This is a genomic window from Spirosoma horti, assembly GCF_054776595.1.
Genome location: NZ_BAAHBQ010000012.1, coordinates 1 through 115343, shown reverse-complemented (window position 1 = coordinate 115343; position 115343 = coordinate 1). Strand labels below are relative to the sequence as shown.

Sequence of the window (115343 nt, the reverse complement as noted above, 5' to 3'; positions counted from 1 at the left end):
TGGGTTTACTGGTCAGCAGTTTACCAATAAAGCCGACTGGAGCGAACCATTAGAGCGGTATTTCTCTGAAATCAAATCCGCAGCCCGGCGTACCAACGGCGCGTATAGTTCAGGTCTGCTTACGGTAAACGGCTTAGATATACAATTGAAAGGGGAATGGAGCGGCCATGATCGGGAAACAGGCCGCGCTATTTACTCCATCAGTTACCAATGGGGGGTAAATCTAAAGGGCCAGATTAACTACGGATGGGCATTGGGAACGTCCCTGCGAGCGGCCATTAATCGAACGTTAGACGCGCCCGAAGTAGAAAAAAAACAACTGGAACGGGCCCTTAATCAACAGGAAGCCTTTAGTCAGAATTTGAATCATCCCTTCAAAAAACAGGAGCAGTTGACCCAATTAAGCTTGCTGGTTAGTGAATTGAAAAAACAACTGGAAACTGAAGTGATCGAAGCTGTTTAAAGCGTTCGATTTGTTGTTAGCCAACTAAAAAGCCGTTCCCTGCTAGGAAGCGGCTTTTTGCTGACGTCGATTTACTTTACTTCACAGATTCATTTTGGCTAATTCATTATAATTCCAGGAGTTGACGGTGATAGAAAATTGATACCATTGGCCATACGGCTCCACCTACCCATGGCAACCAGAGTTGGATCAACGAGATCCACCCGCCGTTTTGAAAGAGCAGTAAGTCACTATGCTGCATAAAATTCCCTAGTTGTAGCCAGAAGAACGTAACAATGACCAGCGCAAACACCTCTGGTCGAAACACGTATCGATCCATTTGAAACCAGATCGGTCGATTTGGCCAATCCGGATATTTGTCCCGGTGCCAGTAAAATAATTTGGTGAGGTGCAGCCGGGTAATGTAGTAGATACCCCACACTTCGATACCTCCAATCAACAACTGAACCAGTAAGATGGCCGTTGTTAGGAACCCGGTAGGTATAAAGGTATTTTGACTGAGCCCCTGTAAAAGAAACGATGAGAAAAAGGTAACAGCGGGTAAGGCGGCCATCGCTATCGCCCAGATGATAAACAATAAGGTCCATGGTTGCATGTACTCCCGTTGGACAACCCGTTGGACCCACGGCTTGATCATAGGAGCATAAAGAGTAAAGAAAAAAGACTGTTCGAAAGGTCGTATATAACTATTGGCGAACAGCACGCGGAAGATTCGTATAAAGCCCATACTAGTAAATAGTTAACTGGTGAAATGTTTCAGCAAGGTAACAAACAAAGGGCTGATAATTGTTTTTTTTCTGGCTGCGTTATACGAACTAGTCCAGTGTGAATTAGTAGGAACAGGGGATAAAGCGATTAGTTATTAGGGGATCAAAAAAGTACGGCTAATGTAGGCCTATTTAAATATTGTCTATTTTCGTCCGAAGTAAATCCAGACCGTTAACTCCTAAGGGCAAGTATGACAAATCGCCAGTTTGTGTTAAAATTAATAGCGGTCGGTCTGGTCGGAATCCTCCTCATGTTCCTGCTTTTACGCCGAAAACAGTATACGCCATTGACCAGAACGCTAATGGATTTGTTGATGGCTACGACAATGGGTTCATTCCTGTTAGTGTTGATGATTGTTCTGGCTTCCTGATGAATCAATTGGTTGAAACGATTCCGTAAATCAATAGGAAGCTAAGCCGCCTTTGCCTAATTGGGTAGTTTCTGAAAATACGTTTTAAGGGTTTGTTTTAAGGTATAAAACTGCGTCGTTTCGATCGATTCATGGCGCAGATGCTGCTGAACATACACTAATTCAACACCCTCATCCAGCAGCAGTTGCGCCGCCGTATGCCGAAGACTGTGCGCCGACATGCCTTTCTTTTTAAGGCCATTTTTCAGCAGGTGTTTGTTGGTAATGTAGCGAACCTGAGCCGTGGTCAGGTTCGCAAACAAAGGGGTTTTCTGATCCTGTTCGGGCAGCGGCCACTGCTGGATACTTTGCAGGTAACCAACCAGCGGCCCCAGGCAGGCTTCGAAAAGCTTAATGGGCTTTTTAGTGCTCTTTCCTTTTCCCAGTACATGAATCAGACGACGATCGACATCCACGTCGGCCAATAGGAGACGCGTGATCTCAACGGTACGTAATCCCTCCAGGCTTAACAGGGCCAGAATAGCCCGGTCACGGGGCGAAGCTGCCGAGGCCAGCAAGTCGGTTCGCTCGTTGGCTTCCAAACTCTCTTTGTAAAAGCGACGCTCCACGGTAAACCCTTTCACGGCCTGCACATCCTGAAGAGACTCGACCTGGTCGGGGGTAAGGGCCAGCTCCTTTCGCTTCAGCACGCACCAGGCGGCTAGTTGCTTTACCGGGGATAGATAAATGTTGATGGTGAAGGGTGACTTTCCCTGCCGGTTTAGCTGGGTGATGTAGTCATTGACCGTTAGGCCAGTCAGCGAGGCTGGCCGGCCCTGCTGCAGCTGCGCATCAATGTAATGGAAAAACGCATTTAATGCCTGGGTATAGGTCTGTTTGGAACGTTCCCCTTTTAATCCTTTATGCTCCCGAATGAAGCGGAGGACCAGTTCGTTGGCCGCGGGAGAGATCTCTTTTTTAGGCGGGTCCAGAAGGATCTGCGGGTAGCCGAGTTGCTGATAAAAGAAAAGAAACTTGCGCAGGGGCGAGATGCGGTTGGGTCGGAATCCAGTAGCATACAGACCCAGGCTAAACCCATCCACGCCATACCCCTGTTGTAAGCAGTAGTCGAGGTAAGCCCTGGCATGACGGGGGTAGTTACTGGAGGCAGGCAGCGTAATGGCAAAATACGCGATTAGTCGGGATACAGTGTAACTCGCCGGGGCGGAGGCCGGTGAGGGCGAATGATCGTCGGGACGTCTGGCAGGTATTGGCATTCCAGTTGTAGTTACTAAGTCGATTGATGGGTGATGTGTCGAAGCCGGGATTGCCTTAGCGCCTAAGAAGGGAAAGCTTATCCATGAGGGCTAGGACGGGTACTGGCTAAGGCGTTCACACTCCATTTGTAAATAGGTAATGAGTTGTGCATACATGAAATCAAGGATAGGTCTGGCAAAAGACTGCGATTGGGATTGATCCAAAGCCTTTGTATAAGCCTGACGATCAGTAGCATGTACTAAACTGATGGGGAGTTTGTGGTAGTGCTGAACGTAATTCATCAGCAGGCGAGCCACCCGGCCATTACCCTCCCCAAAGGGCTGCAGGCAAAGCAGGTCGTAATGCACCTTAAAGGAAAGATCATAAAGCTGACGCATGGTTTTAGGGGCGGCTACATCTGTATTAAGCTGCCTGAGCAGTTTGTCCACGGCGGCGGGTAGTTTCTGCGCGTCGACTAACTTGCGATGGGCCGTCATGGGACTGGCTAGCCGGAATTCGCCCTGTTTGGAGTCATAACTGCCCAGTATTGTATGCATGGGTCCACCCGTCCGGCGCATCAGGGCCGTGCCAATGGCTTGAAGCCGGGCGCGATTCAGGGGTTCCCGCTCAGCGGCCCAGGCCAGCATCTGTTGTTGAGCCTGCTGATAATCGACTAGCATCCAATGATGGGCGGCCGGTTTACTGTCCGTGGTTGCCCCGTACTCCAGCAACGCGAGACTTTCGCTAAGCGTGAGACTACACCCGTCCAGCGCGGCCGAATGATAGATATGAATTAACCCGATGTTATCACCCACCGAAAGCGAGTCCCTGGTCAGGTCACGATACCAGCTGAGCAGGGCGGGTAAGGTCAGGCTCGATGATTGAGATGAGGGCATTGCGACAAATGGGCATAAGGGTCGATGTACAGGTATCGGTACGTTGTAAAGCGTGACAGATTGCTAACCTACAAAAAATAAATGGGTTTCACCAATTTACACAAATAAGTCTTTGTGTAACGGTGAACAAATTTAGCCAAGTTAACAGTATGCGGCAGCGCAGAAATAGGCTTTCCAGACTTTATAGCTAACTTTACAGGACGGGACGGGTTCTGATTAGACAATCGGGTTCAACGTAATTTAATTGTTAAGCTCCGGCAGGCATGACTCTAGAAGATCCGCTCACTGATTCTGATTCGGCAGAAGAAATCGACGATCCTTATATCCATACGGTTTCCACGGAGGAATTCGTCCAAACCGTGGAACGGGCTAGTCAAGACGAGACCGATTCGATGTTGTCCTCGAATTCGGAGTAAGCGCTTATGGGTTAGGTGATCGGGGCTTTTCAGGAAGTTTTTTCGAGTCAATGGAGCGCATATATCGTTGAAATTCACGCTCTTGTTTCCAATCCGTCTTCTTCCACAGATAGATTAGAAGGATGATCGAACCCATTAGTAACCCAATCGAGAAAAGGAGATTTACTTTTTCAATTGTCTTAAGGGTTATCCTTTGCTTCAGTTAAAGACCTTTAACAGTATTAACGCATAAGTGGAATATTTTTATACTGAAGGCAAAGCTAAGTGTTCGAACAAAAAAACGGTTAAGTAAACGATTTCTGTTCCTGCTAGTAACAGACTGTACTTGTCTCAAAGCTAAAGGTGGTGTCCATCTTGTCAAGCGTCTGACTACCCCAGCCTGGTATTTAGCCAAACGCCTTAACGATGGAGAATTGCTCCTAACCAGCCTAGCACAATTTATCGTCGGTGCAGAGCATTGTACTTATTTTAATTGCAGCTTGCCAACATAACAACAGGTTATAAATAATATAGAATTACTCACTTTTCAATAAAAATATTCAGATAATTTGTAGTTTTGTTACAATACATATGAATTTTTAAATAATTTATTGTTAATATCCATTAATTAAAATGGCACATATTGGGATACTGAAGTGGTTCGATGAAAGCAAAGGAATAGGTGTTGTATGCGGAATAGAAAATACAGAATATCTAATAGATAAGAAAAATATTCATGGAAAAGTGCGTGATTTCTCCAAAGGGGCAGCTTTGGTTTTCGAACTAAAAAATTCTGGAAAGACGGCTAAAAATATCCATTTTATTGGAGAAGATTCGGATTGGCCAATTTTACAAACTTATTTGGGTAAGAAAGATGATATATATATCGAAGTTGAAATCACCGGTCTTGGTTACCGTGGGAATCCCTATAAAAAAAGAGAACGTAAAAAATTCAGCTTATTAGACCTTGCAGTAAAACAATTCTTTTGGGATAAAAATGAGCAAGAAATTGTACCAATTGTCACTGGATATTTTGATGCAGGTTTGAATCGTGATTTATTTATTGAATACGCTGGGTTTATAAAGAGTTCAATTAGAAAATATTATAAAACTGAAATTGCTAATAGTATACTAGGTAGATGTTTTGGTCATTTTGGCGATAAATTAGATAGGAATATTTTATTTAATGTTTGGAAAACTAGTAAATTTGAATTTATAAATTATGACGATAAAGGGGATTATGAAATCCCCAAAGATATATTACTTGAGAATAGCAATAGGCTTAACTCGATAGATTTAAATAGAATAAAAAGCTATACTTTTAATTCAGGATTTTATAATGATTTATGGGATAAAGAAGTAAGTCAGTTGCATTTATTAGACTTGCCTTCCATTACTAACCTTTATGCTCTTCTTAACTTTATAGAGAATGTTAATTTAGTTGTTTTGAAAGCAAATTTAGATGAGACTTATGTAAGAAAGTTCATCGAGAAAATTCATCTGCAGTCCAAAAATATTGGTTTAATTTCAAATAATCATTTATTCAATGAATACATTAAGATTGAAGGTGAAGTTGATAGTAGAATTAGCTCTACTAGTAAAGAGTTAATTCATAGCCAGCTCATAGAAGTGATTGTAGAGCAATCTTCGAAAGAATACATGATCGAACTATGGCTTAAAAATCTAGTCAAAGATCTACCTTTTGAAGATATTAAATTAGCTTTTCTTATTGAACATGCCCAATTAGAGAAAAAACTATTGATATTTTCAAAACTTGATACCAGTGCACAGTTTGTTCTACTGAAAGAGTACAAAAAAGTTTACGACTGGGAAAAAGCTTATGAATTTTTAGAGATTTTTGTAAAAAAACAAAATCCAGATTTAAGTTCCTTTCGATTGTCTGAAAAGCTCTTTGACGACAATTTTTGGGTAAATAAGCTGTCAACAGAGTTACTGTATTTATTTAGAGAATATGCAAGAGAAAATATTTCGGACGAAGATCAAAAAAAATTATTTTTTAAAGGTCTATGTGAAAAAATTTCAGACTCTTTCATAATTGATAATATTGATAATTTTGATAAAAATGATTTTGAAAAAATATTACTATATAAAAATGATGACAAGGGTTTTATACTCAACATTTTGAAGTTGAAAGTTTTATCTAAACATATCGATCAGTCTGAATGGGTATACGATCTTGCATTTTCTTATTTAGATTCAATAAATTTTCAAAACTTTGATAAGATAGTATTTGAAAGCTTTTCTGCTAGTGACTATTTTAAGTTATGGGAATTAGGTAAAGCAAAATTGTTCCCAAGTGAGTATATCGATAAGTTAATAAGTAGCGATAGCGAATCAATCCACATGTTTGATAAATGGATTGCCAATGGCCTAGTTACGCAACTTGAAATCAATGATTATTTGTTAGATTACTTATACAATGCTATTCCTGTTACCGATAGAATGGTATTTTACTCTCAATATAATTGTATAAAATATTTATCAAAATTTGACAAATATTTATTAGATATATTGGAGATGAATAATGAATTTTATTCACTTTTACTTTGGTTTATAGATAAAGGTGGTTTTTTTGATTTTGATTTATTAAAGTCAAAATTTATATATTTCTATCCAGAAGACCAGGTTATAATTATTAAGAAACTATTTTATTTGAAAGCTACTAATCGATTTGATCTTACTACTAAACGGCTAGATGAACTTACCCGGGTTGATGTTGATTTATATAAACTAAACTTAAAATTAAATCCTGACGTAAAGTTAGATATATCATCAGAAGTAATAATTAAATCACTAGTTTCTTTCGAAATTTATGGAAAGTTTCTTGTTGAAAGTGAACTATTGGCCATCGCAATCAATAACATACAAAACAATAAATCACAGCGATTTAAATTGTCATATTATTTTGAAAAATGTTTAGGAAGACAAGTAGGAGAATTTGATTGGAATACACAAGGGGAAATTAGAAAGGTCAAGTATGGCGATAATAAGTTTTATTTTGCTATCTACTATAAAGAGGGCGAATGGGTAGATGATAAACACTCATATAATTCTAGGTATGAAAAAAAACCTAATTTTGAAGCTGTAAAGAAGGTCATCGAGCAATTGCCAAAATGTAAATGGAATAGTGTAGAGAACCACTGGGGTGTTCCTTCTTCATATGAAAGTGAAATTTTAAATTTTGCTCAGACTTATACATTTTCATTCAATTTTGAGGATGGCAGAATTGGGAATAACCCACATCTAGTGAAATATAAGCGTATCGAAGTTCCCACCGGTATTTTATTTTGCGAAGGCAGAGCTGCTAATAAAGTGCATGAAAGCTTTAAAAAAGAGTTCTGGTGGTGTGTTGGGCAACCTTGTTTTTCAAAGTGTGAGACACTTCATAGTCCAAAAGATTGGCAGGATTACACATTACTTGATTTTTGCAATATTTTACATTTTGACCTAGATGAAACCAATCGATTAAAAGATCATATCCCTAATGGGAAATATTATCGATTTATTGCTTTAATTAATCGCTTCAATCATCTATTGGATAAGTTATACTGCCAAAGTTGTAACGAAATCCTTTCTCCCATTGACAGCTCGCACTTTGCTGCCCACACCATTGTTCGATTTAGTTGTGCAAATACCAATTGCACTAACACTGAGGAAGTTTACCTTAATCACTGTTTAAATGGCAAGTGTAATTCCATTATTGATAGTAGGGTTTCAAGTAAATGCCCTAACGGCCTTTTTATATGTGATAGCTGTGGCAGTTGCTGTTCCCATGAAATGTTGAATAGACGTCTAACCAATTTGCGTGAAGTTGGTGGGTACATTCATCCAAATTTGATTTCTTCTGTTCAAGACAAAGCTGGCCATCTTGAGCGTGCTGAATACTTTTGTTATAAGTGTACTAAAAAGATGATAGAAGTAAAACCTGATGTATTCTACTGCAAAGAAGACAATGTCACATATGATACAGTAAAATTTAGGTTTAAAAGACCCAATAAAGTATATAATGTAGATTCATAAGGTTGAGCTACTTTGAGATATAAATATTTGCGCAACTTGGTTGAGACAGTCATGAAATCTACTTTCAGTGTACACTACATTTATTTAGATGTATCTAACGAATAATCTATTCTTTTACCTATTTAGAGCGTTGGATATAAAATGAACATAACCAAGTTTTGGCACTTTTCTTTATATTTGCCAAAACTTGGGAACGCATCTCATGCAACAGGATACGCTTTTGAAAGCTTTTGAACCAAATAAAACTATTCGTAGACCTGCGTTGCTGTCGCTTTTAAGTGAACAATACCCAAAGGCAAAGCTTACGACGCTCGATTGGCATATTCATACGTTGCTGGAGCAGGGAAAATTAGTACGCCGGGGACGGGGTAGCTACGCCCTTGTCGCTGATAAGCCAGGTTCATCTCCATTCGATCCTCCTCTGCCCAATGAGTTAGTGAAGATTAGTGAAAGGCTGAGTCGCCAGTTCGCATTAACCACAACCTGTGTGTGGTCGACGGCTGTGTTGCATTCTTTTATGCAGCAGCAGCCGTTTGTTACCTATTGGTTAGTTGAAACGGAACGCGATGCCGTTGACTCCATTCTGGACAGCCTGATCCTTGAGGGTCTTACAAATGGGTTGACAATACCCATTTATAGGGCGAATGATCTGGCGCTCATGGAGCGCTATAGGCCGGATACCAGCACGATACTGTTGATAAAACCGCTCATCTCTGAGGCCCCCATGCAGCAAAACAGGAATGGTTTAACCGTGCCTACCCTGGAGAAGATACTGGTTGACCTTGTTGCTGACTCAACGGAATTCGGTCTGTTCGCCGAAGAATTGCCTGCGCTCTTTCCCCAGCTTAATAACCAGTTTGATCTGAACCAGGACCGATTACGGCGGTATGCCCGACGACGTCATAAACTTCCCCTTATTAACCAGTACCTGACTACTTTAGCCACCCGTCATGATTCATAAGGATGCGTTTACGGCTGACTGGCTTAGGACCGTATCTGAACAGTTTGGAAAGTCCACTGACTTGAAACTTCTCGAAAAGGTAGTACGGGCGCTGAGTTTGATGGAGCAGCTACGGCTACAGAGGGTGACTAAACAAGCTCAGTTCCTGTTTTTGCAGGATGGCATGAAACGGTTGAATAACTTAATTGTCAACAATTTTTGTATTGATAATGCGATTGTAGTAGGAGCAAAGGCAGCTTACTTGAACCGCCGGATAAAGGGTAGCCAATCGGAAATTCAACGTCATCAGAAACCAGTTCTGGTGCCTAAATGGCAATTCACCTATCCGTCCTTTAACCGGCTGAACAATCTGAAAAAGATATCAGTAGAAACATTTTATTACTGGTATCGGGCGCTTTCAGGCTAATCATTATCGACTTCCCCTTACCATAAATAAACATTAATGATTTTAGTAGCCAATTTTTAAGCTATGAGCCTTTCCTTCAGCGAACGTTTAAAACCGAACACAATTATCACTGGTGACCTATTCCCAGAACAGGTGCACGTGATTGTAGCAATGCCATTCGGTGATTCAGTTCGAATTATTGGTCGGGGTGACAGTAATCAGTCATATGACCGTGTTATAGCACCTGAGCAATTCGACCGTTTAACGTTCGTGGAACAGGGTTCCTACGACGGAAACGCACAGAAGTTTCGACTAGCCGTTGAAGCACATCGCCTGGGGTTAGCTTATGAGTACGACCCATATTTTTCACTATCCATCGCGCGGGTGGACCCACTGCCGCACCAGTTAGAAGCCGTTTACGATTACTTTCTAAAGATGCCCCGTATTCGGTTCTTACTAGCCGACGACCCCGGGGCTGGTAAGACGGTGATGGCAGGGCTACTTATTAAAGAACTGAAAGCTCGTGGGCTGGCTCGTCGAATACTCATTGTAACGCCTGCTAATCTGACTTTTCAATGGCAGCGTGAAATGAAAGACAAGTTTCGCGAACACTTCGAAGTAGTACGTGGCGATGTCTTGCGGGCGAATTATGGTTCGAACCCCTGGCAGGAGAAAAGTCAGGTAGTAACGTCCGTATCGTGGGCTGCCCTCCAGGAGGATGCAAATCAAAGCTTACTACGGGCAACATGGGATTTGGTGATTGTAGACGAAGCCCACAAAATGAGCGCTTCTACGGAAGATAACAAGACGTATGCTTACCAATTGGGAGAAGCATTATCCGACCGCACTGACCACTTTTTATTAATGACGGCTACCCCTCACAAAGGCGATAAAAAACAATTTCAACTGTTTCTGAAACTTCTCGACCGGGATGTATACGCCGATGTAGCCAGTTTGGATGAAGCCATTCAACACAACGAAGCTCCCTTCTACTTACGCCGTGTTAAGGAAGCATTAGTCTCATTTCCAGATCCAACAACGGGCAAAGCTATGTCGCTCTTCACCCGACGAAATGTGCAAACCATTGGTTTTCGAATTGAAGATGAGGAGTGGGCCTTTTATAACGAGCTGACCAAATACGTCGAAGACCAGTCGATTCGAGCCTCGCAGGACAACACTGCAAGGGGTAGGGCCGTCGGCTTTACGATGGCCATGTTACAACGCCGGTTTGCATCCAGTCTATACGCGGTTCGTCGGAGCTTGGAGCGGATGAAGACACGTCGGGAAGAAATTCTTCGTGACCCCGAAGCCTACCGACAGCGGCAAATAATAAACCGGCTACCTGAGAATTATGACGAGATGCCTGACGAGGATCAACAGACATTACTGGAATCTCTTGAAGGGGCGATTATAGCGCAAAACCCTGCTGAACTCCGCTTAGACATTGAAGCGCTGCGTCGGCTTATTGATCAAGCAAAAGAACTCGAAGCCCTGGAAGTTGAAAATAAAATAGTGGAACTGAAAGCCGTACTGACAAAACAGGGCGTTTTCTCGGACCCGAAAATGAAATTGCTCATTTTTACGGAGCATAAAGACACGCTTGATTATCTGGTTGGCGATGGTAAGGATGGAAGACCACTAGGAAAACTGGTAGAATGGGGCTTAAAAACTACGCAAATTCACGGAGGCATGAAAATCGGCGACCGCAATACGCCCGGAACGCGAATTTATGCCGAACGTGACTTTAAGGAATCGGCGCAAGTCATGGTAGCTACTGAAGCCGCCGGTGAGGGGATAAACCTACAGTTCTGCTGGCTGATGATTAACTATGACATCCCTTGGAACCCAATTCGTTTGGAACAGCGCATGGGCCGAATTCATCGGTACGGGCAGGAAAAGGATTGTCTGATTCTGAATTTCGTATCAACTAATACTCGTGAGGGGCGGGTAATGCATAAACTGTTTGAGCGTATCTCTCAAATTGAGGACGATTTGGACCCTGGCCATACGGGCAAAGTATTTAACGTACTGGGTGATATTTTCCCCTCGAACCTGTTGGAGAAAATGCTTCGGGACATGTACACCCGAAACAACTCCAGTGAATTGCCGATAGTCGAGCGGATTGTACATGAAACCAATACGGAGCGATTCCGTCAGATTACTAACTCAACTCTGGAAGGTCTGGCCAAGCGTGAACTCAACCTATCGGCTATTTTGGGAAAATCGGAAGAGGCCAAGGAACGGCGGCTGGTGCCCGAAGTGATTCAGGATTTCTTTTTACAAGCGGCTCCCTATCAGGGTATCACACCAAAAGAGACCCGTAAACACAGTAGTGTGTTCTCCATAGGACGAGTGCCACGCAACCTTTGGCATCGGGGCGAGTTGAACGAGAAACGATTCGGCATACTCGGACATGAATACGGCCAAGTTGCCTTCTCCAAGGACATCATTGCCAAAGACGGTACGCTTGACTGGATCACGCCGGGCAATCCACTCTTTGAAGTTATCCGAGAGGAAACGGTTGAGCAGTTTAATGCCGAATTGAAAAAGGGTGCTGTGTTCTACGCGCTCAATCTTGATAAGCCTGCTAAACTGGATATTTTCTCGGCTTCCATTGTCGATGGTATGGGCCATATACTGCACCGTCGGCTGTTTGTGTTGGCAACTGGGCTAGACGGAACAGTACTCCTTAAGCAACCTACGCTATTTCTGGACATCGTACCGGCACCAGATGCCAACTCCGTACCAGATTCGACCAACCTGCCCGATCAGCAGTACTTAGAACAACACCTTGTTCAGTATGCCCTTCGCGATTATTTGGCAGAGGTACAGGCAGAGCGACAACGCGAAGTAGCTGTGGTGACACGACACGTTGAGTTGAGCTTAAACGAGTTGCTGAACAAGCAGAACCTGAAGCTGGGTGAGTTGATTGACCAAGAAATGGATGCTCCGCTACCCATTAATCTGTTGGGGCTCAAAACTCAAATTGAGAATCGGATTCTTGAACTGAGCAACCGGCTAGACCACCGACGTAGTGAATTGGCTAAAGAAGGGCAATGCACGATTGCCTCAACCCAGCACCTCGGCACGGCCTGGCTACTGCCTCACCCCGACCGTAACCAGCCAGCTATGCAGTCTATGGTCAGTAATGCCGAAATTGAAGAAATTGCAGTGCAGGCCGTAATCGCGCACGAAGAAAGAAGGGGCTATAAAGTGCACAGCGTTGAAAGCGAAAATAGAGGGTTCGATCTCATCAGTCGGCGATTTCATGCTGAAGACCCCGCAACTGCTATCGACGTGCGATTTATCGAAGTAAAAGGGCGCGCTGGGGTGGGAGAAATTGCCCTGTCGGCCAACGAGTACCGCACAGCCCAGCGTCTCCAACAAGATTATTTTCTCTATGTAGTCTACGACTGTGCGACCAACCCAACCGTACACGTGATCCAGAACCCGGCGTTGCTAAATTGGCAACCCGTGACCCGCGTAGAACAGTACATGGCTAAACCAGCCGACATTTTAGCGAAATGAACCACTACCCCAAACGACTCATTGAAGTTGATTTGCCGATAAAACGCATCTCGGCCCACGCCCGACGCGAGAAATCCATCCGTCATGGCCATATCAGTACCTTGCATATCTGGTGGGCACGTCGGCCTTTGGCGGCATGCCGTGCGGTGCTATGTGCGGCTCTCTGGCCCGACCCCGCTGACCTCCTGTGTCCCGTTGCTTTTGTACAGACAGCAGCTGAGAAAATGACCCATTGGTGTCGCCACGAGAATGCACAACTACACTCACTTGAAAGCCACGAGCATTTCGTTAAAGTTCGTACAGAACCGGGATATTTAGACGACCGGGCCTGCCTGCGAAACATACTTCTCGATTTCATCGCCGATTTTGCCAACTGGGATAACGCTACTCAACCGGACTACCTGACAACGGCGCAGGCGTTGACTGTAGCCGCCCACGAGGCTCTTGGGGGTATACCCGGCACACGTCCTTTGGTGGTTGACCCGTTTGCAGGCGGTGGTTCAATTCCCCTCGAAGCTTTACGTGTGGGTGCCGATGCGTTTGCGTCGGATTTGAACCCTATTCCAGTACTGATCAACAAAGTGCAGTTGGAATACATCCCAAAATACGGCAAGCAGTTGTCCGACGAGGTGCGGAAATGGGGGACATGGATGAAAGAGGAAGCGGCTAAAGAACTGGCTCGGTTCTACCCCTCACTGCCCGTCCCGAAGCTCGACACCTACCTACCTCAAGTACCTGATGTCGTAAAACGGCAGGGACGCGTTTGGAAACTGAAACGAATTGTGGCCGAAACTCCCATTGCCTATCTCTGGGCGCGAACAGTTGTGTGCGAAGGTCCAAGCTGCGGAGCCGTAATACCCCTAATGCGAAGTACTTATCTTGCCAAAAAGACGGGTCGAGCTGTTGGTCTACGAATGATAGCAAACTATGTTGAAAAGCGAATTAATTTTGAGTTAAAATCTGATTTTTCTTCTAAACTTGAAACAGGGACTGTAAAAAAAGGGCATGCCATATGTCCTTGTTGTGGATTTGTCACGCACGTTAAGTCTGTCAGGAAACAATTAAAACAACGAAGTGGAGGTGCAAAAGATGCTTTAATGTTTTCTGTGGTTTGCATACTCAAATCAGAACGTGAAAATGGAAATTTGGTTGAATTATTTGATGAGCCTGGCCGGTATTACAGATTACCAACCGACATTGATCTAAAAGCAGTCGAATCAGTAGCAAACGATTTAGAAGCCCTAAAATCTGAGTCAATTAATGGTATAAATGCAATTCCTGACGAGCCATTACCCCTGCATCCAAAAGGTAAGGACACAACTTTGGGGTTTCGCGTTCAGGGGTATGGTATATTAAATTGGAGTGAAATTTTCTCAAAGCGACAACTTTTGTCAACAGTTACACTGAGCAAAATTTTAGCTAAAGCTAATTTTGGCATTGCTGATAAAACGCTTGAAAATGCTACTAAAACCTGCTTAGCCTTTGCAATCAATAAACAGGCTGAAAGTAACACCTCGCTTTGTGCTTGGCGGTCTACAAGTCAAGATATTGGGCATACGTATGGACGTCAAGCTTTACCAATGCTTTGGGATTTTGTCGAAGCCAATATCCTTAGTGGCGCTACTAGAGATTGGACTAATGCCGTTGAGGGGACTTTGCAAGCAATAACAGCTTGGCCATCAGGTAATTATCAAGGGGAATCGATTTGCCAAAATGCGACGGCCAACATATTGCCTGACGACATGGTAGACTGTTTCTGTAGTGATCCTCCATATTATGATGCTGTTCCTTATTCTGATCTGTCTGATTTATTCTATGTATGGATGCGTCGGAATTTGATTCAAATCTACCCCGATCTTTTAGCTAATCCTTTAACAAATAAAAGCGATGAGTGTATAGTCGATGATGCAAAGGGTAAGGACAAAAAATACTTTGAGTATAGTATGCAAAAAGCCATGCTTGAGGGAAGAAGACTTGTAAAGCCTGATGGTGTTGGGGTAATTGTATTTGCCCATAAATCAACAAGTGGTTGGGAAGCCCAATTACAAGCAATGATTGAAGCAGGCTGGATTTTTACAGGGTCTTGGCCTATTGATACCGAGATGACAACTCGCTTACGGGCTAAAGATTCAGCTGCTTTAACCTCTTCCATTCACCTCGTATGCCGTCCCCGCGAACAGGCTGACGGCACGTTGATTGAAGATGAAGTGGGCGACTGGCGTGATGTGCTGCGAGCTTTACCCAAGCGCATCCAAGAGTGGATGCCTCGCTTGGCAACCGAAGGCGTAGTGGGTGCAGATGCTATTTTTGCATGTCTAGGCCCTGCTCTGGAGATATTCAGCCAGTATAGCCGTGTTGAAAAGCCAAACGGTGATGTTGTTTCACTGCGCGAATATCTGGAGCAGGTTTGGGCGGCAGTTAGTCAGGAAGCCTTGAATCAAGTTTTTGCAGGAGGAGATGCCAAGGGCTTTGAGGAAGACGCCCGCCTAACTGCAATGTGGCTCTGGACGCTTTCAGCTAGTACTTCAGGCCCTGTCACTGACGACGACGATGACGATGAAGATGACGACGACATCAATACCCAATCAAAGAAAAAGCTTAGTGGTTTCGTACTCGACTATGATACAGCCCGCAAAATAGCCCAAGGATTAGGGGCGGACTTAGTCAAACAGGATGGCCTGATTGAAGTCAAAGGCGATAAGGCCCGGTTGTTGCCGGTTTCCGAACGTACTCGCACACTATTTGGTCAAGCGGGACTGCGGGCGGATCCGGTCCGAAAAAAACCGGTAGTACAGCTAGCATTAAACTTCACACAGGCTATGCCGGAAGGCGTATCAGAACCCGAAGTTGGTTATGAACTGCCTGAACTAAAGGTGGAAGAAACGGGCAAAACCGTGCTGGATCGGCTGCATCAGGCCATGTTGCTATTCGATAGTGGCCGCACGGAAGCCCTAAAACGATTCTTAGTCGAAGACGGTGTCGGCCGCGACGAACGATTCTGGAAGCTAGCACAGGCCCTGAATGCGCTTTATCCTAAAGATACTCCCGAACGTCGGTGGGTCGAAGCCGTTCAGACATTCAAAAAAGGATTAGGACTTTAAAATATATCCACTAATGGCATTAAAAGCCTGGCACCAAATCATTACACCTCGCGAGGATTTGCGCGAAAACAAACCTTTAGACGCATCGGAGTTTGCCGTCCACCTAGACCATGTTCGGGCCGGAATTGCCCCTGTAGACTACGTTGACCCTGAACGGTTTTTTCAACGTACCTACCTGACGCAAACCTTGCTAGACATGGCCGCCCAGACCGTTCGGCGGCTAAATGGAATTACTACTGAAACATCGCCCGTTTTTAACCTAACTACCCAATTTGGCGGGGGGAAAACGCACTCCCTGACGATGCTTTACCACCTTGCCAAATGTGGAACAAAGGCACTTGATTACCAAGGTATTAGTGAAGTAGTTCGTAAAGCCGGCGTTACTGATATTCCAGTCGCTCATGTGGGTGTATTTGTCGGTACGGAGTTTGGTTCAGTATCGGGCCGGGGCGATGGCATCAATGAACCCAATCGAAAAACCCCTTGGGGCGAGCTGGCCTATCAGATTGGCAAAGCAGCTGGCTATGAATTAGTCCGCAAGCACGACGAGAGTTTTACGCCCCCCTCTGGTGATGACTTACAACGGCTTTTCGACCCTACTACACCGTATCTGTTGCTATACGATGAGTTGCTTAACTACGTCAGTCGGCATCGTCATTATAAAGACCTTGCGGCTCAGTTTTATAATTTTCTTCAAACACTAACCGAGTTTGTCCGTAGTCGGCCCAACATTGTGCTAGCTGTATCCATCCCGGCTTCGGAGATGGAGATGAACGCCGAAGATCAGGCAGATTACGACCGGTTCAAAAAAATGCTTGACCGCCTTGGTAAGCCCTTATTTATGTCGGCTGGCAAAGAGACCACTGAAATTATACGCCGACGCTTGTTCGAGTGGCAGGGACTTCCTGCCGAAGCCAAACCCATCATTGGTCAGTACGTCAATTGGGTGCAGGAGCATCGTTCTCAATTACCCGGTACGTTCAACGCCGATGCAGCACGTGAACAATTTGAAGCTACCTACCCGTTTCATCCACAGGTGCTATCCTTGTTTGAGCGGAAGTGGCAATCTCTCCCCCGGTTTCAACAGACTCGCGGTGTTCTCCGGTTGTTGGCCCTTTGGGTAGCCCGTGCTTACAACGACGGCTACCAGCGGGGGCTAAAAGACCCGCTTATTTCACTCGGTACAGCCCCCCTCGATGATCAGAACTTCCGGGCGGCAGTGTTCGGACAATTAGGTGAGGACCGCCTTGAAGCAGCCGTAACCACCGACATTGCTGGCAAAGCTGACTCACATGCCCTACGGATGGATGCCGAAGCAATTGAAAGCGTGCGCAAAGCACGCTTGCATCGCAAATGCGCGACAATCATTTTTTTTGAATCCAATGGTGGGCAAACTGGTCAGATACAGGCCAGTATTCCAGAGATCAAGTTCAATATTGGTGAGCCTGACTTTGATATAGGCCACGTTGATAGTGTAATTCAAACGCTGCTAGACAACTGCTATTACTTAACTGGCAATAACAACAAGTTCAAATTTTCCACACAAGAAAACCTCATAAAACGCTTTACAGACCGTAAGGCCAGTATATCTGCAACGGCCATCAATGAATTGGTTGAGGCAGAAGTACGAAAGGTTTTTGAAAAAGGAACGGGTATTGAGCGTATCTACTTCCCAGAGCGCAACAATCAAGTAACTGACCGTCCCGTCCTCTCGCTGGTGATTATGCACCCTTCTAAAAAGCTGCCTTTTCCCGAGACCAAAGCACTACTCGATGACATTGTCCGAAACAATAGCCAAACGACCCGTACTTTCAAAAGTGGTTTATTATTTTGTGTAGCTGATGATGATAGCCAGTTACGCGAGGAGGCCCGTAAAAAACTAGCTTGGGAAGCAATTCAGGATGATGCTGCCGATTTAAGATTTGATGAAGAGCAACGGAAACAGATTGCTGTTAATATTAAACGGGCTGGAAACGATTTACTAGAAAATGTCTGGAAAAGTTACCGAACGCTAGTTTACTTAGATCGTGACAATGTCCTTCAGGAAGACAATTTGGGGTTAATTCACAGTAGTCAGTCACGAAGTCTGCCAGATTACATGCTCAGCCATTTGCTAAGTAAAGGAGAAGTGGTTGAGGATTTAGCCCCTACTCTGCTTGTTCGAAATTGGCCTCCTGCATTTGTAGAGGGCTGGAGCACTCGAAATGTTCGAGACACACTCTATGCATCGCCTAAGTTTCCTCGGCCCCTCAAGCCAGATTCAATTAAAAATACGATTGCAAAAGGCGTTTCGAATGGTCTACTGGCTTATGTTGGCAAAGTAAACGGGCGTTATGAACCTTTCCAGTTTAACCAGGCATTACACTCTGCCGACGTAGAGCTTTCGGATGAGATGTATATCCTAACGGCCGCAGAAGCACAAAAGCATAAGGAACCTCGCCGATTAGTTACATTGAAGGTTGTACCACCATCCTATACAACAGAGCCTGGTCAAAGTTATACGTTTATGGCACGAGGTTATGACCAGCACGGCGATGAAATACTAGTAGAAGACCTAACGTGGGAGACTACTTCGGGCAGTATCAACCCTCAAACAGGAAAATTGATCGTTGGAGAAGACGCTGGTACATATCGGGTGACGGCTCATAGCGGATCAATCATTGGTATTGCAACTCTCACAGTAGAGAAGCGCGCGCAATCGTCAGTTGCAGTACAGGGGGACTCCTACACGGGAAAGTCCACTACAAACATTACCCATCAGCCTGATTTAGTAGCTAAAAAACTATCGTGGTCAAATCAGGTTGAACCGAAAAAGTGGAATGTGCTCTACACTAAAGTCTTCGCTAAGCTGGTTAATAACCCAAATCTAAAAATCAAAGTCAGTTTTGAGGTAGAGGACGACACTCTCACCGATCAAAAAATAGAAGAGATACGAGCAGCTTTAAAAGAGATGGGAATGGACGATACTTTACAATAGCTCATAATTAATGTTTTCTTGGCCCCTCTAATAGGATACGTTTCTATTAGAGGGGCTAATTAGTACAAAAACACAGAACTAATGAATTTAGCAGGTTTATTGAAAGTCAAATGCCCTGTTTTTAACCACTCATATATTACTGAGTCACCGTTTAGAGAAACGTTCAACTTGAAACAGGATGAGGCATTAATTGACGAAGCCAACCCTTAACTAATAGGTTTTCCTATTAGTTGTTCCAGGCCGAACACAAAGCTGTTGAAATCCTCAGGGTATGCGTTTGAACCAATGCATTTTAGCCTCGATGTTTGGATGAGGATTGATAAACTCCATTGAATACCGTCCATGAGTGGGCTTTCGTAATTTCTCTGCCAAATCAAACAGGGCTTCACAAGCTCAAGTAGCGCGGAGCTATCTACATTAACAGGTTCCGCCAGCTCCCTAAACCTTGTGGACTGGAATGGGAATGAAGATCGGTAATACAACCCTCTATTCTGAGCAATGTGTATTTCGGTATTTACTCCATGATACCCTCCGATAAAAAATTGCAAACTAACTGTGTCGTCTTTCATTTTCGGTAACGTTTGGTTATTCGAATTGTCTGGCAGGTCGTATCATTGATGGTTTTTAATGCCCTATCTACTTAATCGTAAGCATGTTAATAGCCAGAGCGCTTCGTACTGATTTAATTAACAAGTCGTTGGTGGTTGTATTAGTAGTAAACGCCACTGGCCACCAGCGGTCTATGAAGGATAAGTTCCAGGTGGCTAACCCATTCGTCAAACTCACCGGTGTTTGTATCATGACCGAAGGAGCGACATGCATCATTTAATTGAAGAGTTAATTCCCAATTTGTTCCATCATGGGTTATGCGGGTATCCACAAGATGTTTCCAGTTCAGACAGGGCATGAAGGCATTGTATAATAAAATTGGGTCTACTGAAAGGCGTTCAGCATGTTTGAGAAAATATTCGTTCTCATAGCGGAAACGGGCTTTTTTGGTTAGAAGCAAACTGCCATCCGTATTAAAGTCAGGAAATACAGAACCGTGATAATACAGGAGCTGCTGACGATATGTACGCAACATAGTGAAGTAAGAAGCCCGGTCGCCTACACTGGTAAAGTGAAATCTGATTATGCCTGCGGTTGTTTTCATGAGCTATCTTAACATCTGTAAACTGATTGTGGCCAACCTTTATGCCGCTTAACGTATAACTACGGTCGTGAAGCTATACAAGATGAGGTAAGCATAGAGCTATTTTTAATATTAACCGATGGGCTTTACCACCTTTATTAGTCTTGCTTTCATGATTTTGCCCCTATTCGTGTTTCGACTACCGTTTAAGCGATCAAGTAATTTTGCTATTAAGTTATGTATGGCAATGTATAAGTCTGAGGATATTATGGTAAAGTACTCGCGCCAGTGACCCACCTTGAAGGTAAACTATTAGCCCAGTTCAGCTAATTGATAAAGAATCAGGCGTTTTTCTTGATTGTGAATTTTGGCATCTACACTTTCCCAAGTAGTTTACTCATGATAATAGTTTAAAATATTTATTTATATTGACCGAAAAAAAAGCAATATTACTGCTAAAAAAAAAGGTAATCGAATAATTTACCGCCTATAAAGATACTCAATGTTATGCCAACAACCACGATACGATACTTTCCTGCTTTGACAGGTTTGAGGGCTTGGGCCATTGGTCTTGTGATACTTGATCATTGGGTTGACGGAATGCACGATTATGGCATGGTCGGAAACGCAGGGGTTTCGCTGTTCTTTGTTTTAAGCGGCTTTTTAATCAGTCGCATTTTATTAATTGAAAAACAGCAGGTTGATCTAAGTGAGGAGCCTGCTTCTTTTCGAAGGTTTATAACTCCCTTTTTAAGACGACGAGCCTGGCGCATATTCCCAATTTATTTTCTTGCTTTGACAGTCTTATTGATGACGGGTGATTCCGTGATCCGGCATCAGGGTATACCTTTCTTTACCTATACCGCCAATTTTTTTCTGGTTACTCATCCAGTAGCTCATCTCGATCACCTGTGGTCACTGTCGGTTGAGGAACAGTTGTATATTCTAATGCCCTTCTTAATCTGGCTGACGCCCAGCCAGCAGCTGCCCAAGCTTGGATTGATTCTAATTATCATCAGTTTATTCTACCGGGGCAGCAGTTACCTTCTGTTTCCTGCAGCGATCTGGTGGCCAGCCAGCTATTGCCTGCTACCAGGCTGTTTGGATGGGTATGGCATAGGGTTACTCGTTGCCTGGTACTGGCTCTACAGACCTGAACCGAGTCAATGGTTTTTCAACTCATCGATACTCCTGAACAGTTTATTCATCGCCTGGCCATCGGTGATTCTGGCTGGCCTGCTTTGGCAGCTCACCGGTCGGGGGTTATTTTATTCGCCAGGCATGGCCGCTGGCTTACGCTTTACGGTATCGCTTTACGGGGGATATTTGGTTGGCTATTGCCATCAACCCCTTGGCGTGCTGGGCCGGCTGCTTCTGTTGAATCCCGTTTGTCAATTCATTGGCCGGATTAGCTACGGGTTGTATTTATATCATAATCTAATCTTTACTATTCATGCCCCGCAGCAAAGCTATGGCGGGCTGGCCTGGTTGAGATCGGCTGACATTCTGCACATTAGCTCCGCAAATGGATCGACAGAAATTGTATTTTATTCGATGCTACTCATCTGTATAGCCACGTTATCCTGGTTCTTAATTGAAAAACCATTGTTAGGTCATACCCACAAAAAAAGCATTTCCATCAAAGCCACGCTGACCGCTAGTGTAGACTAGCTGAAAATCAATTTGCGCTCCTTAAAACAACAAATGGGATACCGATATGTCGGTATCCCATTTATTTACTCTAAATATAAGCTACAGCTAATACGAAGCTTTTTTCCAGATCATTGGCAGGCCGATGCTAACGGTAAATGCAGCGATTAATACTAATCGGAACGTGAAGGAGTACGTTTGATCTTGAAGGGAAGAAACGGCGCTAACCATAAACAATAGAAAACCAAGCGATACGGCTAACGCAATAGAATCCGCCGTCAGAATTCCTTTGGCATCGAGTGGAATAACCCAGGTAAACAACAGACGGATTCCATACCAGACATTCCAGAACCAACAACCGTATTGGATCATTTCCAACGCGAGAAACAGGTAATATTGCCAGGTGTCATCCAGGGGACTGCCTAATATCGACTGCCCTAGTGTGACTAATGCTCCAATCGTTTGAGTGGTCAGAAAAGCAATAATTAGGCGGGAAAAAAACGGCCTGAGCGGAATGTCCGGGATAATCAAGTTGAGCAGCGGAGCCAGCCGAGTGAAAATGAGAGAACCATCAAAAGCTTTCATAGTAGTTAAAATAAGTAGACTTGATTACTGTTTACAGTAGCCTGATATCCCTCCGGACCAGCGTACTCTTCCCCGTTTTGACTAATAAACGTAGCACTTATGGGTGGGAGGCGAGTTATAACAAGCCTTAAAGTGTATAAGACCATTAATCTTAATTACTATCTGTGAACCGCTTAGCAATAGCTGTTATGTCAGCCGCGTATGAATGAGCGTTTGAAATATCTCTTGAAATTGGTTTGTGAGCAGTTGACTGTTCGAGAAAATCGTTCAACCGTGCATAGGTAAAGTAAACGTCCTCACCTGATTTTATGCGACCAACTTCCCCTTCAGTCATGCCAACCTGTTCACATAACGCCAGCGACTCTTCCCCGTTGATTGTTTGTTGCCAGCTTGGAACTAACCCATTTTCCAACACGAAGTGCGCCGATCGGGCCAAGTGATACATTCCCTGTGCGTACGGAGTTAACTCACGGCTGCAGGTTACCGTAAAGAAAATATCGAAAGCCGCACTGTTCAGCACATTGCCTTGAACATGCGTTATGTGTTGATTAGCATTGATAAGCGCACTAATTCGTTTGGCCTGAAAGACGTTACCTCCGTTAGAGCAGAGCTGAATTTGCAGTTTGGCATCTGGTGTGTCAGCGGTATAATCGTCGTAAAACGCTTCGTACAATAACGCAAGGTCCTTATATGCTTTTTCGTCAATATGATCTAAACTAATAAAATAGCAGCGCCTTTTCCAGCCAGATACTTTTAATGATTCCAGTCGTTTAAGACCGGCTATTTTATCCGTTATTAGCTTAGTAAGGTGACGTCGGTGTTTGGTAACGGCAATATGGGGATCGGCCGTGTAGTTTTCAGTATAAAAAGGCACATAAGCTGGCCTCACGCGTTTGCGACACGCTGAGCAGTAATGAGTGCCTTCATCCGTTTCTTTTTTCCGTTCAGCTAACGCTCGACTAAAACAGTTGGGGCAAGCCTGAATGGAATGCCAGGGTATACTACTTAATAAATCGATGTCAGATTCAGCTAATCGATTTATTAACTCCTCCGTGTTTAATCGGTTAAGATTGGCTAAGCTGCCCTGTTTGATGGCCGTATCTTCTTCAGGAGGCGACAGGGGAGCACTGAAATCCAGTGGATCGTATGAGCCAAGTAAATTCGGGCTGATTTTTTTTAGAAATTTGTTGGCCGTAACCTGACTACTAGATACTAGCAGCGATTCTAGTGTTTCTTCGGCAATATAATCCGATATACTCAGGGTAGGCTCCAGTTCGGCATTCCCCTCATTGAAGCATTCAACTTCTTCATCTGCCGACATTTTTTTACGGGGTATTAACTGACAGCAAATGGTAGAGTCAACAAAGCGGAGCAGCGCCAAATCCATTTCTGCCTCGAAGATAGGGGCCCTCAAGCCATTAATTTGCTTCTTATATTGAGCGTCGAATACGGGTTTTGTTTCTAAAAGGAGATGATAGAATTCCTCATTAATTTCATCAGGGTGCAGGCCCCAGTTATCCATGAGATTGGTTAACAGCAAGGCCGTGAAATAGCGAATATTAGATTCGACAAAATAGGTGTGACGAGCAGAATGTTCACTGAACTGATCGTGCCAAGAGCGGGAATAGGCAGAATCAAATAATCCAGGCTTAAAGGAGTCAACTGGCCGCGTTAGGGAAGAGAAAATTCCACGCTGACGACACGTTTCAATAACAAGGACAGCCTGGTTCAGCTGTTCATCCGTCAACGTTAAGTACTGACGGTACAGGTCAATGGGAAGTTTAATTGTCTCGGCTTTCATAGTTTTGCTGTTTAACTAAGACATTTTGATCAATGGTAATGGAGGAATACCCGCCATTTGTCAACCATTAGCCAGGCCGCATCAATCATTGGTCTAAACCAATGCCATAGGAATGCCAGAAAAATGAATCCAGCAATTAGCCATGTCCAGGTGTAATCGGCTGACCGCCTTACGGGCAGGGAACGCGTTTTTTTTCGGTCATCTACGCTGACAGTTATTTTGTGCTGAGCGACCATGTTGTTTATTTGTTTTAGTGGTAGTTACTCTACGACTCAAGTCCATCTAGGATGGCTAACAGTTCGCCTCCTGTCAAAATGACAACGGGTGACACGGGTGCCGATGTCAAGGGTGAGGTACCCAGGTAAATTAAAAGTCCCGTCAGGTTTTCAAGCTCACACGCTTTATTTAGCCGACTAAATCCATACCGGGAATAGGTATTCCCCTCTACCTGAATGGATACCAAAACCGGCCGGCCGTCTACCGTAAATACATTACCTGACTCTATGATGGGTTCAAGATTCATCATGACCTCGTTCATTGGCCGGCTTAACCGCCCTTTGTAGGATGGTTTTGTAGGTAGCGCCCCCGTGTTGTCGAGTACCACAAAATCACTGTTGGGTTCAGTCACCTGCAGAGGAGGAAGCTCATAGCGGAGCGCCGGTTCATCCATGCGAACGACGTAATTTACCGCCGAGAGGGCCAGTAGAATCAGGTCATGTAAATCCGTTGCTTCGAGTTGACGCAGGAAATTTAATCGGGCGGATTCTAAAATAGGTTGCTGCTGAAACTCTCGCAGGGAATGCAGGGCCTGGTTTAAGCGGCGGTCAGCCTGCTTATCCATGTTACCCGTAGTCTTCTGCCGTTGTGCCTGATGTCGGCCACCGGCTAACATCCACCAATAATAGATGAGCCAACCGATCAGGCCAGCAAAAACCAGAAGCATAATGCCGCGCTGGGTGGTTGTTATATCCATAGCCGTGAGTACTTACTTTCGAAAGAGTTGACCGCAGGAAGTGTAGAAGAAACAGCGTACCCGCTGTGGATTACGCAGTAACATGACTTACAGAGCTTCATGTCTGGTCGAGGAGCTGTTTACGTTGGCCGTTCGGCCAAATACACTGGTCGCAACGTAAGCCTCATGTTTTTCCTGCTGCACGTAACCTGCTTCGACGTAAGCGTCGGCCCTTAGGAACAAATCCAGTAATTTCCGCTCGGCCAGGATACGATCTTTTTGCCACGGTTGAAGTTTGGGGTAATATTCCTGGAGTGTCTTGGCTGTGAATGTCAGCTTATCAGCATAGCTCATTGTATCTATGATACCAAGTAGCTTTTCCAACCGGGCTTTTGCCGCCGGATCGTTATCATTGACCTGCTTAGCCGCTGTTGAGCAGATGGTGAACTGAATGTGCGTTACCTGACGATTGACTGATTGTACCTGGTAGGTAATCTTCATATCCCCCAGCTGTTGTATTTCCTTGATGGCCGGTTCAATCATCCGTCGTTTAATGTTCGCAAATCGATCGTAGCTCCCTTTGTAGTCACTTTTTCTGTCGTTTTGACTGGGTACGTCCATTAATTTCCGAAAATCCTCAATGGCGATTGTCCACTTCCCGCGCCACTGATGGCGGGAAAAGTAGCTATACAGCAGCTGCGAGTACTCTTTTTTAAGTAAAAGCGCTTTCTGAAGATTAAACTGGGCAAAATCATTACCCAGCTTCAAGAAGGCCTCCGTCAGTTTGGGATTCAATTCCAAGACCATCAGCCCTTCACCCATCAGGTACTGCGTATCAAAGATATGAACCGACACCTGGTCGCCTTTGGGATTAACCCATTTGATTCGCTTCTCAGATAAAGAGCCCAGCGTTTTTTTGACATCGGTTACGCTAATACTCACCGTTTCGGTTTCATCCTTACAAGGCCGCAGGCGGGATCGGTGAAACTGAAAAGATAATCGTTGCTCAAGCAAGGGTTCACTCTGGGGGGTTGCCTGCTGGAGATATTGATAATTCTTTAGCGCCCCCAATACAAGCCAGTATAATCGTCGTTCCAGCACATTGAGCTTGGGCAGCGCCTGGAGTAAGCGCATGGGTTCTCGAAACATCTGTTGACGAAAGGCTTGATTTAACTCGACTGAGTAATTCGCTTTGGTATTATTGGGCGTATACCCCTGCTCAAAAAATTCGAACAGATTCAGCTGAACGGCTGAGGAAACCACTGCCGGTGGACTGCTTCGCTTTTGCTTGACGGAACGCTTTTGGGACTCCGTCAGGATCTGTTTCAGCGGCAAAGGCAGGGAGGTAATATCTGATTTTGATGACATACGCACAAAAGAATTTATTCTTTTACCCCTTATTATATGGTCAAATATAATTTTTTTTTCGGTTCACATCATGCGGATCAAAAGATTTACGTGCTATAAATATTTCAACAAGCAATTACGTTGAGACTAATTGTACTTTTTTTTAGGTCTTAATTTCTCCGGTGTTACCTTTTTAAAGGCCGGAACTTAATCAAATCCTAATGGTTACGTACTGATTGACAAGGGTTTACAACTTTTAATTTAGCTGTAAGAAGTATAGATTTTGATGGAGAGTTTAATTAACTTAGTGAAACCTACCTGGGAACAGGCCGCTTACTGCGTCTGGGTTGCTGTACAGACACGGAAGCAGCGAGGTTGATTTCAGTCGGGTATAACAGGTTCTTATCGAGCCAGGCAAACATGTGGATTAGTCGAATTTTGCTTAGCGAATTTGTCTTTCTGATCCATCAGATTTTAGCGAATTTGTCGCGTGAAATTAGCGGATTTGTCGCCTGAGCTTAGCGAATTTGTCGTTTGACGCTAGCGAATCTGTCGCGTAAGCTTAGCGAATGTGTCTTCTGAACCCGTCAAATCTTAGCGAATTTGTCACTAAACTAATAATCTAGTTATTACATCCTTTTCATTATCAAGTAGTTATCCAGGAATTTTTTGCCTCGTATTATCTATTCAATCAGTAAAAAAGTAGTAAAAAGTAGGTTTAAAGTATAAAAAGACCGGTGCCTTTGAGAAAAAACTAAAAACTGGTGGATAAGCAAAGCATAATTCAACTAGTGGAGGAAATCAGATAAAATTGTCAAACGACATTTAGCAATATTTGGTAATATTTACCTTCAAGTGTAATATTGCGCACAATGCTAAAATGAGTCAGCCTCAAAGAGGGATTAAATTCTATACACGCAAACCTTCCATAAATTGGATGGCGACAAACCAAATTGAATTTTCTGACCAGTTATGGAAAACGAGGAGCTAAAGCCAAAGCGGAAACCCAAGCGGAAAGTCTATGAAACCGAATATTATCTGTACAAAAGTGCTGAACTGCTAAAATGCATTCAGCAAGTACCACATCTGCGACCCGATGGCTGGAATTTGGAAGGGCCGGAACCCGATGATTGCGAGCTTCGCTACATTAGCAGTGAACATGCACCCCTTTTTTACGCTTGGGAAGAGTTTGATTGCCGGACCATTAAATTAATCAATCTGCGAAAACCTGCCTGTCGGCTCACCTTCTTTCGAACACATCGGTATTTTCTCAAAAAAGCCGAAAAAATTACCCGTCAAACCAAACTCGACACGATTCAGGAGGTGATTCAGAAATTGCAGCAGGATCTGGACAAACTCGATACACAAACGTTGTTCGATGTACCCACCGATCAGCACAGAGTCGTGCAGGATGAACTTAATGAGTGGAAACAAATTGCCCAGCATCCGGATCGCTATGACATAGCCCTGTCAAACTATCATAAAGATTATATTTACAACACGTTGAACTATAAGTATTTAGTAGAGGACCCAACGGATGGCTACCGAATGGCTAACGAAACGGTTCATTTACTAAAAAATCAGTACGAAAAAGATCGTAGTAAAGGCCGGACCCAGGCCGTAGCGCAGATTCGCTACAATATCGTTTTCATCGATCTGGAATCCATCGTCCAGCCTGATCCGTATCAAAACAAAGTAATTCATCGCTACCTGGAGGGCTTTCCTATTCGCACCGATATGTACTTGCATCACGTGTACGTTCGTCCGTCATCCGAAGAGCAAAGCTCAGACCCAGCAGGGAAGATTTAGAATAATACAAGACGCTATAAGTATATGAAGCTGGTAATTCATTTAGAATCAGGCTTTTATTGTGTTTTGATGGCGCTTTTATCCCAAACTTGCTGCTGACCCACAATTACGTTAACCTCACCAATTCATTAATATTTTATAACAGGGAAAAGAAAGTTAAAGCATTTCTTTATCCGACCAAAAAAAAAGCAGAAACCTTTCAAAAAGTCCCTGCTTTATGCGTATTTTACTATCAGATACAACGATCATAGAATGACCAGCGCGACTCCTTTAGCGGTTCAACAGCGTCCCCGGCGATCGGCGCGTGAAGGTAAAATGGCCCCACGGGTTGAGGTTACGGGGATTCGACGTGGGGTCCGATTGCCCCGTAATATTCACCGCGATCTGACCATAGTCGGCCCTGGACTTATCCAGTATCCGGCACAAGGTCATGCCGTAACTCAACTCGGTTTTAGTGGCATATCCCATGCGGGCAACATGAATCTGATTCAAATCGAGGGCACTGCCAAACTGCCAGCTATCCAGGGTATACCCGGTGGCCTCATCTCCCGACTTGGTACGGTTAAAAACCTGGGTTACTTTAAAACGACCCAAATTTCGCTTAGGAATCTCACCGCCGTACCCGTTCCCCCAAAACGTAAGCTGAATGGAATCTTTGCCGATGGTAGGATCTACCTGCAGGTAATATTTGCTTTCGATGGCTGGAGTATCGTAGGTCAAGAATCCTTCATTCTTGTAGTCCGAATTGTTGAATCGCTCCCAGCGGATGACGACTGCCTGGTAAGTACCCGATACCGCGACGGGCAAACTGGCATCATTGAGCAATTCTGTTTGCTGGGCTTTCAGCGTCAGCGCGTCAGGATCGCCGTCTGGGGAAACCCCTCCCTTTTTGCAGGCTGTAAATTGACCGATCAGCAGTAACACCAGCAGAGGAGAGATATGGGGTTTGACTTTAGTAATTAGGACGTTGAGCATAGGTAAATAAAGCTAAGGGTGTTTAAACCCAGTAATACGATTTGAAAATTGGCGTGAATGTATATTCTTTTTCAAAATGTCAAGCGCTAAGGAGTCAATTACGAAAAATAATCAAACGACCGGCCTGATGCGACCCGGTCTGGCCGTTCCGCCGGTGCGGTGACCCGGTCTGCCGTGACCCGGATACTTTTAAAACGATAAGAACATGGATACTTGGAACTGGTCCCTACTCGACCGTTTTGCTGGCGTAAGCTTCGGGTCGGTTAACCGCCCCCCTACCCCTCGGTTAGCGCTGAAGTCTCAGGCAAATGGGTATGCCCTAACGCAGGAACAGAAAGCGATTGTCGACTGTCAAACCGATATGAAGATAAACGCCGTGGCTGGATCGGGAAAGACAACCACATTGATTGAGTATGCCAGGCGTCAAAAAACGGGTAGCCGCGGCCTTTATCTAGCCTTCAACCGAACCGTGCGCGAGCAGGCTCAACAAGCTTTCGCGCGAAAAGGCGTACGGGGCATTACCATCCACACGGCGCATTCCCTAGCCTATGGGCGAGTTATCAAACAAAACAGCGAATTGCTGGCCAGTGGCAGCTATTCGGCTTTTGATCTGGCCAATCGAATGCAAACCGAATCGCTCGTTGTCCGCTGCATGCCCCCAACACGTCGCAAAGCACCCTGGACAGCTGTAGCCGCTCACAGCTTACGGCTGCTAGCGTGGTACTGTAATGAACCCGTTGCCCGGATCGAGGACCTCAACTACAATCACCTCCTCCGCTACGATCCCCTGATATCCCGCCGGTTCGCTGATTATTTTGGGGCGGTTATCCAAGCCGGTGCCATCTGGCTCTGGAATCAAATGGACGAGCGAAGCCTGAAAGTAACCCATGATTATTACTTGAAGAAATTTCAGTTGTTAGCGCCCCAGCTGCGCTACGACTATATTCTTTTCGATGAAGGGCAGGATGCCTCTCCAACGATGCTGGATGTCTTCAGCCGGCAGCAGCACGCGCGCCGGGTCATTGTAGGGGATAGCCATCAACAAATTTACGGGTTCCGCCACGCTGTCAACAGCCTGAATCAGGTAGATTTTGACGCCTATGGTTTAACGCAGAGCTTCCGATTTCCTCCCGGTATTGCTTGCCAGGCCCGGCGCGCTTTATCCTTGAAAGAGCCTATTCATCCCTTTCTGGGTGAAACCTATACCCCTCAGGCCATTGAGGGCATGAGCGTCGACGATGCGACAATTTTAGCAGAACCCACCTGCCTACAGGCCTTGATCGGGCGAACCAATCTGCAGCTGGTCAGCGCAGCTATTGACCTCTTATGCATTCAGGAAGTGATCGGAAGCGTTTATTTCGAAGGTAACTTCGATACATATACCTTTATGGATAACGGAGCGGGATTGTTGGATATGGTCTTATTACAGCAAGACCGGCAGCGTGAAATAAAAAATCCACTCCTACGCTCCATGGGTTCCCTGGAAGAGCTGGGTGATTACATCGATCAAACGGGTGATGGCCAGATGAAAACGGCCCTGGAACTCGTGCTCACGTATGGCGATGACTTACCCCATTTCATCGAACAGATCCGGACGGCCCACCTGGCCCAGCATTTTCGGCCGCACGCGGATTTGATCTTTTCAACGGTGCACCGCAGCAAAGGCCTGGAATATGACCAGGTCACTTTATGCGACGATTTCATTGATCAGCGTAAATTAGCTGATTATATCGACCTATTGAATCAGCAGCAAAAGGCCGAAGCGGGCGGACAACCCAATCGTCAGCCGGTAAATCCGGGGAGTATCCTGGAAGAAATCAATATGCTCTACGTTGGACTAACGCGAACAAAGCAAGGGCTCTCCCTACCCGACAGTCAGTACTATCTCCAGCGAGAAAGGCTTAGCGTGTAAGTGAATTGGACGTTCAACTATAATCTGCAGTAAACCGTAAGAATCAATGCACACCTTTTACCTTCAAACCTGTGATGGCGACCTAATCGCTGAAGTACATATAGCCGAGAATTCCCTGACCATGGCTGTTCAGCAGGCCATTGATAACAACATCGATCTATCAGATGCTGACTTTCAGGGACAAAATTTGGATAGCCTGCTGGCTGCCGGCGCTCAGTTTAACCGGGCAAACTTTTCGCAAAGTTCACTAGTAGGTGCTGATTTTAGGGGAGCCCAGCTCAAAGATGCTTCATTTGCCTATGCCGATCTGACTAATGCTACGTTTACCAACTCATCCCTTAGTTTATTGACTGATTTTACCGGTGCTATCATGAAAAATAGCCTTTAGGCCATAGCCACGCACTTGGTCGACTAGTTTTGCATTGCAACCTGGCAAAAGGATGTCCAAAATTTTTGGCAACAAATCCCCTATTCATAATACGCCAAACACTTTTGCGGTATAGCCCCCTATATTTGAAATCTTCTTACTGGCATTCTGAACCTGGATCTCGTAGAGCTTTCTATTAATTAGCTCAGGCTCATAATTACTCAGTATGTACTCAATTTGATCAGTCCGCAGTTTAAAATGAGTCAATAATTTCTCATGTAGTTCCGACACTGTCGGACTTATCTCAATAGGAACTGTAGTTTTTACTTTGATGAGCCAACGTAACTGGGCAATTCGTTTACCCTCTCGTTGCGGAAAAAATTCAACAAATAGATCGGACTCCTGATTAATGTCCTTAACAGCCGGTACCAACACTCGTTTGTTGAAATCGCGCCAGTCTTCATACTGCTCGATTTCGGTCACCGGATCATAAAGTCGAAGCCGGGTTTTCAATTCCAAAATGCTGATTTTCATAATCCCCGCCTTTTTCCAGGACGAGAGCATTTCATAGATACGTTTAGAGTATTTACCCGGTAGATTCATGGCAGGCTCCTTACCAAACGTGGTGAACCGTCCTTTCTCCAGATTGAACAGAAAAGGACGCAAATCGGGATCTATCTTAAAGCTCATGGTTCCTTTTCCATAGTCATAAAGTACCGATGAAAAGGGTGCAACCTGGAGTAGCTTACCCCCTACTGGGATATTCATAATCTTCTGCATCATACCCTCTGTAGCCAGCTGTAAACTTTTATATGGGTTAACGGTATCGGTAATTGTCATAATTTCCTTAACTCGTACAACATACCGTTGGTCATCTGGATCATTCTTTTTAATTTGCGACTGAACCATATACAGAATGTTCTTTTGCAACGCGCTCATATCGTAATACGCGTTAGTGAGCGCATTAGCCTGAAACAGAATCTCTGTTTTAGCGTCGAGCTTAAGTAACGAAAGTTGATTACTAGGCATCTGTTTCTTCATAGCGGTCCTGCTTAGGTTATCCACAAATATATACAAATGTGGTCACGTCCACAAAGAACTAGTATTTTGTCCACGCATAAAAATACTTTACGAATAATATGTCCACTTTACAGGTCAAATGTGAATAACTTCTGTCCACAGTTCACGAGTTTTCTGTCCACAAATAACGAGTTTTGTGTCCACATGAAGTCACAAAAACACCCTTCAACTGATTGATAATAAAGGAGTTATAAACACCTGTAAATATCAAAGAATAAAATATATATTGATTCACAAGTTATTTGAAGGTACGGTTTTAGAAAGCTGTAAAGCTAAAATTGGTCCAAAAGTTAGATAAAACAAAGAAGGAAATGGAAAAAAACAAGGTCACACAATATGACGGTACAGCCGCCACTAGTTTTTTGTCCACATCAACAGTCTAAGTATCTGACTTATAGAAACTTATGAGATTATATATAAACAATCAGTCAAATTTTCAACTCAATCGTAAATCCTATAAGTGGCTTATCGACAGGCTTATTGGCTTACCCTGCTGATAAGCCAAAATACTTGATTGATAATTACGTGGACACACACTAGTTTTTTGTCCACATCAATCAAGGTAACTAATTGATTTGTAGCAGTTGTAGCTGGAATACACTTAGACTTTAGGATTAGGGCGTTATCAGAATAGTTGCCAATTTGTTACATCAATCTCTTAAATCTCTTCAAGCAGTCATAGCCCTTTTATTATTGCCTCCTGATCGATTGAAAGGTAGATATTTGAGTAAACATTCTCAATATTCCATTCCGTTATAACAACCTAACCTCAGAAAAACTGTAAGTAATAAACTTGGTCGGGGACATATGTGCCCTGGCAGCGATAGAAATAACACCAACTTTGGAAACCAAACTACCTTCATGTTATCGAATGTAGTACCGCAAGCACCCTTACTAAACAATCAAAGTTGGTGGCTTTTATGAGGGATTGAATCCGTACTATCAGTAGGAAACAAGTGTTACATCATAAGTGGAAGCTATAAGAAAATCAGATCAGTCGGTAAATAAGATATAACCGCACTAATTGATGATCGCCTAAGCGTTCCTGGGGCCTTACGGAAGGTGATCTAAATACTTCCTGCACATCCGGACAATGTAAGTAAGATCAGCGCTCAGACGCGAGTTATTACAGTTTAAATACTCATCCGTCACTTTGCGGTCTACGATGTATCACTAACTCATGCTTTGGTTGAAAATGATACGTTGATTTGCGAGATGGCAGTTTGAGACTAAGCCTAGACAGTATTGACGTAACTGGCTGAAGTTTGGAAATGGTCACTAAAAATGGGCGTTTAATGGGACGCCTGTTTTAATAACTATCCGTAGATTTCTGTAATTCATGTAACAGGGTAGGGCTTGTTAATAGGTTACTCTAGTTAATCATTTTGGCTATCTGCTCAAGAGTTAAATCGCTTCCTAAAATAACTCCTTCAGGCGATATCAGGAAGATTTTGGGTAAGCCACCGATGTTGTAAACTTGAGCTGCTTGACTCTTAAAGCCTTTAAAGTCACATACATTCAACCACGTAATGCCATCCTTGGAAGAGGCTTCTAGCCATTTCTGTTTGTTGGTATCCAATGACACACTAAGTAGCTGAAGTTTACCGCTTAGCTTTGTCATTTTATCTGCTAGTTCTCTGTTCGTAACCCGGCATGGACCACACCAGGAGGCCCAAAAGTCCAGCAGAGTATACTTCCCTCGTAACTGTTTGAGACTTACCAGTTGGCCATTACTTTTTGGTAGCTTGAACACAGGCGCCATAGAGCCAAGACTTAGCTGCTGCTCAAGGTTTAAATAGATACCTATCTTATTCCCATAATACGAATCTATGACAGACTCCGCTAATTGGGTGTAAAGGTTTTTGATGAGTAAGGGCGGTAGCAGTCGATCTCCTACAATCAAATCGTAAAGGGCCGTGGCTGCAGCCAGGTTGGCGCGATGGCTTACAAGTTCTTTTGCAAAGTTATTTGTGTAAGAGCTATATACCTTAGCTCTTTCTTTATACAATGAATCTTCTGTGTTACGTTGACCAGTTTCATAGGAAAGTTGGCCAATGGTGTTGGCAAACTGTAAATGCTGTTTTCTAAACTGGAGGTACCAGTAGTTTATCGAATCGGTAGCCAAGGAAATCATTGGATCATAATTGGCGTCAAACTGGATACGGGCTGCTGGATAGAGAATGACTTTTTGAAGAGCTTTATCAACGTCTTTGAACCAAACAGAATAGAGAACAAAGGGTTGGTAGTGAGGCAGTGTAAACTGGTGGTTAGTAATACGTGCTGAATCTATTTTTATGTCTTCACCCGTTCCGTGAGAAAAGTAGGCTATGCCGTTCTCATTACCATTTACAGTTACGGTGAGCGAAGGTTGTGCCACAGCTACAAACGAGAGTAAGCAACTAAGTAAGCTCAAAATCAGGTAACGCATAAAGCAGACTCTTTAAGTAAATTGAATAGTATTGATTGTATTTTTTTCACTTGCTATAAATGTCATTCACGTTCTCAAAATATTCTCTTAACATATGTTTCATCATTTCCTAAATACACATTAAAGTAGAATAATTACATTCGTTGAGAAAGAAAAGTACTTAAATCCTGGGGACTTATATCTCTTCGAATGATGGCCCCTTTCTCATCCAGTAAAAAATTAGAGGGGAAATAATTAATCGAGAGCAGGCCAGCCGAGACTTTACCTGATAGATCTAGGTACTGAGGCCAAGTTAATCCGTTAGCCTGTATTGTTTTTTTCCAGGTCTCTCTCTCTGTCGATTTATCAATGGAAATACCAATGATACTGAACCCTTTGGCTTGATACGTTGCAAATATGGTTTTGAGTTGAGGAAACTGTTGCAGACAGGGCCCACAATGGCTAAACCAGAAATCAATTAGCGTGTATTTTGACTTATGATCAGGCGAGAGGGTAATCGATTTGTTACTTATATCAAGCAAGTTTAGAGAAGGAAAAATCTGCCCTATAGCAGTAACTTTTGACGAGTTTAGCCGTTGGGCGAGCATTTTTCCGGTTGGTGTATTTTTCAACGAGACAGAAAGAGCTTGATAGAGTGTATCTAAAACGGGTCGATAACCCTCTCCTAAATCCTTAACTAATTGCCATAAACTTACATAGGAAATAGGGTGCTGAGTAATATAGGTTAGGTAGCCTAGTTGCTGTTGATGGATTAAACGAGCTCGCTTTTGACCAAAAGCCGTTTGCAAACTGTCTAGTGTACGCGGATTAGTAGTAGCCGATTTTTGATCAAAATACTGCTCGAAAGCCTGATCTCGCTGTTTACTGATTGGCGAAACATAGTCGGTTATGAACTGATTATATTCAACCATCGTCTTTGTGGCTAATTGGGGCGTTTCTCGAAGCGAATCAGCATTACAGGTAATAGTTTGACTACCTGGTTCAATTAGGAAGTAGTTTGATATATAATCGGGCTTAATTTGAATTCTATAACTACCGGGATAGGCCATTTTCCCCGCTAACAGAAAGCGCCCGTTTACAATCTTAGTCTCATAGTTGTTATTTAGATTTGGATCGAACCCCTCACCGCTTGGCAATAACGTAACTGTTCCGGTATCGCGATTAACAGTTCCCTCTAATCGATAAGTCAAGTTTCTCACTTGTCCAAATGCGATAAGGTGTACAAAAAAATAAACGATCACGAATAACATGTAGGAAGCTACTTTCATTTTTTTCATGGATTTTACTCAATAGACCCCAACTTTCATCGTAAGGTTGTGAAGTAGATTTTCGTATGTGACTAATAGAGTTGGACAGATATTAAAAATCAGTGTCTCACAATTCGCTCCCGCATGAGACGTAAGAAGTTTCACTTGTTAATGATCTAGATAAACCCCAATTTAAGGTCAACCGGGCCTGAAAAGTGGCTTCAATAAATAAAGGGAATCAAGCCCTTAGTCGTTTTCTTGTAGGCCAAATACTCGGATCCGAAATGATCAATCAATACCGCTTCTTCCACTCGAATTCGGTTGATAAATACCACTCCTACGGCCGTCACCAGTAACAAAAGCGAAAGCCAATTATTAAACGTAATGCCCATGCCCATAAAGGAAAGTAAGGACGCCGCATAGGAGGGGTGGCGTAAGTACCGATATAAGCCGTCTTTCTTGACGCTATGATTGGGTCGAATCGTTACATCAACGGTGAAGAACTGACCTAATGAGTAGATCGCCAGCAGCCGCAGTACCACGCCCAAGGCTATGATCCCCACACCCATGTATTGCCCCCAGGGGCCGTTATAAATTGGTAAACGCACGTAGCTAGCTAAGGAGATGGCCAGGAAAATGGCGATTGGAATGGTCATCCAGATGAGGGTAATCGAATGCCGATCGACGGCCTGTTTATCGGTTGACGTAGACCTTAGAGCCCGATTTAAAACGACCTCAGCAAGGATAAAAACTGCGTAAGCAATCAGCGTGGAGACATGTAGGACCATATTATACTAGAAAGCAAGTTGACAACTACCAATGTAGTGTTTTATCCTCTTTCTTCGGTAAGCCACAATACAACTTTCGTGCAAATACTGACGCATGTTCCGTCTTAGTAAACATGCATATTGTAGCATCTTGAGCTAACGTTGGTCTGCTCTTTAATTCAGGCGTTTGAATTGACGGCTTTTTTAATTTCTGCCCATGGCTTCTAATGTTAACACGGAAGTGTTAGCGTGACAGTAGTCCCTTTGTTCAGCTCACTGCTCAAACTAACCTGACCATTCATCAGATTTACATAGTGGCTCACAATATGTAAGCCTAACCCTGTACCCGCTATGGTAGTGGCATTGGCCGCTCGAAAGAAGCGATCGAAGATATGTTTCTGTTCCTCTTGGGCTATTCCGATGCCTTGATCAATGACGGAAAGGATTAATAAACCATCGGCGTAGACACCCTCAATTCGAATAGTTGAATCGCTACCTGAATATTTTATACCATTTGTCAATAAGTTCAGCAGTATTTTGCGTAGTAAGGTGGCATCCAGGAAAACAAGATGAGAACACTCAATTTGACTTTCGATCCGTTGATTGGGTTTGACAAGGACTTCAATATCTGAGATCAGTTGATTGACCGCATCGGCTAGATTAAACTGCTCGGGTCTCACTCGGGTTTGCCCTTCATCCAGTTTTCCCATCAGTAAAAAATCTTCCAGCGTCGTCATTAAATGCTCAATGGCAATGCCTATTCGGTCAAAATGTTTTCGGATGGGAAGATCCTTGAGGTGCTCGGTATATTTTTCTACTAAATCGACCGACGTCTTGATGACAGTAAGGGGTGTACGAAACTCGTGAGAGGCCATCGCCACAAATTGCGATTTCAATTTACCGAGAGCCTGCTCATTCAGCAGGGCTTGAGCGAGCTCAAGTTTGGTCTTCTCCAAAGCAGCCAGGGAATCATGCAACCCCTGGGTACGCTGTTGGATCTTCTTTTCTAATTCAACGTTTATCTGCTCCAATTGATCGTGTTGAAGGCGTAATTGCTGCTGAGCCAGAATGGCTTGGGTTGTTTCGGTTACCACGGTAAACACCCCCCCAACTTTACCGAATTCAACGTAAATCGGGCTATAAGAAAATGTAAAATAGCCTTCCTCCGGGAAGCCATGTCGATTGATGGTAAAGCGTTCATTTTCGGACCAGGTTGGCTCGCCACTGTTCATCACCTGAGTAAGCCTGGGCCCAATACTCTCCCAAACCTCGCCCCAGACCTGATCGCCCCGACTACCAAAAGCGGCTGGATGTTTATTTCCCAACAGGGGCACATAAGCATCATTGTAGATCATCTTGAACTCAGGTCCCCACCAAAACAGAATGGGGAACCGGGAGTGAAGACAAATACTGAGCGTTGTTTGTAAACTTTGGGGCCATTTCTCTATAGGTCCTAGTGCCGTCTGCTGCCAGTTTTTTTGGATAATCAACTCAACTATTTCACTGTGTCGGTCAAGGAACTGAGAAGCTATAGTAGAGAGGTCCATTTTCTGAGTAGTAAGTGTGAATCAACCTCAAAGAAATACGTTAGCAAATAGTGTACTAATTGATTATCACTAAGTTAATAAGTGGAGATTATAAACATACAAAATAACATATTAAAATTCTGTAAATGTATTTGTTATGCGCTAGTTAGCGAACTCGGCAGAGGAGAGTGTAGAATATAATTATAGGTAAGTATTGTTACACGTATAAATCTTAAAGGACTTCATATCATCGCTCCTTTGGCGTAGGTGACTGATAGCTTTAGACAGATGTTAAAATATATGTCTCCTAATTCGCTACCTTTTTAAACAAGTAACAGCCTTTTTGGCATCTTTAACAAGTTGGCCCTAAAGGGCATATTGACGTCCAGTGTATTTCAGGACACAATGAGTTGGCCGAACTTTATCGGAAACAATCAGGGAATGTACTGCCAATGATTTACTGCTTACTAAACCGGATTCGGGCCCCTAAGCAAGGACTATTGCCTGGAGGAATAAAGTTGTAATCCATGCTGGTATTGGGATAGATGTACAAGGTATTATAACCGCAATCAGTTGGCGTCGGTTGAGTCAGATACACATAATAAATCACCGTACCATCCGTGTGAATTTTGCTGACCACTACTGCCCTGGCATAGGTGAGATCTTTCCCTGGTGAATATTTACCATTGGCGGTGGCTTGGATACTCACTTGAACCGTATCGCCAGCGAAGGGTTTAAGGGCCAATGATACAGTTTGACCATTGATCGGATAAGCAACTGGTGAGGACAAGTCATTAAACGAGCTAGCTTGATAAGTTCCATAGATGGGCTGAAGGGAAGCATGGTCGCTGGCCGGATAGGGCTGGGATGTTGGCTGCGGGTTAACGGGTGTGACCGTTGTTGCTACTGGGTCTTTATGCTGACACGCCAGTAGGCCAAACAAAACACTGAAGCCCCAGATTAGTCGATGAATCGGATTAAGGTAAGTCATAACCTAATGGAACGTTGATGATTACAAAGAAACAAATAAATAACATATTGTATTGTTTTTATATATACTTTTAATATTCTATCAATTAATTGTAGGCTACTAACTGAAGTTGATAGTTATTAAAAACTCACTGTCTCATTATATCCTCCTATGAGCGACGACTATTTACACTACCTCAAGTAAACGACAGATTTTTCGCTCAGGTTTATCCGTTATTCTCCGTTGAACTATCTCGCTTTTCAAATAAAAGCTATCTTTTTTAGGCTCGTTGCCTACCTGGCTTTTTGATATTTGCGGTTTAGGAATGAACTGCAAGTGTCAAAAGATAGTTATATTGCTATCAAATGATACTGTCCCACTCTTTGATGGCATAATATGGCAACGCAAGCGACTGCTTACATAAGCGAACAGAGCCCCTCTGCTCAGCCACTGACGGCTCTTCAACTCATTGACCGCTCCAGACAAGGGCTGTTGGGCACCGAGGCCGGACGCATCGCCGGCCTACTGGGAGTTACTGATAAGGAAATGGCTCGGCTGCTTAATCAATCGACAGCAACCTTCCACCGACACGCTAAGGCTGGACGACTCGATGCCGCCACTTCCGAAAAACTGCTGCTGCTGGGGCGATTGGCTGGATACGGTACAACCGTTTTCCAGGACCAAGGCAAGTTCAACCGCTGGCTGCGTCGACCCTTACGGCTGTTAGGGGATCGCTCTCCCTTAGATCTGCTGGATAGTCCCACCGGTGTCCAACTGATCGAAGATATACTGGGGCGGATTGAATATGGTGTTTTCAGCTAATGGCCATCACTCTCTATCGCATCCAAACCGACACGTATCGTGAGAGCATCCTGGAGGGTATAGGAGCTAAGCTACGGGGTGGGCGCTGGAATGCTAAAGGACGGCCTATGGTCTACACGGCCACTACCCCTGAGCTTTGTTTTTTGGAATACATGGTGCATCTGGATGGCACGCCTTTAGCAGATCTGCCTCCCCTGATTCTATGTGAAATTGCCGTACCCGATCACTCCATCAGTTTTGTTAGCGTGGAAGAGCTGCCTCTGGGCTGGGATGATCCGTATGCCACGCCTACAGGCTTGCCGCTTTTTGCGGAACAGCAGTTTGAGCGCCACAAGTGCTTATGTTTGGCTTTACCTTCCGCAGTGGTTCCCTTGTCACCTTCCCGAAATGTGTTGTTAGATCCCTTGCATGCTCAGCGTAGCGAGTGCCGCGTCCTCTCCATTCAGCCCTACCCGATTGATCCACGTTTACCAACGGCGGACTTAGACTAACTAACAGGGCATTTTAGGTGATACCTTTTCATCAGCTCGTGGTAACCGTCCCATTAAATGGGCGTTTTTTGATATGGTAAGCCAACCGACTTACCCCTCAACAACCAAGATGAACTTATTCGGGTAAATAGACAATTAAGCCTACCTTTAGCCTCGCTTAAGGGTGGCTAACGGATGCCCTTCTCCGATAACTATGAGAAAACAGCATCGAGCTCAACCGACTGATTCAGCCCTGAGTCATCCGCTTGTCAAGAACTCTCAGGCCAGGGGCTCCTCAGACCAAACAGATCCCCCCTTCCAGACGATTGACACCGGGTTTGCCCTTTGCCAAGCCATCCGGGATCAAACCGGAAAGCTGATTGATTGCCGATTCCTGGAGTTAAACCCCGCCTTTGAAACACTCACCGGAATCAATCCACAACAGGCCGTTGGTAAAACGGCTCAGGAGGTATTTCCCGCTCTGGAGCCCGGTTGGATCGACATCTACCAGCAGGCTATAGCCAGTAGGCAGACCATTCGCCTTGAGCGGTTCATCCCGGGGCTGGACCGTTGGTTCGAGCTGACGGCCTTTTCTTTTGGCACTGACCAGTTGGTGGTTCATTACGAGGACATCACCGCCCGCCGACAGGCTCTGGAACCCCAGCAACAAAGCAGAGTCGGCTTACAACTGGCTCTGGATGTGGCCCAACTGGGTACCTGGAGCTGGAACCTGCTCACCAATGAGGGCTACCTCGATGCCCGGGGAGCGGAGCTCATCGGACTTGCCCCCGGGTATCTGGCCAACGTAGCCCAGACCCAGATAAATAGTATTCATCCTGACGATTTAGCTCCCACGGAAGCCAGCATCATGGCAAGTATTGCCAAAGGGGTGCCCTTCGGCCTCAGCTATCGGGTCATCCATCCTGACCAAAGTGTCCACCATATTCGCTCCCGTTTCCATGTGGTCGTTGACCCGACGGGACGCCCCGTGGAGCTGATGGGCACAAACCTGGACATAACGGCGGAATACGAGCGGACAACCGCGCTACGCCAAAGCCAGGAGCAGCTTCGGCAGTTGGCGGCGAGTTTGGAAAGTCAGGTGCTAGAGCGCACGGGAGAGTTGGCAGCGGCAAACCACGAACTGATGAGCAAGAACCAGGCCTTAGCCGAAGCCAATGGCCTGCTGGTTCGCTCGAATGCCAACCTGCAAACCTTTGCCTACATTGCCAGCCACGATTTGCAGGAGCCCCTGCGCAAGATTCAGCAGTTCGGGGATCTCTTGAAAACGCGGTATACGGATTCGACCGACGAGACACTCGTGTATCTGGAGCGGATGCAGACGGCGGCCTCCCGGATGTCCACGCTGATTCGGGACTTGTTGGAGTACTCCCGTATTTCCACCCAGCGGGACCAGAGTGCGCCCGTTTCGCTGCAGGCCATTGTGGCCAGTGTGCTCGATACGTTGGACTGGACGATTCAGCAAACGGGGGCTCAGCTTCAGGTGGGTCCGCTGCCTACGCTGACGGGGGATGCCTCCCAGCTGGGCCAGCTGTTCCAGAACCTGCTGAGTAACGCCCTCAAATTTCGCCGGGCTGATGTGCCCCCCCAGATTCAGGTATGGGCGCAAGCCGTTGCCTTTGTCGACTTACCGGCTGGGGTGAAGCCCGGTCGGGTGGCGGTCGAGTACCACCGGATCGATGTGCAAGATAATGGGGTAGGTTTCGAAGAAAAGTATCTGGATCGCATCTTCCAGATCTTTCAGCGCTTGCACGGAAAGAATGAGTACGGGGGTACGGGGATTGGCCTGGCCATTTGTGAGAAAGTGGTGACCAATCATGGGGGGGCCATTACAGCCAACAGTCAACCCGGTCAGGGGGCTACCTTTACCCTCTACTTACCGGTGTAGGACACGAGTTCGAGGGTGTTCTGTTAGTAATCTGTTGATAAGTCCCTTTTTTAGCGGCACTCACTTACTTATAAGCCCATGCTCAGATAACGCTCCAACATGAGACATATGAGATTTTCGTATGCGACGGATAGTGTTGGACAGACATAAAAAAATAACTGTCTCCCAAAATGCTCCCACTTGAGCTAAACAGGCTATTTTTCCCTAAATATGAAAGTATTCCTGGGCTGGTTGGTATCAACTAAGTAGTTAAGCCTGTTCTTTACTAACTAACATTCAAAAAGACGGAGCATGCTATGATTTACCAAAGCACTCAGCCCCACCCCGCTTTACTTCCCTTTGTCAAAGAATACACGCTGATCCACTTCAACTTTGAAGCTCTGGCCGGTCAGCGACCAGCCCGACTGCTGGAAGCGAGGGCCGAACAAAGCCTTATTTTTTATCCCGCTGGCCGCTTTACCAAAATAAGTCCTGACCAGCATAAACGACTCCTCATCCCGCCCAGCGTGATTCAGGGGCAACTGGTCAGTAGCTGGTTTCACCACTACCCGGAAAATTTTAAGCTCCTCAAAATTGTGTTTCAGCCCGGAGGCCTGTTTCATTTGCTGGGTCAAATACCCACCACCTACTTCACCGACGCGGTGATCGATGCGGAAGATGTTCTGGGCCGGGAAAACTACCAGATCCTTCAGCAGTTGATAGATACTGAGCAATACGACCGCATGATCCGCACCACCGAGGCCTATCTGCTCACTAAGTTTGGTAAACTCCGTTTACGGATGGAGCCCATTGACCGGGCCAATGGCTTACTTAAGAATTCCTTTTTGCCCCTATCGTTGGACTATCTGGCCAGTCAGTCGTGTCTAAGCGTTCGGCAGTTCGAACGAAAATTTAAGCAGCGTAATGGGGTGAGTCCCAAATTATTCCTGCGGATCGCCCGCTTCAACCGGGCCTTTGCCCTCAAGCAGCGATACCCTACCAGGGATTGGCTAGCGATTGCCCTGGGTTGTGGCTATGGGGATTATCAGCATATGGTCAAAGACTTCAAACAGTTTGCCGGCCTGACGCCCCCGGACCTCTTAGATGCCCAAACCCGGGCACCCGAAAAATTACTGGGTCTTCGCTAACGATGTCGTTTTTTGACCAATACAATCCTTACCGGCCAGGCTAGCTTTGTGGACATCACAACTAGACTATCAACGCTATGTACAAACCGACACGCCGTTCCTTTATGCTGGGCCTATCAGCCGTCGCCGCTCATCCTTTGCTTCCTGCTACACAAGCTACTACACCTATGGTTACCCCTACCCCATTTGTTATCCGGCAGACCGAAGCCCGTTTTGACCAGCTTTATCATGTGCTGGGTATGGAGCTCTCGTTGAAAATATCAGGCCAGGATACCGACCAGCAATTGACCATGTTTTATGGCAAATACCATAAAAACGACGGCCCTCCCTTACATGTTCATCATGGGCAGGATTATGTATTCCGGCCAAAGTGACCCAGGCGTTTCGGAGCAAACTGACCCACCCCGCCTGTGGGTAGGAACCACTCAAAGTTAGTACACTTTATTTCTCAGCCGCAAGACTTTGCTTGCGTCGCATCGATTCACCCTTCAACTCCATCCGGTGAGCCTTGTGAGTCAGCCGGTCCAGGATGGCATCGGCCAGGGTAGGATCGTCGATGTATTCGTGCCATTTACTCACCGGCAGTTGCGAGGTGATGATCGTAGCGGCCTTGCCATGCCGGTCCTCCATGATCTGTAACAGGGCCAATCGGCCATTCTGATCAAGGGGTTGTAGGCCCCAGTCATCCAGAATGAGCAGGTGTTGCCGCTCCAGACGACTCATCTCCCGCTGGTAGGAGCCGTCGGCTTTGGCCAGTTGCAGTCGCTGCATCAGCCGGATCAGATTGTAATAACCCACCCGATAGCCCAGTTGACAGGCCTGATAGCCCAGGGCCGAAGCCACGTAACTTTTGCCGCAGCCAGTGGATCCCGTCAGGAAGATATTCTCGGCTCGATCGATAAAGCGGCAGTCGGCCAAACGAAGCACCAGCGTTTTATCCAGGTTGCGGCCAGGGCCGTAGTGCAACTCTTCCAGCGAGGCCTGATAGCGAAAGCGGGCCGCCCGGATGGCCATCTGGGTGCGTCGGTGTTGACGGTACTCGTGTTCAGCTTCCGCAAGCTGGGCCAGTAGTTCGTCGGCGGGCGGTTGCTGGTGAAGGGGCAGGCGAAGCAGGGTCTCGAAGGCCTGATACATGCCCACCAGTTTAAGGTCCCGCAGTCGGTCAAGTGTCGCTTGATTATTCATGTTCTTTGTTCCCTTTTATAGTTGGTACGTGTGTTGATTGGCTCCGCTTTACTGATAGGCTGATGCGCCCCGGATGTTCTCATGAGTGGGTACTGAGCTGACAGGACTGGCATCGGAGAGGGTATCCAGCCCGCGTTCGATGATGGATCGGATGACTTTGTAACTCACGCTCTGGTAGCACAACGCCCGTTCGCAGGCTCGCTCCAGACGCTCTCTACCCACTTTCTTTTCCAGACTTAATACACCCTGGCATGACTTGTAAGCCTGTTCGGGATGCGCCCGGCTCGTTAGGATGGCTTCGACGGCCTGCCGGGTTTGGGGACCAATACGGTCGGCCCGACGGACAAACGTCTCCGGGTTCCAGTCACTGACCCACTGATGGGCCGGGGGCAAATGCTCTTTGAGCGTCGAGTAATGGTAGTGTCCCTGTAATCGCTGGTGAGTCGCAATACGCTGGTGCTGGCAGTAGACTTCGACGCTTGACGCCGTGTAGATCAACCGTACCCACTGGCCGATGTAGCGATAGGGTACGCTGTAATAATGCTTGTCTTCCGACAGCAGTACGTGGCCGTTTTTCTGAACCCGGCTCCCCGCGTAGTGTTTGATGAGATAAGCCGTGTTGGGCAACCCCATCAAGTGCATTCGCTCCCGCTCCTCGAACTGCGACTGCCGACTATGGCCCCGGTTCTGAAAGCGCATCTGGTTGTGGGCGTCGAGTAAGGGGCGGATAGCCGCATTGAGATCGTCAAGTCGATGAAAGACCTCATTGCGCAGGGGGGCGTAGATGCGTCGATAGAGGATGTTGACTGCCCCTTCGACCAGGGCTTTGTCGCGGGGCTTACCGCTCCGGGCAGGCAGGATCGTCGTTTGATAATGGAGCGCAAAGTCAGCCAGCGTCTCATTGATCTGGGGTTCATAGCGATCTGAGCGAATCACAGCTGCTTTGAGGTTATCGGGCACGATGGCCGCTGGTACGCCCCCGAAGTAATGCAGGGCGTTTTGCAGGGCGGTGATGAAGTCCTCCTTGCGCTGAGTAGCCACTACCTGGGCGTAAGTGAGCTGACTGCAACCCAGCACGGCCACGAAGAACTCGACCGGCCTAACCTCCCCTGTTGTCTGGTCGACCAGCGAGAGCCGCTTGCCCGCAAAGTCGACGAAGAGTTTGTCGCCCGCTTTGTGCTCAATGTGCATGCTGGTCTGCTGCCGCTGGCTCCAAAGCTGATAATAGTGGCAGAACTGCGTATACTGATAGCCGTCGGGATGTTCGGCTTTGTAATCCAGCCAAAGACTATACCGGGTAACGCCGGGTCGGGTCAGTTCGCGGTCAATCTGAGCGAATCGTTGTTGAAGAATAGGTAGGGGGGCGTCGGGTGAGGGCGCAGGCGGACGACTTTGTACCAGCTCATCCAACTGTTGGTCGGAGAGTTGGGGGAGGGAAAGCGTTGCCGGCTCGGGGAGCATGCGCAGGTAGCCCCGGACGGTATTGCGAGCCAGGCCTAGCGAACGGGCAATATCCCGGATAGACTTTTGTTGCTGCTGGAGAAGCAGAATCTGACGGAGTAGGTGCATAGGAAGACGCTGGTTGGCCATAGGTTCGGAGGGTCAATTTGTTCCGAAACTACGGTGATTAGGCGGCTCCTGCTCAGCGGGCGGGGTGGGTCAGTTTGGCCCGAAATGGGTGGGTCAGCTACATCCGAAACAGGTGGGTCAGTTTACTCCGAAATACACAGGCAGGATGAGCAATTCTACCTCATCGAAGGCGAATTTTTGTTGCAGGTAGGTGACCAGCAATATACCCTCAAGGGGGGGGATACTATATTTTTGCCCCGGGAAGTGCCCCATGCGTTTTTAGTGCTGAGTGAAACGGGGACCATGTTTTTCCAAACCAATCCGAGCGGCAAAACCGAAGCTCTTTTTAAGCGTCTGTCCCAGCTTCCCCCAACGGCCACCTTGGAGATTATTAAGCAGGTCCACCAGGAGCATGGGGTAAGCATTGTGGGTCCTCGCTTAAAGGGTTAGAGCGCTTGGGTCTATGTCTCTACGGATTGACTTAAACGTTTATGCTGAATGGACTTTGTTTAGTATGTAGTAATGGGTCAAGGCTTATCAGATTTTCATCCTCGTCACGACTCTAATAAGGCATGGATTAGGATTGACACCAGTGTCACAAAACCCTCTTTTACTAATCAGCTCAGCCTAAATCGAATTGAAAAGAGAAAAGAGTACCAGTACCTATCATGGCCAGATTTGATCGTCCACCCGCAACCACAAAGCGGGACGAACTCCGCCCCCGTCTCTGGGACTGCCAAAGACACCATTGCCACGGACATAAACATGGCCATGTTTGTTGATACTCGCACCCGTGCGCCCGTAATAGCCAGGCGACCGAAGCCGCCAACTGTGGAAATCAGTACCGTATCGAGCTTGGCGAGTAGCGTTGTTTTCGTCGTCAATCAACCAGGTTTGCCTCCCTTTATTCCTTAGGTTTGCCCGGCTGTTGCCAAAATACTGGCAGACTTCTTCCAAGCTCAGCAAGAATAAGTGATCCGTGGTATCTGACCCCCCTTTTGTGTTGAACCACGGGTTGTCAACATTCTTGTTTGTCACCTCAATAATTCTTGCCTTCTCGTCTTGGCTGAATGTAGAATAGATTTCCTGATTAAGGTAGTGCCTTAACGCACAATCGGCCCAAGTTATGTCGACAAACTGGTGGTGATACCATCGCAGATCCACTATATCTTGGGTAATGATCAGCGCCCTGTGCCCCTCTTCAACGGCAAGTACCTGCCACGTATACATGCCAAAGGTAATTAGGTCGTGTTTTACCATTCTTAAAGTGCCGGTTCGTCCATCACTCTATTCTAAGCAGCATTAAAACGCTATTTTACTTGTTCTCAAATAAGGCTCCTACCCGAGACGATGAGCGTTTGAGTTTTGCTTCGTAAATGAAAAATTGCAGGTCTCGGTTAATGCACTAATCGATTTAACTGAGCTAATTCTTTCTGGTTACTCTCTTTGGTCAACCTACAGATACTCGTATAGAACATACTAGGTGGATTGACTGCTGTCGCTTCTTTCATCGTATTCATTGGCTCCCATCTAGTAGCGTAAACGATGTATTCCTTGCCCATTTTGAACCCATAGCCGCAGGTGGCACCATCCTGACCCGTAATAATGGAAATTGTATCAGGGGTGTTAAGCGGAGATTTGTATTTCTTCTCGATGACAAGCTTATATAGTTTTTGAGGCCAAGCAGATTCAGAATCCCTGTAATCGGTAACACTAATAACCTTTCCCTTAACGGCAAGGCTTACGGAGTTCAACTCATCTTTAAGGGTCCAGTTATTGTTTCTCACGCAGGTACAAGCGTCGGCCGGTAGGCCAGCAGTTGTTAGTAGGGCAGCTACTGTTAAGATAAGGCGGCTAACTTTTATAAATCTGAGCATATTATATAAGTGGCTATGGATTAGCTAAAGGATGATACTTCAGGCTACTACTTTTCGATGATCAGTCTCTTTAAAGGCTAGTTTATTTTACTGCCTCACTAACTAAAATAATCGGACTCACGTTGGTGTAGTTGGCAAAATCGGCCCGGATGGCGTCTCGATGTGGGCCGATAGCCGCTTGATACGCATTTAGGCTCTTTACATAAAAGGTGCCAATCGCCATAAACGGCAGGGGTTGGTTCGGCATGCCGTTGGCCAGCCCTTTGTCAATGGTATATTTCACCAAATTGGTCCCTAAAAAGCTGGCGACCATCGGCATGTGCTTGGTTTCATAGTAGGCCATGTCAAAGGTTTTGCCTTCGGCATAGGGATACATGATAACCACTTTAATTAAGCCTTTTTCACCAGCAACAGCTGTGTTAGTCTTATCTTGAGTAAAGCCAGCCAAACTAACGCTTAAAAGAACAAATGTTAGAATCAATTTGCTTTTCATACTTCTTCTTGATGGTTAAGGAGGTCAACCGGAAATTAGGATTAAAAAGTTTTTGAACCAAGTTGGTCAATGATATAAAATAGACTCTCTCTCTTTCTACTACTGCTTACTTGGTCGGAAACAAATAATAGGATGAGCCAGAATAATGGATTATCGATGATTTGTCTCCCAAAATGCTCCCGAGTAAGACAAAGAGAGATTTGCGAATCCGTAATTAGGGCGTTTTATGGATCGTATACAATCCCGTAAAACGCAAAAGCACAAACGCCATGTTAATGCCTTTTGCGTTTAAACTTGACTATACTAGCCTTTATTCGGCCCGTAAACTCGTTACTGGGTTGACTAACGCGGCTTTGATACTTTGATAACTGACTGTCAGCAACGTAATCAACAGCGCACTAAAGCCCGAAGCGGCAAATACCCACCAGGATAAGTCAGTATGGTAGGCATAATAGTGAAGCCAGCTATCAAGAAAATACCAGGCTAACGGGGATGCGATGCCAAAGGCGATCACCACCAGTACCACAAAATCTTTGGAGAGCAAACTCCACACATTGGCGACTGAAGCACCTAATACCTTACGGATGCCAATCTCTTTGGTGCGTTGTTCAGCGACGTAAGAAGCGAGTCCAAACAGTCCCAGGCAACTGATGAGAATGGCCAGAATCGCAAAAAAGCTGGCCAGTTGACTAATCCGCTCTTCGGCCGCGAATTTGGCCGCGTATTCCTGATCGGCGAACTTATAATCGAACAAAACGGAGGGAATTAGCTTTTTAAAAACGGCTTCTATTTTCGGCAGCGCTTCGGCTGTGCTTGCGCCCGGATTGAGTCGGATATTGATCCAGTTGGATTGCCCAAACAGAAAAAAGACGGTGGGTTTTACGGGCTCGAATGGCGACTCCATAACCATGTCTTTTACCACGCCCAGAATCCGAAATTGCCGTTCAATGTTATTCGTCATCCACTGACTTTTCCAGCTAACTAGTTCGCCCACTGGCCGTTTGAATCCCATCAGCTTAGCGGCTCGTTCATTGATGATAAAGCCCATCGAATCGGATGCCAGTTCGGGTGAGAAATTTCGTCCGGCCACAAAGCGCCAGCCAATCGTTTTGGCATATTCAGGCGTCACACTCAATGTAGCGAATTTTTCAGCGGAAGGAGTGGACATGCCTTTCCAACGGAACCCCTCATTGGCCGACCAGACGCCCGTTATCGGACTTTGCGATTCAGAAATTTCCACGACGACGCCCGTCTGTTTGAGTTCGCTACGGAGCAGGTTACTCTTCCCGTAAAAATCGTCCGACTCCATTCGCACCAGCAATAACCCTTCCCGCGAATAACCAACCGGCCGATTTTTGGCGAACTGAATCTGGCGGAACACGATGACAGTGCCAATGATCAGCGTAATTGAAATGGTAAACTGCATCACCACCAGTACCTGACGAGGCAGCGAGGCAAACCGCCCTGTTTGAGCGCGAGACAAGCCAGTCCCTTTCAAGACCTTTACTGGCTGGAACGATGTTAAATAGAGAGCTGGATAACTACCCGCCAGCAATCCCGTCAGGATAATAAATCCCATTGTACCCAACCAGAAGTAGAGGTTCGTCCAGGGGATACGTATTTGTTTGGCAGCCAACTCATTAAACCAGGGCAACGATACCAAAACAATCAGGAGCGTGAAGCTAAAAGCCAGGAAAACAATCAGAAACGATTCACCCAAAAACTGGCCGATTAACTGGCTGCGTAGGGAGCCCACCGCTTTCCGAATGCCCACTTCCTTGGCGCGTTTTTCGCTACGTGCCGTCGAGAGATTCATGAAATTGATGCACGCCAGTAGCAACACAAAAAAGCCAATGCAACCTACCAGCCAGACGTATTGAATGGGTCCATCACTGACTACCCCATTTTTGAAATCAGAATACAAATGCCAGTTGCGCATGGGGTGCAGCCACATTTGCGGATGAGTAGCGGCTTCGGCCCCCATACTTTCGAGCCGCTGAATCACCGTCAATTCCGAATCTTTAATTCTGGTCGTTGCCTGATCAACATCGATGGTAGGCTGAAGTTCTACATAGATACAAAGGGCATGGTTATCCCATTTTTTCTCTTTCATGAACGGATTTGTCGCTAAGAAATAATCCCAGGATGCTAAGAACTCCGTACCATGAAGCTGAGTATTCTGGGGTAAATCTTCATAGATACCCGTCACGGTTAGGTCTTGATCCGTATTGATCTTCAATGGCTTACCGATCGGATCGGCCTCGCCAAACAAGGCTTTGGCCGTCGATTCCGACAATAAAATGGATTGCTGCTCCTTTAAACCAGCCCAGGAACCTCTGAGCATGTTTAGCGTAAACATTTCCGGGGCCTCCTTGTCAATATACACCCCTCTTTTGGCTACTTTTCGATCGCCCGAAGAAAGTACTTTATCGCCTAAATCGGTGGAGGTTACGATCCGTTTGAAGCTGTCCTTGTAGTTGGTTTTAAGCTCGTGAACTAAGGGGTAAGGCAACTGTTTGGTCGACTTAATTTCGCCGTGTTCAGTCCGGTTTTGCATGACTTGGGCAATCCGGTTGTAGTTTCTATGATATCGATTGAACGATAGCTCATCATAAACCCAGAGACCAATCAGCATCGCGACGGCCATACCCGCCGCTAAGCCACCGATGTTAATCGCTGAATAGCCTTTATGTTTCCCCAGCGTTCTAAAGGCAATTTTTAGATGATTCTGTAACATGTTAGGAAGGAGTAAAGATTGTGATGAATTAGAGGTTGAGACAGCCATCCGTGCGCGAAGCTGGCGGCTAATCAAATAAGGACGACAAAATCGGATGACTTCCCAGAGGTATAACCGCCGAGCGGTCGATTCGCCTACCTGGGCCACTTGCTCTTGAAACTGTTCATGCAAATCACCTAAGAGTTCCTCCTGGAGCTCGGCTGGACAGAAAAGTCTTAGTAACCGATCGGCCCAACGGGGCGGCAAGGGGCTACGTGGTGGTTGGGTCATGATTTAAGAGAAGGATAGGTTGGGGATAGCTTCCCAGAGATCATTGCGAACCTGCCGCAACTCATCCAGGGAGCGTTTGCCGTAGGCTGTAACGGAGAAGAGTCGTCTTCGGCGACCTCCCCGAGCAGCTGTAGCTCCTCCCAACTCCGATTTGACAAATCCTTTTTCTTCTAATCGATACAAGGCCACATGGACCCCACTGAGATTAATAGAGCGGTCGGTTCGTAGCTTGAGTTCTTGGGCGATAGCCAGTCCATAGGCCGTACCATTTAGGATGGCCACCGTCAGCAGGACGAGTTCTTCAAATTCGCCTAAATAAGTTCTACTCATGAGTCCGATTCGTTAGCCAGTTTATTTTCTTATTATTTGCTAAACAAATGGAATGCCATAAGCATAAATTGCACGTTATCAGTCATATATCCTGAGTTGTAGCGTACCTGACTGTCCGAAAACGTACACCTGCGTCCGGTTATGGAGCGTTTATAAGCGTGAACCTAAGAAGAAGCGATAAATTACTCGGTAGCGATTTTGTGTAAACAGAAGGATTATTAGTCCATAATTCACAATATCTCATAAATCTCTCTAAAATGAGAAGAAACAAGTAGTATGCGAATGGCCAAGGCTAAAACGGTGAACCGTGACGCTTCGGTTATTTGGCTAATCGTAGACCGAAATCATGGCGCTTATCCACTACGCGCTTAATGAGCCCAATCTGGCCACAGTGGTACATGGTGTGCTTGATGTTCCAATCAATGGCCTCCCGTTTTGTCGTGGCGATGGGATGAGGAGTCGGGGTTGGCTCTAACGGATTATCCAGTTCCCAAACGTGCAGCGTCGCCAGGGTCGCCAACGACCTTTGCTGCATAACCACTAAGTCAGCTCTTAATTTGGCTGACTCTACTTGGCCTACTGATTGATCAGGACCAGATAGGGTGAACAACTCACTATATTCTCGGATAGGAAGCTGCTGGAGCATGTCCATTTGGTGGCCTCGAATGACCATTATAGAATGGAAATACTGACTGATAATCAAATGCCCAACTTGCCAATCGATACTGGATTCGACCGTCGGCGGAATAATCTGCCACTTTGCAAGAGGCAGAGCTTCAACCAGCTTATTGGTCCACTGGTAGGCATCAGCGGTCTGGTTGATCAACATCTGGATTTCAGTCATGAGTAGTTAACAAGTTTGGCTTAGCCGAAAAGCGGATTGTATTCTTATCGGCGAAGTTATTGTAACTACTTCAAAAAGCTTGCGTGTGCTCGTTTTGAAATACGATTTTGGGGTTGTTAAAGTGAAGCGTCTATCCATTGCTAAACCGTCTCACAAAATCGCTCCTATTTTCGAGGTGAAGTGGATCTTTGTCTGGCTATCGTGGGATAAAAATTCTTTGGCTCGCCAGCGGCATCATCTACTCATAAATCGCGTGCTGTATTACTCGGCTTTTAACACCTTTACCGGCTCAATTTGCCCCGCTCGAATCGTTTGGGAGAGCACGGTCAGTAAACCTACGAGGGCAACCGAACCAAAGCCTATGCTTATATTGATAAGACTCAAAGCAAGAGGACTGCCCATTTCTTTCCTGAGTAAATCACCACAAAACAAGCCGGCCGGTACACCAATTAGCCCGGCAAGCAGAATGAGAATACCAAAATTCTTGGTAACTAACCACACCAAGTTTATCTTGTTTGACCCTAATACTTTTCTAATACCCAGTTCTTTCGTGCGCGTTTCTACCGAGTAACTGGCGATGCCTAAAATGCCCAACGCCGCGATGAGCATGACAATCAGGGCAGAGCCGCCGAAAATTTCCATTTCTCCACTAATTTCTCCATTGATTTCGCCTGAATAACGATACGCTTTTAAGTTATACAGATTGGCTGTTTTCTGGGGGAAATGGTCTTTCCATACCGTTTGAATGGCCCTGGTCGCTTCCCTTTCTGTATAGGGCTTTATTTTTATGGTCAAGGTGGTTATTTCATGGGGCAGATACCGATAGAGTAAAGGACGTTGTGGGCCAATAAGCTCATTGGGCAGGATGCCAATGACTTGTACAGCGGCAGAGTCCAGCCATAGAGTTTGCCCTACCAGGGTCTCCGATTTAGCGGCCAATAAGTTGGCGGCCGCTTCATTGACCAACACATATAGCTCCGTACGGTGGGGCATAGTTTCAGGAAAATTTTGCCCGGCCAGTAAGCGGATACCTTCTGAGTCAAGGGTGCGGGGGTCAATACTTACGTAGTTTATGGCCAGCGTTTTATCCTTTAGCGTCACCGAGTCTTTACCCAGTTTAAGGGGCTCATAGTACCAGTTAGTAGCCAGCGTCGTTTCTACCTGACTTAGCTGACTTATCTCATGTTGCAGGTTTTGATAGGGTTCCCCTTTCAACTCCAGGGTCAGCACATTGGAGGGCACGGTGGAGTGGATGATGGCCTGGTTTTGTCGATCATAATCGGCTACGATCACCACCAATATCATAAACAGGATGGTCACCGAAAATTGAACGACGATCAACGCTTTGTAAACAGCCACACCCCGGAAGCGCTTTATATTCTTCAGTTTACGCAAAACCTGTATCGGCTCAAACGCGGATAATAGCCAGGCCGGAAATGCCCCGGCGACTAAGCCCGTCATCAGGGCGTAGGTTATCAAACCTACTACTAAGGGTATATCCCAGGAGAAGGTCACATCGTCCATATCGGGTACGTAACGGGCTAAAAGAGTAACACAGGGCACGGTAAACAACAAAGCAAACAGGGCAACCAGGGTCGATTCCAGTAAAAATTGACCGATCACTTGGCCTCTTGTGGCGCCTATGGTTTTGCGAACACCCACTTCCTGCGCCCGCGAGAAAGCCCGCGCCAAGGCCAGACTGATATAATTGAAAGCAGCCAAAAGGGTTAACGATAGAATGATGACTAGCTGCGTTTTTACGTCTTCCCAACTCGTGCCCGCATGGGGATTATTTTTAAGATCGATTTTTCCCGGGGTAATCTCGTCGAGGGGTTGTGCCAAAAATTGAAGCTGGCTCTTAGCCACTTTCCGACTATAGTGCTGAAGCGTGGCATTAAGCTGCGCTAGATTACCGTCTGATTTTAACCGGGCATAAATGGCTGCGCTCTTGAAGTCTCCCCAATCTTGTGAACTAGTCGGGATGGCTCCTTTTTTTTCCAGCCCTTCAGCCGCACGAATGGATAACATGGCCTCAATGGGCAGATGGGTTGCTAAAGGCGGGTCCTGGATGATTCCTCCAACGGTATAATAACCTAACTGTTCAATTTGAACCGTTTGTCCAATCGCATTGGTGCTACCAAATAGTTTCTGGGCTGTTTTTTGGGTTAAAAAAAGGGTGGTGGCATTAGTGGCCAGGCTTTGGGCATTACCGGATAACAAGTGAAAGCCAAACACCTCAAAAAAAGCAGGCTCTGAAAATTTTATGTCAATGGGTACATCGCCCTGTTGGGTTTGCAGGTTATGTTTTCCGGCCAGCCGTACTTTAACCGTTTTTCCGACAAAGGAGACGCTGTCCAGTTGAGTCGCCAAGGGTAAGGGAGCGGTTGCCCAGTTGGTTTGTTGCCCCTCGATTGTTTCCTGGGTGAGTAGGCGGACGAGTTGATTTAATTTTGGATGAAAGTGGTCGGTATCAAACGTGGCTTTCAGGCCAGTAAACAGAATAACCCCCACGGCCATACTCAGCGACAAGCTCAGAATATTAACGAGGGAAAACAGTTTGTTTTTCCACAGGGTGCGCCAGGCGATTTTAACATAGTTGCGAATCATATCCGGATGTAGTAGAAATGGCGAGGTATGTTCAGGGGTAAAGTAAGGACGGTTGGTAGCCCGTCGCTTCGGGAAGGGCTCCTGTTGCCGGTTGGCCAGGCTAGCCACTCGACGCCTGAGGTAATAGGGGCGAATAACCTTTAACGCTTCCAGCCCATACCAGAAGCGGGCGCGCCAGGCACCGACTTGTGCAGCTCGCTGGGCAAATTGCTCATGCAGATCGCCCTGCAACTCTTCCAGCAGATCAGGGGGCGTCAACCACCGGAGCAGGCGGTCGGCCCAGCGGGGTGGCTCCTGAGGATTGGTTGAAGACTTGTTCATCGCTTAGGAAAAGAAAGGAATGGGTAGGGCTTCCCAAAATCCCATCCGGAGCTGACGCATCTCCCGCAGTACTTGCTGACCAGCCGCCGTCAGGGTGAATAGTCGTTTGCGCCGTCCGCCTCGAGCCTGGTTAGCTCCGCCTAATTCCGAGCCAACGAGGCCTTTTTCCTCCAGTCGATACAAGACTACATGCACCCCCGTGACGGACGTGGTTCGCTGGGTACGTTGCTTAAGTTCATCGGCAATCGAGACGCCATAGGCTCCCGTGGGTTGGTCTTGGAGGAGGGCCACGGCGAGTAAGACCAATTCTTCAAACTCCCCCAGGTAGGTTCGACTCATACTAAACAGGCAAAAAAAGGTATATTTCTTTAGTAGTTGTTGAACAAATAGGATGCCAATTGTATAACTGTCTAATTATCAGAAATGTAGTTTGACGAATAGTGAATGCGTGTCCGAAACCGTACAAAAGCTGTCCGATACTAGGTAGGCGTGGACCATTTATAGACCCTCCGCTTTGCTCATGGGAGCAGTCTCTTAAAAGGCTCGTGGCTGTTGCAAAAGTCGGTGAAGCCTTGAATTGGCCGGGTGAACAAGCAGTTTTAAGCTAGCTGTTAGCGTACCATTGGCTGGTAATATCTCCCAATCTAACCGGTTTTAGACTTTTGCAACAGCCACTGCAGTTATGTAAAGAAGGAAATGTAATGAACCTTACCCTATGACTCAGAACTGGTTACGTAGAACGACGTTTGTCGTTTTTTGGTTGTTGACTCTTAGCAGTTACGCTCAAAACGAACGAATTAGCGATTACAATACAGTGGGCTGGTACACTTACAACGGCGACCATAAACTGAATGAACGCTGGCAACTTCACACCGAATATCAGTGGCGTCGGATTGACTTGATCCGTACCTGGCAGCAGTCGTTGGCACGGGTAGGATTAATCTACACCCTCAGCGACCGGGTGCAGGTATCGCTGGGCTACACCAACTTTGTTACCTATCCCTACGGTCGTTATCCATCCTCGGATCAAGGCGTACCAGTACCCGAAAACCGAATCTACCAAGACATTAAAGTGACCGATACTATGGGGCGGCTGCAACTAACGCATCGGGTTCGGTTGGAGCAGCGGTGGCTGGCGCAACTCTCGGAGGTTAATCCCCGCAAGGTGGCTAGCTGGGAGTACCAAAACCGCATCCGCTACCAGCTTTCACTAACCTATCCGCTTCGTGGACCTACCGTTGACGCTGGCGAGTTTTACCTCAACGCCTTCGACGAGTTGTTTATCAGCTTTGGCCGCAACGTAGGTGAAAATATCTACAATCAGAATCGGATATCGGGGGGCTTGGGCTATCAGTTCAACAACGATTTCCAGATTGAACTAAACTACTTCAACCGGATTTTGCAGCACGCCGACCTAGAGCCGCGTACTCAAAGGCGTATCTTTGAATATAATAACGGCTTCCGTTTGAACGTCAATTATAACCTCGATTTTACAAAACGAAGGAGTCAGAGCAGCCAATAGTCTTTATAAAAGGGTAATCAACATTGAGATGCAGTATGCTATTCCGTTTTGCGTATGCGACTAACTAGAGTTTACAGTTATTAAAAAAAATCGTCTCCTTAAACGCTCCTAAGCGAGACAAATAGGTATTGGCCAATAACAATGGACTTTGGTTGGCACTATACTAAGAATGATTTACTCGTGAGGTGCCACCCTTGGCCGGTATTTGATGGGTTAAGGAAGCCGGAATGGAACTCGCAAATGTCCCGTTGTCCACAAGCCCCGTGGGGCCCCTATAAACTGACTTGCAGCCAAGAAACAGGAACGCTTCGACCAGGTTAGAGAGCTGACCAAGGCCCTCATGGCATCGCTTTCACGAGTTACTCGTTAATCTACCAGGCAACCAAGAGATCCATTCGATCTGCAGTTCATCCTAAGTATACAAATACGTTGAATTTGTAGGCTATACCTGTGCGCTTGCCACCCCTCGGTTTATCCCTCCTGGACCCGCCACCAGAAGGAGCTAATACTGAATCCGGTAGGTCATTAAAACGACACCTGTGTTGTAAACTTTAGCGGCTCCCAAAGCCAGCTTCACGGCTTTGTTGCTCTGAAAAAGGGGAATGCCTGTCCCGAACAGAACCGGATACACTTTGACTTTTAGCTCATCGATTAACTCCTGTTCCAACAAAAATCCGGCGAAACGGCCGCCCCCGCAGAGGTACAACGGGGTGCCCTGCCCAGCCTTTAACTGCTGAATAAAATCCACTTCATGCTGGTCAATAATGTGCACTTGCTCATGAGCGGGTGTCTCAAAGTGCAGCGATTTGGAAAAGATATAATGCGTCATGTGCGGATAAGCCGGTTGTCCGGCTTGCAGGCCGTGTTGGTAGCCAAATTCATAGGTTTTCCTGCCCATCAGCACGGTATCATAAGCCTGTAAGCTCTGAACATAATCCGTTACATGTTCACCCTCATACAGAAAGCCATCCGCTGAGCCATCTTCCTGAGCGATGAAATGGTCTAACGTAACGCCCACGTGATAAATTAACTTTCTCATTTGCCTAATTGGTTTGGTTGGTTGTCGCCTGCGTAGCAAAGTACGAGGTTCGTTCCCACTAAATAAGTTCAGACTCATCCCACGTTAGTAGGGTGTAAACCTGTCTACAGAACTCCGTCCTATCGTTTAGCGGAATAAGCGGGCGGGTTTGGCAGCGATCAATTCAATGCAAAGGGTTAAGTAAACCAGTACGGTATCGGATAGGAGGATGTTCCGGCGAACTAAACGCTCGAATGTTGTCCGGTAAATGGATTCGGGAACGATTTATGCCTTAGCTCGGCAGGTAAAAAAGCCAAGCTTAGCGCCCCCGCCAAGAATCCCTTAAGGACTGCCTGCGTCCACCCATTACCCCATGGCGATTTAGTCGACCGCTCGCCAAGAAGAGCCTTGAGAGCCTTGGGTTACTTTCTGCCCGCTACCAGATCCGCCATGATCTTTTGCAAACGTTTCTGGCGAGTTTCATCCGTTTTGGCACTTTCCAGAAGGGAAACGTATTTCTTTTTACCACTGGGGGAAAGCGAGTCAAAAAAGACCTTAGCGTCCTGGTTAGCCTCCAGGGTCTGTTGGAAGTCAGCGGATAGGGTGATAGGACTGGGCCCGGAACGAGGGCTTACCTGAACCGTGATGGGGTCCCCCCCCTTCACCCCCGCCTGCGCGCGAACAGCCGCACTCACCGGAATCAGGCAGTGTCCACCCATCACGCCCACCGTCGTAGCATACGTAAAGCCATTGAGCGTAACCTCAAGGGGAGGGCGTTTGCCCATCCCGAGCTGCTCGATAATTGCATCCGGCACGCGAATACCTGTGTTATTCCCGGTTTGTAAGAGAGTTGTCTCAAAAGTCAATTCGTTTTTCATCTGCTTATCAAGGCCAAACGGGTTAAAAGGATTATTTAATAGCAATATTTCGCCGATGAGGATACCGCATTCGCTTTCCCCCGGGCATCAGGCTTGCCGACAAAGCTTACGGGTTATCAATGTATTTAGGCGTGATGCTCTTGCCCGGCTCACCCCAGAGAATAGAGGGGATGTAAGCGACTTCCCACACGTTGGCCTGCTCATCAGCAAACACAACGTAATGTTCGACGATGGGCGTCTCGTCTAGCTCGTCCACGTCCCTTTTCAGGGTTATGTTATCGGCCAGCCCATCCTGGTTTTGTAGAATGCCCCCTGCGTGGCCAGATCCTCGACACCACGCGTAATCACCGTTATTCACGGCTCAATGATTTGATGGGGTAACGTAGTTCGACCAGTGTTGAATTGACCTGTCTTTAGCTTCCAGTGGACCACGGCAACGGCAACTGATAGCAGCAGGAAGAGGGTCACCCGGATGTAATTCAGACGGCGCCATTTACCGACAGCAAGGGGCAATTGCGTTGACACCCCATCGATGTTGGCCTGCTGAAAGTTCATTATGTTCGGGGCGAAATAGCCCAGCGTCCAGAGTCTGATTAGAAAGTGAGCCGCGAAAATGAAAAGCAGGGCGTTGCGCACCGGTGAAATCTGCCAGCATAAGCCGATGGCTACCAGAAACGTCATCTCGTGCAACGAATGGGCAACAACCCAGAACGTTTTCAAATCCGGGGCATAGGGTCCCTGTAAAACCGACAGGGAGGCCGGCGGTTTGGCACTCCACCTGGGAATCAGTACGGCTGTCTCAAACAACTGCGCGCCATTTACCAGAAAATACGCCAACATCGTCATCAACAGCCAAAGCTCGGCCCGGTTTAAATAGTCAGGAGTGATCATTTTCATGACTTCTTGGCTTAACAGATCTTGAATTTTTCATTCGTTCATCAGATTAGTGACTTTTCTTTTTTGACCGAATTAACGGTACCAACTCCTATTTTCGCCTTCGTTTGGCTTGGCCACGGTTGGTCTGGAGTTTACTGAAATGGGGAAAGCGATTGCGATTTTAGGGTTCATCGTTCGCTAATTCCACTGTTATTTCTTCCATCACACGGATCGCATCGCTCATGTAAGTCTGAATCACTTTTTTCTCGGCATCGGTCAGGTTCATCACTAAAGTGAAGATTTTATCTTTCAGCCGTTTATAGACGGGGCCTAATTGTTTATCGATCATGGCCCTGTCGGGTACGATAAATACTTTTCGCCGGTCGTTTTGAACGAATTCTCGTTTAACCAGGCCTAGCTTTTCGAAACGGTCGATCATGGTAGTAGTGGCGCCGGTTGTCAGACCAGAACACTTGGCCAACTCACCAGCCGTCATGGGTTGCTCATTCACCAAAATGGTCAGGTACTTATGATCCGTAGCGTTCAATCCTACTCTACGCGCAATGGCTTGGTGCATCGTAATGGTCACATCCGAAAGCTTTTTCCCTAGTTCACTGACGGTTTGGCTCAGCTCATTATCCAGCATGGATTTATCTTTATAAAAAAGTATCTTGACTGTAAAGATAAATAGTTAAAATGAACTATCAAGCATCTGCTCGAAAAAATTAAGGTACACGAAGGAGCGACACAGAAATAATAAGTTTTTTAATAAGTTAATTGAAGACCGTGCAGAGGGATAAATTCACCGGCTGACTTAGCCGAAAAGACAGCCGGTGCTAAAATTCTGATCAGCGTTCAGACATGGATACGTATCGTTTTTTCTTATAAAGCAGTCCATTAACTGGCAATAATTGGGTGGGTAATGGATTGCGGTTGACTCTGGGACCTACTCAAATACTCAATGAAGTTTCAGTCACGACCTTATATACATTTTTAGATCATCCGCTCCTGAACCGTAGTTTATCAGGTGAGGTAACCTTACCCAAAAGCCCCACTAGGTAAGTAACGATCAGCTAGCTCCTCTCAAATAATGCGAGGAAACGCTCATAAATAGGTTCCCGTCTTAGACGACGAAGTGTTCATGTATTCGCTCATTAATTCGGGGGTTAATCTGTCGATTTTTTTTAATAACTCTTAACTACTATTCGTAGCCTACGATTAAGGATATTCTGGTCGAGGGCGACAACGTGATGGTGCGGAATGTCTGGCGCGGCACCAATGACCGAACCGGCCAGCGACTCCTGTTCAATGACTTCGTTCTCTGGCGGCTGGCCGACGGCAAAATCGCCGAGCGCTGGGCTACACTAACGGCTCCGTGGTGCAATAAGCTAAAGGCTTCGAATCCGGAATAGAAGTTCGAGGCCTTTAGCTTATTGCACCGATCAATTTCCTGCCTATTACCGGCAGAGCACCCTACAAACCAGCCCCCAATTAGATTTTTAGCACGTTGAAGGCCTGGTTCCGCTCCTGTGTCCCACCCCCCCCGGAGCCGATGATGCCCCTTAGTGGGTTGAAGGGACTTGGCTTGTGTTGAAAAAAATGAAATAAAATGGGATAAGAGTATAAATAGCCAGCGCCAGCCACGGACTAATAAACCCAAAAACTGCACCCGTACTGTAAAGCAGCGGTCCGAAAAGCAGCGACTGCCGGGTTACCTGTTTAAAGGCAGCCCGATTGATGCTACCTTGCAGAACATCGGCCTTGCGTTGCGCCTGCCAGCGAATGCTCGTGAAGGTAGCCGACATGAGAGCCATCACGACTCCGAATACAAGGATCGAAACCGGATTATGGAGATAATCGCCCAGCAGCGCCGTTGGAAACGGGATGAACGAACACCAAAGCAGGAGCAGCGCGTTAAGCCAGAAAATCCCCTGTGTGATGTTGGCGATCTGGTTGAAAAGCCGGTGGTGATTTACCCAGATGACGCACACCATCAAGAAACTAATGATCCAACTGACCAGCTTCGGCACCAACGCATACAGGGCCGCGCTCAGTTCGCTCACGGACTCGGGCTGGTGGATAGGCGGCACCTTGATTTCCAGCACCAGGAGGGTGACGATAATGGCAAAAACGCCATCGCTGAAGGCCTCGACCCGCACTTTTGTGAAGTACATCATAATCAGATTTTACGGGGGGAATCAATAGGTTCGGACTGGCTCAGCTACCCGGATCAACCAGACACCATCATCGGACTTCTCATCGGCCGTGCCTTTTTCGGAACGTATAGGACAAGCCAACGGTCAGAATTTTATCGTCGGGCTGAATTTTCGCAATCACCACATGTTCATGCGTATAAGTATAAAGTGCGTTGAAAGCCAGCCCCCGCCAGCTGGGGAAATCAACACCAATGTCGTACTGCCACCGGTAATTGTGGGCATCTGAAAAAGCGGGCTGGTAGTAGGCATCGTAATAGAGCCGCAGGTGGTTATCGAGCCAATAATGCCAGCCGCCCAGCCAGGTTGTACCGCGCCAGAGACCAATGGTTGGCGAGCCGTCGTAGCGCGTTTCGGAATAGGTGCTGGCCGCGAAGCGGGTGTTTTCATACACGGCTCCGGCCGACAGTTTCACTACGTGCCGGGGCGTGTTGACGAGTTGCCGTGTGGCGCCAGCTCCCGCAAAAAAACGCAGGTCGATTTTTCGGCGGTAGTTGGTCGAGATGTAGGCGATGGCAAACGGATAAAGCCGTCGTTCGGGCTGGTAATAGAGAAAATTCCGGCTGAAAAGGTCCCTATCGGCTTTGACTGAATAGAATGATTGATACAGACTGGAATTCTGCGACTTGACTACCCACGATAGAACCGGCGAGGCCACGACATCCAGCTTACTGCGCACGGTAATCACCTCCACATTGCCCTGCTGGAAATTACCCGTCAGCGACGCGCGTATCTGAAGTCGGGCCGTATCGCTCTCATTCAGTTGGGCCAGCGCGGGCGTGACCAGGAGACAGAAAAGAAAGACTAGTCTGGTCATACAGTAAAGCTATTGAACCGAATACCTCGTCGGGTTGACTCCCAAGCCTCTCCTGGCCACGAGATGAATTACCGGTTTACAATCTTGAGGGCTACATTTCGACCGAGTCCTGTGCCAAAAGCCAGCGCCATCCACACGAAGGCCAATTGCTCCACCATCCCAATTTTGGTGTCATCGCCGAGGTCGTAGCATTCGGCAAAGCCCAGTTCGCGGGCCAGCCCTCGGACCGTCTCTTTGGCTTTGTGGCTGTTTCCGGCCATAAACAGATCAATCCCTTCGCCGTTGTAGCTGGGGCTGCCAAGGTTCTCGAAACCCGTTGTGTTAAAGCACTTGACCACATCAGCACTGTCCGTAATGGCTTTCAGCGCGGCTACGGCATTGGGATAGTCGGGCGTTCCGATCGGGCCATTGGTGGCATCGACAAGGTATTTCCCGTTGGCTGATCCAATCTGCCGGGCAACCTCGACCACTGCTTTGGCCGGTGTACAGACGATTAATAAATCAGCCGCCTGCGCTGCCTCCGCTATGGCATGCGCGGTGATGGATGGATACGTTGCCAACCGTGCGTCGGCCTTAACGCTGTTGGGGTTTCGGACACCCAAAAAAATTTGATGACCTTTTTTGGCAAAGCCTTCGGCCAGGGTACGGCCGATGTTCCCGGCTCCAATAATGGCAATATTCATGGGCCTTATCGAGTTTATGATGCGCCTGTTCCTAGTGGCCGGCCCGGCGAAGGGATACCAGCCGGTTGGTTCTTTGTTGGGTTGTGATGGCTTCAAAAAGGAAATGGACGTGGAGCAGGCAGAAGCAATCAGCTCACTTTTGCCTGCTCCTGCGTCAGCACCGAGTTTTGAGGAACCGGTTATTCGCCCAATGCGGCAATAATTACCCTGGCGGTTTCGGCGCCGGAGAAGTTCTGCTGGCCGGTAATCAGGTTGCCATCCCGAATGGCGAACCCGCGCCATAGACCTGCCTGCACGTAGTTGGCTCCGAGTTTTTTGAGTTCATCCTCAATCCGCCAGGGCATCACGTGCTTGTCGCGGGGAAGCGAACCAGACTCCCAAACGGCGTTGTCGGCAAAGTCTTCCTCGACGTTGGCAAAGCCCGTAACGGTCTTCCCCTTCGCCAGATACTCGCCGTTCGATAGTTTGGCATAGCGTAGAATCGCGGTGCCGTGGCACAAAGCCGAGGTCACTTTCCCCGCTTCATAAAACGCCACGAACTTGTTTTGCAGCTCAGTTGCCATGTCAAAGGTGAACATGGGAGCCTGTCCGCCCGCTACGACCAGCGCATCGAAATCATCCACATTCAGGTCGGGGACTGGCCTGGTGTTATCGACCAGCGCGCGCAAGTGTTCGGTATGAATGAAGCCCTGCGAGATCAAATCGGACGATGAATACCCGCTGGGGTCGCTGGGGTCGCTCATGGCATCCCCTTCGCATTTACCCCCGTTGGGACTGAAAATCTCGACCTGGTAGCCTTTTTCCGAGAACTCGAAGTAAGGGTGAGCCAGCTCACTCCACCAGAAGCCGACCGGCCAGCCGGTAGTCGTGGATAGGGCCGGGTTAGCCACGACGATAGCGACGCGTTTGGGGCGTTCAGGATTGACAAGATTGGGATCTTTTAAACTCATGGCCTGAAGTAGTTATGGTAAGCCTGAGCAAATATAGCGGGCGGTATATACCTTTGTAAAGGTATGTACACCGAAGTATGATACTCTCCTTTTAGAGAGTGTCTGTAAATCAGTTACTTATAATTATGCCTGACTTTCTTCACGACGGTAAGTTGTACTATAACCCGGTTGAGTTTGCCATGAACTTCATCGGAGGGACCTGGAAAATGCCCATTTTGTGGCGGCTGAACAAGCAGGTGATGCGGTATAGCGAACTAAAGAAATACCTGCCTCACATCAGCCACAAAATGCTGACGACCCAGCTCCGGGAACTTGAGAAGCATGGTTTTATTACCCGCAAAGTATACCCGGTCGTGCCTCCTCATGTGGAATACCGTATCACCGACAAGGGTCGGCTGGTGATTCCGGTGATTGAAACGATCCGGCAGTTTGGCCGTACGTTGATGAAAGAAGCCGGGATTCAGGAGGCGAAATAGAGCATCAGGTAATGGTACAGATTCAACATGTCAAGGCATATGCGACGGATGGTGTTGGACGGCTATTAAAAAATCACCGTCTCACAATTCGCTCTTACTTGAGACGAAAGAGTCTTCATAAATATGCTTCAAAAAATGGGCCATTTAAAAAGCGACAATACCTCAAACACAAACCCATTTTTGGCGTAGGACGAAATAGTTACCCCATCGCCATTGCAGTCGTGAGTCAATGCCCGTATGCACCCGTCTTCCAAGAACATGTATTCGTTGCTGATTGCCAGGCTTTAAGAGAAAAATCGTTCTTGGATAAAAATCGCTCCTAGAAATCTGCACAATTTCAGCAACGACTGTGTTCGACCCAGGTATACTATTCTAATAACATTTATAAGTATTTTTCTGGCCATTTAGGTTTAGGTCATATGAACACCCAAATTACTCCCCCTAAGTCGATTGTCTTCTCACAAAAAATAAAAACTAAACACTTGTTTAATTGCCTGTTTATCTTTTACCTTTGTTCCGTCGATTGAGCTATGGCAGAGGAAGAACAGGACGCGCAACTGAAAATAAAAAATGCCGCCCGGAAAGTATTTCTGGAGCAGGGGTATGAAGGGGCTAAAATTCGTCAGATTGCCGACGAAGCGGGCGTCAATCTGGCTATGGTCAATTATTATTTTCGTAGCAAAGATCTGTTGTTCAAAAGCATATATCTGGATACATTCCGGGAATTTATGAGTCGGATGGTGTTGATGCTCAATGAAGAAACACCGCTGGAGGTAAAAATCTGGAAAATCGTTGATCGATACACCGATTTTATACTTGAAAACCCCCTGTTACCCATGTTTGTCATCACCGAACAGCGGCAGGGTGGTAGTTCTTTCTTTAAAGAGATGAACGTCAAAGGTATTATTGAAAATTCGTACTTCCGTAAGCAGTTACTGGAAGAAGCTCAGAAGGGTCATATCCGTTCCATAGATCCTTTACAGGTCATTGTGACGATTTTGAGCAGTATCGTTTTTCCAGTCATCGCCCAACCGATCATTTCGTATGTAGGGAGTCTCGATGAGACCAATTTCCGGCAGTTTATCGAGAGCCGGAAGCAGATTGTTCCCGAGATGATCATGAGCTACCTGCGACAATTTTAAATTTTTTTACCCATTAATTAAACAACCGTTTAGAACAGATGTTTGGAATCTATGAAAACGTATCTAACAAGCGCCATCTGGCTGGTTTGGTCGCCACTGCTGGCACAGTCGGGTAGCCCGATGGCGGAGGTAAGACTGGAGCAATGTTACACAGCCGCCCGTAGCGCTTACCCACTTTTGAAACAGCAGGGTATCCTGCAACAAACGGGCGATCTGGCCATTGCCTCACTGGCCACCAATCGGCGGTTGCCCCAATTGTCCATCAACGGGCAGGCGTCGTGGCAGTCGGAAGTAACAACGATCCCTATCGAGTTGCCCAATGTGTCGGTGCCGGTACTAAGTAAAGACCAGTATAAACTGACGCTCGATGCCAGCTACGCACTTTATGACGGGAAGCTGACCCGCCTGCAAACCGATTTGCAACGGGCCACCACTGCCACGGCTCAGCAACAGGTAGAGGTGGAATTACGTCGGCTGAACGATCAGGTGAACGCTTTCTTTTTATCAGCCCTGCTCACCGACGAACAACTGCGCCTGACTCAGGTCCTGTTGGCCGAGCTTCGCAACCGCATCGATAAACTAACCGCCAGCGTGCGCTTTGGTACGGTTGCCCAGATGAATGTCGACGCTTTACTGGCCGAACGACTTCGTTCTGAACAACGCCTGGCCGATCTTAACGCCACCCGTCGCGGGCTTCGCGAGTCCCTGCGCTTGCTGACCGATCTGCCGATCTCCGATAGTACCCGACTGCTACTTGATTCGCAGCCTTCAGATCTGTCGGATATACCACTGAACAGACCCGAATTTCAATTGTATAAAAGTCAACATTCGCTCTACGAAGCGCAACGTCTTCTGGTCGACAACCGCCTGAAACCTCGCCTAAACCTGTTTGCTCAGGGCGGTGCCGGCCGGCCGGCCCTGAACTTCCTGAACAATGACCTGCGGGGCTTTTTTATAGGTGGCCTGCGGCTGAACTGGAATCTGTCGGCCGCCTATACCATCCGTAACGAACGACAGATATTGGCACTTAACCAGCAATCGGTAGCCGTTCAGCAGGAAACGTTCACCAAAAATCTGTCCGTACAACTCCGGCAGCAACAAACCGAGATCGAGCGGCTCCGGGATCAGCTTGGGCAGGATGCCGAGATCGTGGCTCTCCGCACCCGAGTGCGGCAAGCGGCTGCCGTACAACTCGACAATGGCGTACTGGCCGCCCGCGATTATACCACCGAATTGACAAACGAAAACCAGGCATTACTGAACCAGAAACTGCATGAGCTTCAACTCATGCAGGCTATCATTCACTATCGAACCTTAACCGGAAACTGATCCATGAAAACAGCGCAACTCCCTCTGCTTTGTAGCCTCCTTGTGCTACTATTGGCTTGCCAGAACGACGACGATACCGCCGATGCTTATGGCAACTTTGAGGCTGTCGAAACCACCGTATCCGCCCAGGCAACCGGCGCACTGCAAACGTTTACTGCTCAGGAAGGTCAGAAACTTCGGGCGGGTCAGGTGATTGGTCAGATTGACATCAAACAACTGAAACTCCGCAAAGCACAGTTGCTGGCTAGTGAACGGGCAGTTCGGAGCCGGACCCCCAATGTGTCGGCTCAGTTGTCGGCTTATGAACAGCAAATTGCCGTTCAGCAACAGCAGTTAAAAACCCTTCAGCGCGAGAAAGTGCGGGCTCAGAATCTGATTGCTGCCGGAGCTGCCCCTACCCGGCAACTTGATGACATTGTGGCTCAGATGGAGGTCATTGACCGCCAGATTGCCCTGATTCGGCAACAGCGGGCCGCTCAGGCGTCGGCATTGGGGACGCAGCGGGGCGGAACCCTGGCCGAAACCGCCCCCTTATCCGAACAGGTAAAACAAATTGACGATCAGATTCAGAAATCATCCATTGTGAACCCGGTGGGCGGGACCATCACGGTCAAGTATGCCGAACCGGGCGAGGTGGTCAGTTATGGGAAACCGCTTTATAAAGTAGCTGCCTTATCCGACATCACGCTACGGGCTTATGTGGGGGGTGACCAGTTGGTCAGTGTGAAGCCAGGCCAGAAAGTCAGCGTCTTTGTCGACGCGCCCAATGGCAAACTCAAACGATATGATGGCACAGTGACCTGGATTTCCAGCAAGGCTGAATTTACACCCAAGGTCATTCAGACCAAAGATGAACGGGTGAATCTGGTGTATGCTCTTAAAGTACGGGTTAGCAATGACGGCGCGTTGAAAATCGGAATGCCGGGCGAAGTGCGATTCCAGTAACCGATACAACTATGGACGCTATCCGCATCAACCATATATCGAAAGCGTACGGGACCACCCAGGCGGTGCAGGACGTTTCGTTCAATGTCAGGCCGGGCGAGTTATTTGGCCTCATCGGACCGGACGGAGCCGGGAAGACGACATTATTTAAAATTCTGGTCACCCTGCTACGACCAGATCAGGGTCAGGCTATGGTAGCCGGGCGCGATGTATTGCAGGCATTCCGGTCATTGAGGCTGCATATTGGCTATATGCCGGGCCGGTTTTCGCTGTACCCGGACCTAAGCGTAGAGGAAAATCTAAGCTTTTTTGCCACCGTTTTCGGCACCAGCATCGCCACAAACTACGATCTTATCAAAGATATTTATAGTCAGCTGGAGCCCTTTAAAGACCGTCGTGCCGGTGCCCTGTCGGGGGGTATGAAACAGAAACTGGCCTTATGTTGTGCCCTGATTCATAAGCCGGAGGTCTTGTTTCTCGACGAGCCAACCACGGGTGTTGATGCGGTGTCGAGGAAGGAGTTTTGGGATATGCTCCAATTATTGAAACAACGGGGGCTAACCATTCTGGTATCCACGCCCTACATGGACGAAGCGGGCCAGTGCGACCGCATCGCGCTCATGCAAACAGGCCGGATTCTGGCAGTCGATACCCCCGCCGGAGTAGCCCGGCTCTTTGCCAAACCGCTCTTTGCCGTGCGGGCTACCGATACATTCCGGTTGATCCAGGACCTGCGGCAAGCCCCCTTTACGGAGACCTGCTACGCGTTTGGCGAATTTCTGCATCTGACCACCCACGAGCAAACCAAACCAGAAGATATTCACCACTACCTCGACCAGCACCGACATGAACAAGTGGTTGTCAAACCGATTCAGGCGGGTATAGAAGATAGTTTTATGGCCCTTATGCAACATGAATAACGCCGTCGTAACCAACAGGCTTACCAAAAAATTTGGTGACTTTATTGCCACCAACCAAATCACTTTCGAGGTGGCTCAGGGTGAAATCTTCGGATTCCTGGGGGCCAACGGAGCCGGAAAAACAACGGCTATGCGGATGCTTTGCGGCCTGCTGACGCCAACCTCCGGTGAGGCCCGGATTGCGGGCTTCGATGTGTATCGGCAATCGGAACAGATCAAGCAGGTGATTGGCTACATGAGTCAGAAATTTTCCCTCTATGAAGACCTGACCGTGCGCGAGAACATCCGCTTTTACGGGGGGGTCTACGGTTTGAATCGTGCCGACCTACGCGCCAAGTCGGACAGGATTATTCAGCAGCTGAATCTGGGAAGTGTGGCCGATTCGCTCGTGGTATCGCTGCCTTTAGGCTGGAAACAGCGACTGGCCTTTTCGGTGGCGTTGATTCATAACCCAAAAGTGATCTTTCTGGACGAGCCAACGGGAGGTGTCGACCCTATTACCCGCCGACAGTTCTGGGACATGATCTATGAAGCGGCTCACGGCGGCACGACCATTTTCGTGACCACCCATTATATGGACGAGGCCGAGTACTGCAACCGCGTGTCGATCATGGTGGATGGTCAAATAAAGGCCCTGGACACACCTACTGAGTTGAAACGCTCGTTTGGTGTAGACTCCATGGATGGCGTCTTTCAAATTCTGGCACGTGGTACATCAACGAAATAACTTATTGGCTTTTACCACTCCTTACGCCCATGAACCGCTTCCTTGCTTTCGTCAAAAAGGAATTCTTCCACATCCTGCGCGACCAACGGACCCTGCTAATTCTGTTCGGGATGCCGCTGGCGATGGTGCTTCTGTTTGGCTTTGCGCTGACCAATGAGATCAAAAACGCCAATATTGCCGTGCTGGACTTCGATCATGGTCAGCATAGTCGGCAAATCACCGATCGGTTACTATCGTCGGGCTATTTTCAACTGATGAAAAACCTGAGCCGCTTTCAGGATATTGAAGCGACGTTTCGGCAGGGAAAGGTGAAGCTGGTTGTTGTTTTTCCGGCCAGTTTTACCAACGACTATGCGCATGGCCGGAAGGCGCAGGTGCAGCTACTGGCCGATGCCTCGGAGCAGAACACCGCTATTAGCCTGACGAATTACGCAACCAGTATTATTCAGGGATACCAGAACGAGCAAAACCCCGTTGGGGCGGTCCAGCCGTTGCAAATTAACGTAGCCCCGCGTATGGTGTTCAACCCCGAACTGAAAGGGGCCTTCGTGTTCGTTCCGGGCGTTATGGCGTTGGTGCTGCTGTTGGTTTCGGCGTTGATGACCTCGGTGACCATCGCCCGCGAGAAAGAGACCGGCACTATGGAAGTTCTCATGGTATCGCCCCTGTCACAGCTTCAGATTCTGTTCGGTAAAGTGCTGCCCTATCTGCTGCTGTCGTTCATAAACGGCTGCGTTATCATTGCACTTGGTGTTTTTCTGCTTGGTATTCCACTGCATGGCAGTCTGCTGTTGCTGCTGAGCGAAACGCTTTTATTTATTTTTCTGGCGCTTTCTCTGGGATTGCTCATTTCAACCCTCGCCGATACGCAACTTGTGGCCATGTTCGTCTCCTTATTGTTGATGCTGATGCCAACCATTTTTTTATCGGGTTTTATTTTCCCCATCGAAAGCATGCCCCCCTTTCTTCAACTCGTGTCGAACATCATTCCGGCTACTTACTTCATTGCCATTGTCAAAGGCATCATGATCAAAGGCGTTGGCCTGACCGACCTCTGGCAGCCGACGCTGATTCTGCTAGGCATGGCCACCGTGCTGATGGCGGTGAGTCTTCGGAATTTAAAACCACGACTGGACTAGTTGAGCAACGGAATTCGCTACCAATGACCGTGTTCTGACAACCAAGCACTAAACCATATGAATCGCACCCTGTATATGATCGAGAAGGAGTTCAAACAGCTTTTCCGCAACGCCGTATTGCTCCGGATGATGCTGGCAGCTCCAGTTCTGCAGTTGATTCTATTAGCCTATGCAGCCAATTTCGAGGTAAAAAACCTCCGCATTGCCATCGTAGACCAGGACCATACGACCTATGCCCAGCGGCTGGTGAGCAAGTTTCGATACATCGATAACTTCCAGTTTCAGGGATACCTGCCAGCGTATAAATCGGCCTACCGTGCCTTACTTGGGGGACAGGCTGACCTGGTTCTGGTCATTCCACCGTATTTTGAGCGTGATCTGGGCAAGGAAGGGCAGTCGTCCGTACAATTGCTGGTGAGTGCCATCGACGGCACCAAAGCGGGTATTGGCTCGGGCTATGCGCAGGCCATCATCCGGGATTTCAACCAGGCGATTCGTCTGGAAACGGGGGTGATTTCAGGCGACCAGACTGCTCAGTTGGCCATTGAAAATCAATACTGGTATAACCCTCGTCTGGAATACAAGACGTTTATGGTGCCGGGGATTTTATTTGAGTTGATGTTGCTGATCGGGGGCATGATTGCGGCTCTCAACATCGTTCGGGAAAAAGAAATCGGCACCCAGGAGCAGTTAAATGTAACACCCATCAAAAAGCATGAATTTATTTTGGGAAAACTGACGCCCTTCGTTATCATCGGGATGGTACAGTTTACACTAGGTCTGGGCGTGGGGGTGTTCCTGTTTCATGTACCTGTAGCCGGAAGCCTGCTGCTCCTCTACGGATTTGCCTTTCTCTTTTTACTGCTTTGCGTAGGGCTTGGTCTGCTGATTTCGGCCATTTCAGAAACGCAGCAGCAGGCCATGTTCGCCGTGTTTTTCTGTCTGGTGCTGTTCATCCTGCTGAGTGGCCTGTTTTCGTCCACAGACGATATGCCCCAGTGGGCGCAGTATGTCAACCTGTTCAACCCACTCCGATACATCATTGAAGTTGGCCGCAATGTCATGCTGAAAGGCAGCACTCTGCGGGATATGCAAACGCAGTTTCTGGCGTTACTGCTCATGGCCATTTCCCTGATCGGGCTGGCGTCCTGGCGGTACCGAAAAACAATGTAAATGAGCAATTCGTCATTGCGGACGATTTTTTCTGTTGTTTCTGTTTGGTTCAACAAGTCCATGTTAAACTCGTATCTGTTTCACCGGTAAGATCCAACAACTTCATTGATATAGATTCTGGTTGAACGGATACTGGCGTTCTTAACGAAAAAGAGGCATGTCCTACCGTACAGTAAGGAAGTTAAACCAAATGGAATACGGGTAAACTATATACCCAGGAGAGCACCAGAATGGTATACAGTTTACCACTTTGAGTTAGAAGCGTATACTCTGCGGGTCTGCATGATTGGCAAGCGGTTGTGTTGTTTTGGGAGCGAGTTGAACACCTCATCCGTTACTGTATGATTTGTTGTGGATGTATGCCGACAGTGCGTTTGGTGGTCCTTTTAACGAACAGTTGGACACTATTTATGAAATGTGCGTGGTAACCTTTTTGATTCCTATTACAACTCAGCCCATTGAAAAAAACTAGTTATTCATCAGCGTCGATGGATTGTGACACATACCTTAACTTTTAAAACTCATCTTGTAGTCTATGGAAAAAGATCTGCTACTAAACCAGTTACTCATAGATTACAATCAATGGGTAACGAGCTTAACGGCTTCGGTTAGGCAAATGGAAGACGATCTGATGCAATTAAGGCGACTGAAGCAGCAGAATCCTGATATGGAACAATTATTCGATTTTCTAATTGAATGTACCGCCGGACGGCAAGCTTTCATGAGTTATCTCTGCCAACTGTGCTTAAAACGCATAGAATCCTTAGCTGCCGAGAAAGACCCGACTTTAGTAGCCATTCTCTGGGGAGCACACCCGTCTTTAAGACAACTAATTGAATCAAACCAAATGGCAGTGCAGGAAATCAGGTTGAACTACGCGGTCCTGTTGACCAATCGAATCTAATTTTGTTAGTACGTATGCGACTAACTAGAGTTGACAGATATTAAAACCTTTGTCTCGTAAAAAGGCTCATTTTTTGCTTCAGTGGAGTATGTGACGAATTTGGTCCCTTTTTTTAGATCCACTCCGCAGACTTATTTTCGCGTCAATAATCATCACACCAATCGATGAGTAGCATTCATTATTTTCAACGGTACTCCCAGCCTGAGAACGTTGCCACCAACAACACGCTCCTTTTATTTTCGAGACTCTACCAGTTAGCGCCTTACAAGTTCACCCAGTTTTTAAATGAGCTTTTGAACGATGCCGATTTACAGACTGGAATTTTATTTACGCAACAGGTTGCCGGAAAAGGCTCTGTACCTGACGGAGTTATGGCTCAAGAAAGCTTTAAAGTCATCATTGAAACGAAACTCCACGACAAATTTTCAATTGACCAGCTTACAGCTCATCTATCAAGTTTTAGCAACGAGCAAAAACAAATTCTACTAGCCTTAGGCCCTCGTAATCTTGCCGAGAAGCAACGCATTGAAGTTGAACGCATAATAACCGAAAGTCACCACTCAAGCGTAAAGTTGATAAGTACAACCTTTCAAGCCATTATTGACGTGATCAGAAGTGTATTAGCCGAGTACGATTTTGAGTTACATGATCTGATTAATGACTATGAAGGCTACTGCGTACAATCAAATCTTCTGGATGTATCCCATAGCTTACTAAGAATTGTTCCCTGCGGCTGGTCCTTAAAGTTGAACGTTAAATACAACATCTATTTCGCTCCCTCCAACCGTGGTTATAGCAAACATAGTTACGTAGGCCTATACGCAAATCTAAATTCGGTCAAAGGGATGTACTACGTCGGACGATTGGTCAATACCATTCAGGCCAACCTAGTTTCAAACTCCCTGTTAGAGATCATAAGCGCGACTGAACCTCCAACCGAGTTACAGCTACAGATGATTACTGATTGTATGAATGAAAGCCTGCAAGAGCAAAAAGTATCCATATCGACTGGACATACGTTTTTTTGCATCGAGCAATTCTTTAAGACCGAGTATTTGAAAAAATCAAAATACGGAATGCAAGGTACCCGGATTGTCAATTTGAAAAGCCTTCTGGGTGGTATCCCCTCGGGAGCTATTGAGATAGCCAGTAAATTGAATGGACATACCTGGGAAGAAACCCAATAACGGTGGGCACCAGATTACGAAACGCACATACGCAAACGCCTCGCAGGTTCAAGTCACACTCTCTCTGCAATTTGGTCTCAGACTCTGTATTGTTAATTTTCTTGATCTGGCTTCCAAAACGCAAGTAATAGGGCTGTGGAAGACAAAAGAGAATAAGAGTAGATTATCAGTCTTTAAGGTATTTTAAACTATACACACCTAAAAATTCTACATGCCCAATCCAGACAAAGTTGTGTGGGAATGCGCCCCACACACGATTGCAAAACACAGAATACTTGAATATTATCTTGGTGCATGGTTTCCTATACTAGCCAGATACAACGGGAAAATCATTTATGTTGATGGCTTTTCGGGGCCAGGCGAATACATAGGTGGAGAAAAGGGTTCACCCCTAATCGCCTTGGAGGTTGCCGCAGCTCAACAAAAGCATTTAGTTCATTCACAGGTAGGCTTTGAGTTTATAGAGCAGGATGAACAACGAGCCAAGAATTTAGAATCTGCTATTGCTACCCTTGACCTGCCAGAAAACTTTACCATAGACGTAGCGCGTGCAAATTTTCAGGACGTTATCAATAGTCGATTAGATAGTTTAGATAAATCGGGAACGAAGAATGCGCCAATATTTGCTTTCATTGATCCTTTTGGCTTTTCGGGTGTACCCTATTCTCTGTTAAAGAGATTGCTAACTTATGAAAAAACAGAAGTATTTGTCTATTTCGCTAGAAACTCAATAAATCGTTTTGTCGAAGTTGCAAAAGTTGAGCAACACATGAAGGATTTATTTGGCTTAGAAAAAATAGAAGTTCCTGCTGGCGTAAACCGCTTAGACTTCTTAAAAGGTTTGTACGAAAGTCAGTTAAAAGAAATAGCAAAATATGTAGGATCTTTTTCTATGATTAATGCAAAAGGGGTCCCCATTTATGATTTGTTTTTCGCCAGCAACAATCTTACTGGCTACGTAAAGATGAAGGAGGCCATGTGGAAAGTTGATGAAACCGGGGGATTTAAATTTGACTACAGGGATGATCCTAGTCAGGCTATACTATTTCCCGTTAATCCACTTGATTCACTGGTTAAGCTGATAAAAGAAAAAGGTAAAGGAGGTAAAGACCTCAATATTGATAGGATTGAAAGATATGTTGAATCGAATACTATCTACCTGGCTAGTCATATGAAAAGAGCCTTGCGTCAATTAGAAGAAATGAAAGTTATATCCGTTCAAAAAATAAAGGCAGATGGCAATCCAAGGAGAGGGAAATTTTTCGCACCAGGGACAATAATTGATTTTAACTAGCCAGTTAATTATTTGATTATAAGTATATTATCACTATATTGATAGGCGAATTAACACTCTATACATGGCACAATCTAGCATTGAATGGACGGAAATGACCTGGAATCCGACAACCGGATGCGACAAGCTGTCGGCTGGCTGTAAGTTCTGTTATGCCGAAGTTATGACCAAACGATTGCAGGCCATGCGACTGGAAAAGTATTCGGAAGGCTTTAAAATTATACGAACGCATGACTCAGAACTCATGAAGCCGTTTGAATGGAAAAAGCCAAAGGTTGTTTTTGTCAATTCGATGAGCGACCTGTTTCATAAAAACGTACCTCTGCCATTTATACAAAAAGTTTTCGATACCATGAATCGCTGTCCTCAGCATACGTTCCAGGTTTTAACTAAACGTGCTGAACTATTAGAGGCTTATTCTGCAGAACTAACTTGGTCCGAAAATATTTGGATGGGGGTATCAGTCGAAGATAGCCGCGTAATAGATCGTATTGATCATTTACGGCAATCAGGAGCTAAAACAAAGTTTTTATCCTTAGAACCATTGCTTGGACCACTGCCAAACTTAAATCTAACTGGAATTGACTGGGTAATCGTCGGTGGGGAATCCGGTCGAAATCCAAGACCAATGCACGAAAGCTGGGTTGAAGAAATCCGTTTGCAGTGCGAACAGCAAGGCGTCGCCTTCTTTTTTAAACAGTGGGGTGGACGAAATAAAAAGGAATCTGGACGACTCTTAAACGGACGTACATACGATGAAATGCCAGTAATGGCTTAACGGCATCGCATCAGTACTGAAAAAATAACTATACCAAAGATTTTTAACAGCCCTTGTTTTAACGACAAGGGCTGTCTCGTTAATAAAGGCCGCTGTCTTGCATAAACGATGATGGCAACGCCAAACCCTGCCCGCAGCTGAGTTGCTTAACATTGTTGAAACAAGTTTACAAAGGAGACGTTAAGCCTGACTGTTGTTCCTGTTTAACTTCATCAATCAGCCCGTCAAGCCGACCCGCATTAATATCGGTTACAATCTGATCATCCCATCGACTGAAGTCATGTTCGGTTAACCAGGTAGATAACTGGTTATATTCCTCCGCGGATAAAGCGGCAATAGCCTGTTGGATTTGCTCTACTGTCATAGCTCATCTAGTAAAGTATCGTTGCGTACAATATTACAATACTATGGCCGAAAAAAAAATAATTATCGTTCCCTAACCGTATGTAGACAGAATGATTTTATTTCAGGCTTCCATTGGCCTAAGGCCATCCAGTAGAGCCTCATGATACCGACCACGTACGCCCCCACCGTTCACACGCCTAAAGACTTTAAACTAGCCCAAGGTAATTCACCTGGAAACGGGCCAGCTGGTATTGCCGGGTATATATCGCGAACCGGCAAACTGGTATTACCCAAAAAATCCGTCGAGCAATTAACGTTAAATGTCAACCTGCTGAGCGTGCGAATGAAAGTTGGGGTCGACGTTGAAGAGGGACAAAAAATTGATATGCTTTACCTGGTTCCCGCAGGAAGTTCGATAGCTGACTCGTTTACGGTGATACAGGCGGCAAAGGGATACACAATTGAACTGGGTAAGCTCTTATTGGAAGAAGGAATTATGTACAAAACCGTTAAGTATACCTTTACCATCGAACCATTCTTGCTTGAAGATGGGATGAGTGGGTATCAATTACGGTTACACGAACCAATTCCTAAGTTGTTCTATATCTGGAGCGCATTTAAAGATTTACAGCGTCAATAACTAAAATTCAGCAAAGCATTCTCTTTTCAATTGAAAAGAAGAATACGATCATTAAGCAATAGCCAAATAGTAGTCCTCCTACCTTATTTGACAACGAGAATATCCTTCCACCGGGTAGTGTAGCAGGGTGACCGAAAATTTTGCTTCATAAGCCAGGCTGATTCCGTAAAACCCTGGCTGGCCAGCCTGACCCGCCCACGGCCATGCCGATGGTTGATGCGGTCAACGGCTGAATACACCCGCTTCCAGCGCTCATCAGGTTCAACGTCAAAGACGCTAAACTGCCGATGGTCCCAATCCACCAGATCCGTCAGCATAATACCCACTTTTTGAAAATTGTACCCCTCCCGGTAAATGGACTCCAAAGCGGCCAGCCCGTATCGGATCAGTTCAGCATCGCTGCAGCTGTGATGAGGTAACTTGACTGTGCGACTGTTGGAGTACTGCCGGTCATTGGTACGGAAATAATTCGTGTGTAGAAATACGGTAATGTATCCAGCAGCCGATGCCTGTTTTCGCAGTTTAAGGGCCGCTCTGGAGAGATAAGTAGTAACCGCCTCACGAAGCGGCTCCAGGCCGCTCACCGGCGTACCAAAGCTGGGTGCCGTGCAAATAGATTTCTTTCGAGCGGGTTCAATCTCCAGTGCTTTACAAGGCTGGCCCCGCAGTTCATACACCAGTCGAAGCCCGGTAACCGTCAGAAACTGCCTGATCCAGTCATCCGGTAAATTACGCAGCTGAGCTGCAGTCTGGATACCATTCTCTAAAAGCAACCGTTCGTAGCGATCCCCAATGCCCCATAAGTCTCCTATGCCAAACTCATCCAATGCCTCACTGATCTTGGCGGGGGTATCCAGCACGCATATCCCCTTATGTTCAGGCTTTTTTTTGGCAAACCACGTGGCTACCTTGCAAAGTGTTTTAGTGGGCGCAATGCCGATATTTATGGGTATGCGGCTACTGCGGTGCGTCGTGGACCGGATCGTCTGCGCAAGCTCCCGTAAGTCGGGATAAATCGTCTCATAACCCGCCAGATCGAAGAAGCCCTCATCAATGGAATATACTTCCACGCGTTCGATGAAGCGGCCAACGATGGCAAAAATTCGTCTCGACATATCCCCGTACAACGGGTACGTACTTGAAAAAACGTGGATACCCTGCTGACGAACCAACTCCTTAATCTTGAAAAAAGGAGTTCCCCGGGTAATCCCTAATTGTTTGGCAATCCCATTTTGCGCCACTACGTTACCATCGTTGTTGGATAAAACAATAACGGGCTGTTTGCGGAGCGCGTGCTGGAACGAAATGTGACAACTGGCGTAAAACGATAAGGCATCAAAATGAGCGTACATACTCGAAAAGGTTAGGGCAGTATCGATGGTTTAAAAAACACCCAGGTAACGGCTCCAAACACAAAGGAGTCCTCCCCTGGGTCCCCCGGGTGCATATAGATTGGGTCGTAGCTTGGGTTATCTGCTTTCAGGAGCAACATCTCCCCGACCCGCTTCATACGCCTGACAACGTATCCGTCATTGACAAACGCCACAATCACCTGGCCATCGACAGGCTCCATCAAACAATCAACCACCAGAATATCCCCGTCATCAATCCTGGAATTGAGTCGGGCACGCGGATTGACCATACTGTTTCCTTCCACTCGGACAAAATAAGTATCGTCGGGATGGACGATACACAACTCATTCAGGTCCAGGACATTTTCCAAATAATCGGTCGCCGGCGAGGGAAACCCACAGTGGACGCGTGAGAGAAACAACGGTATCCTCAACCGACTTTTTATGCCAGCCTTTCTAATTGTAAAACGGGTTCGGACCCTTGTTTTCATAGGCGTCTAATACAAGTAAAATATAATTTCAGGGGCTATTATATTATTAGTATATTATAAATCCTAATATTTTCAAGTTTTTACGTAAATTAGAACTCAAAACTTGGTTATGACCCTCTATGCGTTCAACCTGCTTTCCCTGGAAAAGCAGCTGGCAAGTGCCTTCCAAAACGGCACTTTTTTAGTGACCAGACGAGTCGGCATATCGTATTTATGCCTCTATGCTCTGGAAACTTTCTACGTTGAGATCCGCTATAGTCAGGATCTCAATCAGATCACAGCCTGCCGGTCATTCCAAAGCAGCATTGCTTTAGAGCCCTATCTTGAGCAAATCAATTTGGATGTCTACCCGATAGCAACTAATTCATAATCACCGTATCCGCCGGGCGGGGGCTGTTACGGCCGTTTGTCGATAAAGTGTTCAATGACCAAAAAGAAATTGCTCAACCCTGATCAGCCCGAACTGGATCGGCAACTACGGGAATTCGAGGCCGCTTTGTACCGGATGACCGGGCGTTGGTATCGGCCGGCTGAACAGGTAGTAACGGCTCAGACCAGGCCATTACGCGAACCTGTTCGCCCACGAGAGTCATCCCTACAGGCATGAGACATGGGTTAAATACGTTCATTCATAGGGCCATGATCTGCTGGTAATGTCCAAAATTTTGGACATTACCAGCAGATCAGTAAACGATAGATTTTCTAAGTAAACGACACCTGGTATTCATTCATGGCGCAGGAACAGGCTCAATTTCGAAAAATTATCCACGTCGATATGGACGCCTTTTACGCATCCGTTGAGCAGCGCGACAATCCTGACTTACGCGGAAAGCCTGTGGCCGTTGGCGGCTCCCGTCAGCGGGGTGTTGTCGCGGCAGCCAGCTATGAGGCCCGAACCTATGGCGTACGTTCGGCAATGGCCTCGTCGATCGCGATCCGGAAATGCCCTGACCTACTATTTGTTAAGCCTCGATTTGAGGTGTATAAAGCGGTATCGGCTCAGATTCGTAACGTGTTTGCTCAGTATACCGATTTGATTGAACCGCTCTCGCTCGATGAAGCTTACCTGGATGTAACGGCTAGCCTACCCGATGGGTGCACGGCGACACAATTGGCGCAAACCATCAAGGAGCAGATTAAAGCGCAAACCCAGTTAACGGCATCAGCGGGGGTTTCCTATAATAAGTTCTTAGCTAAATTAGCCTCGGACTATCGGAAACCGGATGGACTATTTGTCATCAAACCACATCAGGGCCTGGCGTTCGTCGAAAAATTACTGGTGGGTCAGTTTCATGGTATCGGCCGCGTAACGGCCGACAAAATGAATCAACTGGGCATCTTTACCGGGATGGATCTACGGGCGCAGAGTGAAGGGTTCTTAAACGAGCATTTTGGCAAAGCAGGAGCTTACTTTTACTCAATAGCCCGGGCTGTTGATCAGCGGCCGGTTACGCCCAACCGGGAACGGAAGTCAATGGGCGCTGAAACAACGTTTGAGCAGGATTTAACCGATTATGCAGCTATAGCGGATCAGTTAAGCCCGCTGCTCATACGAGTGTGGGCTTATTGTGAACGCACGGGTATGTTAGGCAGAACGGTCACGTTAAAAGTTAAGTACGCGGATTTTCAACAGATTACCCGAAGTCGGACAGTGCTCACGGCCGTCACTAATCTAGCCCAGCTTCAACAATTGAGTATGGACTTGCTATCGGGAATCCAGGACCTAACAAAAGGGGTACGACTGGTAGGCATCAGTCTGTCCAGCTTTCAAACGAATCAGGCCTTACCCAGCGGTCAATTAAAGTTAGATTTGTAGCACTACATTTCGTTACAGATGCAACAGGAATTTACCAGAACAAAAAAGCCAAGTAAGGGAGAAGGGATCGTTGCGGCAAAGGTTACGATCGTCGATTCACAGAGCAATACGGTAGGTCGGTAAACGAGTCGTTAAAATGAAACAAACATCACTACTACAGGAAGTTGAAGATATAATCAGCCAGATCTGGCTAACCATTGATCAGTGGATGAATACAGGCGATAAGCTGATATCCTCGGAAAAGTCAGTCGTTTTTAATTTTGCCTGGCTGTTGCAGAAGACCTGCCAGGACCGTATCGAACTAATTGACTTTGAGACAAATCTGTTTCATGATTTCTCAGATGGCCAATTTTTAGACTTGTTCATTCTATATCGTCGCGGAGATCAATCAATCCGGGTAGGGATTGAATTTAAGTATCCCAATGAAAAGAAAAGCAAGTCTGGTCAAACTCAGGTAAGGGCCAAAATTGTTAATGATCTGAAGAGATTAACCTGGCTGGTAACTAACGGAGGTATTGATATAGGTTGCTTTTTATGTGTCACCAACGAAAAGAACTACGTTAACCAAGGCAAGTATAAAAAGAATACCGATTTTCTAACCCATCATGGGCAGACCTACGCCAAAGGTAGCTTTCTGCCAGCTAATGATCTGTATAAAGAACCCGTCAGGGCCATAACAGATATTACTTTCAGCTGGAACCACATCCAGAAAACACAGAAAAAATATGAAATCGCCGGGGCCGTTTATTCCTTTCTAGAGCCCATATTTATACGAAACAACGAACTTGAATTAGCCGCCACTTTCTGACTAATTAATGAGTCCATCAATTCACGTCGATTCCTTTATTCGCTTTTTTGCGGACCATCTGGTTAAACTTGAGAGCCATTATAACTGGCCTGTTCGTTTAAAAACGAAGGAAGCCTTACCTGATTTTCCCTGGCATGAATGGGAAATCCAGTCAGGTAGTGCCAGCGAATGCATTGCGCTAAAGAAGTATTTAACCCAGACCTGGAACACCAGTGATGAAGTCGACAAAAAAGCATTAGCGCGGTGGATCGTCGCCGACTGGGGCGGCGTGCGTTCGAACCGGCCAGCAACCTTTGACGCGCATTGGCAACTGATTCAACTTGATGTTAAGCAGATGCCTTTGCAGGGCATAGCCAGCTATTCAAAAATACTGACGCTGAAAGACTGTACGCAGTATGCAATTTATGATGCGCGGGTAGCTGCCTGTTTAAATGCGGTTCAACTGCAGATAAAGCCCGAGCAGCCCGTATTTTTCCCGTATATACCTAGCCAGAACCAACACTTTCGCCAGTGGCCGAAAAGAGAAAACTTCGTGAATGTCTTTCCAAGACGGAAATTAGTCGAGGATCGGGGTTGGCTTGAATTAACAAAAGACGAAACGTACGGGACTTATCTTAATCTGCTCCACACGTTGAAAAAATCTTTTCCGGGATGCGAAATTTATCATTTCGAGATGAGCCTGTTCAGTTTATCCACTCGACTCTGTCCCCCACTCGTGACACTAGAACTGACAAAAGAACGCGAATTGAAATGATTTTTTTCGCACAGGTTTAAGTGTAGTGGTATGTCGGGTACAGGTATTTTAGGGACTAACTTCACTAATTCGGCATAGGCCCAATCGCTATTAATAACGGGGTAAAAAACTGTTAAACAAGGGTTTGATTACTTCTCTGTTAAGTCTACTGGCTCATCAACGTAGTGTATCTTGTTGTTGTAAAAAGCTTATCTGGTGGGTATTTACAACGACAGCCAATTATGAATTACCGAGCCATTCCCCGAATTGCTAACTCGGACTTGACCGAGTTTAAAAACAAACTTCTGTTCGGACGTAAGCCGATCCCAATCTTTAGCCAGGCACTGGCATTCGGGACTCTTTTTCATGACCACTTATTACTGACTCCTGAGGTCGAACCCGCTGGTAAGGGGGCTACGGCTATAAAACGGATGCTAGAGGTGATGCGAAACGACACTGATTTTTCTGAACTGCTCAAAAAGGGTATCTGTGAGCAGGCGCACTTTTGGGAGGATGAACGGACAAAACTTCTCTGCAAAGCACGCATTGACTTACGTGCTCCGGTAGAAAGCCTGCTCGTTGACGTTAAAACGACATCAGCCACAACCTACACCGATTTTTTAACCGCTTGTCAAACGTACGATTACGACCGCCAGGCCGCTTTCTATCTGGACGGTTGCCAACAGGTCGGACAAGCCGTAACCAGGTACCTGATCTTGGGAGTTCAAAAACAAAAGCCCCATCAATTGTTTAAGCTGGAACACGTAATCGACGATTCATTTATTAATTATGGTCGCCGTAAATACCAGTCATTACTACGGTCTTGGAAACAGCAGCCTTATCAGCCAACATCGTGGCAAATCGAGTAAAAATAGTGGCTGAAGCCAGCAAAATTTCAATTCAAAAAACGCCTAAACAGACAACCGTAAATGCCCATCCGTGTACAGCGTAAACGAACGAAAGGATGCCGGTTACCACCAAACACAATCAGTGTCTGCCGACCCGGCCGGTTTGGTAATCCGTTCCGACTAACCGACGTTTATGAGCTAGCCGAGCTGCAAGGCGCTAAAGCAGGAATCATTGACGCGGAACAAATTCACCAACTAGCCCAGCAGCTGGTCGTTGACCGGTTCGCTCAACTACTGGCTGACCCCAATGGTATACCGAGCGATGAGTCTTTTGTTAGCGAAGCCATTCGCCAGCGGTTTGTTTGGATGCGTGGTAACCTGGGATTACTGAAAGGAAAAAATTTAGCCTGCTTTTGCGCCCTTTTATCGAAAGAAGGAAAGCCTATCCCCTGTCATGCTGATACACTTCTGCTTTATTCGAATGATGAAAGTTTGCTTCACCTTGGACTTAAGTTGGAATGATACCGTGTCGATTAATTTATGAACTAGCTAAACCAAGGGCCACCGTCAGCCGGGTCATCAGGGCTTCCTGGTCAGTATATTCTGGTATTAAATCTTGTACCGTGGACCGGAAATCGTCGTACTTTTTAAACACGTGCCTTTTATATTGTTCAGGCGTTTGAGGTACAAACTGATTAATCATGCGGTAACGGGCCTTATATTGATGCATAACTTCTTTAATAGTCAGGTGGCCTGAACGCGCTAAAAATTGAATACTGAGAATGTCTTTCAGATGCATCAAGACAACATCATGGACGTAAGGCGCACGTATAGGATCGTCATTAAATTTTTTGCGAAACTCTTCGTTGACAATGAATTGAACACTACTCAAGGAGAAAAAGTCGTCCGTGTGAACAATGATTGGGTAAATCTGCAGCGATTTAGCCAGTTCAACTGATATGGGGTCGAAGGTAAAACCCCCATTTGCCAGGGTCTTTAAGACCGACAATAGCTGGCTTATTCCTTTCTTCTGCTGCTTGCCATCGTTGGTGCTTGCGACTAATTTTTTAAATACAGCCTCTTTAATCTGGGTAGCATCGGCCGAATGTTTAACGCCGGCAGCTATGATGCTATTCTTAAATTCAAACAGAAAAAGCCGGTTCCCATCACGGACGTAATAATCCGAATATTCTGAATCCGAATAACGGTTACCTGGAACAGCAATGAACTGACCTTTAGGCCTAAAACACCCTTCTATAAACCGGTAAAACAAATTCGTCTCAGCAAACTCCTGGCCTAAATGCTGGAGAAAGTTATCGAATCGTTTAAACTTATCTCGGATAGAAGTTAATTGGTAGAAGTCAAAAAGGAGTCCCTGATAAATCTTGTCAACATAGAAATTATGAAAAAGGGGGTAATACTGTCTTGGCCCTTCTTTTATTAAAGGCTTTGTGCGTATAAGTTTAAAGTCAGGATCGGGTGAGTACGTGGCACTTAAGTTTTTAAGCTGGTCAGTCGACAAATCATAGGCGAACGAGTCAAAAAAAGCTATGTCTGCCTCTGAGCCTTCCTGAATGCTGAAGCCGAACGATTCAGCTGTAAAGATGCCCGCATACGTACCGACTAGGTGACGGAGATACTCTGCATAATCACTTACATGTTTATTAGTTAAAAATTCACGTAAGTAGGGCTGGAGATCGGTACTCTCTGACAGGTACTCGAAAAAGGCATGGGCCAGCATTGTTTGATAGGCGAAATCCTTTCGGCCCGTAAACTCGTAATGATCGGCCTCATTGACCAGCATCATGTCCGCTATGTCACCGTCCTGTTGTCCTAACGCTTCCTGAACTGCTTCGTCTCCAGCTGAATTAATTAGTAGCCAGAGTTTAAACTGAACCCACTCATCGGCTACATCATGGCTATCTTTCGCTGGTAGATCATTGAAGTTTAACAGAATCTGCTCGGTAAGTTGCAAAAGTTGGTGAGCGGTGAAAAGTACGACCTGACCATTCGATGCATGAACTTGGTGTTTAAATGAAGTATACCGCTCATTTAAATCTGGAAATTCGTCAAAAACGCGTATCCATCTGTAAAAAATTTTCTCCTGCGCGGCTAGATTACGCTGTTTCAGATGAACCTGAGCGTTCAGAAAAGCGGTTGCTTTTAATAAATCGCGGGATGATGCCGTCGCCAGCAAATCTGGAATTTGGGGTCTGGTTTGCTTTGGGAAAAAGTCTTCAAACTTGGGATACACAGCCATTGTCATACAGTGGGCAGGATATGCCGGCGCATCTGGTAGTAAATGCGTTGCCGACGAGTAAATGAATCACTTAACAATTCGATACCTTGATGACTGGCCACCCGGCTGCGATCCAGCCGACGCAAGGGGAGATTACCCTGGCCATACAAGGCGATAACTTCACCTGACTCCTCAACCAAATCTTCCCACAAGAAGGTGGCGTAAAACTCGCTTTCGGTTAGGCCATCGATCCACCGCTGCACCTGCTCATGTGAAACCCCAGTCCGGAGATACAACTGCCGGATCACATCCTGATCAACCTGAAGCCGATATTGTTGACGGCATACCTGCTCGTGCAACTGCGCGCGACGCTGCTGTTCACGGCGTAACCTACTTAGTAAAATTAAGGCCAGCACCGTAAGGATTGACACCAGTGCGATGAGACCAAGGCAGCAGAAGAAAAGAGTCATGAGCGTAAAATCTGATCAGGATAGATCGACAAAGGCGATTGCCTGATTAAAATAATGAATAAAAGTTGACTTGTAAAAAAGACGGCGTGAACGCCGGTATAACAGGGGAAAGGGCGGCCCGGAAGACACGTACAGCACATACATTCTGGTCATTGCTCACCCTGGAGGGTCGTATCTTTAGGAAAGAAGAAACAGGGAACTGTCCCCGGATGCTATGGCCAAGCAAAAAGAAAATCCCTTTAGATGTGAAGTTCGCATTAAGGGTCAAACCGAACCATTTGCTACGTTCAAATTCCAGTCAGACGCCAGACATTTCGCCGAATGGTCAAGAGAAGCGTACATGAATAGTACCGAACTCTGGCAGGATGAAGAACTGATTCTTGAATTCAAAAAGCCAAGTTGATTGGCGGACTTTAGAGAGAGCTGTCAGACAAGCTTACTAAGAGACGTATTGCTCCTAAGCGTTCTTTGGTGCGGTGGCTCTTAACCTGTTCATTAATTCTTCCCGGTCATGAATCATCGACCCTTCTCATTGGCTCGGCAGGTATGCTATTTGTCAGGCGAGCAGAATTACACCTGGACCCATCTTTTATCGGGATACCGGGATCTTCGACGGGGCCCGCTTGTCGGGGTGGCCCAGTACTATCCCAGCTTTTTGCGGATTCATAAGCAATACATTATCAATCCGGACTACCTGCTCAGTGTGCACCAGCAACCCCGCTCTCAGAAACGGCCTTTGTTTGAAGTTGAGTTAGTGGGTGGCGTGCGTCTACCCATTGCCCAAAGCCGGGTATACACGCTGTTACCCGTGTTACAAAGTATGCTGCAACGGAATCAATCCCAGATATCCAGTAGGTCAGGCCGGATAGCAAAGAAGGCAAACCAAATCGGTATATGAGCCAGCTTTCTCTTTTTGCTTCACCTGAAATGTCCGTCCTGTCAACGGACGAGGGTTTTGGCCTTGCCATTGATGGCGAAGTCAATCGCCTACTCGCGCAGCAGGCCCCGGTTGCCATTGGCATTAGTGGCGGAAAAGATTCATCGGCCTGTGCCTGGGCAGTCATAGCTTACCTGAACCGGATCGGTCACCGGGGGCCGCGCGTCCTGGTTCATGCAGACCTGGGACAGATTGAATGGGAGGACTCTGCCCGTATTTGTCAACAGGTGGCCCATCAATTAGGCATTCCGTTAATTACCGTACAACGCCGGCAGGGAGGCATGATCGAGCGTTGGCAACAACGCTGGCAGTCTAATGTGGAACGCTACAAAAACCTCTCCTGCGTGTCGCTAATCCTGCCCTGGTCGACCCCATCCATGCGGTTCTGCACGAGCGAGTTGAAAACAGCCATTATCTGCCAGCGACTAACCGAACTGTTTCCCGATCAGGTAATCATTTCAGTAACCGGCGTTCGCCGGGCCGAAAGCAAGGACCGCCAGCGTACGCCCGTCCAGGAGCCCCAGTCAGCCCTGTTGCGTAAGAAAAAGAATACAAGCGGTATTACCTGGAATCCCTTGGTTGACTGGACGCTGGCTCAGGTTTGGGACGCGCACAAGGCTGGGGGCTTGCCCATTCACCAAGCCTATCGACACTACGGTTGCAGCCGGGTTTCGTGTACCTTTTGCATTATGTCTAGTCAGGCCGACTTACGCGGGGCGCTTAAGGCCCAGCATAATCATGCAGCCTACCGTCAGCTGATCGATCTGGAGAATGCATCGGGCTTCTCCTTTCAGGGTGCTACCTGGCTGGCAAGCCTGGCCCCAGAGTTGCTATCGGCTGAACAGCAAATGGGCCACCAACAAGCCAGGTATCGAGCGCAGGAGAGGACCGCCTTACAACAAAGGCTGCCGAAGCGAATCCGCTTTACCAAAGGCTGGCCAACAGAGATGATCGGATTGGACGATGCAAAGGTACTGGCGATGGTGCGACAGCACATCGCGCAGCTGTATGGATGGGCCGACATGCCCTACACGACTGCGGAATCCATTCAACTGCGCTACGCAGAATTATTACTTCAGAAATCGCTTCGCGAAACGAAAAAACCAGTGGCTGTTGACTTGGGTATGGCTAGACGGAGCTGGAAAGGGTGAAACGCTCCACAGGCGTCATCAACGAACCTATTCACCCTGCCTGTATCACTTCACCTTCTCATCCAAGATAACGGGGGGAGAAAGGCAACACAGCTTTGCAAGCCTTATCGATTAGCGACCATACCCAGGGCTGAGGGGCGTATCTTTAGTACATGGAACACGCCTCAACTGCTCCCCGCCTTCGCCAGATCCAGGTGCCGCCCGTCCGCAAAAGCAAGCGGCCCCCAATTCTCCACATTCGCCGGATCAAACTGGCCGGGGGGCGTTTAGAGTACCGCATACCCATCGAGGTAGACCGAACTTCGTACGCGCAGCTTTGGTGCGATAAACGCGATCGAAAAGCCACTGAGCAGCGGCTCATCGAGCAACACGCCGATAAGCGGGTGAAATTTTATAGCTTAAAATAGACGCCCACATGGCAAGTAGGCAACTGAAACTCTTTAGTTCTCCGGTAGACGTCGCTCTACAACCGCTGCGCGTTACGCCGTTGCCGGATGTGGGCAGTCTGATCGAACGCATTGGAAGTGATGAGGACTGGCAGAAGCGGACGCTCAGTGAGGTGCTGGAACTGTGGCCATGTCTGTATGATGAGTACGTCCATATACTGCTGGAGCCCCGAAAGCAGACAGAAGAATGGTTCAAGCAAAATGGAACCCATTATGCAATGGCCAGCCCAGCCACCCGCCAGCATTACCGGCGCGAGCATGCCGCCCTGACGGACGCAAAAAACCTGTTTCATTCCATCCTGTATGGTTTGTATAGCCAGCGGATGGAAACGTTGTTTGCGCAGGCTAAACAACGGTTAATCAATAAGGGCCTGACCGGGGTAGCCCTGGAGGGGTGTGAAGAATTTTTCAACGATGTATTTCAACGGCCTGATTACCCGGATTTGGGTAAACGACTTCCTCAGCTAATGGACGATTTAGCGGTTGAGTACGCCAGATTAGTTACCTGATAAGAATACGTATATAGGTCTGCGTTCGCTGATAAAAGAGTCACTTCACCTTTTTTATTACGCCTAAGGCCAGGCCATAACAGGGGAGAAGGCGCGCTTCTGTTGCCCTATGATTTCAGTCGTAAGCCAGTCCATCTCCGTATCAAACCCTATTTTTAAGTCGTAAACCAGCAAACGTCTACTGATATGGAAAATGGTCAAAACGGTCAGCTACCCAAACACACGCTCCCCAAATACCAGATTTTAGGCTACCCGCAATCAGACGTGCAGTTTCAAATCGACCTTAAAGCCAAGACGCTTTTTCTAATTGACTTGGATCAGGGTGGGCGTAGCCTAACCAACGATATGAATAACGCCCTGTGCCGGCTGATTCACTACCAACGGGTAGAAGGCCAGCCGGTGAAGCTCAATGAGTTTACAATATTTTATTCTGACTCTACCGGAACGGTGGATGGTGTGCGTGTTTCGTTTGGCTTAATGGGTAGCCTGTCACATTCGTTTTACTCGGTTTCTATTTACGACCTGACCCGGAACGGAGGTTCCCGGAACGGCGGTTCAGGGCTGGAATAGATCCTACGGGACGACAATTTTCTGATCGATCCGGCGCATACGGGTTTTTCAGCCATAACCACCGAAGCGCCTTCCCTTCGGTGGTCGTATACCGATCGCAGCGCACACAGCGGGCGAGTCGGCTATCGCTACTTTACTTCACCTACTCATCTGTGTTGACAGCGATGGGGTCGATTCCTGGACCCAGGCAGGCTAACCTGCAACTAGCTAAACATAACAGGGAAAAGGGCTTTCCCCATCCCTATAAGCAACACTCGTTACCCCACCCCATACCCGGTTGAATGGCTATCTTTAGACCAGTAAACAACACAATTTATTTCCTGAACAGCGTATGGAGTTTTTTCAAAAAGTCCACCAGCTTGGCTTACAGGGCGATTTTAAAATCGTCTGTCAAACCGTAGGTGAAAAACTCATTGTTAGCGTTCTGCTGACCAACGAGCAATGCGGAGACAAAGCCCAACAGCTAATAAAACCCCTGTTGTTCAATGGACTTCCAGAAGCCATTGATGAAGCTTTTTTCAGAAAGATTACAGAGCCGTATCAGCAGACTTCCCAATTGCTGGTCAGTATGGAGGACCATCTCAAAAGTGTTGCGCTGGCCAGTGAGCAGTCGGCAATGGCAAAAGCGGCTGACACCAAACAGCGAAAAGAAGCTGAGGAACAGAAAAAAAACTATGATGGCATTATGGTCAAAGTGGCTGAATTGGAAGAAGCCGGAAAATACCGCGAAGCGTGTGCCAAACTGCCCGACCCGACCCTATTCCCCAACCAGCAGGAAGCCCTCACCAAAAAGCGGGAAGAATTAGTTCAGAAGTTCAGTGCCCCTACCCTATTTGAATCAATTAATGCATAAACAACTCGTATGAACCTGATCGCCACAACCTATAAACGGGTATTTATTATTCAGGACAAAGGCCAGCCTGTTGAACTGGCTGACCCTGAACGGTCCTTAAGCCCTCAAGCCGTACTGAATTTTTATGCCAACAGTTATCCCCTGTTAACGACCGCAAAAGTAAGTGAGGGGCAAGTCAGAAACGACCGCATCGAGTACCGGTTTGATAGCGTTATGGGTACGAAAGGTTAATCAGTAGCGATCATGGGCAAACCCGCCAGAGTTATTTCAACGGACTATCCCTATTCCAATCAATGGCAACGCTCCTCGGCAATAGCCGCGTTTCTGCTCACCCTCAACTCACTCCCCGACGCGGCTCACAGCGTCGTTCAGAAACGACGCTCTTTACCGCTGAGTCAGCTACCAATGGTTTTTTAAGATACCGTTTCGAGCCAGTTGTTGAGGAACTGGCCGAACTCCACGATCAGGCGATTATCGAAGCTGAGTTCTTTCAATCCCTGTTGTTTTTGTCTCAAGCCTATGGGTTTGGTTTTGACGTAACGGCAATGGAAAATACCAGCGTTTATCCGCATAATGTTTTCCTTGCCTTTTCACAGGCCGAAGCTGCCCTGCAAGAGGCAGACCCCAATTCATCGCTGGCCATCATCGAGGACGATGATACCCTCCGATCAACCCTTGCCGTTTACAAGGTCTATGAAACGGGCTTTAGCTCGTATTATATACCGCTGGAACCCCTTTACCAGACGCTCAAGGAAAAAAGCAGGTTGTCGGCTTCGGCCCTGTTATGTTCGTTGGTATCGTATCTGCATACGGTGGCAGGTGTGGCCTTCTTTTCGGACCAGAGTAGCTTTGTCTATTATCAATGTGATATAATGGCAGAATCCATGCGGGAGGACGACGAGGAAAACCAGCTGGCTGAATTTGAGACGCTGTTAACCAATACCCGACTGGGCGGCTCTGTCCTACAACGGTATATAGGTTGGAACCAGCGGCATCTGGATGCGTTTGAAACGCGGCATCAATCCTTCCGACCTACCGATGAATGGGAAGAAGCCTTACACCGGATTAGCGGCTCATTTTTGAATTTATATCGTCAGTACCCTGACCGCACCTACTACCGAAGCTATGAGCGGGGATTGGCCAATTCCGACGATGATTATTCAATTGACCCCGACCAGCGAATTGGTTTTTTATGGCAATGTGGGGATTGGGTCCATGAGAACATACTGGAATCGTTGGACTGCGATTTTAACGGGGGCGGGTACGTTGAAGAACCACTGGCGTATCATTTGTTTGACCGGCCTTGCGCCAAACCACCGCTTTGTTTAGCCTTTGAGGAGGTATTCTATACCAGCCTTGATGAGTTAGCCGACCTACTAAAAAACCTTGCTGATGAACAACATAACCGCAAAGTACGGGAAGTCGTATCTGCCGACGCAGGGACTGCTGGTCTATCGACAGGCGAGCAATAGTCATCATGGGCATGTGCAAGCCTTCGACGTTGACCCGGTTTCTGGTCATCCCATTAATTTCCATCCCTTAACCGAACAAGAGTCAAGGCAGTTAGCCAAAATCCTGACGGTGGAAAAAGAAAAGAAAAAAGGTTTTTTACGACTCAACGGGCTGTTGCCCGAAAACGTACTTTATCTGGATGCCGATCAGGGCCGGGTGATGTGGTACACCCCCCCGCAACAGCGTAACTTATATTTCATCGAGTCGTTAACTATACCGAACGGGATAGCCCCTCTACCCGCGTTGGTATGGTTGGCTTCCAAGAATTATTTATTTCTGTTTGCCCTGCTGAGTGCCGAGAAACCGACCATAGATACCCCCCTATATTATGCTCCGTTTTTCAATACCAACAAGCAGGGAGGGGTCTGCATGGGAACTGTCAGCGTCGGTATTCGTCAGTCGTCCACGCTTAACGAATTTATGGCGGCATGGGAAGAAAGCTTTTTCAATTCGTACTTCTCACACCTGTTCGATGAACATCAGCCGGTACAGGGTAACATTATTCAACTATGGCAACGACTGATTGATCAGCATACAGATTTCCCCCTTGACGTACTCGTTACCAGCCCCTTCACGTTAAAACAACTTACAGGTTATACAGATGGAAACAACTAGACCCCGCGTGGATTCGCCCGATCAGGCGCGACCAAGTGTTCATTTTACCGCTTCATACCTGCTGAATCCGACCAATCCGCTGACGGTTAATTTAATCGGGGCCGGGGGGACCGGCTCGCAGGTGTTGACCTTGCTGGCCAGAATGAACCACGCCTTTACCGAATTAGGCCACCCCGGTTTACAGGTTCGGTTATGGGACGGTGATACCGTCAGCCATGCGAACCTGGGTAGACAGTTATTTGCCCATTCTGAATTGAAACTTAACAAAGCAGTTGCCTTAATTAACCGGGTCAACGGTTTTTTTGGCACCAACTGGAAAGCGGTTCCAACCCCCTACTGTATCAGCCGCCTTCGGGGAACTTCGCGCCAGTACGCATCGGCCAATCTGTTCATTACGTGCGTAGATACTGTATCGGCACGGCGGGAAATTGCGCTGATATTACAGGGACTAAGCGTACAGGCCAAACAGGACCGGGTCGCGCCTGACCGGGGCGCGTTCGACCGCGACAGACCCTATTACTGGCTTGATTACGGGAACAGTCAACAAATCGGTCAGGTCATTTTATCGACTGTTGGCGAAATTGAACAACCCCCTACGCAGGAATATATGGCTGTTGGCCAGCTTCCCTTTATTACGGACGAATTTGACCAGTTACTTTTCGAAGCTGACCAGTCCGATAATACGCCCAGCTGTTCACTGGCCGAAGCGTTGCAAAAGCAGGAGTTATTTATTAATTCAACACTAGCCAATCATGGCTGTTCTCTACTTTGGACCCTGTTCCGCAAAGCGATGACACCCCACCGGGGCTGTTTCCTTAATCTGGAAACGGGCCGCACCGCTCCTTTGCCCATCGCCTAACCGGGATGGCTTTACTCTGTTTACTTTACTTCACCTTCTCAAGCAGTACGTTCAATGACTATAACAGGGGAAAAGGCTTATCCGTAGGCTGATTGATAGCCTATTAAAGCAGCCTTATGAGGAATTGAGTCCTATAAAAGCCGTATTTTTAAGTAAGCCAACATACGCCTCCGCCACGGTAACTCTCCTACGGTTATGGATACTCAATTTTATATTCGTACCTCCCACGCGGGCAGTCCCGCCAATAAACTCCAAAAGGCGATTTTGGATGTCATGCCAGCCTATTGTAATCAGTTGACCGACGAGCCGAACGTATTCATTGAACGGCTCACCAATCGAATCAACTACATCAACTGTCAATTTCCGCGTTGTAGCCCGATGAAAGTGGGGAGTAACCCACTGGGCCAGTATTTACGGCAGGGTGGAGAGCAAGGTAAAGTTAGTGACCAGGAGCAGGGTGCCCGGCAGGGCTGGCGGGTATCAATTTCGGGCCTTGTTGAGTTAGAGCTTATGCCCGTGAAGGGCACCCTGGCATTTGATAAACCCGATCCCTACGTATTCATGGTCCTCAGGACGGCGACGGACACGGATCAAACGGCGCAACAGATGTCAGTTTTTCTTGACGTATAAGCCTATCCGTTCGCTTGTATGATGACCAGTCGAATGTTGCACCTTCTCCAAGCCAGTGCTGATGCCTATCCGTATGACAGCCGCGCTAACAGTCGCTTTCAGTAAGGCACTTACTGAGTGTTAACAAGCCCGGCAAACCGTTTACGCTAGTCATATATAACCCTAAACACGTAATGATGTCTGTACTATTTAACACTGATTTACCGACTCGTATCCTCTTTGTCGGGGGTGGTCAGGACTCCGTAGCGTTACTAATGTTATGCCAGCATGATATAGGTTTTCGGAAAACGTTTTTGGGTAAATCTAATTTCTGTGCTTTAATGACTGACACCGGCAATGAATATCAGGAAACAGAAGAATACGTTTCGTGGCTAAAACAATGGTGTCCAACGGTCGGGATTGATTTTACGTTCGTGACGCCGGACATGGGCTTTCACGGGGCCACCTGGCAGAGCCTTACGGATCAGATGGAGCGCAATAACAACATTATGGGCGTCACCTTTGCTAAATCCTGCACCGATAATCTGAAGATTAAAGTCAGCTATCGATTTCTGGCGCAGTGGCTACGAGATCATTACGGATACCGTGGCAATGACCCTTCCGTTTTTTACCAGTACCGCCATTACTTCGGTAAGCTGGTCAGCTGGATCGGTTTTGCCGCCGGGGAGGAAAGCCGGGTCGCTCATCCAGGCCCCAAAACGCCAGCCAAACCGGATGAATACGTTCTGTTTCAAGAGGGCGACACCGGTCCCGCCTATATCCCCAAATGGCGGAAACTGTGCGTTGAGCATCGCTATCCGCTCCTGGAACTGGGCCACGACCGGGCCGCTTGCCAACGCATCATTGCCGGGTACGGATATCCCATACCCTACCCAAGTAATTGTATGTTCTGTCCCTTTCAAAACGAAGTCGAGATCGTTTATTTGTACAGAACCCACCCGGATCGCTGGCAACAATGGGTAGAGCGCGAAGCAGCGAAGCTGGCTAAATTCGCTCAGTCCAAAGTAAACCATGGCGTAAAAGGGAAACTCGCTCTACCACAGTACCTGAAGAAGGCACTGGAGAAATATGGTCACTGGAGTGTCGAACAGTTGCGAGAATACCGTTTTTCTCATGGTCATTGTGTTGTCTCTAAGTATTGACTAACCCGATAGAGACTTAGCTACCTCACTTGACGAATTCAGGCAATACTAAAACAGGGGAATAAAACTTGACTATCAGCCGCAGCTACCCCCTATTGTAATCAGCTGCCCCCACGATAAATCGTATTTTTAGGAAGGTAAACACCTGATTGTTATGAGCAAAATACCGTTTGAAGGCTTACACTTTGGTCGTTATAAACAGCCACTTCAACTGCGAGAAAAGTACCGTCTATTAATTAATCACCGGATTAACACCAATGCCGAGCGGGTCAAGGCGAATGAGCCGATTTACAAAAAGTTACGGTCGGATAACAAAGTGTCGAGGAAGTTTGCCTGTGAGTTTATTCAAATTCAGCTCTGGTTTTTTAAAAATAATACGGCTTTTTTCACCCGCTGGCGTAAGAATAGAAAAAAGCTGGTACCACCTAAAAACTTACCTTCTCACTTATTCAGGTAATATCTACTTAGGGATAGTGCCTAAAAGAAAGTTATAAGCCCGTACCGATTCAGCACTAAACCCTTACGCCCTGTTAGGGAGATGAAGGCCCTGACCCAGCAAGCCGTTTACCAGTTTCTGAATGAACTATATCAAATTGACCAAACCTTATCGGGCAATTACAATCCTAACCAGGATGAGGACGTAACCTTAACGGGCCTGGGAGAAGGGGTACTGGATAAGTTTCCTATTGAGGTGAATGATCCGCAGGAAAATGACGTCTTTGAGCGGTCCCGCGCCGGCGGACCGGCCGCCGCGGTGGGTTTATCTGTGGAGTAACAGTAAAGGGTTTCCGGGTTAGCTATTCAGTTGATGAGCGGCTCCAAACGGTTATGCTTGCTTCACTTCACCTACTCAAAGGACAAAGGGCATGACTAATCATCCGTGGTGATGATCGGTAAGAGTAAGAAGGCTACGCCCATTATAACAGGGGAAAGGGGACGTGGTGCAGGTACTAACGAGTTTCCCTTAACCCCCAGCCATCGGCCTGTTCTGACGATCTTTAGGGTATAGAAAATCAGCCACTACTCCGCTATGCAGCCTGTTCTTACCCCCGCTCCCCAAAAACAAAACGGCATCCGTGCTCAAATCTATCGTCATTATGGACCCAATGAGCAGCATTTGCTGGGTCACGTCGATAGCGTCGTCATTGTCGGTGAAGGCATCACCGGGAATGCGTTTGTCTCGGAGCGATGCCCCGCCGTTTACCTTGAGCCAAGTGCGTTAGGCGAAGAATACGCCCCCCATCTGCGGCCAGTTGGTCATGAGAAAAAACAACTTATGGCTAGTGGGGATTTGGTTTACAGCGATCAACCCGATTTCGCTGCGCATTTTAAGGGGTTTCTGAAACTCCATGACCGCTACGAAGGACGTTAAAGGAAATGCTTTGTGTCACGTGTCTAGAAAAAAGGATGGAGCATGCCCTTCAAGCCTGTCAGTTACTAGCTATGCCTGACCAGCAACTGACCAGCCAATTAACCTTATTTTCGTCCGAGCCCGTCAGGACCCGGCGTTATGGCCCCTGTATAAATGCCTGGCAGCCGGATTTATTGGCCCCGCCCCACCAGGACGATGCGGCCGATGCAGTGGGTTATGCAGGAATCGACTACTGCTGTCCGATTCATTATGTACGCTATCTGCGTTACAAATGGAACCTGGATGAATAAGCACTGCCCGAAACATCGGCATGTCTGTCTGGCGCATTTACCTCACTTACCGAGTCACCTTAGCCCGGTCGAGGGCTACGCTACTCTCCCATCGACCGGGCTACCCTGCCTCGTTTCATGTAAAGTAGGTTCACCGCTCATCACCGGCCACATCGGGCAAAGCCCTTGAGCCAATGACCAGCGCCAAACCTACTACTTCACCTGGCATCTTTTCACTGCACTTATTCACTTAATCCGGCTAAAAACCGGGATATAACGGGGAAGGATCTAAGCTAAGTTGCTCATTTATAGTCTCCACTAATCAAATTTTCGGCTAGTCAGAACGTATCTTACGACTATCAAAAAAGAAGAAATTATGCTTACCTCTCCTGTTTTTCGATCCCAGTTCCTCTCCGAAAGATTACGCCCGGTAGCTCCTGAATCACCGCTACTGACCAATTCCCATTTCTGGAACTGCGCTTGTCCAGAGCGGTTTGTTCATTCGAAGCTCGCCTCTTTCTGCCTGGTTTGTGGCTGCTGTCAGCACGAACAGCCCGATAGCCTGGTTAGCGAGGTAAGTACCTGTCGCCTTACGCGGGACTTACTAATACGCCTGTAGTTGCTGACAATGAAAGGCTAAAGGTATTATTGTGATCGTAGGCAGAAGCTAAGCTTATCGCATGACATTCAGAACATTAAATCAAAAAGTGAAGAGAAAATCCTGACTTTTTAGTTGTAATGACCGAAAAAAAAACACATATTGCTTTATATTTAGGCCAATATGAAATGGTTACACTTATCTATTTTCATTGAACTATGCGGATTATAACGTCAATGCAACCCGTGGCTACTGGCGGCATTCCGCAGGAAGCTATTCCTGAAATAGGGCGAATTGGCCTGGGAAAACTCGTGCACACGGAAGGGGGGAAGGTATACCCAACCGCCACGGATTACTTTGTGCCCCGTGGCCGGGCTCAGGATTTATTCACGCAACTGTACGGACCGGAGCCACGCCAGTTGCCAATTTGTTTTTACAACGATGCGGAGGAAGCCAGCTGTAATGTACGGCTGGAAATCCGGGATCGGAAGGGCGATTTATACGCCTATTCGGACGGCCAAACGTTTTATTTCCGACCTAAAGACGGAAGTCCAGGCTATACCAAACTGGTTACGTTGCAACAGGTTCCGGATATTGCCTTACTGACCGAAGCACACCTACAAAAAGGACTTGCGCCCGATAAGGCCAAGCACATCGTTTGGAAGCCAACCTTATCTTTGCGTTTTATGATTCGGGACTTTCCCCTGGTAGGGTATTGGCAGATCATGACGCATGGCGCACAATCCACCATTCCCCAGGTTACCAGAATGGTAGACACCTGGAAGCAATTACTGGGAAGTTTGTGTATGGTACCCTTTGTCCTCAGCATTAAACCTGGTAAATCAAGCGATAAAGCCAAACAGTTCACCTACATTAATCTGTTGCCCGACTTTTCTCTTGACCATGCCCGGCAATTTGCTCAGAACCGCCCCAAGGAACCGGTAACTTTACCACAAGCCAGTTTACTTAATCCACTTGAGATAGGCCCGCCTGACCAGGTATATGAACCAACTGTCGTGTCTTTGCAGGCTGGACACGTATAAAATTTTGATCTACTACGCCCGGTTGTTCCGGCCGCATCTACCGGGCGGTTGAAACAAGTTGGTCCATTTTCGCTGAATGTAGATATTCCTTAGTTTTTTTGTTGACGCATTTCTTCCCCGTTACTTATTACCATGTCAAAACCAATTATTCTGGCCGTATTCAACAACAAAGGCGGCACGGGCAAAACAACGATAACCTTTAACCTGGCGGCCGGTATAAACCGGCGCGGTCACTCCGTGCTTATGGTAGATTTGGACCCTCAGCATAACCTGACCATGGCCGTGGGCTTGCCGGCTAAATCCAAGCATGTCGGTGATTTGCTGACGGGGGATGCGCAGTGGGAAGACGTAATCGAGATGACTAAGACTAACGGGCATCCCTTTGGCTTTCTGCCCGCTAGTTTGGATCTGCAGCGTTCCGACGCCATTTTAAGTAACGACGCGGAATTTTTCGCCCTACGCAATTTGATCGAAGAAGAGGTTGAAAAAGCACCGGACGCATTTTATGACTTCGTGGTGATCGATTGCCCGCCGAACCTGGGTATCCTTACCCGGAATGCCTTATGTGCTGCTCATTACTACATTGTTCCGCTGCAGGGTGAGAATTTTGCCTTCCAGGGACTGGCCCAGATTATCAAGCAGGCGACCCGCATGAAGAAAGATTTTAACCGGTCGCTTGAACTGGCAGGCATTCTTAAAAATCGGTTTGGGGAACGTACAAAGTTTGGTTCTGAAATCAAGAAAGCTTTAGTGGAAAGTAAATTGCCCGTCTTTACCGCCGCCATCCGGCAGAGCATTGGCCTGATGGAAAGCGCAGCCGAGCATAAATCCATATTTGAGTATGATCCGGGCAGTAACGGAGCTGAAGATTTTAATCAGTTAGTGGATGAGCTGCTAGCCATTCTTACTACCGCCAACTAAGTGTCAATTATGGCTAAGAAAACAAAAGATTTTTCGCAACAGGTAGGTGGCATTCTAAGCAGCGCGTTAACGCCTGAACCGGAACCGGAGGTGATGGTGAATGATGTACCCCTGCCAACGCGCCGGTTTGGTTCCAGCTCGGTTAAAACCCTCACCCCATTAACAACGGCCGAAGCCGCTCAACTGGCCCGATTGGAGGCAACGATTGACCGGGGCATGAATACCTTTCTGGATGTCGGCCGGGCATTGATTGAAATTCAGGAAAATAAACTGTACCGGGCTACCCACCTGACCATTGAGCAGTACATGCTGGAACGGTTCAGTCTTAACCGAAATCGAGGCTATCAACTTATTGAAGCGGCTAAAGTTGTTAATCAGATTGCGGAAGAAATTAAATCCGATCCGGTTGAAGCAACGGATGCTTCGTCGACGGAAGGCTACCAGGCCGTTCCTACCGGGAAAGTACGTCGGTCAAAGCCCTCACCCTCAACGGCGAAACAACCCGAGGACGTCGACTATACGGAAGAGTCCGGTGATGGTACAAATTTAGCCGAACCAGCAGATACCGAAACGGCTGGGCAATCTTCGGGCCCCACAAGCTACGTGTGGTCAGCACCCGAAGAGGGTGAAGAAACAGGTGAACAAGGAGAAGGTGAACTATTAAAGGGGAAAAACACGTCCATTCCCTTGCCCAATACCGAATCTCACGCGGCTGCGCTGGCTCAGCTGCCGGAAGATCAACGAACTACTATTTGGAAGAAGACCGTAGCCGAGAGCCAGCAAGACGGCAAGCCGATTACGGCCAGCCGCATTAAAAAAACGGCCGAGAAAGGAGGGGTTCCACTTAACAAAAAGGCACCCAGGGACCGGTCACCCGCTAAAAATGCGGTTGGAAATAATCCTGATGCCAACGACGATTTTTCCGATGCGGCCCTGGAGCATACGCGTCAGGCGATGAACAATCCAACTTGGTTAGCAGAGGAAACCAAAACCGCGAGGGGCAGCGATTTAGGAGAGGAAGAATCAGTTGAGGTGGGCGAGGAGAAAACGGGCGATGCGGTGATGGATGTCGCACCAGTGGGTTCGCGCCAGGCTCTTAGTGAAGCGTTGAGTGAAAAAATCGTTCAGGCCTTACCTGGTGAAATTATGATTACCCTACGGGGTTCTTTTCTTATTCGTGAAGGTCTATCCGAAAGCTGGCAAACGCTTCGGGGGGATGATCGGGCGATTGATGAACAGTATTCCGACACCCTGACGATTCAGGAATTCTGGGACTTGATCGGGGCGAAAAGGTAGTAAGTCGATACATGACAAGTATCCTGGCAGACATCTTACGGTGTCTGCTTTTTTTATATCCACCCGTGCGCTACCAAGTGAGCAACACGAAAATTATACGGGCAAGACTAAGAAAAACCTCACCCAATTCATTTTTTATAACAGGGAAAAAGGTAACACACAGAATGTCCATCAGCCGTTCATTATCAGACTATTATAGGGCTTTAGGGGGTAAATTTAGGCTACAAACAAACAGCAAAAAACCCCTTATTTCATGACAACGCTATCAAAAAAAACTGCCAAAAAATCCAACGTAGGAAAACGTACTCAAAATTATGTCCCACCTACTTCACCCACCGCCACGGACGATACAATGGGCGGTAAGATGGCCCGGCCTGGAATGGCTTTTTTGTATGATAAAATTACCCAAACAATAATTACTCAATTAGAAAAGGGAGTCATCCCCTGGAAAGCTCAGTACAAGAAGAATGGGTATGGTTTTCCGCAAAATTACTGCTCGAAACGGCCTTATACATCCATCAATATGTTGCTGCTGGCTCTGCTTCCGTACGAGAAACCCTATTACTTAACCCTAAAGCAAATTAACCAACTGGGCGGACGAGTCAGAAAGGGCGAAAAAGGGCATATTGTTACGTTCTGGAAATTCCCTAGCGAAGACAAGAAAGCAGCCTTATTAGCAGCGGGAAGAAGCGCAGCGCCGTTATTTCGATTTTACTACGTCTGGAATATTGACCAGACAGACGGGATTGATGTCAAACTGCCAGATTTGGACGCGCTGGTTGAAACCAACCGACAACTGCAAATCAATGAATTGCAGGAGATTGTCGACCGGATGAGCCAGGACGGTATTCAGATTTCACATACGTGCCCCGGTACTCCTTGTTATCTACCCCGCAAAGATTCCATTATCATACCAACCATCAGCGAGTTCAGGACACCCGAAAATTATTACAAAACGATGTTCCATGAGCTTGTTCACGCTTCGGGTCACCCCAAGCGGTTAAACCGGGAGTCTATTGCCGCTTATGTGGCAAACCGCGAGCCGAATCCATTGGCTTACGCATTTGAAGAACTGATTGCTGAGTTGGGTACGTCATTTTTATTGAATGCTTTGGGCGTTAATTTTAGTCAGCGCGACGATTTGCTGGAAAATGCTGCGGCTTACATTGACTATTACAGCAAGCTGTTGTCCAGTGATCGAACGATCATCGTGAAGGCCGCTTCTAAAGCGCAGGCCGCAGCCGACTACATTCTTAATCAACACTCGTTGCCCGATGACGACGAGTAATGAGACTGCCCGCCGGTCAGCGGGCTGGTTTTTACTTCACCTTTTCATTGGTAATATGATTAAAAAAATGAGTGACCGAAAAAAAAATAGTTTGCTAAATCCCAAACCGCTACCCAAGAGCTCCTTAGGCCGTCTGCTATATTCGTTTAACTTTGTGTGAAGCGTAATGACCGAAAAAAAACAACTAAAAGCTTGCGTTTAACTCATGACCAGAAACTTATTCCTGTTTATTGGGTTGGCTAGCCCACTGATGGCCTGGCAGCCAGCACACCCGGCCGCACCCTCGATTCCAAGCCTCACCCCCGCTGTCCAAGCAACGACGCCCGATCTGGTTCAGCGTGAACTGGATGCCCAAAAGCTCAAGTTACGGATGCCCATCGGTGCCTCATCGGCCTCTTTTGATTTATCGGACTCGGCCCGGCGGACCATGATCAGTTCACCGTCTGTATTACGGTTTTCGGATCAGATTCAGCTCACCCGACAAGATTCGATAACCATGCGGGGACTCATGGATCTTCCCATCGCCTCACTCAGCGAAGTAGTGTCAAAAATGGACTTTTATACCCAGGTTCGTTTTGTTCGCTTCGGCCTTCTCCAGATAAACGGTAGGCCCCAGGAGGCTCGTCTGTACGCCAGTAAGCTTTATATTCTGACGGATGAGATCTTTCCCCGCAAAGCCATAGAAGATAGCTTAACGATTGAATCCGCGCTGGCCAACCAACGCTCGAAAATCCAGCAAAGCACGGACAAGACGCCAAAGGTTGCTTCTATAAAAGAACAACCCGCTCCTACCAGCAGCTCCTCCTGGTTACCTTCACTTATTCTGTTAGTTTTTGATGGAGCTGGCGGGTACTACTGGCTAGTTATACGGCCCCAATCGAAAAAAACAACCAAGCTCACCAGCGTATTTTATGAGCAGGAATCAACTTTGGAATCGACTGAGGTAACTCGCAACCCCAACCCAGTAGGCACCGAACCCGATGGCAGGGACGACCTGCTCAATGATTCCTACACCCATCCCCATTCGGTTGAATCATCTGCTGAGGACTTGTCAGCGACTTCCACCACGCAGGCTGAACCCAGTCATACCTAACAATGTAATCATATGGATAAACACTAAAAGGGGGCCATTGCCCTCTTTTTTGTTTGTGTACATAAATAACGGGGGAGAAAAAGAGGCGAGACACCAACCAGCCCTATTGGCAAATCGGCAAAAAATAGTTATATTACTATCAGTAAATCAGATAGTTAACTACTTTTTGTGCGTCAATAAATCACCCTCGACTATGAATTCAGGTCACCCCCCCGTTGCGAACGCAACCCAGGCGCATCATAACTTTCTTCAATTTCTATTATACCGTCAGGCTTTCGTTGAGCAACGGCATCCTCATTTATGGGTAAACTTATACCGTGGCTATAAGGAAGCAAATTTACCCATGCTTAAAGCGGGTTTCGAGCAAAAAAGCCATCAGTTTGGGGGTGTTTATGACGTACTGGCTAGTCAACCAAATCTGCTGACAGAATTAAACTTTAAGACTTTAGAACTGGAATCCATATTGCCCCCTGAACTGCGGAGTTTTCATCTGGATACCTTAAAACGGGCTATCAAGCTTCAGGCTGAACACTCGATTGATTGGTCAACCAAAGAATACGACTATACCATTACCCTGAAGCAACAGGAGGGCTTTTATAAGGGATGGGTCCATCAGTACTGGCCGGGTACCTGTAATGGAAATGTCTGGTTAATAATTAACCCCATGACGGCTATTTTTTACCTGGTTTCGTAACGAATGCCAGAAGACTAAAACCGCCCTATTGGGCCAACATGCGCCCAATGGGCAGATTAAACACTTCACTTAATCAGAGCCGTAAGCTGGCTCAGTATAACAGGGGAAAAGTCAGCCGTCAGCCGTTCATCAATTCGTTATTACCTGGAAAGACGTGGCCGCAAAGGTGTATTTTTATATAAGATTAATTCGGCAAACGAGCTTAAAACGATGCATACTGCGCAAGCCACTGATGTAACGGCAAATCTGAGAGTAGCAAGTCCTGAAATTATGGAGATGCATTCACTGATTACAAAAATGGGATTTATTATGATGGGGGCAACCCACATCCGATTCAGTAATCAGCAGTATCTATTAGCCTGGTCAATGGGGTCAGGGGCTAAGTGTGTAGCCATAAATATGTTTTACCGACCCGGATTGGATCTCTATACGCTTGACTTTATTAAATCACATAGCGATTCGGCAAGAACTGTTCGGATGGACCGGGTTTATGGGGAGGATGTAATAGGGGTAATTGAACGGGAAACCGGGTTTTACCTTCGGTTGTAGAGGAATGGTTGTAAAGGGGTAGATCAGGGCAATCGCAGTGCGTTTGCCCTGTTTTGTTGGTCTTTACTACTTCACCTCCTTACAGCCAAGTCCCTCGGTCATACCTGCCGATCACTAAAGCGAGACCCATTTATAGAGCAGGTTAGCCAGGGAATGAGAAGTGGGCCGCTCACCGGTTTGAATTGAGCGCAGAAATTGCCAGATAATCCATTCGGTACTTCCGGGTACATTTTGCCAGCCGGCACCAACCCGGTAGCCAAGGCACCGGGATAGGAAATCGCTTAAGCTTTCGGCCGATCCTGCCTGCCAGTGACCCGCCTCAAGAGCCGCAACCCATACGGGTTTTAGCAGCGGATAAGCCAAAACCAGGTGCTGTATCCGCTGACGTATCGGTTTTAAATTTGCCTTTTCCAGTGCAGCAACCGAAATAGAAATTCCCCGCAGGTATGTCCCCCGGACATCGCAACCGGTAAGATCAGTATACCGCAGGTCACAGCCCGAAAGATCAGACCCTTTTAAACTGGCCTGATGTAAATGGCACCAGGATAAGTCGCTCATCTGTAGTTGACAATCCAGAAAATGGGCTTTCTCCAGGTTCGATCTACAAAAGCTGACGGATTGGAAATTAGACCCCGTAACCCTGGCCCCCGTTAACTGACAGTCAGCCAGCTGGCTGCCGTGCCAATCTACCCCCGATGCTGCCAGATCCGTCAGCGTCGATCCCCGTAGATCAGCCCACATTCGACCAGCCGTGACAAGTGCCTTCGTCAAGCTGGCACCCGTTAAATCCATACGCCTGGTGCCAACCAGGTGAACTTGGACAAGTTTGAGCCCAGGCAGCTGCAGGCCTGCCAGCACCCGGCCTTGAGAAAAAGCCGTCTCCAGTAGTAAGCGACGACGTGCCTGTTCCGATACGGATCGATTACGCCGGCTTTGCAAAGAAACCAATACCTCACCCCGGTCATTTCGTAAGTCTATCTGACCCGATTCTTGATCGGGCTGGTCAGCACCATCGACGGTAAACCGACTATAATTCGTGCCTGACAAGTCATATCGAATGAGTTGTGGCTGTTGTGCAAACAAGTCTAATTGGCTAACAAGCGTCATTTGAACTAGGATTGGTAGCAGTAGTGACAAGATAACATCCTATCAATTGAGTTGACCGAAAAAAAAACAAAAAGAACTTTTCAAGCATCTTCTGATGAATTATTTAACTTTATGTCAGAGAATAACTGACGGAAAATGAAGGGGATATCGCAGTGATATAGCCTATAGCGTTGAGGGCTGGGCTACTGGAAAAAGATTAACGCGTCAGCTTACCAATAAATAAAATTAGAACCCCCGTAAAGGGCGGCACATAACAGGGAAGAAAGTGTTTAGTTTGTAGTTAAGTTGCTGACATTCAGGTTAATGACTAAAATAAATAGAGGTTATCTTTATAGTGTTAAATCAATTAATCATCGCCTAATCAGGCACAAACCGGTAAAGCCATGTCTATGTTCGGGTTGAACAAATTTGTAGGAATTGGTCACGTTGGATCAACGAGGGTTTTTAATGACTCGTTGAGTCAGCCATTAACGGCAATATCTATTGGGTTGGATGACAGCTACAAGACAAAAGATACGCAGGAACTAGTATCTAAAACCATCTGGGTTGAATGCGTAGTCAAAGGTGATCGCACGGAAACCTATAGCAAAGGGCGATTGATGCTGGTGGAAGGTAAAGTAACGGCGGAAGCCTACACCGATAAAGACGGTAAGCCAGCCGCCAGCATTAAAATTAAGAATGCACGCGTAAAGGTGCTGGATAAAAAATCGGTTAGCCAGGAGTCTGAAGAAGAATTTGTTGATGACGAGTATTCGTCTTGAGCAAAAAGCTGATGAAGTTTGAACGGTTCGTGTCCCACACACGAACCGTTTTTTTTGGGATATACATTCTGGAGGTTGTAGGAGACAAGGTTAACGACCACTGCATAGCACTTCACCATCGCATCACCTACGGTGGTATTGGATTCGATAGTGTGGCCCCCCTAACCCCCTACGGGGGGATCATAACAGGGAAAAGGGCGACGGATAGCTTATGGTCTAACTATCTGTTAAACAGCAATTTAAGGGGTGGGGGTGGTATCTTTAATTAAGTAAAATAAATCATCCATCGCCGGTAGGCACAAACGCGGCGGCCGGTCCGCCGGCGCGGTACCGCCCCAAAAACCATGATTAAACTTGTAGAACCCAAACGCTCGCAGGTCGTAAATTTTTTGAAAGGAATGGGTCTGGTATTCGCCACATTCTTATTGTACTGGATTGCTACCCTGCTGTTTTGCCCTACTTGTCATGGGCAGGACACAGCGGCTATCACTCCGGTTAAACCATCACCCCTTAAGAGTTCTTATTTGAATCCGTACGCGCTGGGGATGAATAAGCAGTCGATGGGTTTAAAAGCATTCTTTGATGCCGTCGAGCGCATTAATAAACCGGATAGCTGCCTCCCTAAAAAGGCAGTTGGAAACGTGGGTCTTGGACTGGCTGTGCAAACGAATGGTACCCTGTTCGTTAATGCGACCGCTAAAACCAAATGGGGCGGCTATGTAACACTGCTCGCTGGACGTCGAAAGAACGAACTGTACGTTGGGGCGCAGGGCCAGTACAAAGCTAACCCCTCTCTCTTAGCTGGGATCGGATTTGTCGCCCGACCCCATATTTTAATCGGTGGACTAGCCGGAGCTTTCTTCTATCAGGAAGTGACCGTTGCGGATAACCAGCCCACCCGCTACGCGCAGCTTTTACAAGCGGGCAAACTTAAACCCGTATTGCTGTATGGTGTTCAGGTCTCAGCCGAATTACGGCACGTATGGGTATCCGTGAATCTATTGAGCGGGAGCGGGATGGGGATAGGAGCAACCTACTTTTTTTGAGTCAATACCCAAACCCGCTCTAAAGGCCGGTCTGGGTATTTGGGTTTCACCTCACTTTACTACTTCATCCCGCAGGGGCCATAACCGGGGAGAAGGTCACCGGGACATACGGCAACTATACGGGCCTATTTCTTAATTGAAAAGTGGAATGGGTATCTTAGTACAGGGTTAATAATCAATTAGTTATTAGTATTCTAAGTCGAATGAATCCGACAAATAGTCATCGTTCTCACTGGCTTACTAAGCGTATTGGCCTTAAAGTTTGACCCGATAAATGAAGTCAGCACGACAACCCATTAGTCAATTATGGAGACGACATCAATTGGTATTCGACCCGGTTTTTTGCCCGAAGGAACGTATTGGCCCTGTCCGGAAGGAATTACGGTTCAGCGCATCAACATGCTTACTCAGCAAGTCGGTAAGCACATTCTGCCCTGTACACTAGAACAGTTTGAAGAAGGGCGAAGGAAAGCCCGTCAGGGTGATTTAATGCAGGATGCTTTTCCGTTCCTGACACCCCCAGATCGTGAGTTTTTGATTTCAGGAATCCCCCCGCTGCAGTGGGCTGAATTGTTTCCTGTACCGCTTCCATTTTCGCCCTCGTCAGTCGAACAGATCCTGGAGGAATTACGTCCCGTCATGGATGAGCTGTTTGGCGGAACGGCAAGCAGACCGCTTGCTATGGACCGTCTGGTTGAGGAAGTCAGCCGGGATTTTGAACCACTTCTGGACGAAGATCAAACCAAGCTGCAGCATTGGGTCCAACAATGGGCATTACAGCAGGGACTAATACTCGCTGAGTAAGCTACAGGGCGAAGGCCCTGAACGTTTTACTTCACTTTTTCAGGTTGTATTACTAGGCCACACCTGCATAAGGCAGCTACGAAAAGTTTGACTTGCCAGCAGCGTTTGTACAAAATTTTGGACAAAAGCATTGGCTGAAACGAACGCAAGGCTTGCCTTTGTATACGCCCAAAAAGAGGCATAACAGGGAAGAAAGTCACAGATAGTCAATTAGTTAACTATTAATTATAGGGGTTGGCAAGACGCCCTTGGTTATCTTTAGCTAGTTAAAATTCTCAATTACAAACCCCTTATTACTGACGATCATGGCAAAAGCAAAGGGACTTTCCCAAACCGACGATTGGAATCAGATCGCATTTCCCGTTCAGTTGCAGGAGTTTTCAGCCCTCATGCCGGGTTACGAGTCCGTCGCTCGGGATCGGCAAAAATTTATCGTTGGCAGGCCGCCCCAGGCCACCAAGCCAGTAATTTTTGGCTTACAGGGTAAAAATTATTCCCTCTTCCCAAATCAGTTAATTCGCGAGGTAGCCGGTCGGGTTATGGGACGGCATACCCTGCAAGCATCCTATTCGGACCAGGGTGAATTTTCGCTGACCTTAACCTTGCCTGAAGAACGGTTCGAGGTAATTTCACCCAAGCGGCCGGGCAGTCAGCCCTCGACAACGCCCGATACACTGCAAAAAGCGATTATTATCACCAATTCGTATTCGGGAAAGAGCCCATTTACCATTCAGGGGAAAGTTCTCTCCACGCAACGTAGTATAGACACAACCGAAATTGCTCCGCGCATGCGGATTAGTTATTACCGACTGGTCTGTGGCAATGGCTTGATGGGATGGGCCGACGAGTTTATGAGCTTAGACGAGTACGTACAATGGCTTGCCGAGGGGCAGCCAACTCGTCATACCCATGTTCGGGAAACGAAAACATTATTTGAACCGGCGCGTATCGAAACGACCGAACACGTCGAGGTGGGTCAAGAAACAACACTGGCTTACAGCCGAATCCGTCATACCGGATTTACTGAAGTCGATTTCGAAAAGACGCTCAGCGGAATGTTTAATGAATTCGTTTCCGCTCAGGATTCCCTGACGGCTCAGATGTATACCCGGCTGGCTGAACATACGATCAAGCGGCAGCGGGCGGAGAGCTACCTGAAAGGAGTGAAGGTGCCAAAGAAACTGGTGCAACTTGCCCTTGAACGAATGGACGAGGAGGCTGGTCGATTAGCCGCCAAGCCCAATTTGTGGCTATTGTATAATGGCTTGAATCACGCGTTATTTCATCAGCCAACATCCTTAACCATAAATCAACGCTACGACCTGGATGGAAGCCTTTTTCACCATTTGACCCAGGCAGTTATCTAAAGAATAGTGGCTGAAAAATAATTCTTACCGGAAAGGGAAGAGGGTTTATCAACCTTTTCCCTTTCCTCATAACTAACCCTTTATCCCTCATAAAAAATGGCCACTGGAATCATAAAAAGTCGCTGATGCATACCTATATACGTGTAACACTTGTCTGGATCGGACAACTTCCAGTTAAAACCGTCACGGACACTCTTCTCAAGTTTTACGCCGAAGCTTTCTACAGGTACTGACAGCTCTATTGAAAGAATTTGGTATATTTATCAAGAAGTAATCGCAAGTTATGAATACGACACCGCCAACCTTCCCCCTTGTAACAGCCCCCGTTGGGAATTGGCCTTTGCGGTGTATCTATACGCATTTACCCGTAATAGCTGGCCAGCTCGTAGCCTTAGGCCCACTTGGTTATATCAGCCTGGCACCGCTTCGGCGGACCGCCGTGGCGCATCATTCGGACGGTCAGCATCATGCGGCAAATGAAGTGGCGTATCTAATCGCGGTGTTCCAGGCGTATGAGCAACGGCAAGGCTGGTTGCCCCAAGCCGAGTCGGTCCTGATTCAGTTAGCGGAAAACCTGCTTGCGGCCCTGCTCCAAACTGTCCCACCAGGACAGACCCGGTATCTTCATCAGTTGTTGCAAGCGACGGACTTGAAACCATGGCTTAAAGCGCTTAACACGTTACCTGCCAATCCCGACGAATAAGGGCGGTTACTTGGCTGATCAGCCGGAGAGGTGACGACGCTAAGCGAGGAATTTAAATGATGACTGACTTATTTATCATGGATGCGACCCATTTATTAATTCTTGAGCGCTTTGATCGCAATGATCGGTCAGAGGGGACTCACTATCTGTTATTCTCAACTCGGACAATGGCTGAGGATTTCGCCAGAAATATTGCAACAGATTTTTATGAATGTGGCCTACTACCAGAAGAAGGAAACTTTGAGACACAACGATTGAAAGGTGATGTTCTCAAATATAAAGACGAATTTACAATAAGTTGGACCATGCAGCCAAAAGAGCCTGGGGGCTCCATTGGTGATAGTTACTATTTGTCTGTGCAGCCTGTAAAAGCACATTCACCAGAAATGAGATTTGACTTCTGGAATCAACTATAACCAAACTTTTCACTATCGGACGTCGATTAACTGCCATCGGTAATCAATGGATTAGGACCTCTGTAATCTTGTTGCCAACGCTATTTAGTGGGGATGAGCGATACGATCGCTCGCAAAATACTAGAGAGACTACTGGGAAGACTTGCGTAGCGCTAGGGGCAAAATAACGCGTTTAAATTTTGAGAATTCTTTAATAGACAGTACCTTTCGCTTATTAATAACGGAAGATGTGCCCGTTGTTATTACAATGGCCATGTTTGTCATTTTTTTGGTTGGATTTCTGGTTGGCACGTATGTAATCGCCCTTATTGCGAAGTTTATTGGGGGAGCCTTAAAGCCTACTCTGCCTTCGCTGGAGGCCCCTGTGCGTAAAGTTGTCGTTCGTCGCCGTACGATTCAGGTAGGGGCCGGGGACGGTTCACGGGATCAGAACGTACTGCCAACTTCATATACTCAACCTGCGTCTCAGGCAAAACCCAGGCCTAAGGTGGTTGCCTCAAGCCTAGCCGGATAACCGCGCCGGCAGACCGGACAAACCGCTGCCCTATTGACAACGTAATCGAATAGCCCGCTCGTCGGGTATAAAGTTTTTTTACACGGCCAGGCCAGGAATGGCCCGGCTTTTTTTTACCATGCAACTTTCTCTCGAAGCCCTTCTCGAACAATATCAGGCAATCCAGCAACTGTTACTGGTGAAGCTGCAAGGAAAACGGTTTTCCCATGTACAGCCTTTTTGGGCTGACTCCCAGGCTTCCTTTTACAATAAGCGGGGCGGGCGGCGACCTTTTACCTTCGACAATGTTATTGATCTCTTGCGGGGCTTACACATGGAGGATGAGCTCGCCGTGGTTTTACTACTGGCGGACTGCCGGGCATATCTATGGAAGCAGCTCCAGGCGATGCCTCCCGGTATGATTAAAAGCTTACCCCTCGATGAGCCGCTCATCACCCAGTTGTTGTTGGTTCGTGTTCGGGAAGAAACCAGCTGGGAACTGGCCGATCTGCAGTTTCTACTGCTGGTACTTACCCAGCTGCAGAGCCAGGTTCAATATTTGCTGGATCTGCCATCTAATCTGATCAAGCACCAAAGTAAAGCGTCTATGTAAGGCCTGAGTCCACAAAAAAGCCGCAGGACCGATCCTGCGGCTTTTTTATTGTAAAAGGTTTACTTGGCAGAGGTATAACTAACTTCGACAGTTTGTAAATCACCCGACTGATTTTTAACGTAAAATAAAAGCTTGGGCTGGCCAACCGAATCACAACGAACCGCGATCCAGGGAGACAGATCATTAATTGAAAGCCACTCGCCCTGAGCAGCCAACTGCCTGCCTATTTTAACCGCTACGGGGAGGCTTGAGTCGGTGTTCTGAAAACTGACCCGGTAGGAAGTTGCCGAGAGATAAGGGCTGGGATTGATGAGTAAGCGAAATTCAACGGTATCTTTGGCTTGCACCAGCGCGGGCGTGTTGGTAGTCGACACGCTGAATGGAGTCTGGGTCTGCAAGCCAAGATCATCACTCATGCAGCTTCCCAGCAGAAGGCCAGTCGCCATGACGATAAGGTAAACAAATTTGTTTTTCATGATTTGGCCGGTTAAAACGAGTCAAAGGTGAAACGAAGTCCCAGTTGAGCCTGGGTATGCAGGCGGTTAAGATCACTCACGGCATACCATCGTTCGGTAATCCCACCGATCAACGAGATTCGATCGGTCAAAAATACTTCGGCTTCCAAGCCAACATTTCCTCCAAACGTAAAATGACCCTGGGCACCGATGAAACCAATGGGTAGGTCGTGCTGGTCCTGATTGACAATCTCCAGGCCAGTGAAAATGCCAAGCACGGGGGAGATGTAAAAGGTCCTTCGGTAATCGTGAAGCGATATTGGCGCGTAGTCGATGCCCAGGGTATGCCGCTCGCTGATCACCTGGACTCCCAGTGGTTGGTAAAATTTTCGGTCGTATTGATAGCCAATTTTCCAATAATGTTCCCCGCGGGTGTAGCGAACGAAATCAGTTCGCACCAGACTTCCCTGCTGATTAGCCCGCAGGTTAATTCCCCTTGGGAAGCGGTCCATGATCCCTCCCTGCAGGGAAAAGGCGTACTGACCTTTGCGATGGCGCTGGCCGAAACTGCTGTGGCTCAGTAATTCGAAAACCAGTAGCAGGGCGAATGGAAGAAAACGAAGTAGTCTCATGTGAATTAAAGTTTTCCGGAGTTCATGATGTCCTCGTTATTCATCAAAAAGGTGAGGGCTCTTCCGCCACCCGCTTCATTGATCTGCACTAAAATCCGTTTGTTATCGGGAATGGTGAATTTCTGGAAAGCGAGGACCTGTTCCATTTTCTGGTGTCCCGGTATGACCCGAATGCCATCATTGTGCACGTAGAAAGGAACAATCTCGGTTTCCTGAAACGTCGTTCGTTTCGCGATGGTCTTATCGACGATAAAAAAGCGCATGTAGTCAATATCGTAATTGATGTTTGACTTATTTTTCAATTGTAATTTGACGTACATGACGTTGTCTTTCACGTAAAAGCCACGAATGGTAGCCTCCATCAGATTTTCTGATACGCCTAGGTGACGAATCGTCCGCCGTTTGTGATTCACCTGATCGCAGTTGTACACCACTTCCGAAGCGGAGGCCCGAATCCCCGAGAACTGAATAACGCCATCTTTGGCATTGAGGCCATTAATGAATTCTTCCGAATCTTCCCGCGATCCACCCACGCGGGCGGGGCCCTCCGATCCCATTGTGTTCATGGCAAGGTTGAGCGCTAACAAGGCGGGTTGCTCGTTATAGTTGGCCACGAATGAATAGAATTTTCCATCGGTGGTAATAACGCTAAAATTCGTTTCGTTAAAACCCACTTTACTGGCTTTCACCTTCAATACGTTCTCCACGTCGGACGCTTTGTCGGCAATAATATCGCGCGATCCCAGATCGACGGATTTAATCGGCGTTGGGAAAATAATGGATATCGTCTTGTTATAGGGCAACTCTGTATAATACGATTTGACAACATTATAGTCTCGGATCGGTATGGCGGGTACCCGCAGGGCGTGCGCATTATTATTGACAATGGTCATCTCGGCGAGGGGTGTATCATCAATCTGGCTGGCCGGAACGGCCTGATCATCGGCTTCCGGAACGGGAGAGCGCGCCGACACGGATTTTGTATCCGATCTGGAAGGGGCGGCTATGAATCGTTTTTCGCTCGAGCTTGTCACCACTTTAGGCGTGCCAAGCGAGGGTAACGTATCCGGCTTCACCAGCTTAACGGAAGGCGTTGCCCCGGCCAGAGTTGTTGGCTTTTTGACCGGTGCTGTGGCCGTCGAGGCTGAAGGGCTTGTCAATAGACCCCGGCTGGGCAGAGCAGCCGTGAACGTATGGCGAAACGGGCGTCCAGTAGCGTAGGCTACGGTAGCAGGTTGACCGGGAGCCGAGACAGGCCGGTTAGTTCCTGCTGATTGAGCGGAAGCTCCGTTGGTTACCAACAGGCTGATACTGGTGAAGTAAATCAGGCCAATAGGTCGAAAAAAATAAGCGTTCATAAAAAGTTTGGCGAATAAAGGTTAAACAAGGCTGGCCTTCAGGGACCAGCATCCGGCAGGGTTTACTGTTCATTAATAATATTTTGAAGCATCTGTAACTGCATTTGCTTTTCGGTTATCGGACTGGAGACCGGCATAATGGGTGGATTGCCTGGTGTACCGACGGAACCAGTACCCCCTTGTTCGGTGCGGTCGACGGTACGCAGCAGTACGAAGTAATTGTTCTTAAGATAGGCCCGCTGCATTTGCGCTTTCCGCGCGAGACCTTGCTTTACCCCCTGGGTAATTTGCTGACCCGCCT

At 47.1% G+C, this 115343-nt stretch carries 115 protein-coding genes and 2 pseudogenes (1 of these 117 running past the window's edge); 73 read left to right on the top strand and 44 right to left on the bottom strand.

Annotated elements, in window-relative coordinates; genetic code table 11:
• Positions 1–463, top strand: partial view of an Eco57I restriction-modification methylase domain-containing protein gene (locus ACYVAM_RS29275; RefSeq protein WP_461073719.1) — the 3' end only. The gene continues 4649 nt to the left of window position 1, outside the view; the window shows 463 of its 5112 coding nt (coding positions 4650–5112); the start codon falls outside the window, past its left edge; the stop codon is at positions 461–463.
• Between the two features lie 106 nt (positions 464–569).
• Here the strand turns inward: ACYVAM_RS29275 and ACYVAM_RS29270 are convergent, their stop codons facing one another.
• Positions 570–1100 (bottom strand): hypothetical protein, encoded by a 531-nt coding sequence (locus ACYVAM_RS29270; RefSeq protein ID WP_461073718.1) that lies wholly within the window; start codon positions 1098–1100, stop codon positions 570–572.
• Positions 1101–1421: 321 nt separating this feature from the next.
• Between ACYVAM_RS29270 and ACYVAM_RS29265 the strand changes: the two genes are divergently transcribed.
• Positions 1422–1601, top strand: a complete 180-nt coding sequence (locus ACYVAM_RS29265; RefSeq protein WP_461073717.1) for a hypothetical protein — start codon at positions 1422–1424, stop codon at positions 1599–1601.
• Between the two features lie 56 nt (positions 1602–1657).
• Here the strand turns inward: ACYVAM_RS29265 and ACYVAM_RS29260 are convergent, their stop codons facing one another.
• Together ACYVAM_RS29260 and ACYVAM_RS29255 are read right to left on the bottom strand one after the other, a co-directional pair.
• Positions 1658–2857 (bottom strand): tyrosine-type recombinase/integrase, encoded by a 1200-nt coding sequence (locus tag ACYVAM_RS29260; RefSeq protein WP_461073716.1) that lies wholly within the window; start codon positions 2855–2857, stop codon positions 1658–1660.
• 90 nt (positions 2858–2947) lie between these two features.
• The gene (locus ACYVAM_RS29255) at positions 2948–3733 is read right to left on the bottom strand and encodes a Fic family protein (protein ID WP_461073715.1); all 786 of its coding nucleotides are present in this window, start codon (positions 3731–3733) and stop codon (positions 2948–2950) included.
• A gap of 1028 nt (positions 3734–4761) precedes the next feature.
• Between ACYVAM_RS29255 and ACYVAM_RS29250 the strand changes: the two genes are divergently transcribed.
• The 6 genes from ACYVAM_RS29250 (at position 4762) to ACYVAM_RS29225 (ending at position 19121) form a co-directional block, all read left to right on the top strand.
• A complete protein-coding gene (locus ACYVAM_RS29250) occupies positions 4762–8169 on the top strand; it encodes a hypothetical protein (RefSeq protein ID WP_461073714.1) in 3408 nt (1135 codons plus the stop codon).
• 202 nt (positions 8170–8371) lie between these two features.
• The gene (locus ACYVAM_RS29245) at positions 8372–9130 is read left to right on the top strand and encodes a DUF6577 family protein (RefSeq protein WP_461073713.1); all 759 of its coding nucleotides are present in this window, start codon (positions 8372–8374) and stop codon (positions 9128–9130) included.
• A complete protein-coding gene (locus tag ACYVAM_RS29240) occupies positions 9120–9536 on the top strand; it encodes a hypothetical protein (RefSeq protein ID WP_461073712.1) in 417 nt (138 codons plus the stop codon). The genes ACYVAM_RS29245 and ACYVAM_RS29240 overlap by 11 nt, the downstream gene beginning before the upstream one ends.
• Positions 9537–9599: 63 nt before the next feature.
• Positions 9600–13043 carry a helicase-related protein gene (locus tag ACYVAM_RS29235; RefSeq protein ID WP_461073711.1) on the top strand — a complete coding sequence of 1148 codons (3444 nt, stop codon included), beginning with the start codon at positions 9600–9602 and terminating at the stop codon, positions 13041–13043.
• Positions 13040–16144 (top strand): DUF1156 domain-containing protein, encoded by a 3105-nt coding sequence (locus ACYVAM_RS29230; protein WP_461073710.1) that lies wholly within the window; start codon positions 13040–13042, stop codon positions 16142–16144. Before ACYVAM_RS29235 ends, ACYVAM_RS29230 begins: the two co-directional genes overlap by 4 nt.
• A gap of 13 nt (positions 16145–16157) precedes the next feature.
• Entirely contained in the window at positions 16158–19121 is a 2964-nt protein-coding gene (locus ACYVAM_RS29225; protein WP_461073709.1) for an ATP-binding protein, read from the top strand.
• Positions 19122–19830: 709 nt separating this feature from the next.
• Here the strand turns inward: ACYVAM_RS29225 and ACYVAM_RS29220 are convergent.
• On the bottom strand, positions 19831–20274 hold the full coding sequence (locus ACYVAM_RS29220) for a hypothetical protein (RefSeq protein ID WP_461073708.1): 444 nt from the start codon (positions 20272–20274) through the stop codon (positions 19831–19833).
• A gap of 486 nt (positions 20275–20760) precedes the next feature.
• Here ACYVAM_RS29220 and ACYVAM_RS29215 point away from each other — a divergent pair, with 486 nt between their 5' ends.
• Positions 20761–21924: an acyltransferase family protein gene (locus ACYVAM_RS29215; RefSeq protein ID WP_461073707.1), complete on the top strand. Its 1164-nt coding sequence runs from the start codon at positions 20761–20763 to the stop codon at positions 21922–21924.
• A gap of 87 nt (positions 21925–22011) precedes the next feature.
• On the opposite strand, the gene ACYVAM_RS29210 is transcribed toward ACYVAM_RS29215, so the two are convergent.
• The 4 genes from ACYVAM_RS29210 to ACYVAM_RS29195 form a co-directional block, all read right to left on the bottom strand.
• A complete protein-coding gene (locus ACYVAM_RS29210) occupies positions 22012–22488 on the bottom strand; it encodes a hypothetical protein (protein ID WP_461073706.1) in 477 nt (158 codons plus the stop codon).
• Positions 22489–22639: 151 nt separating this feature from the next.
• On the bottom strand, positions 22640–24289 hold the full coding sequence (locus ACYVAM_RS29205; RefSeq protein ID WP_461073705.1) for a hypothetical protein: 1650 nt from the start codon (positions 24287–24289) through the stop codon (positions 22640–22642).
• Positions 24290–24554: 265 nt separating this feature from the next.
• Positions 24555–25262, bottom strand: coding sequence for a hypothetical protein (locus tag ACYVAM_RS29200; RefSeq protein ID WP_461073704.1), 708 nt, complete (start codon positions 25260–25262; stop codon positions 24555–24557).
• An 87-nt stretch (positions 25263–25349) separates the two neighbouring features.
• Complete coding sequence (locus ACYVAM_RS29195; RefSeq protein WP_461073703.1) at positions 25350–26609, bottom strand: RepB family plasmid replication initiator protein; 1260 nt, start codon at positions 26607–26609, stop codon at positions 25350–25352.
• A gap of 951 nt (positions 26610–27560) precedes the next feature.
• On the opposite strand from ACYVAM_RS29195, the gene ACYVAM_RS29190 reads away from it, so the two are divergent.
• The gene (locus tag ACYVAM_RS29190) at positions 27561–28397 is read left to right on the top strand and encodes a hypothetical protein (protein WP_461073702.1); all 837 of its coding nucleotides are present in this window, start codon (positions 27561–27563) and stop codon (positions 28395–28397) included.
• A 270-nt stretch (positions 28398–28667) separates the two neighbouring features.
• On the opposite strand, the gene ACYVAM_RS29185 is transcribed toward ACYVAM_RS29190, so the two are convergent.
• Entirely contained in the window at positions 28668–29372 is a 705-nt protein-coding gene (locus ACYVAM_RS29185; protein WP_461073701.1) for a hypothetical protein, read from the bottom strand.
• 205 nt (positions 29373–29577) lie between these two features.
• On the opposite strand from ACYVAM_RS29185, the gene ACYVAM_RS29180 reads away from it, so the two are divergent.
• Entirely contained in the window at positions 29578–31284 is a 1707-nt protein-coding gene (locus ACYVAM_RS29180) for a UvrD-helicase domain-containing protein (protein ID WP_461073700.1), read from the top strand.
• A 46-nt stretch (positions 31285–31330) separates the two neighbouring features.
• A complete protein-coding gene (locus tag ACYVAM_RS29175) occupies positions 31331–31672 on the top strand; it encodes a pentapeptide repeat-containing protein (RefSeq protein ID WP_461073699.1) in 342 nt (113 codons plus the stop codon).
• An 84-nt stretch (positions 31673–31756) separates the two neighbouring features.
• Here ACYVAM_RS29175 and ACYVAM_RS29170 read toward each other — a convergent pair whose 3' ends face one another.
• Complete coding sequence (locus ACYVAM_RS29170; protein WP_461073698.1) at positions 31757–32692, bottom strand: replication initiation protein; 936 nt, start codon at positions 32690–32692, stop codon at positions 31757–31759.
• Positions 32693–33529: 837 nt separating this feature from the next.
• On the opposite strand from ACYVAM_RS29170, the pseudogene ACYVAM_RS29165 reads away from it, so the two are divergent.
• Positions 33530–33655: pseudogene (locus ACYVAM_RS29165) on the top strand (DNA/RNA non-specific endonuclease); the annotation flags it as partial.
• Positions 33656–34103: 448 nt separating this feature from the next.
• Here the strand turns inward: ACYVAM_RS29165 and ACYVAM_RS29160 are convergent.
• The 5 genes from ACYVAM_RS29160 to ACYVAM_RS29140 all read right to left on the bottom strand — a co-directional run bounded on the left by ACYVAM_RS29160 (position 34104) and on the right by ACYVAM_RS29140 (position 39690).
• Positions 34104–35159: a TlpA family protein disulfide reductase gene (locus ACYVAM_RS29160; RefSeq protein ID WP_461073697.1), complete on the bottom strand. Its 1056-nt coding sequence runs from the start codon at positions 35157–35159 to the stop codon at positions 34104–34106.
• A 134-nt stretch (positions 35160–35293) separates the two neighbouring features.
• Entirely contained in the window at positions 35294–36436 is a 1143-nt protein-coding gene (locus ACYVAM_RS29155; RefSeq protein ID WP_461073696.1) for a redoxin domain-containing protein, read from the bottom strand.
• Between the two features lie 191 nt (positions 36437–36627).
• Positions 36628–37194, bottom strand: coding sequence for a methyltransferase family protein (locus ACYVAM_RS29150; protein ID WP_461073695.1), 567 nt, complete (start codon positions 37192–37194; stop codon positions 36628–36630).
• Positions 37195–37403: 209 nt separating this feature from the next.
• Positions 37404–38720: a sensor histidine kinase gene (locus ACYVAM_RS29145; RefSeq protein WP_461073694.1), complete on the bottom strand. Its 1317-nt coding sequence runs from the start codon at positions 38718–38720 to the stop codon at positions 37404–37406.
• Between the two features lie 436 nt (positions 38721–39156).
• Positions 39157–39690, bottom strand: coding sequence for a hypothetical protein (locus tag ACYVAM_RS29140; protein WP_461073693.1), 534 nt, complete (start codon positions 39688–39690; stop codon positions 39157–39159).
• Between the two features lie 375 nt (positions 39691–40065).
• Here ACYVAM_RS29140 and parS point away from each other — a divergent pair, with 375 nt between their 5' ends.
• The 6 genes and pseudogenes from parS to ACYVAM_RS29110 all read left to right on the top strand — a co-directional run bounded on the left by parS (position 40066) and on the right by ACYVAM_RS29110 (position 44368).
• Positions 40066–40491 (top strand): type II RES/Xre toxin-antitoxin system antitoxin, encoded by a 426-nt coding sequence (parS, locus tag ACYVAM_RS29135; protein WP_461073692.1) that lies wholly within the window; start codon positions 40066–40068, stop codon positions 40489–40491.
• Positions 40491–40982: an RES family NAD+ phosphorylase gene (locus ACYVAM_RS29130; protein ID WP_461073691.1), complete on the top strand. Its 492-nt coding sequence runs from the start codon at positions 40491–40493 to the stop codon at positions 40980–40982. Before parS ends, ACYVAM_RS29130 begins: the two co-directional genes overlap by 1 nt.
• A gap of 193 nt (positions 40983–41175) precedes the next feature.
• Positions 41176–41598, top strand: a pseudogene (locus ACYVAM_RS29125) (PAS domain-containing protein); the annotation flags it as partial.
• Complete coding sequence (locus ACYVAM_RS29120) at positions 41575–42867, top strand: sensor histidine kinase (RefSeq protein WP_461073752.1); 1293 nt, start codon at positions 41575–41577, stop codon at positions 42865–42867. The pseudogene ACYVAM_RS29125 and the gene ACYVAM_RS29120, both read left to right, overlap by 24 nt.
• 296 nt (positions 42868–43163) lie before the next feature.
• Entirely contained in the window at positions 43164–43994 is an 831-nt protein-coding gene (locus tag ACYVAM_RS29115; RefSeq protein ID WP_461073690.1) for a helix-turn-helix domain-containing protein, read from the top strand.
• Positions 43995–44161: 167 nt separating this feature from the next.
• Positions 44162–44368: a cupin domain-containing protein gene (locus tag ACYVAM_RS29110; RefSeq protein ID WP_461073689.1), complete on the top strand. Its 207-nt coding sequence runs from the start codon at positions 44162–44164 to the stop codon at positions 44366–44368.
• Positions 44369–44435: 67 nt separating this feature from the next.
• Here ACYVAM_RS29110 and istB read toward each other — a convergent pair whose 3' ends face one another.
• Together istB and istA are read right to left on the bottom strand one after the other, a co-directional pair.
• Entirely contained in the window at positions 44436–45179 is a 744-nt protein-coding gene (istB, locus tag ACYVAM_RS29105; protein WP_461073688.1) for an IS21-like element helper ATPase IstB, read from the bottom strand.
• Between the two features lie 48 nt (positions 45180–45227).
• Positions 45228–46748 carry an IS21 family transposase gene (gene istA, locus ACYVAM_RS29100; protein WP_461073687.1) on the bottom strand — a complete coding sequence of 507 codons (1521 nt, stop codon included), beginning with the start codon at positions 46746–46748 and terminating at the stop codon, positions 45228–45230.
• 54 nt (positions 46749–46802) lie between these two features.
• Between istA and ACYVAM_RS29095 the strand changes: the two genes are divergently transcribed.
• Positions 46803–47198 carry a cupin domain-containing protein gene (locus tag ACYVAM_RS29095; RefSeq protein ID WP_461073686.1) on the top strand — a complete coding sequence of 132 codons (396 nt, stop codon included), beginning with the start codon at positions 46803–46805 and terminating at the stop codon, positions 47196–47198.
• 216 nt (positions 47199–47414) lie between these two features.
• Here ACYVAM_RS29095 and ACYVAM_RS29090 read toward each other — a convergent pair whose 3' ends face one another.
• From ACYVAM_RS29090 to ACYVAM_RS29055, 8 genes are all read right to left on the bottom strand, one after another.
• Entirely contained in the window at positions 47415–48008 is a 594-nt protein-coding gene (locus tag ACYVAM_RS29090; RefSeq protein ID WP_461073685.1) for a DUF6273 domain-containing protein, read from the bottom strand.
• Positions 48009–48145: 137 nt separating this feature from the next.
• Positions 48146–48625, bottom strand: a complete 480-nt coding sequence (locus ACYVAM_RS29085; protein WP_461073684.1) for a hypothetical protein — start codon at positions 48623–48625, stop codon at positions 48146–48148.
• Positions 48626–48707: 82 nt separating this feature from the next.
• On the bottom strand, positions 48708–49118 hold the full coding sequence (locus tag ACYVAM_RS29080; RefSeq protein ID WP_461073683.1) for an EthD family reductase: 411 nt from the start codon (positions 49116–49118) through the stop codon (positions 48708–48710).
• 310 nt (positions 49119–49428) lie between these two features.
• Positions 49429–52125: an ABC transporter permease gene (locus tag ACYVAM_RS29075; protein ID WP_461073682.1), complete on the bottom strand. Its 2697-nt coding sequence runs from the start codon at positions 52123–52125 to the stop codon at positions 49429–49431.
• A gap of 3 nt (positions 52126–52128) precedes the next feature.
• Positions 52129–52455 (bottom strand): PadR family transcriptional regulator, encoded by a 327-nt coding sequence (locus tag ACYVAM_RS29070; RefSeq protein ID WP_461073681.1) that lies wholly within the window; start codon positions 52453–52455, stop codon positions 52129–52131.
• A 319-nt stretch (positions 52456–52774) separates the two neighbouring features.
• Entirely contained in the window at positions 52775–53299 is a 525-nt protein-coding gene (locus tag ACYVAM_RS29065; RefSeq protein ID WP_461073680.1) for a DinB family protein, read from the bottom strand.
• A 261-nt stretch (positions 53300–53560) separates the two neighbouring features.
• Positions 53561–56227 (bottom strand): permease prefix domain 2-containing transporter, encoded by a 2667-nt coding sequence (locus ACYVAM_RS29060; protein ID WP_461073679.1) that lies wholly within the window; start codon positions 56225–56227, stop codon positions 53561–53563.
• Positions 56228–56230: 3 nt separating this feature from the next.
• Positions 56231–56566 (bottom strand): PadR family transcriptional regulator, encoded by a 336-nt coding sequence (locus ACYVAM_RS29055; protein ID WP_461073678.1) that lies wholly within the window; start codon positions 56564–56566, stop codon positions 56231–56233.
• A 376-nt stretch (positions 56567–56942) separates the two neighbouring features.
• On the opposite strand from ACYVAM_RS29055, the gene ACYVAM_RS29050 reads away from it, so the two are divergent.
• Positions 56943–57749, top strand: coding sequence for a DUF2490 domain-containing protein (locus ACYVAM_RS29050; RefSeq protein ID WP_461073677.1), 807 nt, complete (start codon positions 56943–56945; stop codon positions 57747–57749).
• Positions 57750–58251: 502 nt separating this feature from the next.
• On the opposite strand, the gene ACYVAM_RS29045 is transcribed toward ACYVAM_RS29050, so the two are convergent.
• The 5 genes from ACYVAM_RS29045 to ACYVAM_RS29025 form a co-directional block, all read right to left on the bottom strand.
• Complete coding sequence (locus ACYVAM_RS29045; RefSeq protein ID WP_461073676.1) at positions 58252–58788, bottom strand: dihydrofolate reductase family protein; 537 nt, start codon at positions 58786–58788, stop codon at positions 58252–58254.
• Positions 58789–59189: 401 nt separating this feature from the next.
• Positions 59190–59645, bottom strand: coding sequence for a YdeI/OmpD-associated family protein (locus ACYVAM_RS29040; protein ID WP_461073675.1), 456 nt, complete (start codon positions 59643–59645; stop codon positions 59190–59192).
• Between the two features lie 106 nt (positions 59646–59751).
• Positions 59752–60003: a hypothetical protein gene (locus ACYVAM_RS29035; RefSeq protein ID WP_461073674.1), complete on the bottom strand. Its 252-nt coding sequence runs from the start codon at positions 60001–60003 to the stop codon at positions 59752–59754.
• Positions 60000–60542, bottom strand: coding sequence for a transposase (locus ACYVAM_RS29030; protein WP_461073673.1), 543 nt, complete (start codon positions 60540–60542; stop codon positions 60000–60002). The genes ACYVAM_RS29035 and ACYVAM_RS29030 overlap by 4 nt, the downstream gene beginning before the upstream one ends.
• 160 nt (positions 60543–60702) lie before the next feature.
• Positions 60703–61167, bottom strand: coding sequence for a MarR family transcriptional regulator (locus ACYVAM_RS29025; protein ID WP_461073672.1), 465 nt, complete (start codon positions 61165–61167; stop codon positions 60703–60705).
• Positions 61168–61738: 571 nt separating this feature from the next.
• Here ACYVAM_RS29025 and ACYVAM_RS29020 point away from each other — a divergent pair.
• Complete coding sequence (locus ACYVAM_RS29020) at positions 61739–61933, top strand: ester cyclase (RefSeq protein ID WP_461073751.1); 195 nt, start codon at positions 61739–61741, stop codon at positions 61931–61933.
• 150 nt (positions 61934–62083) lie between these two features.
• Here ACYVAM_RS29020 and ACYVAM_RS29015 read toward each other — a convergent pair whose 3' ends face one another.
• From ACYVAM_RS29015 to ACYVAM_RS29005, 3 genes are all read right to left on the bottom strand, one after another.
• The gene (locus ACYVAM_RS29015; protein ID WP_461073671.1) at positions 62084–62698 is read right to left on the bottom strand and encodes a TMEM175 family protein; all 615 of its coding nucleotides are present in this window, start codon (positions 62696–62698) and stop codon (positions 62084–62086) included.
• 79 nt (positions 62699–62777) lie between these two features.
• On the bottom strand, positions 62778–63551 hold the full coding sequence (locus ACYVAM_RS29010; protein WP_461073670.1) for a DUF481 domain-containing protein: 774 nt from the start codon (positions 63549–63551) through the stop codon (positions 62778–62780).
• A gap of 68 nt (positions 63552–63619) precedes the next feature.
• A complete protein-coding gene (locus ACYVAM_RS29005; protein ID WP_461073669.1) occupies positions 63620–64234 on the bottom strand; it encodes an NADPH-dependent F420 reductase in 615 nt (204 codons plus the stop codon).
• Here ACYVAM_RS29005 and ACYVAM_RS29000 point away from each other — a divergent pair.
• On the top strand, positions 64233–64436 hold the full coding sequence (locus tag ACYVAM_RS29000; protein WP_461073668.1) for a hypothetical protein: 204 nt from the start codon (positions 64233–64235) through the stop codon (positions 64434–64436). The two genes, ACYVAM_RS29005 and ACYVAM_RS29000, sit on opposite strands and share 2 nt — an antisense overlap.
• Here the strand turns inward: ACYVAM_RS29000 and ACYVAM_RS28995 are convergent.
• On the bottom strand, positions 64414–65184 hold the full coding sequence (locus ACYVAM_RS28995; protein ID WP_461073667.1) for a type 1 glutamine amidotransferase domain-containing protein: 771 nt from the start codon (positions 65182–65184) through the stop codon (positions 64414–64416). The genes ACYVAM_RS29000 and ACYVAM_RS28995 overlap by 23 nt on opposite strands.
• A gap of 125 nt (positions 65185–65309) precedes the next feature.
• Between ACYVAM_RS28995 and ACYVAM_RS28990 the strand changes: the two genes are divergently transcribed.
• The 12 genes from ACYVAM_RS28990 to ACYVAM_RS28935 all read left to right on the top strand — a co-directional run bounded on the left by ACYVAM_RS28990 (position 65310) and on the right by ACYVAM_RS28935 (position 77198).
• The gene (locus ACYVAM_RS28990; protein ID WP_461073666.1) at positions 65310–65660 is read left to right on the top strand and encodes a winged helix-turn-helix transcriptional regulator; all 351 of its coding nucleotides are present in this window, start codon (positions 65310–65312) and stop codon (positions 65658–65660) included.
• A 530-nt stretch (positions 65661–66190) separates the two neighbouring features.
• Positions 66191–66802: a TetR/AcrR family transcriptional regulator gene (locus tag ACYVAM_RS28985; RefSeq protein WP_461073665.1), complete on the top strand. Its 612-nt coding sequence runs from the start codon at positions 66191–66193 to the stop codon at positions 66800–66802.
• A gap of 51 nt (positions 66803–66853) precedes the next feature.
• Positions 66854–68131 (top strand): TolC family protein, encoded by a 1278-nt coding sequence (locus tag ACYVAM_RS28980; protein WP_461073664.1) that lies wholly within the window; start codon positions 66854–66856, stop codon positions 68129–68131.
• A gap of 3 nt (positions 68132–68134) precedes the next feature.
• Positions 68135–69076, top strand: a complete 942-nt coding sequence (locus ACYVAM_RS28975) for an HlyD family secretion protein (protein ID WP_461073663.1) — start codon at positions 68135–68137, stop codon at positions 69074–69076.
• An 11-nt stretch (positions 69077–69087) separates the two neighbouring features.
• On the top strand, positions 69088–69996 hold the full coding sequence (locus tag ACYVAM_RS28970; protein WP_461073662.1) for an ABC transporter ATP-binding protein: 909 nt from the start codon (positions 69088–69090) through the stop codon (positions 69994–69996).
• Positions 69989–70723, top strand: a complete 735-nt coding sequence (locus ACYVAM_RS28965; protein ID WP_461073661.1) for an ABC transporter ATP-binding protein — start codon at positions 69989–69991, stop codon at positions 70721–70723. Before ACYVAM_RS28970 ends, ACYVAM_RS28965 begins: the two co-directional genes overlap by 8 nt.
• A 29-nt stretch (positions 70724–70752) precedes the next feature.
• Positions 70753–71862: an ABC transporter permease gene (locus ACYVAM_RS28960; RefSeq protein ID WP_461073660.1), complete on the top strand. Its 1110-nt coding sequence runs from the start codon at positions 70753–70755 to the stop codon at positions 71860–71862.
• A gap of 57 nt (positions 71863–71919) precedes the next feature.
• Positions 71920–73035 (top strand): ABC transporter permease, encoded by a 1116-nt coding sequence (locus ACYVAM_RS28955; RefSeq protein WP_461073659.1) that lies wholly within the window; start codon positions 71920–71922, stop codon positions 73033–73035.
• A 535-nt stretch (positions 73036–73570) separates the two neighbouring features.
• Complete coding sequence (locus tag ACYVAM_RS28950) at positions 73571–73939, top strand: hypothetical protein (RefSeq protein WP_461073658.1); 369 nt, start codon at positions 73571–73573, stop codon at positions 73937–73939.
• Positions 73940–74103: 164 nt separating this feature from the next.
• Entirely contained in the window at positions 74104–75126 is a 1023-nt protein-coding gene (locus ACYVAM_RS28945) for a hypothetical protein (protein WP_461073657.1), read from the top strand.
• Positions 75127–75337: 211 nt separating this feature from the next.
• On the top strand, positions 75338–76420 hold the full coding sequence (locus ACYVAM_RS28940; protein ID WP_461073656.1) for a three-Cys-motif partner protein TcmP: 1083 nt from the start codon (positions 75338–75340) through the stop codon (positions 76418–76420).
• 64 nt (positions 76421–76484) lie between these two features.
• Entirely contained in the window at positions 76485–77198 is a 714-nt protein-coding gene (locus tag ACYVAM_RS28935) for a DUF5131 family protein (RefSeq protein ID WP_461073655.1), read from the top strand.
• A 166-nt stretch (positions 77199–77364) separates the two neighbouring features.
• Here ACYVAM_RS28935 and ACYVAM_RS28930 read toward each other — a convergent pair whose 3' ends face one another.
• Entirely contained in the window at positions 77365–77562 is a 198-nt protein-coding gene (locus ACYVAM_RS28930; protein ID WP_461073654.1) for a hypothetical protein, read from the bottom strand.
• 141 nt (positions 77563–77703) lie between these two features.
• Between ACYVAM_RS28930 and ACYVAM_RS28925 the strand changes: the two genes are divergently transcribed.
• Positions 77704–78183, top strand: coding sequence for a hypothetical protein (locus ACYVAM_RS28925; RefSeq protein ID WP_461073653.1), 480 nt, complete (start codon positions 77704–77706; stop codon positions 78181–78183).
• Between the two features lie 83 nt (positions 78184–78266).
• On the opposite strand, the gene ACYVAM_RS28920 is transcribed toward ACYVAM_RS28925, so the two are convergent.
• Together ACYVAM_RS28920 and ACYVAM_RS28915 are read right to left on the bottom strand one after the other, a co-directional pair.
• Positions 78267–79535 (bottom strand): Y-family DNA polymerase, encoded by a 1269-nt coding sequence (locus ACYVAM_RS28920; protein WP_461073652.1) that lies wholly within the window; start codon positions 79533–79535, stop codon positions 78267–78269.
• 11 nt (positions 79536–79546) lie between these two features.
• Positions 79547–80026 (bottom strand): LexA family protein, encoded by a 480-nt coding sequence (locus ACYVAM_RS28915; protein WP_461073651.1) that lies wholly within the window; start codon positions 80024–80026, stop codon positions 79547–79549.
• 109 nt (positions 80027–80135) lie between these two features.
• On the opposite strand from ACYVAM_RS28915, the gene ACYVAM_RS28910 reads away from it, so the two are divergent.
• The 7 genes from ACYVAM_RS28910 to ACYVAM_RS28880 all read left to right on the top strand — a co-directional run bounded on the left by ACYVAM_RS28910 (position 80136) and on the right by ACYVAM_RS28880 (position 84753).
• On the top strand, positions 80136–80396 hold the full coding sequence (locus tag ACYVAM_RS28910) for a hypothetical protein (protein ID WP_461073649.1): 261 nt from the start codon (positions 80136–80138) through the stop codon (positions 80394–80396).
• A 54-nt stretch (positions 80397–80450) separates the two neighbouring features.
• Entirely contained in the window at positions 80451–80633 is a 183-nt protein-coding gene (locus tag ACYVAM_RS28905) for a hypothetical protein (protein ID WP_461073647.1), read from the top strand.
• A 123-nt stretch (positions 80634–80756) separates the two neighbouring features.
• A complete protein-coding gene (dinB, locus tag ACYVAM_RS28900; protein WP_461073645.1) occupies positions 80757–81842 on the top strand; it encodes a DNA polymerase IV in 1086 nt (361 codons plus the stop codon).
• A 136-nt stretch (positions 81843–81978) separates the two neighbouring features.
• A complete protein-coding gene (locus ACYVAM_RS28895) occupies positions 81979–82650 on the top strand; it encodes a hypothetical protein (protein ID WP_461073643.1) in 672 nt (223 codons plus the stop codon).
• 7 nt (positions 82651–82657) lie between these two features.
• Positions 82658–83404, top strand: coding sequence for a hypothetical protein (locus tag ACYVAM_RS28890; RefSeq protein ID WP_461073641.1), 747 nt, complete (start codon positions 82658–82660; stop codon positions 83402–83404).
• 221 nt (positions 83405–83625) lie between these two features.
• Entirely contained in the window at positions 83626–84252 is a 627-nt protein-coding gene (locus tag ACYVAM_RS28885) for a PD-(D/E)XK nuclease-like domain-containing protein (protein ID WP_461073639.1), read from the top strand.
• Positions 84253–84312: 60 nt separating this feature from the next.
• A complete protein-coding gene (locus ACYVAM_RS28880) occupies positions 84313–84753 on the top strand; it encodes a DUF4326 domain-containing protein (RefSeq protein ID WP_461073637.1) in 441 nt (146 codons plus the stop codon).
• Between the two features lie 16 nt (positions 84754–84769).
• Here the strand turns inward: ACYVAM_RS28880 and ACYVAM_RS28875 are convergent, their stop codons facing one another.
• Together ACYVAM_RS28875 and ACYVAM_RS28870 are read right to left on the bottom strand one after the other, a co-directional pair.
• On the bottom strand, positions 84770–86491 hold the full coding sequence (locus ACYVAM_RS28875) for a hypothetical protein (RefSeq protein ID WP_461073635.1): 1722 nt from the start codon (positions 86489–86491) through the stop codon (positions 84770–84772).
• A gap of 2 nt (positions 86492–86493) precedes the next feature.
• Positions 86494–86940 carry a hypothetical protein gene (locus tag ACYVAM_RS28870; protein ID WP_461073633.1) on the bottom strand — a complete coding sequence of 149 codons (447 nt, stop codon included), beginning with the start codon at positions 86938–86940 and terminating at the stop codon, positions 86494–86496.
• Between the two features lie 511 nt (positions 86941–87451).
• On the opposite strand from ACYVAM_RS28870, the gene ACYVAM_RS28865 reads away from it, so the two are divergent.
• The 22 genes from ACYVAM_RS28865 to ACYVAM_RS28760 all read left to right on the top strand — a co-directional run bounded on the left by ACYVAM_RS28865 (position 87452) and on the right by ACYVAM_RS28760 (position 105287).
• Positions 87452–87838 carry a LytTR family transcriptional regulator DNA-binding domain-containing protein gene (locus ACYVAM_RS28865; RefSeq protein ID WP_461073631.1) on the top strand — a complete coding sequence of 129 codons (387 nt, stop codon included), beginning with the start codon at positions 87452–87454 and terminating at the stop codon, positions 87836–87838.
• On the top strand, positions 87835–89028 hold the full coding sequence (locus ACYVAM_RS28860; protein ID WP_461073629.1) for a phosphoadenosine phosphosulfate reductase domain-containing protein: 1194 nt from the start codon (positions 87835–87837) through the stop codon (positions 89026–89028). The genes ACYVAM_RS28865 and ACYVAM_RS28860 overlap by 4 nt, the downstream gene beginning before the upstream one ends.
• A 152-nt stretch (positions 89029–89180) precedes the next feature.
• The gene (locus ACYVAM_RS28855; RefSeq protein ID WP_461073627.1) at positions 89181–89435 is read left to right on the top strand and encodes a hypothetical protein; all 255 of its coding nucleotides are present in this window, start codon (positions 89181–89183) and stop codon (positions 89433–89435) included.
• A gap of 8 nt (positions 89436–89443) precedes the next feature.
• Positions 89444–89983: a hypothetical protein gene (locus tag ACYVAM_RS28850; RefSeq protein ID WP_461073625.1), complete on the top strand. Its 540-nt coding sequence runs from the start codon at positions 89444–89446 to the stop codon at positions 89981–89983.
• A 186-nt stretch (positions 89984–90169) separates the two neighbouring features.
• Positions 90170–90553, top strand: a complete 384-nt coding sequence (locus ACYVAM_RS28845; RefSeq protein ID WP_461073623.1) for a hypothetical protein — start codon at positions 90170–90172, stop codon at positions 90551–90553.
• A gap of 331 nt (positions 90554–90884) precedes the next feature.
• Entirely contained in the window at positions 90885–91406 is a 522-nt protein-coding gene (locus ACYVAM_RS28840) for a prtrc system protein e (protein WP_461073621.1), read from the top strand.
• Between the two features lie 9 nt (positions 91407–91415).
• Complete coding sequence (locus ACYVAM_RS28835; protein ID WP_100990059.1) at positions 91416–91637, top strand: PRTRC system protein C; 222 nt, start codon at positions 91416–91418, stop codon at positions 91635–91637.
• Between the two features lie 62 nt (positions 91638–91699).
• The gene (locus ACYVAM_RS28830; RefSeq protein WP_461073619.1) at positions 91700–92878 is read left to right on the top strand and encodes a hypothetical protein; all 1179 of its coding nucleotides are present in this window, start codon (positions 91700–91702) and stop codon (positions 92876–92878) included.
• Positions 92799–93533 (top strand): PRTRC system protein B, encoded by a 735-nt coding sequence (locus ACYVAM_RS28825; protein WP_461073617.1) that lies wholly within the window; start codon positions 92799–92801, stop codon positions 93531–93533. Before ACYVAM_RS28830 ends, ACYVAM_RS28825 begins: the two co-directional genes overlap by 80 nt.
• On the top strand, positions 93520–94392 hold the full coding sequence (locus ACYVAM_RS28820; protein ID WP_461073615.1) for a PRTRC system ThiF family protein: 873 nt from the start codon (positions 93520–93522) through the stop codon (positions 94390–94392). The genes ACYVAM_RS28825 and ACYVAM_RS28820 overlap by 14 nt, the downstream gene beginning before the upstream one ends.
• Before the next feature lie 195 nt (positions 94393–94587).
• Positions 94588–95022, top strand: a complete 435-nt coding sequence (locus tag ACYVAM_RS28815) for a hypothetical protein (protein WP_461073613.1) — start codon at positions 94588–94590, stop codon at positions 95020–95022.
• A gap of 320 nt (positions 95023–95342) precedes the next feature.
• Positions 95343–96164, top strand: a complete 822-nt coding sequence (locus ACYVAM_RS28810) for a hypothetical protein (protein WP_461073611.1) — start codon at positions 95343–95345, stop codon at positions 96162–96164.
• 538 nt (positions 96165–96702) lie between these two features.
• The gene (locus ACYVAM_RS28805; protein WP_297369617.1) at positions 96703–96939 is read left to right on the top strand and encodes a hypothetical protein; all 237 of its coding nucleotides are present in this window, start codon (positions 96703–96705) and stop codon (positions 96937–96939) included.
• A 255-nt stretch (positions 96940–97194) separates the two neighbouring features.
• Positions 97195–97536, top strand: a complete 342-nt coding sequence (locus ACYVAM_RS28800) for a hypothetical protein (protein WP_461073609.1) — start codon at positions 97195–97197, stop codon at positions 97534–97536.
• A 71-nt stretch (positions 97537–97607) separates the two neighbouring features.
• Positions 97608–97826: a hypothetical protein gene (locus tag ACYVAM_RS28795; protein ID WP_461073607.1), complete on the top strand. Its 219-nt coding sequence runs from the start codon at positions 97608–97610 to the stop codon at positions 97824–97826.
• A gap of 795 nt (positions 97827–98621) precedes the next feature.
• Positions 98622–99446 (top strand): recombination directionality factor, encoded by an 825-nt coding sequence (locus ACYVAM_RS28790; RefSeq protein WP_461073605.1) that lies wholly within the window; start codon positions 98622–98624, stop codon positions 99444–99446.
• Positions 99447–99578: 132 nt separating this feature from the next.
• On the top strand, positions 99579–100367 hold the full coding sequence (locus ACYVAM_RS28785; RefSeq protein WP_461073603.1) for a ParA family protein: 789 nt from the start codon (positions 99579–99581) through the stop codon (positions 100365–100367).
• 9 nt (positions 100368–100376) lie between these two features.
• The gene (locus ACYVAM_RS28780) at positions 100377–101663 is read left to right on the top strand and encodes a hypothetical protein (protein WP_461073601.1); all 1287 of its coding nucleotides are present in this window, start codon (positions 100377–100379) and stop codon (positions 101661–101663) included.
• A gap of 253 nt (positions 101664–101916) precedes the next feature.
• Positions 101917–102951 carry an ArdC family protein gene (locus ACYVAM_RS28775; RefSeq protein ID WP_461073600.1) on the top strand — a complete coding sequence of 345 codons (1035 nt, stop codon included), beginning with the start codon at positions 101917–101919 and terminating at the stop codon, positions 102949–102951.
• Positions 102952–103156: 205 nt separating this feature from the next.
• Complete coding sequence (locus tag ACYVAM_RS28770; RefSeq protein ID WP_461073599.1) at positions 103157–104044, top strand: hypothetical protein; 888 nt, start codon at positions 103157–103159, stop codon at positions 104042–104044.
• 193 nt (positions 104045–104237) lie between these two features.
• Positions 104238–104738, top strand: coding sequence for a hypothetical protein (locus ACYVAM_RS28765; protein ID WP_297369641.1), 501 nt, complete (start codon positions 104238–104240; stop codon positions 104736–104738).
• A 210-nt stretch (positions 104739–104948) separates the two neighbouring features.
• Positions 104949–105287 (top strand): hypothetical protein, encoded by a 339-nt coding sequence (locus tag ACYVAM_RS28760; RefSeq protein WP_297369644.1) that lies wholly within the window; start codon positions 104949–104951, stop codon positions 105285–105287.
• Between the two features lie 114 nt (positions 105288–105401).
• Here ACYVAM_RS28760 and ACYVAM_RS28755 read toward each other — a convergent pair whose 3' ends face one another.
• Positions 105402–106394 (bottom strand): pentapeptide repeat-containing protein, encoded by a 993-nt coding sequence (locus tag ACYVAM_RS28755; protein ID WP_461073596.1) that lies wholly within the window; start codon positions 106392–106394, stop codon positions 105402–105404.
• Positions 106395–106777: 383 nt separating this feature from the next.
• On the opposite strand from ACYVAM_RS28755, the gene ACYVAM_RS28750 reads away from it, so the two are divergent.
• The 8 genes from ACYVAM_RS28750 (at position 106778) to ACYVAM_RS28715 (ending at position 112597) form a co-directional block, all read left to right on the top strand.
• Positions 106778–107155: a single-stranded DNA-binding protein gene (locus ACYVAM_RS28750; RefSeq protein ID WP_297369651.1), complete on the top strand. Its 378-nt coding sequence runs from the start codon at positions 106778–106780 to the stop codon at positions 107153–107155.
• A gap of 344 nt (positions 107156–107499) precedes the next feature.
• Positions 107500–108201, top strand: coding sequence for a hypothetical protein (locus ACYVAM_RS28745; protein ID WP_461073594.1), 702 nt, complete (start codon positions 107500–107502; stop codon positions 108199–108201).
• 306 nt (positions 108202–108507) lie between these two features.
• Positions 108508–109005, top strand: a complete 498-nt coding sequence (locus tag ACYVAM_RS28740) for a hypothetical protein (RefSeq protein ID WP_461073592.1) — start codon at positions 108508–108510, stop codon at positions 109003–109005.
• Positions 109006–109310: 305 nt separating this feature from the next.
• Positions 109311–110372: a hypothetical protein gene (locus ACYVAM_RS28735; RefSeq protein ID WP_461073590.1), complete on the top strand. Its 1062-nt coding sequence runs from the start codon at positions 109311–109313 to the stop codon at positions 110370–110372.
• 283 nt (positions 110373–110655) lie between these two features.
• On the top strand, positions 110656–111075 hold the full coding sequence (locus ACYVAM_RS28730) for a hypothetical protein (protein WP_297369662.1): 420 nt from the start codon (positions 110656–110658) through the stop codon (positions 111073–111075).
• A gap of 56 nt (positions 111076–111131) precedes the next feature.
• Positions 111132–111491, top strand: coding sequence for a hypothetical protein (locus tag ACYVAM_RS28725; RefSeq protein ID WP_461073588.1), 360 nt, complete (start codon positions 111132–111134; stop codon positions 111489–111491).
• A 253-nt stretch (positions 111492–111744) separates the two neighbouring features.
• On the top strand, positions 111745–112005 hold the full coding sequence (locus ACYVAM_RS28720) for a hypothetical protein (protein WP_461073586.1): 261 nt from the start codon (positions 111745–111747) through the stop codon (positions 112003–112005).
• Positions 112006–112123: 118 nt separating this feature from the next.
• On the top strand, positions 112124–112597 hold the full coding sequence (locus ACYVAM_RS28715) for a hypothetical protein (protein ID WP_297369669.1): 474 nt from the start codon (positions 112124–112126) through the stop codon (positions 112595–112597).
• Positions 112598–112656: 59 nt separating this feature from the next.
• On the opposite strand, the gene ACYVAM_RS28710 is transcribed toward ACYVAM_RS28715, so the two are convergent.
• From ACYVAM_RS28710 to ACYVAM_RS28695, 4 genes are all read right to left on the bottom strand, one after another.
• The gene (locus ACYVAM_RS28710; protein ID WP_297369672.1) at positions 112657–113073 is read right to left on the bottom strand and encodes a TraQ conjugal transfer family protein; all 417 of its coding nucleotides are present in this window, start codon (positions 113071–113073) and stop codon (positions 112657–112659) included.
• A gap of 11 nt (positions 113074–113084) precedes the next feature.
• Entirely contained in the window at positions 113085–113684 is a 600-nt protein-coding gene (locus tag ACYVAM_RS28705) for a conjugal transfer protein TraO (protein ID WP_297369675.1), read from the bottom strand.
• A gap of 5 nt (positions 113685–113689) precedes the next feature.
• Complete coding sequence (gene traN / locus ACYVAM_RS28700) at positions 113690–115042, bottom strand: conjugative transposon protein TraN (RefSeq protein ID WP_461073583.1); 1353 nt, start codon at positions 115040–115042, stop codon at positions 113690–113692.
• Between the two features lie 62 nt (positions 115043–115104).
• Positions 115105–115343, bottom strand: a 239-nt coding sequence (locus ACYVAM_RS28695) for a hypothetical protein (protein ID WP_461073581.1), incomplete at its 5' end; no start/stop codon positions are given.

Coding starts and splice junctions, on each gene's coding strand:
- ACYVAM_RS29270 (WP_461073718.1), bottom strand. CDS start 1,100: ATGATCAAGCCGTGGGTCCAACGGGTTGTCCAACGGGAGTACATGCAA.
- ACYVAM_RS29265 (WP_461073717.1), top strand. CDS start 1,422: ATGACAAATCGCCAGTTTGTGTTAAAATTAATAGCGGTCGGTCTGGTC.
- ACYVAM_RS29260 (WP_461073716.1), bottom strand. CDS start 2,857: ATGCCAATACCTGCCAGACGTCCCGACGATCATTCGCCCTCACCGGCC.
- ACYVAM_RS29255 (WP_461073715.1), bottom strand. CDS start 3,733: ATGCCCTCATCTCAATCATCGAGCCTGACCTTACCCGCCCTGCTCAGC.
- ACYVAM_RS29250 (WP_461073714.1), top strand. CDS start 4,762: ATGGCACATATTGGGATACTGAAGTGGTTCGATGAAAGCAAAGGAATA.
- ACYVAM_RS29245 (WP_461073713.1), top strand. CDS start 8,372: ATGCAACAGGATACGCTTTTGAAAGCTTTTGAACCAAATAAAACTATT.
- ACYVAM_RS29240 (WP_461073712.1), top strand. CDS start 9,120: ATGATTCATAAGGATGCGTTTACGGCTGACTGGCTTAGGACCGTATCT.
- ACYVAM_RS29235 (WP_461073711.1), top strand. CDS start 9,600: ATGAGCCTTTCCTTCAGCGAACGTTTAAAACCGAACACAATTATCACT.
- ACYVAM_RS29230 (WP_461073710.1), top strand. CDS start 13,040: ATGAACCACTACCCCAAACGACTCATTGAAGTTGATTTGCCGATAAAA.
- ACYVAM_RS29225 (WP_461073709.1), top strand. CDS start 16,158: ATGGCATTAAAAGCCTGGCACCAAATCATTACACCTCGCGAGGATTTG.
- ACYVAM_RS29220 (WP_461073708.1), bottom strand. CDS start 20,274: ATGAAAACAACCGCAGGCATAATCAGATTTCACTTTACCAGTGTAGGC.
- ACYVAM_RS29215 (WP_461073707.1), top strand. CDS start 20,761: ATGCCAACAACCACGATACGATACTTTCCTGCTTTGACAGGTTTGAGG.
- ACYVAM_RS29210 (WP_461073706.1), bottom strand. CDS start 22,488: ATGAAAGCTTTTGATGGTTCTCTCATTTTCACTCGGCTGGCTCCGCTG.
- ACYVAM_RS29205 (WP_461073705.1), bottom strand. CDS start 24,289: ATGAAAGCCGAGACAATTAAACTTCCCATTGACCTGTACCGTCAGTAC.
- ACYVAM_RS29200 (WP_461073704.1), bottom strand. CDS start 25,262: ATGGATATAACAACCACCCAGCGCGGCATTATGCTTCTGGTTTTTGCT.
- ACYVAM_RS29195 (WP_461073703.1), bottom strand. CDS start 26,609: ATGTCATCAAAATCAGATATTACCTCCCTGCCTTTGCCGCTGAAACAG.
- ACYVAM_RS29190 (WP_461073702.1), top strand. CDS start 27,561: ATGGAAAACGAGGAGCTAAAGCCAAAGCGGAAACCCAAGCGGAAAGTC.
- ACYVAM_RS29185 (WP_461073701.1), bottom strand. CDS start 29,372: ATGCTCAACGTCCTAATTACTAAAGTCAAACCCCATATCTCTCCTCTG.
- ACYVAM_RS29180 (WP_461073700.1), top strand. CDS start 29,578: ATGGATACTTGGAACTGGTCCCTACTCGACCGTTTTGCTGGCGTAAGC.
- ACYVAM_RS29175 (WP_461073699.1), top strand. CDS start 31,331: ATGCACACCTTTTACCTTCAAACCTGTGATGGCGACCTAATCGCTGAA.
- ACYVAM_RS29170 (WP_461073698.1), bottom strand. CDS start 32,692: ATGAAGAAACAGATGCCTAGTAATCAACTTTCGTTACTTAAGCTCGAC.
- ACYVAM_RS29160 (WP_461073697.1), bottom strand. CDS start 35,159: ATGCGTTACCTGATTTTGAGCTTACTTAGTTGCTTACTCTCGTTTGTA.
- ACYVAM_RS29155 (WP_461073696.1), bottom strand. CDS start 36,436: ATGAAAAAAATGAAAGTAGCTTCCTACATGTTATTCGTGATCGTTTAT.
- ACYVAM_RS29150 (WP_461073695.1), bottom strand. CDS start 37,194: ATGGTCCTACATGTCTCCACGCTGATTGCTTACGCAGTTTTTATCCTT.
- ACYVAM_RS29145 (WP_461073694.1), bottom strand. CDS start 38,720: ATGGACCTCTCTACTATAGCTTCTCAGTTCCTTGACCGACACAGTGAA.
- ACYVAM_RS29140 (WP_461073693.1), bottom strand. CDS start 39,690: ATGACTTACCTTAATCCGATTCATCGACTAATCTGGGGCTTCAGTGTT.
- parS (WP_461073692.1), top strand. CDS start 40,066: ATGGCAACGCAAGCGACTGCTTACATAAGCGAACAGAGCCCCTCTGCT.
- ACYVAM_RS29130 (WP_461073691.1), top strand. CDS start 40,491: ATGGCCATCACTCTCTATCGCATCCAAACCGACACGTATCGTGAGAGC.
- ACYVAM_RS29115 (WP_461073690.1), top strand. CDS start 43,164: ATGATTTACCAAAGCACTCAGCCCCACCCCGCTTTACTTCCCTTTGTC.
- ACYVAM_RS29110 (WP_461073689.1), top strand. CDS start 44,162: ATGGTTACCCCTACCCCATTTGTTATCCGGCAGACCGAAGCCCGTTTT.
- istB (WP_461073688.1), bottom strand. CDS start 45,179: ATGAATAATCAAGCGACACTTGACCGACTGCGGGACCTTAAACTGGTG.
- istA (WP_461073687.1), bottom strand. CDS start 46,748: ATGCACCTACTCCGTCAGATTCTGCTTCTCCAGCAGCAACAAAAGTCT.
- ACYVAM_RS29090 (WP_461073685.1), bottom strand. CDS start 48,008: ATGGTAAAACACGACCTAATTACCTTTGGCATGTATACGTGGCAGGTA.
- ACYVAM_RS29085 (WP_461073684.1), bottom strand. CDS start 48,625: ATGCTCAGATTTATAAAAGTTAGCCGCCTTATCTTAACAGTAGCTGCC.
- ACYVAM_RS29080 (WP_461073683.1), bottom strand. CDS start 49,118: ATGAAAAGCAAATTGATTCTAACATTTGTTCTTTTAAGCGTTAGTTTG.
- ACYVAM_RS29075 (WP_461073682.1), bottom strand. CDS start 52,125: ATGACCCAACCACCACGTAGCCCCTTGCCGCCCCGTTGGGCCGATCGG.
- ACYVAM_RS29070 (WP_461073681.1), bottom strand. CDS start 52,455: ATGAGTAGAACTTATTTAGGCGAATTTGAAGAACTCGTCCTGCTGACG.
- ACYVAM_RS29065 (WP_461073680.1), bottom strand. CDS start 53,299: ATGACTGAAATCCAGATGTTGATCAACCAGACCGCTGATGCCTACCAG.
- ACYVAM_RS29060 (WP_461073679.1), bottom strand. CDS start 56,227: ATGAACAAGTCTTCAACCAATCCTCAGGAGCCACCCCGCTGGGCCGAC.
- ACYVAM_RS29055 (WP_461073678.1), bottom strand. CDS start 56,566: ATGAGTCGAACCTACCTGGGGGAGTTTGAAGAATTGGTCTTACTCGCC.
- ACYVAM_RS29050 (WP_461073677.1), top strand. CDS start 56,943: ATGACTCAGAACTGGTTACGTAGAACGACGTTTGTCGTTTTTTGGTTG.
- ACYVAM_RS29045 (WP_461073676.1), bottom strand. CDS start 58,788: ATGAGAAAGTTAATTTATCACGTGGGCGTTACGTTAGACCATTTCATC.
- ACYVAM_RS29040 (WP_461073675.1), bottom strand. CDS start 59,645: ATGAAAAACGAATTGACTTTTGAGACAACTCTCTTACAAACCGGGAAT.
- ACYVAM_RS29030 (WP_461073673.1), bottom strand. CDS start 60,542: ATGAAAATGATCACTCCTGACTATTTAAACCGGGCCGAGCTTTGGCTG.
- ACYVAM_RS29025 (WP_461073672.1), bottom strand. CDS start 61,167: ATGCTGGATAATGAGCTGAGCCAAACCGTCAGTGAACTAGGGAAAAAG.
- ACYVAM_RS29015 (WP_461073671.1), bottom strand. CDS start 62,698: ATGATGTACTTCACAAAAGTGCGGGTCGAGGCCTTCAGCGATGGCGTT.
- ACYVAM_RS29010 (WP_461073670.1), bottom strand. CDS start 63,551: ATGACCAGACTAGTCTTTCTTTTCTGTCTCCTGGTCACGCCCGCGCTG.
- ACYVAM_RS29000 (WP_461073668.1), top strand. CDS start 64,233: ATGGGCCTTATCGAGTTTATGATGCGCCTGTTCCTAGTGGCCGGCCCG.
- ACYVAM_RS29005 (WP_461073669.1), bottom strand. CDS start 64,234: ATGAATATTGCCATTATTGGAGCCGGGAACATCGGCCGTACCCTGGCC.
- ACYVAM_RS28995 (WP_461073667.1), bottom strand. CDS start 65,184: ATGAGTTTAAAAGATCCCAATCTTGTCAATCCTGAACGCCCCAAACGC.
- ACYVAM_RS28990 (WP_461073666.1), top strand. CDS start 65,310: ATGCCTGACTTTCTTCACGACGGTAAGTTGTACTATAACCCGGTTGAG.
- ACYVAM_RS28985 (WP_461073665.1), top strand. CDS start 66,191: ATGGCAGAGGAAGAACAGGACGCGCAACTGAAAATAAAAAATGCCGCC.
- ACYVAM_RS28980 (WP_461073664.1), top strand. CDS start 66,854: ATGAAAACGTATCTAACAAGCGCCATCTGGCTGGTTTGGTCGCCACTG.
- ACYVAM_RS28975 (WP_461073663.1), top strand. CDS start 68,135: ATGAAAACAGCGCAACTCCCTCTGCTTTGTAGCCTCCTTGTGCTACTA.
- ACYVAM_RS28970 (WP_461073662.1), top strand. CDS start 69,088: ATGGACGCTATCCGCATCAACCATATATCGAAAGCGTACGGGACCACC.
- ACYVAM_RS28965 (WP_461073661.1), top strand. CDS start 69,989: ATGAATAACGCCGTCGTAACCAACAGGCTTACCAAAAAATTTGGTGAC.
- ACYVAM_RS28960 (WP_461073660.1), top strand. CDS start 70,753: ATGAACCGCTTCCTTGCTTTCGTCAAAAAGGAATTCTTCCACATCCTG.
- ACYVAM_RS28955 (WP_461073659.1), top strand. CDS start 71,920: ATGAATCGCACCCTGTATATGATCGAGAAGGAGTTCAAACAGCTTTTC.
- ACYVAM_RS28950 (WP_461073658.1), top strand. CDS start 73,571: ATGGAAAAAGATCTGCTACTAAACCAGTTACTCATAGATTACAATCAA.
- ACYVAM_RS28945 (WP_461073657.1), top strand. CDS start 74,104: ATGAGTAGCATTCATTATTTTCAACGGTACTCCCAGCCTGAGAACGTT.
- ACYVAM_RS28940 (WP_461073656.1), top strand. CDS start 75,338: ATGCCCAATCCAGACAAAGTTGTGTGGGAATGCGCCCCACACACGATT.
- ACYVAM_RS28935 (WP_461073655.1), top strand. CDS start 76,485: ATGGCACAATCTAGCATTGAATGGACGGAAATGACCTGGAATCCGACA.
- ACYVAM_RS28930 (WP_461073654.1), bottom strand. CDS start 77,562: ATGACAGTAGAGCAAATCCAACAGGCTATTGCCGCTTTATCCGCGGAG.
- ACYVAM_RS28925 (WP_461073653.1), top strand. CDS start 77,704: ATGATACCGACCACGTACGCCCCCACCGTTCACACGCCTAAAGACTTT.
- ACYVAM_RS28920 (WP_461073652.1), bottom strand. CDS start 79,535: ATGTACGCTCATTTTGATGCCTTATCGTTTTACGCCAGTTGTCACATT.
- ACYVAM_RS28915 (WP_461073651.1), bottom strand. CDS start 80,026: ATGAAAACAAGGGTCCGAACCCGTTTTACAATTAGAAAGGCTGGCATA.
- ACYVAM_RS28910 (WP_461073649.1), top strand. CDS start 80,136: ATGACCCTCTATGCGTTCAACCTGCTTTCCCTGGAAAAGCAGCTGGCA.
- ACYVAM_RS28905 (WP_461073647.1), top strand. CDS start 80,451: ATGACCAAAAAGAAATTGCTCAACCCTGATCAGCCCGAACTGGATCGG.
- dinB (WP_461073645.1), top strand. CDS start 80,757: ATGGCGCAGGAACAGGCTCAATTTCGAAAAATTATCCACGTCGATATG.
- ACYVAM_RS28895 (WP_461073643.1), top strand. CDS start 81,979: ATGAAACAAACATCACTACTACAGGAAGTTGAAGATATAATCAGCCAG.
- ACYVAM_RS28890 (WP_461073641.1), top strand. CDS start 82,658: ATGAGTCCATCAATTCACGTCGATTCCTTTATTCGCTTTTTTGCGGAC.
- ACYVAM_RS28885 (WP_461073639.1), top strand. CDS start 83,626: ATGAATTACCGAGCCATTCCCCGAATTGCTAACTCGGACTTGACCGAG.
- ACYVAM_RS28880 (WP_461073637.1), top strand. CDS start 84,313: ATGCCCATCCGTGTACAGCGTAAACGAACGAAAGGATGCCGGTTACCA.
- ACYVAM_RS28875 (WP_461073635.1), bottom strand. CDS start 86,491: ATGGCTGTGTATCCCAAGTTTGAAGACTTTTTCCCAAAGCAAACCAGA.
- ACYVAM_RS28870 (WP_461073633.1), bottom strand. CDS start 86,940: ATGACTCTTTTCTTCTGCTGCCTTGGTCTCATCGCACTGGTGTCAATC.
- ACYVAM_RS28865 (WP_461073631.1), top strand. CDS start 87,452: ATGAATCATCGACCCTTCTCATTGGCTCGGCAGGTATGCTATTTGTCA.
- ACYVAM_RS28860 (WP_461073629.1), top strand. CDS start 87,835: ATGAGCCAGCTTTCTCTTTTTGCTTCACCTGAAATGTCCGTCCTGTCA.
- ACYVAM_RS28855 (WP_461073627.1), top strand. CDS start 89,181: ATGGAACACGCCTCAACTGCTCCCCGCCTTCGCCAGATCCAGGTGCCG.
- ACYVAM_RS28850 (WP_461073625.1), top strand. CDS start 89,444: ATGGCAAGTAGGCAACTGAAACTCTTTAGTTCTCCGGTAGACGTCGCT.
- ACYVAM_RS28845 (WP_461073623.1), top strand. CDS start 90,170: ATGGAAAATGGTCAAAACGGTCAGCTACCCAAACACACGCTCCCCAAA.
- ACYVAM_RS28840 (WP_461073621.1), top strand. CDS start 90,885: ATGGAGTTTTTTCAAAAAGTCCACCAGCTTGGCTTACAGGGCGATTTT.
- ACYVAM_RS28835 (WP_100990059.1), top strand. CDS start 91,416: ATGAACCTGATCGCCACAACCTATAAACGGGTATTTATTATTCAGGAC.
- ACYVAM_RS28830 (WP_461073619.1), top strand. CDS start 91,700: ATGGCAACGCTCCTCGGCAATAGCCGCGTTTCTGCTCACCCTCAACTC.
- ACYVAM_RS28825 (WP_461073617.1), top strand. CDS start 92,799: ATGAACAACATAACCGCAAAGTACGGGAAGTCGTATCTGCCGACGCAG.
- ACYVAM_RS28820 (WP_461073615.1), top strand. CDS start 93,520: ATGGAAACAACTAGACCCCGCGTGGATTCGCCCGATCAGGCGCGACCA.
- ACYVAM_RS28815 (WP_461073613.1), top strand. CDS start 94,588: ATGGATACTCAATTTTATATTCGTACCTCCCACGCGGGCAGTCCCGCC.
- ACYVAM_RS28810 (WP_461073611.1), top strand. CDS start 95,343: ATGACTGACACCGGCAATGAATATCAGGAAACAGAAGAATACGTTTCG.
- ACYVAM_RS28805 (WP_297369617.1), top strand. CDS start 96,703: ATGAAGGCCCTGACCCAGCAAGCCGTTTACCAGTTTCTGAATGAACTA.
- ACYVAM_RS28800 (WP_461073609.1), top strand. CDS start 97,195: ATGCAGCCTGTTCTTACCCCCGCTCCCCAAAAACAAAACGGCATCCGT.
- ACYVAM_RS28795 (WP_461073607.1), top strand. CDS start 97,608: ATGCCTGACCAGCAACTGACCAGCCAATTAACCTTATTTTCGTCCGAG.
- ACYVAM_RS28790 (WP_461073605.1), top strand. CDS start 98,622: ATGCGGATTATAACGTCAATGCAACCCGTGGCTACTGGCGGCATTCCG.
- ACYVAM_RS28785 (WP_461073603.1), top strand. CDS start 99,579: ATGTCAAAACCAATTATTCTGGCCGTATTCAACAACAAAGGCGGCACG.
- ACYVAM_RS28780 (WP_461073601.1), top strand. CDS start 100,377: ATGGCTAAGAAAACAAAAGATTTTTCGCAACAGGTAGGTGGCATTCTA.
- ACYVAM_RS28775 (WP_461073600.1), top strand. CDS start 101,917: ATGACAACGCTATCAAAAAAAACTGCCAAAAAATCCAACGTAGGAAAA.
- ACYVAM_RS28770 (WP_461073599.1), top strand. CDS start 103,157: ATGACCAGAAACTTATTCCTGTTTATTGGGTTGGCTAGCCCACTGATG.
- ACYVAM_RS28765 (WP_297369641.1), top strand. CDS start 104,238: ATGAATTCAGGTCACCCCCCCGTTGCGAACGCAACCCAGGCGCATCAT.
- ACYVAM_RS28760 (WP_297369644.1), top strand. CDS start 104,949: ATGCATACTGCGCAAGCCACTGATGTAACGGCAAATCTGAGAGTAGCA.
- ACYVAM_RS28755 (WP_461073596.1), bottom strand. CDS start 106,394: ATGACGCTTGTTAGCCAATTAGACTTGTTTGCACAACAGCCACAACTC.
- ACYVAM_RS28750 (WP_297369651.1), top strand. CDS start 106,778: ATGTCTATGTTCGGGTTGAACAAATTTGTAGGAATTGGTCACGTTGGA.
- ACYVAM_RS28745 (WP_461073594.1), top strand. CDS start 107,500: ATGATTAAACTTGTAGAACCCAAACGCTCGCAGGTCGTAAATTTTTTG.
- ACYVAM_RS28740 (WP_461073592.1), top strand. CDS start 108,508: ATGGAGACGACATCAATTGGTATTCGACCCGGTTTTTTGCCCGAAGGA.
- ACYVAM_RS28735 (WP_461073590.1), top strand. CDS start 109,311: ATGGCAAAAGCAAAGGGACTTTCCCAAACCGACGATTGGAATCAGATC.
- ACYVAM_RS28730 (WP_297369662.1), top strand. CDS start 110,656: ATGAATACGACACCGCCAACCTTCCCCCTTGTAACAGCCCCCGTTGGG.
- ACYVAM_RS28725 (WP_461073588.1), top strand. CDS start 111,132: ATGATGACTGACTTATTTATCATGGATGCGACCCATTTATTAATTCTT.
- ACYVAM_RS28720 (WP_461073586.1), top strand. CDS start 111,745: ATGTTTGTCATTTTTTTGGTTGGATTTCTGGTTGGCACGTATGTAATC.
- ACYVAM_RS28715 (WP_297369669.1), top strand. CDS start 112,124: ATGCAACTTTCTCTCGAAGCCCTTCTCGAACAATATCAGGCAATCCAG.
- ACYVAM_RS28710 (WP_297369672.1), bottom strand. CDS start 113,073: ATGAAAAACAAATTTGTTTACCTTATCGTCATGGCGACTGGCCTTCTG.
- ACYVAM_RS28705 (WP_297369675.1), bottom strand. CDS start 113,684: ATGAGACTACTTCGTTTTCTTCCATTCGCCCTGCTACTGGTTTTCGAA.
- traN (WP_461073583.1), bottom strand. CDS start 115,042: ATGAACGCTTATTTTTTTCGACCTATTGGCCTGATTTACTTCACCAGT.